The sequence below is a fragment of the Clostridium sp. UBA871 genome (assembly GCF_002295255.1).
In the GTDB taxonomy this organism is placed as follows: Bacteria; Bacillota; Clostridia; order Clostridiales; family Clostridiaceae; genus Clostridium_J; species Clostridium_J sulfidigenes.
Genome location: NZ_DBFV01000004.1, coordinates 749,729 through 865,071, shown reverse-complemented (window position 1 = coordinate 865,071; position 115,343 = coordinate 749,729). Strand labels below are relative to the sequence as shown.

The following is a 115,343-nucleotide window of genomic DNA, read 5'->3' as shown; positions in this document are numbered from 1 at the left end:
GGGTATGGCCATAGGTAGAGAAGAAATCAATGTATTAGCAGTAAGAGATAAAAAAATTTGTGAAAATTTAATAAAGTTATGGAAAGAGAATTACGGAATGTAAATTCGGGGGTGAAAGTTTTGTCGAAAATAAGAATATATGAGTTAGCTAAAGAATTAGAAGTTACAAACAAGGAACTTATAAGTGTATTAATGGAAGAGTTCGGTGTGGAAGCTAAGAATCACATGAGTGTCATCGATGAAGAGGATGCTGATCTTATAAAAGAGCTATATGAAGAACAAAAAAAAGAAGCAGCTGAAAAGAAAGAAATCATTGAGGAATATGAATCAAAAATCAATGAAGATATAAGTAAGCAGCAAAGAAAAAATAGCAAAATGAGAAAAGGCGGAAATAAGAGAAACGAAGAAAAGGTTGATGAAACTCCAGATGAAGTAATCGAAATGGAAGAAACTATCGTTGTAAAAGACTTAGCTGATAAGCTAAAAAAACCAGTGGTAGAAGTTATAAGAGCTTTAATATTCCAAGGAGTTATGGCAAGTGTAAACCAAGAGATTGACTTTAACACAGCTGAAAAGCTTGTAGATAGCTTTGGATCTATTGCAGTATTAAAAGAGCAAAATGTTGGTGACATTGCTAAAGAACAAGAGGATGAGATTGATGAGATAGAAGACGAATCATCAGAAGCAAAAGAAACTAAAAGACCACCAATAGTTACAGTAATGGGTCACGTTGACCACGGTAAGACATCATTACTAGATGCAATAAAGAAATCTAAAGTTACAGCAACAGAAGCTGGTGGAATTACTCAACACATAGGTGCTTATACTGTAGATGTAAATGGTGAGAGAATTACCTTCCTTGATACTCCAGGTCACGAAGCTTTCACTTCTATGAGAGCTAGAGGAGCACAAGTTACAGATATAGTTATATTAGTAGTAGCAGCAGATGATGGAATTATGCCACAAACTGTTGAAGCTATAAATCACTGTAAAGCTGCAGAAGTACCTATGATTATAGCTATAAATAAAATGGATAAAGAAAGTGCAAATCCAGATAGGGTTAAGCAAGAGTTAACAGAATATGGATTAGTATCTGAAGATTGGGGTGGAGATACTATATGTGTACCAGTATCTGCTCACACTAAGGAAGGCTTAGATAATCTTCTTGAAATGATTACAATAAATGCTGAAATGTTAGAATTAAAAGCTGATGCTAACAGAAGAGCTAAAGGAACAGTTATAGAAGCTAAATTAGATAAAGGTAGAGGACCTGTAGCTAGTATACTAGTTCAAAATGGAACTTTAAAATCAGGAGATTCTATAATAGTTGGAACTACTTATGGTAGAATCAGAGCAATGATTGATGATAAAGGTAAAACTACAAAAGCAGCTGGCCCTTCTATGCCAGTAGAAATATTAGGACTTTCAGAAGTTCCAGCAGCAGGAGATAGATTTACTGTTGTTAGAGATGAAAAGACAGCTAGAATAATGGCAGAGTCAAGAAAAGAAAAGATTAGACAAGATCATTTCCAAACCTCTAATAGAGTGTCTATGGAAAATCTATATAACCAAATCCAAGAAGGTAAGGTTAAAGAATTAAGCGTAATAGTTAAGGCTGATGTTCAAGGTTCAGCAGAAGCGGTTAAACAATCCATAGAAAAGCTTTCTACAGATAACGTAAAAGTTAGAGTTATCCACGGAGCAGTTGGAGCTATAACTGAAACAGACGTATCTCTAGCTTATGCTTCTAATGCTATTATTATTGGTTTCAACGTAAGACCAGACAATAATGCTATTACAGTTGCAGAAAGAGATAATGTAGAAATTAAAACTTATAGAATTATCTATGATGCTTTGGATGATATTAAATCAGCAATGATTGGTATGCTTGAACCTGAATACAAAGAAGTTATTACTGGACGTTGTGAAGCAAGACAGGTATATAAAATTTCTAACGTTGGGACTATAGCAGGATGTTATGTTCTTAATGGAAAGATAACAAGAAACTGTAAAGTCAGAGTACTAAGAGATGGTATAGTAATTACAGAATCTACTCTTGCATCTTTAAAGAGATTTAAAGATGACGTTAAAGAGGCAGCAGCTGGATACGAATGTGGACTTAGCATTGAGAAATTCAATGATATAAAAGAAGGAGACATTATAGAAGGCTATATCATGGAAGAAATTAAACCAAAACAATTGTAATAGGAAGGAGTGATCTCCATGGCTAACTATAGAGGCGGCAGAATCAATGAAGAGATAAAAAAAGATGTTAGCAACACTATTCAAAACAAAATAAAGGATCCTAGACTTACAGCAATGGTAAGTGTAACAGATGTAGAAGTAACAAGAGACTTAAGCTATGCTAAAGTATTTGTTAGTATATTTGGTACAGAGGATCAAAAGACAGATGCTCTTAAAATTCTTAAAAGCTCAACAGGTTTTATAAGAAAAGAGATAGGAAAAAATGTTAAGTTAAGACATGTTCCAGAAGTTATCATAGAGTTAGATACAACTTTAGATAAAGCTAATCATTTAGAGTCTTTATTTAGAAAGATAAAGGAGAATGATTCTAATGATAACTAGCAATATAGTAGATATCATAGAGAAAAGTAATTCCATAGGAATTACTTTTCATCAATCACCAGATGGTGATTCTCTAGGAAGTGCCACAGCCCTACTTCAAGGGCTAAGGGCACTTAATAAAGAAGCATATATACTTTCAAAGGAGAAAATTCCAGATACTTTTGAGTATTTGCCTTGTAGTGAGGAAATCACAGGATTACTTCAACAGGTAAAGGATGGTACAGATTTAATAATTGTATTAGATTGTGGAGATTTCAAGAGAATAAATGCTAATTTAGATGCAGAGAATAGGCAATATAAGCTTGTAAATATAGATCACCATCTAAGTAATGAAAAGTATGGTGATTTTAATTATGTGGATATAAATTCTTCAGCAGTTGGAGAAATAATTTATGACCTATTAAATCAGTTAAAAGTAGATATTACAAAGAATATAGGTAAATCAATTTATACTTCTATTTTAACAGATACAAGTTCCTTTAAGCATTCTAATACTACAAGCAGAACTCATGAGATAGCTGGGGAAATTATTAAAACTGGAGTTAACTTTAATAAAATTCAAAGACAAGTCTTTGAAAATAAAGAATTTAATAAAGTTAAGTTCTTTGGGAAAGTCATCGATACTTTGACATTACACCTTAATAATAAAGTTGTATTTATGGAGATTAATGATGCTATGCTTAATGAAGTAGGCTTAGAATCCATGGATTCTTCCGAGGTTATTCACTTTGGAACTATGATAAGTGGAGTAGAAGTAGTAGCTTTATTTAAAGAAAGTAAGGGTGGAATAAAAGTAAGCTTAAGGTCTAAAGAAATAGTTGACGTTAGTAAAATAGCAGAAAATTTTAATGGTGGAGGCCATAAAAGAGCTTCTGGTCTTTTTTGTGAGGGTTCCATCATTGAAGTAAAGGATAAAATATACAAAATATTAGAAGAAGAGTTGATATATTATGATAGAAAATAATAAACCCTTTGGAGTTTTAAATATAAATAAACCTCTTGGCATTAGTTCCTTTGACGTAGTGAGAAAAATAAAAAAGCTAGCTAAAGAGAAAAAGGTCGGACATGGGGGTACCTTAGATCCCGAAGCTTGTGGTGTGCTTCCAGTATGTATAGGAAGAGCAACAAAGGCCATAGACTTTATCATGGAAGGCGAGAAAGAATATATAGCAAAGGTTAAGTTAGGAGTTGTAACAGATACTTACGATAGAGAAGGAAAAGTACTTCGTGAGAGTAAGGTAGATTCTACAGAAGAAGAAATTACTAAGGTTATAAATAAATTTGTAGGAACTATTGCTCAAGTTCCACCTATGTATTCTGCTCTTAAACAAAATGGGAAAAAACTTTATGAGTTAGCTAGAGAAGGAAAAGAAGTCTATAGAGAGCCAAGGACAGTTACTATCCATAGTATTGATATATTATCCATAGATAGCCCTATAATCCACATAAAAGTTAGATGTTCTAAAGGAACTTACATAAGAAGTTTATGCTATGATATAGGAGAAGAACTTGGTTGTGGAGCTATGATGTGGGAGCTAGAGAGAACAGCTACTGGTCCTTTTACTATAGATAGGAGTGTGGAACTAAAAGATTTAACAGAGGATAATATAAATAATTATATTATTTCCTTAGATGAAGTATTTAGTAAGTTTCCTAAACTTGTAGTTAATGAAAAGTTTGAAAGGTTAATATTAAATGGTGTAACCATAAATGATAGAACTCTTTTAAATAGAATTGAAAAGTTTTGCAAATATGCAGTATACAACAATTCAAATAAGCTTATAGGAATTGGAGCAGAAAGCGATTCAGGATTTAAATTAATAAAACTTTTTCTTTAGGGGATATATTTATGAAAATTATACAAGATAATTTTAATGAAGTCATTGAAACTCCTAGTATAATTGTTCTGGGAAGTTTTGATGGTATACATAGTGGTCATAGAGAATTAATTAATAGTGCTAAGGAATTAGCAGAGAAGATTAAATTAACTAAAAATATAGAAGATGTAGAGGTCATGGTATGTACCTTTAAAAATCATCCTTTGTCTGTTGTTAATAAAGAGATTTGTCCAAAACTAATAATGAGCAATGAAGAGAAAGCTATTTTATTTGAAAAACTTCAAGTGAATATATTAAATTTTATGGAATTTAATAAGGAATTCATGTCAATTTCACCAGAACAATTTATTAATAGTTTAAAGAAGCATTATAATGCTAAAGGTATAGTAGTTGGCTTTAATTATCGTTTTGGATATAAAAATTTAGGTGATGTAGGGATTCTTAAAAAATATAGTGAAATATTAGACTATGAACTTTTTGTAGTAGAGCCCATAACTTCAGATGGAGAAGTGGTAAGTAGCTCTGCCATTAGACATAATCTTCAAGAAGGAAATATAGAAAGAGCCAATAAGTTTCTTGGTAGACCATTTATGTTAAGTGGAAATATAATTAAGGGTAAGCAGATAGGTAGAACCATGGGATTCCCTACTGTAAACTTAAATTATGATAAAAAATTCGTAGTACCTAAGGGTGGAGTTTATGGAACTATTGTAGAGTATAAAAATTGCTTTTATAAAGCCATAACTAATATTGGATACAATCCTACCCTAGAAGGTAGTAAATTAAGTATTGAAACTAATATTTTAAATTTTGATAAAAATATATATGGAGAAGAAATTAAACTATATTTTATAGAGAAAATAAGAGAAGAAAAAAGATTCGGATCCATTGATGAACTGAAGAATCAACTATCAAAGGATAAAAATTATGTAAATGGCAAGGATTATTCTATATATATAGATAAAATTCCTAAATAACTAATTTTTACAAATTTTTAATTAGTTTTTCTATTTACAAAATAAATTTAGTTTGATATAATTTCATATGAACCTTATGCTATGTATTCTGAATGCCAACGGGGTACATGGCATATGGCGATTTAACTATTGGAGGTGCATACAATATGGAAAAGGCAAGAAAACAAGAAATAATGCAACAATTTGCAAGAACAGAAGGAGATACAGGTTCTCCAGAAGTACAAATAGCATTATTAACAGAAAGAATTAAAGAATTAACTGAGCATTTAAAAGTTCACAAAAAAGACCACCACTCAAGAAGAGGTCTTTTAATGATGGTTGGACAAAGAAAAGGACTTTTAAGCTACTTAAAGAAGCAAGATATCGAAAGATACCGTGCTATAATTGCTAAATTAGGAATTAGAAAATAATTAAGAGCGGCAAAGCCGCTCTATTATTTTAATTAAATAGCAAAAAAAAGATAATAATAAGTATATATCTATATATATATTTTTTTAATAACCGAAAGGAGGAGATTAAATGACAAATACGTTAAGTACTTCTGTAGCAGGAAGAGAAATGAAGATAGAAATTGGTAAAATTGGAAAGTTATCTGATTGTGCTATGTTTATTAGTTATGGAGAGACTGTAATCCTTGTAAATGTAAATGCGTCTGAAGAACCAAGACAAGGAATAGATTTTTTCCCACTAAGTGTAGAATATGAAGAAAGACTATATGCAGTAGGTAAAATTCCAGGGGGATTTTTAAAGAGAGAGGGAAGACCATCAGAAAAAGCTATACTAAATTGTAGAGCTATAGATAGACCTATAAGACCTCTATTCCCAAAAGGATATAGAAATGATGTTCAAGTGGTTTGTACGGTATTATCTGTAGACCAAGATAATTCTCCAGAAATATTAGCTATGAATGCAGCTTCAATAGCATTACTTTTATCAAGTATACCATTTACTGATGCAGTAGCTACAGTATCAATTGGATTAATCGATGGAAAGTTTGTAGTTAACCCTACATCTAAAGAAAGAGAATTAAGCTCAATGCAATTAACTGTATGTGCTACTAAAGACAGAGTTATGATGATAGAAGCTGGTGGAGATGAAATTCCAGAAGAAACTATGATTGAAGCTATAGACTTTGGATTTAATCAGTGTCAATCTATTATAGCGTTCCAGGAAGAGGCTAGAGCTAAATTTGGAAAGGTTAAACCTGAGCCAGTACTATACAAAGTGAATGAAGAAATCCAAAGTGAAGTAAGAAACTTTGCTTTTGATATGTTAAAAGAAGCTATGTATATCACTGATAAAGATGAAAGAAATCTTAAAGTAAGTGAAATTAAAGCTAAAATAAATGAAGAGTTTTCTGAGAAGTATCCAGAGGGCGGAAGTGACATAGGAGAAGTTGTTTACAATATTCAAAAGGAAATTGTAAGAAACATGTTACTTAGAGATAAGAGAAGACCAGATGGAAGAGAATTTAATCAAATTAGATCTATATCTTGTGAAACTGGACTCCTTCCAAGAACTCATGGAACAGGATTATTTACAAGAGGATTAACTCAAGTAATGACTGTAGCCACATTGGGAGCTTTAGGTGATGTTCAAATCATAGATGGTATTGGAGAAGAAGACTTCAAGAGATATATGCATCACTACAATTTCCCAGCATACAGTGTTGGAGAAGTAAGACCACTTAGAGGACCAGGAAGAAGAGAAATAGGACACGGTGCTTTAGCTGAAAGAGCCTTAGAACCACTAATTCCTTCTATAGAGGAATTCCCATATGCTATAAGACTTGTTTCAGAAGTTTTAAGCTCTAACGGATCTACATCTCAAGCCAGTGTATGTGGAAGTACATTAGCATTACTTGATGCTGGAGTTCCAATAAAGAGGCCAGCAGCAGGAATTGCCATGGGACTTATAACTAGTGAAGATTTAAGTGAAGAGGCTGTAATTACAGATATTCAAGGAATCGAAGACTTCTTTGGAGACATGGACTTTAAAGTTGCTGGTACAGAAAAAGGAATAACTTCAATTCAAGTTGATACAAAAATAAAAGGATTATCTAAGTATTGTATAAGAACAGCTATAGAAGATGCTAGAACAGCTAGATTATATATCTTAGATAAGATAAATGAATGTATAGCTGAGCCAAGAGCAGAGCTATCTCAATATGCTCCAAGAATGTACACTATAAATATAAAACCAGACAAAATTAGAGATATAATAGGACCTGGTGGAAAAACTATTAAGAAAATAATAGCAGATACAGGTGTTAAAATTGATACTAATGATGATGGTAAGATAGTTATAATGTCTACTGATAGTGAAAGTGCTAATGAAGCATTAAGAATTATAAAGGAAATCACTAAAGAAGTAGAAGTTGGAGAAATATACTTAGGTAAAGTTACTAAGATTATGGCTTTTGGTGCTTTTGTAGAGGTACTTCCAGGTAAAGAAGGTTTAGTACACATATCTAAATTAGCTAACGAAAGAGTAAATAAAGTGGAAGATGTAGTAGCTATAGGTGATGAAATACTTGTAAAAGTAATAGAAATCGATTCTCAAGGAAGAGTAAATCTTTCAAGAAAAGATGCATTAAAAGATAGTGAAGAGTCTAAAACAGAAGAGTAAATAGAAGTTAAAATAAAAAGGTAAAATACCTTTTTATTTTTTTATTATAAAACATAAGAACATACTAGTGTATAATTTCATAAATTATATTATAATTGTATTAAGTTTCGTTAATTTACTCATAAATATATAATAGAAAACATATTAATCATAGTAATTTATATAATTATGTATGAGGTGATATGTGATGGAAGAAAAATATAGATATTTAAGTGAAATGGAACGATATGAAATAATAAACATTAATGATGGAGATAAGTATAGTGTCCTGGGCAATAATGATATAGTTATAAATGAAAATGGTGAGCTAAAGCTACTATTACTTGGAGATGGAAAGTCTAGTAAGATGTTTTTTAGAAATAATGAGATGCTGGAAGTTTCATGGGATTATGTAAAGAAGATAGGCTCTAAAACTATAATCATCGATGTTGATGGGGAAACACTAAGAAAATCCCATATATAATATGGAGGTAAGTATGGATATAGTTGTTCAGAAATTTGGTGGTACATCAGTATCTAGTGAAAATAATAGAATATTAGTTACAAAAAAGATAAAAAAAGCTATAAAGGATGGATATAAACCTGTAGTAGTAGTATCAGCTATGGGGAGAAAAGGATCTCCTTATGCAACAGATACATTATTATCTTTAGTTAGTGAAGAATTTAAGATAAATAATCCAAGGGCCTTAGACTTACTTTTGTCCTGTGGTGAAACTTTAAGTACAGTGGTAATGTGTAATGATTTATTAAGAGAAGGTGTAGAGGCAGTTCCACTTATGGGTGGAGAAGCTGGTATAAGGACTGATAATAATTTTAATAATGCATCTATTTTAGATGTTAATCCGAAAAATGTACTAAAGGTATTAGAGCAGGGAAAAGTACCTATAGTAGCAGGTTTTCAAGGTATAAGTGAAGAGGGGAGCATCACTACCATAGGAAGAGGTGGAAGTGACGTTACAGGGGCAATTTTAGGAGCAGCACTAAAGGCAAAGGAAGTTCAAATATATACAGATGTTGATGGTATAATGACAGCAGATCCAAGAATAGTTTCTAAGGCTTCATTAATTGAGAGTATAAGCTATGATGAAGTATTCCAATTTGCTGATCAAGGAGCTAAAGTAATACATCCTAGAGCTGTTGAAATATCTAGAAAATATAATATTCCATTAGTAATTAAAAATACTCTTAGTGATTGTGAAGGGACTATTATTTCTTCTTATGGTGAGGACAATGAAAGAATTATCACTGGAATTACTCATATGAGTAATAGAGTTCAAATAAGAATTAATGGAGGCTCAAAGGAGCACTGCAATAATATATTTCATATTTTAGCTGAAAATGAAATAAGTATTGATTTGATAAGTGTATTTATAAATGATAAAATATTTACTATAAGTGAAGTAGATTTAGATAAGTTTAAAAATATAGCAGCTAATTATGAAATTGATTATCAGTATACAGAAAGTTGTAGCAAAATATCTATAATAGGTTCAAAGATGAGAGGAATACCTGGAGTTATGTCTAGAATTCTAAAGGCTTTAGAAGAAGGCAATATAGATATTCTTCAAACTGCTGATTCACATACAACTATTTGGTGTCTTGTAGAAAGTAATAAAGTCAAAGATGCTATAAATTTACTTCATAATGAATTTAAATTAGGATAGTATATAAACACCTCTTAATGCACAGAATAAGAAACATTAGGAGGTGTTTTTCCATGATTAATGAAGCGGAAAATAAAAAACATAAGGAAGATAAAGATACTAAACACAAAAAAAATAATAAAAGTAAAGTTATAATAAATGAAGAAAATGATGATGAACAAAATGAAGATGATAACTCTAAAGGGGTAAGTAAGGAAGTTGCAAACTTAAAAGAAGTAGGGGTCATGTCTGTAGCAAAGGCTGATGACAGGATTCAAGTTATACCTATAATAGGTCAAGTTGAAGGTCATAATATTTCTGGTAATCAAACTAAGTCTACTAAATATGAGTTAATTATTCCACAGTTAATAGCTATTGAGAGAGATAGCAATGTAAAAGGTATACTCATAGTATTGAATACTGCAGGAGGGGATGTAGAAGCAGGCTTAGCCATTGCAGAAATGATAACTAGTCTTAGTAAGCCTACAGTATCCATAGTCATAGGTGGAGGACATTCTATAGGAGTTCCATTAGCTACAGCATCAGATTATTCCTTTATAACTCCTTCAGCTACAATGATAGTGCACCCTGTAAGAATGAATGGATTTGTTATAGGTGTACCTCAAACCTTTGAATATTTTAGAAAGATGCAGGAGCGAATAGTTGAGTTTGTAGTTAGAACTTCAAAAATTGATTCAGACGATTTTAGAAGGCTTATGAGTCAAACAGATGAATTACTAAATGATATAGGAACTATATTGATAGGGGATCAAGCCGTAGAATGTGGTCTTATTGATGAAGTAGGTGGAATTAGAGAAGCCTTAGATAAATTAGAAGAGTTAATAAGTGAAGGTGAAAAAAATCAACTTGAAGTAAGTTCAGAAGAAAATATTAGTTAAGAAATAGATAAAATTTAACAATTCACCATTGAGTTGTCAGCAAAATCATGTTGGCAACTTTTTATTTGTAAAAAAATTTGAAATATAGGTGGATTTCAATGTACAATATATTGAGATGGATAAATGGAAATTATTTTCATGAATCTTAGGAAGAGTTTTGGAGGAGATACTATGACTAAAGGAAAAGAGCCTTTAAAAAAGAAAAACAGTAGTAAGAAGAGCACTGTTAAAAATAATAGTTCAAAAGCTAAGAGAGAAAAAAAGGATAAACTTTTTGATTTTAATGGAATTATACTGATAACCATAGGAGTTTTAATATTTTTAGCTTTACTATCAGTTATGTTTTCAGACCCAACATCTTTGGCAGGTTCTATGGGAGTATTTATTAATAGAATTTTTATAGGACTTCTTGGAATTGGTGCCTATGCTTTACCCTTTGTGCTTATATACATGGGAGTAAGTTACATAAAAATAGATAAATATTTAAAGGTAACAAAAAAATCCCTTGGAATTTTAATGTTTATAGTTATTACCATGATTTTTGTTGAGCTTATAGTATTACCTTCTTACTACGTAAAAGGAAATATGGCAAGTGCTATTATAAATCAATTTAAATCTAAGTCTGTACTTCATGGAGGTATTATATCTTTAGTAATTACTGTTCCTATAAGTTCACTTTTAGGAAAGGTAGGTAGCTATATAGTTTTATTTGCTTTATATATAATATCTTTAGTGTTAATTAATAATATTACTATAAAAGAGTTATTTACCTTTGAAAAAGTAGAAAGTAAAAAAAAGTCAAGGGATTTGAAGCAAACAAATATTGCAATTGATGAGGCTATGGAATATGTATCAGCAGATGGGAATACTAGAGACAATGGAAGCAGCGAAGAGTCGAAGATTAAAATTATAGATTTTATGAAGATGGATGAAGAAGAGAATAGATTTGAAGGAAAAACAGAAACAAGTATAGAACAACCTAATAAGTCAAAGGAAAATAGAAATAATATAGAGGATATAGATATTGACATTTCCTTTGGTGATGGAAACAAAATATATGCTTATGAACATCCTGCACCAGAACTCCTTCATAAAAATTTAAGTAGTATAGGTAAAAATAGCGATAAAAAAGACCTCCTTAATAGTGCTAATAAACTTCAAGAAACTTTAGAAAGTTTTGGAGTTGAAGCTAAGGTGATACAGGTTACAAAAGGTCCATCTGTAACCAGATTTGAATTACAACCCCATGTAGGAGTTAAGGTTAGCAAGATAGTTAATCTAGCAGATGATATAGCTCTAAACTTAGCAGCCTCAGGAGTTAGGATAGAGGCTCCAATCCCAGGAAAGGCAGCAGTAGGTATAGAAGTACCTAATAAAGATTTATCAGCAGTATTTTTAAGAGAGGTAATAGAAAGTGAAGAATTTACACTTGCTAAGAAAAATTTAGCCTTTGCCCTTGGAAAGGATATTGCAGGTAATTGTGTAGTGGGAGATTTATCTAAGATGCCTCACCTTTTGATTGCAGGAGCTACAGGGTCAGGAAAAAGTGTATGTATTAATACTCTTTTAATAAGTTTATTATATAAATATACACCTCAAGAGGTTAAATTGCTGTTAATAGACCCTAAAGTGGTAGAACTTAATATATACAATGGAATACCACACCTATTAATTCCAGTAGTTACAGAACCTAAAAAAGCTGCAGGAGCATTAAATTGGGCAGTTAATGAAATGACTAGAAGATATAAACTCTTTGCAGATAATAACGTAAGAAATATTGAAGGATATAACGACTTTGTAGAAAAGGGGATAATAGAAGAAAAGCTTCCATGGATTGTAATCATAATCGATGAGTTAGCAGACTTAATGATGGTATGTCCAAATGATGTTGAGGAATATATAGGTAGACTTGCTCAAATGGCTAGGGCTGCAGGAATGCATTTAGTAATAGCAACACAAAGACCATCTGTAGATGTAATTACAGGGGTAATTAAAGCTAATATACCATCTAGGATATCCTTTGCTGTTTCAAGTCAAATAGACTCAAGAACTATACTAGACTCTTCAGGAGCAGAGAAACTTTTAGGTAAAGGGGATATGCTATATTATCCTGTAGGTGAATCGAAGCCACTTAGAATTCAAGGAGCCTTTGTGTCTGAGGAAGAAGTAGAGACTGTAGTAGAATTTATTCGTAATGGATTAAAGGAATTAGAGTATAAAAAAGAAATCATGGATGAAATAGAAAATAGTGTTTCTAAATCTAAAGGTGGAGAAGATTGTGATGAGTTAATAGATGAAGCTATTAAAATTGTATTAGAAGAAGGGCAAGCTTCAACATCCTTGTTGCAGAGAAGGCTAAAAATAGGGTATAATAGAGCGGCTAGAATTATAGATGAAATGGAAGCTGAAGGGATTATCTCTGGTCGTAATGGAAGCAAGCCAAGACAGGTTTTTGGAAGAGATGATACCATGAGACAATAACTTCTTAATGAAACTTTCATTACAACACAAAAGAAGAGGTTTTAAATAATATATAGATCACTTAGGAGGATAAAGGTGGAAAAATTAAAATTTGGAGTAATAAATTTAGGTTGTGACAAGAATAGAATAGATGCAGAAATTATAATAAGTAGTTTGAAGAGTAGATATGAAGCGGTGACAGATGAAAGGCAGGCAGACATATTGCTAGTTAACACCTGTGGATTTATAGAAACTTCAAAGCAAGAATCTATTGATACCATATTAGAAATGGCAAAATATAAGAAAGATAAATGCAAGGTGCTCATAGCTACTGGGTGCTTAACTCAGAGATATGGTAGTGAGCTTTTAGAACTTATGCCGGAACTAGATATAATTTTAGGTGTAAATGATTATGATAAATTGCATGAATGTATTGAAAAATCTATGAAAACCGGAGAAAAGAGCTGTATTACAACTTATAGTGATACCAATATAAACATTGGTAATAGACAGGTTACAACAGGAGGAAGTACTGCTTATATAAGAATATCTGAAGGGTGTAACAATATTTGTGCCTACTGTGCAATTCCTAAAATAAGAGGAAGATACAGAAGTAGGGATATGGAAGATATCCTTAAAGAAGCTAAAGAGTTAGCTTTAAATGGATATAAGGAGTTAATTATAGTAGCGCAAGATACTACTAATTATGGGGTAGATATATATGGAAAAAAAACTTTACATATTCTTTTAAAAGAGCTAGATAAAATTAAAAGTATAAAATGGATAAGACTTCTTTATTGTTATGCAGAAGAGCTAACTGATGAAGTTATAAATGAAATAGCTATCAATGATAAGGTGTGTAAGTATATAGATATTCCTATACAACATATCAGCGATGATGTTTTAAAGGCTATGAGAAGAAAAGGAAGAAAGAAAATAATCACTGAAAATATTAAAAAGCTTAGAGATGCAGTTCCTAATATAACTATAAGAACTACTCTTATAGTAGGATTTCCAGGAGAAACAGAAGAGAATTTCTTAGAATTGTTAAATTTTGTCAAAGAAACTAAATTTGATAAGCTAGGAGTATTTACTTACTCTCAAGAGGAAGGTACTGTGGCTGCAGAAATGGAAGGTCAAATAGAAGAAAATATTAAAGAAGAAAGACTTCACTCTATAATGATGGCTCAACAAACTATATCAACAGAAATAAATGAAAATAAAATAGGTAGAACCTATGATGTATTGATTGAAAGTAAAGAAAAAGGAACATATTGTGGAAGAAGTTATGAAATGGCTCCAGAAATTGACGGAGAGGTTTATGTAAAATCTAATAAATTAAGTATAGGTGATTTTGTTAAGGTAAGAATAAAAGATGCACTAGAGTATGATTTAATAGGAGAAATCCTTAAATAATTTTTAGATTTATATATTTATAATAAAAAAATATTAATTAATAATATAGATAAGGATATAAAGTAAAATTAGTATTAATAAACTAAATAATTTTTAGATTTTATTGTATAATGTTTGTATAAGATAAAATAATTACTATTATAGAAAATTTGTTTTTGCTATTTACAATAAGAAGTAAATTTTAATTAGGTAAACAGATTATAAGATTGTTAAATTTCAGGAGTAGGAGATGTTAATGATGAATCTTGCAAATAAGCTTACAGTGCTAAGAATAATGTTAGTTCCGATATTCTTAATATGTGCAATGATTGATACCACCGCAACTAATATTATTGCTTTATCAATATTTATTATAGCTTCAGCAACAGATAAATTAGATGGCTATATAGCTAGAAGCAGAAATCAGATAACTAACTTTGGAAAATTCATGGATCCTCTAGCAGACAAGCTTTTAGTTACCTGTGCTCTAATACTTTTAGTTGAAAAAGGAATTGTTGCTGCCTGGGTAGTAGTTGTAATAATTGCTAGGGAATTTATAGTATCAGGATTAAGGACATTAGCTGCTTCACAAGGCGTGGTAATAGCTGCAAGTAATTGGGGAAAGCTGAAGACTGTAATTCAGATGATAGCTATCATAATGGGACTATTATCTCTAGTATATAATCCAGGGTGGCTTAATATTACAACCCAGGTTACCATATACCTAGCAGCTGTTATAACTATTGGATCTGGAGTGGATTATTTTATTAAAGGAAAAGATATTATAAATATTAATGAATAATGTTTATAATTCTATAACTATGTCAAAAATGGTAAAGAGTTCCTTGAAAGAAATTTAAAGGAACTCTTTACTATAACACTTGACCTGATAAATTAAATACTATATAATAAACATATAAGAACTATTGTTCGTGATGGAAGGATGTGAACCCTAAAGGGGAATTTATGAATAACGATAAATTAAAAGCATTAGAAGCAGCTATGGGACAGATAGAAAAGCAATTTGGTAAAGGCTCAATAATGAAATTAGGGGAAGAGAGCACTTTAAATATAGACTGCATATCTACAGGATGTTTAGGGCTAGATATTGCACTGGGAATTGGCGGAGTTCCAAGAGGAAGAATAATTGAGATTTTTGGGCCAGAATCCTCTGGTAAAACTACTGTAGCTTTACATGTAGTTGCAGAAGCTCAAAAGAACGGTGGTTGTGCAGCATATATAGATGCAGAACATGCCCTTGATCCGGTTTATGCAAAGGCATTAGGCGTAGACATAGATAACTTAATAGTATCTCAACCAGATACAGGTGAGCAGGCTCTTGAAATTACAGAAGCCTTAGTTAGATCTGGTGCAATAGATATAGTAGTTATAGACTCTGTTGCTGCCTTAGTTCCAAAGGCTGAAATTGAAGGTGAAATGGGAGATGCCCATGTAGGTCTTCAAGCTAGACTTATGTCTCAAGCTTTAAGAAAACTTACAGGTTCTATAAACAAATCAAAATGCTCTACTATATTTATAAACCAATTGAGAGAAAAAGTTGGAGTTATGTTTGGAAATCCAGAAACAACTCCAGGAGGAAGAGCTCTTAAATTCTATGCCTCTGTAAGAATTGATGTAAGAAAGATAGATACTATTAAACAAGGAGAAACCTTCTTAGGAAATAGAACTAGAGCTAAGATAACTAAGAATAAAGTTGCACCACCATTTAAACAATCAGAATTTGATATTATGTATGGTGAAGGAATATCTAGGGTTGGAGATATATTAGACATTGGTGTTAAAGAAGAAATTGTCCAAAAAAGTGGCGCTTGGTTTGCCTACGGAGACGTAAGACTAGGCCAAGGAAGAGAAAATGCTAAAAACTTTTTTAAGGAAAACCCAGAAATTGCCAATGAAATAGAAAATAAAATAAGGGAAAAATACTCTTTGCCATTAAATAACAATCCAGTAAAAGTTGAGAATAAAGTAGAAGAAAAGTAAATTACTTTATTAAATCAGATAAAAGATATGTGAAGCTTTAAGTAAAAATATATAACTTAAGCTTTACATATCTTTTTTAATTAAAATTTTAAATATTGTGTATGAAATATACAAATAAATGTATAATTAAAGTATGTGATATTTTAATGTAAAAATTAAAGGTGATATTCTAATTAAAAAATTTTTTTTAAAGGTTCAAGTCGAGCCTAAGAGCTAAGTTGAGAGAATTTGTAGTATTTAGTAATAACCTTGACAATGATGTTAAAGTAATATAAAATGAATACAAATACTGGTTTAATATAAGAGGAATTGAATAGAATATGCACCTTTTCGAGCTTTCATTTTACTGCTAATATATGTCATAAAAAAAGCAAAGGAGGTGTTGGAAATTGACTGAACCAAGTCAAATTATTTTAATAATAGCTATTGCGCTAGTTGTTTGTTTAGTCGCTATTTTTGTTTTTATTTATACAAGAAAGAATATATCTTTAGCTAATGTATCTAAATCAGAGGAAGATGCTAAAAAGATTTTAGGTGAGGCACAAAAAGAAGCAGAATCTAAAAAGAAAGAAGCAATCCTTGAAGCTAAAGAAGAAGTTCATAGATTAAGAGCTGATTTTGATAAAGAGTCCAGAGAAAGAAGAAATGAAATTCAGCGATTAGAAAGAAGGGTTCTTCAAAAAGAGGAAACTTTAGATAAGAAAACCCTATCAATAGAAAGAAAAGAAGAAGTATTATCTAAAAAACAACAAGAGGTTGAGACATTAGAATCAGGAATACAAGAATTATATAATAGTGTAAGAGAAGAATTACAAAGAGTAGCAGGATTAACCTCAGAAGAAGCAAAGCAAATACTATTAGACGAAGTAAAAAAAGAAATTAAACATGAAACAGCAATAATGATTAAAGAAATTGAAGCTAAAGCTAAAGAAGAAGCCGATAAAAAGGCAAGAGAAGTTATAACATATGCTATACAGAGATGTGCAGCAGACCATGTAGCTGAATCTACAGTACATGTTGTATCACTTCCTAACGATGAAATGAAGGGAAGGATTATTGGGCGTGAAGGTAGAAATATAAGAGCCCTTGAAACTTTAACTGGAGTTGATTTAATAATAGATGATACTCCGGAAGCTGTTATTCTTTCAGCTTTTGATCCTATTAGAAGAGAGGTAGCTAAAATTGCCTTAGAAAAACTAATAGTTGATGGAAGAATACACCCAGCAAGAATTGAGGAAATGGTTGAAAAAGCGAAAAAAGATGTTGAGAATGACATAAGAGAAGAGGGCGAGCAAGCCACCTTCGAAACTGGTATCCATGGATTACATGTGGAAATAATCAGACTTTTAGGAAGATTGAAATATAGAACTAGTTATGGTCAAAATGTATTAAAACATTCTATAGAAGTTTCATACTTAGCAGGTCTTATGGCGTCAGAGCTTGGAATGGATCCTACCATGGCAAAAAGGTGTGGATTATTACACGATATCGGAAAAGCTGTAGATCATGAAGTAGAAGGACCACATGCACTAATAGGTGCTGAGTTAGCTAAAAAATGTCATGAATCTCCAATAGTTGTAAACGCTATTGCAGCTCATCATGGAGATGTAGAGTATCAATCTCTAGAAGCAGTACTAGTTCAAGCAGCAGATGCTATATCAGCAGCTAGACCAGGTGCTAGAAGAGAAACTCTAGAAGCCTATATAAAAAGATTAGAAAAATTAGAAGAAATCGCAAACTCATATGAATGTGTAGAAAAGTCATATGCAATTCAAGCCGGAAGAGAAATCAGAATTATGATTAAACCAGATGATGTTGATGATGCAGGTGCTATTGAAGTGGCTAGAGATATTGTGAAGAAAATAGAATCAGAACTAGAATATCCAGGCCAAATAAAGGTTAATGTTATCAGAGAAACAAGAGCAGTAGAATATGCAAAGTAAAATTAGGTAATGAAAAAGGTGAGTCTCCTATTTAATAGGAGGCTTTTATTTTTGTCTATTATATTAAGTGAAACTATAATTTGCAATAATCTAAAATTGTATTTTCAATAAAAGGAATTTTCAATTAAATGTAGAAATAATATATAGGATTCTAATAATATTAGTTTAATAAGTAGTAATAGTAGTAGGAGGTTTAATATGGAAGTATTAAAAGTTTCAGCAAGATCTAATCCTAATTCAGTAGCAGGAGCTCTGGCAGGAGTACTAAGACAAAGTAGTGGGGCAGAAATTCAAGCTATAGGAGCAGGCGCAATCAATCAAGCAGTAAAGGCTGTAGCTATAGCTAGAGGATTTGTAGCGCCCAGTGGAATGGACCTGGTGTGTGTACCAGCATTTACAGATGTAGAAATTGATGGTGAAGAAAGAACTGCAATTAAATTGATAGTACAATCTAAAAATAATTTTTAGGTTATAAAGACATGAAATTAAAAATTTAATTTCATGTCTTTAGTCTTTATATGTAGGTAAATAAGCTTCAGAACTTTGGATAAATGTTATAAAAAATTAGTATGTAAATATAAAAAATGAGAATAATAATAGTAAGTTAAAATTACCATATAATCTTTACACTATATAGAATAAGTGTTATTATACAGATATGAAGTATATCTTTCATATGAAGTTCTAATGCATTTTAAAATTCATTAGATGTAGAATATCCAACTCGTTTATTATATTTTTGAGAATATAATTGAATGAAAAGGTTTAAATAATATTTCTTTTATTTGGATAGTTTTAATTATTTTATATTGTAAAGAATAAATATTAATGGGGGTAGTTATAATGATGCTATCAAAAAAAGCAATGGAAATTTCACCATCACTTACATTAGCAATTACAGCAAAGGCTAAAAAGATGAAAGCAGAGGGGATTGACGTTATAGGCTTCGGTGCAGGAGAGCCAGATTTTAATACTCCAAAAAATATACAGCAAGCTGCTATAAAGGCAATTGAAGCAGGTCAAACAAGATATACAGCGGCTTCAGGTATAATTGAATTAAAGGAAGCAGTTGTAAATAAGTTTAAAAAAGATAATAACTTAACTTATAAAACTTCTCAAATTATTATTTCAACAGGAGCTAAACAATGTTTAGCAAATATTTTTCAAGCTATATTAAATCCGGGAGATGAAGTTTTAATAGGTGCTCCATATTGGGTTAGTTATCCAGAACTTGTACAATTGGCTGATGGAGTTCCAACTTTTGTTGACACAGAAGAAAGTAATTCTTTTAAACTAACAATTGAATCTTTAGAAAAAGCAGTAACTAAAAAGACTAAAGCTATGATACTAAATAGCCCTAATAATCCAACAGGAACAGCTTATACGAAAGAAGAGTTAGAGAAAATTGCAACTTTTGCACAAAAACATGATATAATAATTATATCAGATGAAATATATGAAAAACTTTTATATGGAGAAAGTGGTCATATTTCTATAGCAAGTTTATCTGAAGATGCTTATAATAGAACAATAGTAATAAATGGGGTTTCAAAAGCTTATGCTATGACTGGATGGAGAATTGGTTATGCAGCAGCTAGTGAAAAGATAACTTCATTAATGTCAAACATACAAAGTCACACTACTTCAAATCCATGTTCAATATCTCAATATGCATCTGTAGAAGCTTTAAATGGAGATCAAAGCGAAGTTGAAAAAATGAAACAGGAATTTAAAAAGAGAAGAGATTTTATGGTAGATAAAATTAATTCTATAAATAACTTATCCTGTGTTAAACCAGAAGGTGCATTCTACGTTATGGTAAACATATCAAAGGTGTTAAATAAGGAAGTGGACGGAAAGATTATAAAAGACTCTCTTACATTCAGTGACTTACTTCTTGAGAAGGAGAAGGTTGCAGTAATACCTGGTATTGCTTTTGGAGTAGATGATTTTATAAGATTATCTTATGCTACATCTATGGAAAACATAGAAAAAGGATTGAATAGAATAGAAGACTTTGTTAATGGCATAAAATAATTTCTCGTAAATGAGGTGATAATATGCTAACAAAGGAAATAATCATTAATAATCCACAGGGATTGCATGCAAGACCAGCAACTTTATTAGTTCAAAAGGCTACTACTTTTAAGTGTGAAGTTACTATAGAATGTAATGGTAAAGGAGCTAATGCAAAAAGTCTCATTGGAGTATTATCCTTAGGAGTTAATAAGGGATATACAGTAAAAATTATAACTAACGGAACTGATGAGGAACTTGCACTTACAGAAATCATTTCTACTGTAGAAGGATTATAATTCAAATAAAAGAACTGCTTAGGCAGTTCTTTTGTTCTATAGTAGCCTTTGTAAAGGAGGAGGATTTTATGAATGAAATAATATTACATAGTAAAAAGGAACTTTATTTAGAAAAAAATAAACATTTTATTCAATGCTTCCTAGATATTAAGGGTGGAAGAAGTAAATATACAGCTATTAGCTATGAGAAAGACATAAAGGATTTTTATAATAAGTCTGATGTAACTGAAATAACCATAGAAAATATAAGAGAAATAAATATATTTCATGTTCAAAAATTTATCCTTGATTTGCAAAATCAAGGATTATCTTCTGCAACTATTAATAGAAAGATATCATCGCTTTCTGCTCTTTATAAGTGGCTTATGAAGTATGAAGATAATTACAGTGATATAAGAATTATTAAGTATAATCCTTTTGCTAATGTGAAGGAAGAAAAACCTATTGTAACTAATAAAGTTACAGAATTTTTGACTGAGGAAGAAAGTAAGATTTTACTGGGAAGTATTGATACTACAACTGTACTAGGACTTAGGAATAAAGCTATATTAGCATTAGCACTCACCACTGCACTAAGAAAATCAGAAATGATAAATATAAAAATATGTCATATAAAAAAGTATGGAGAGTATGATGTTATAGAAGTCACTAGAAAAGGAAATAAAAAAGATTTAGTAAAGCTTCAACCTAAGGTGAAAAGTTTAATTGAAAAATACATTTTAGTTACAGGAAGAGATAAAGAAGAGTATAACAATAGTTATTTATTTATAGGACACTCCTCTAATAATAGAAATGGAGAGAAGTTAAATCCTAGTACTTTAAACTATATGCTTAAAAATATATGTAGTAAGTGCAATATAAATAAAAAATTAAAAGTTCACTCCACTAGACATACAGCTATAACTATGGCCATTACTCAAGGAGCTACCATAGAAAAAGTTAGAGAATTTGCAGCTCATAGTAGTATTGCTACTACCAATAGATATGTTCACTCTATAGACAAGCTTAAAGATAATCCAGGAGATAATATGGATATAATATAAAGTTATAGGAATTTATTAGAGGCTAAAGGCATACATTTTTAATGTAATATAAAAAATGGAGGTATGTTCATGGCTTTTGATAATGAATATGAATTTGTACCCTTGGCGCCTATGACACATAATTCTTTGCCCGATGAAATGAAAGATTTCATATCTGTATGTGGTATGATGGGAATAATGCCAAGAAATAATTTTATACATCCAATGCAAAAAGAGCTGGCTCAAGTTATAGATTTAAAAGAAACTAATGAGGACATAGATATTCCTGCGGAGACTTATTTAGATGAAGACTTTGAAGATGATGTAGAGAGATATGTAGAGGAGAATGGAAATAGATTATTGAAAGACTTTGATGATGAAAAAGACTTTAATTCTACACCGGTTTCATCAAAAGAAGATAATAATGATGAACTTATGAGGATAGAAAAAGTTATTAAATCCATAGAAAGAAATAATCTAGGAGTATTCAAATTTTTAGAAGTTAATGGAATGCCTTATGACAAGGCAAAAAAATTTATTAGAAGAGTAGTAAGGCTATCAATTCGTTATAATGAATAACATGAATAAAAAAATCGACTATGTCGATTTTTTTAATTTTTATAATAAATTATATAGTAATATTTACCTTTAATTATATATATAAATTAATAGGACACATTATTTTAAGGTTTAAATTTTAAATTATAAATTAATGTTTATTAATTAGAAATGGGGGTATAAAATGAAGTACACAAGATACAATATTAAATCTAAACCAAAGAGTAGTAACAGTTTTTTATTTTATTTAGCTATAACCTTACTTTTGGCATTACTATTAGGAACTTTTATATTTAAATTTGTACTTAAAGACTCAGGTAAAATAGGCTTTATTAAGGGTATAGATATAAATAATTCTGAACAACAACAAAATAGTGGTAAAGTACCTGGTAAAAGTGAAGTAAAGGAAGAAGGAAATTCAACTGGAATAAAGGAAGAAAAAGCTGTGTCAGAATATAATTTTTATATACTACAGTGTGGTGTATTTAAAGTTAAAAGTAACGCTAATGAAACATTAAATAAATTATCAGCCTTTGGTAATCCTTTTATAGGGCAAGAGGGAGAGCTATCTAAGGTGTATTTTGGAATGTATTCTGATAAAAACATAGAAAATGGAGCTTCAATATTAAAAGAAAAGGGAATAGATAATACTAAAGTAACTATAAATATACCTATGGAAGATAATTCTACAAAACAATTTTGTGAAATTGTAGATAGTTTGTTGCAAGTTGTAAATAAGACTTCAGAAAGTGGTGTAAAATCTATTAATACCAGTGAACTTAAAAAGTGGATAGATGGATTGGAGAAAATAGATGAGAACATGAAACAATACAATGAAGTTAATTCTTTGAAGGAATATATAAAGGCTCTTCCAGATGAAGTAGATAAAAATAAGGATGGAGAAGTATTAAAATATGTTTATGACCAGCTAATAAAGTTTAAAAAATAAGGTATATATTATTTTTAATAAGTTGATATAAGGCTATCTGTGAACAAAAGTTCACAGATAGCCTTAATTTATAAAAAAAGTTTAAAAAATTTGTTATAGTCTTGTGTAAAAAAATATTAAATGTTACACTATATTAGATATAAAATGTTATATTGGTTAATACAAATAGTATATTGCACATTTTAAATATACTGGGGGATGTTTTTTATGGGAAAATCATATAAAACCGCTAAAGAGTATGTATTTATAACTCTTCTGGGGGCTATTTCTGGAAGCTTTATTGGAGAATTTTTAGGAAATACTTTTAAAGCCTTAGATTTTTTAGGAAAAAACTACTTTATAGGATTAAAAAATCCTTTAGTCATTGATTTAAAGGTCTTAGAATTAACTTTTGGACTAGGATTTGGTTTGAATTTAATGGCTATAGTAGGTATGGTTTTAGCAATAGTATTATTTAAGAGATTCTAGGAGGAAGTTATGGATATAGTATTAGCTTCTGCATCACCAAGAAGACAGGAATTATTAAAAAGGTTAGTAGATAATTTTAAAATAGAGATTAGTAACTTTGATGAGTATTCTGTTGAATTTCAAGGTGATATAGATAAACATGTGTGTGATTTAGCTGAAGGAAAAGCTAGAAATATTTTGAATAAAGTGCAGAAAGATAGTATTGTCATAGGCTGTGATACTGTAGTATATTTAAATGGGAAAATTCTTGGGAAACCAATAAATGATAAAGATGCATTTGAAATGCTAAGGTCACTCAGTGGAAATGTACATAAAGTTTATTCCGGGCTAGTTTTAATAAACAGTAAAACCAAGGAATTAATAAGAAAAAGCGTTTGTACTGAAGTTAAATTTATGAACCTATCTGAGGATATGATACTTAGGTATATTGAATCAGGTCAATGTAATGGTAAAGCTGGTGCCTATGGGATACAAGATAATGCTGCTATTTTTGTGGAGAATATTAATGGCTGTTATTACAATGTAGTAGGATTGCCTTTAAATACTTTATATTTATCACTAAGGGAGATGGGGGTAAATCAATAAAGGAGTTAGTTTATGAACTATAAATTAAAGATTAAAGATTTACCTAAAAATGAAAGACCTAGAGAAAAAATGTTAAGGTATGGGGCAGAATACCTGTCTAATTCTGAACTTTTAGCCCTTATATTGAGGACTGGAACAAAGGAAGATAGTGTTTTAAATCTATGTGATAGGTTATTATCTCATTGTGGAGGCATAAATGGAATTTTCAGCCCCAGTATTAATGATTTAAAGCAGGTAAAAGGAATAGGGGAGGTTAAAGCTACTCAAGTTTTAGCCCTTGCAGAGCTAGCTACCAGATTTAATTCTTTTAAATCCGGTGAAGAGCATATTGTAAGTAGTCCTAAAGATGTGTCTAATTATATGATGAGACAAATGAAAGGTTTAAAAAAAGAATATTTTAAGCTAATTATGTTAAATACTAAAAACATAATTATATCAGTTAAAGATATTTCTATAGGAAATTTAAATAGTTCCATTGTTCATCCGAGAGAAGTCTTTATAGAAGCTATAAAGCTTAGTAGTGCATCAGTGATATTGTGTCACAATCATCCATCAGGTGATCCAACACCTAGCAAAGAGGATATACTAATAACTAAAAGACTAAAGGAGTGTGGAACATTACTAGGAATTGAAGTTTTAGATCATATTATTATTGGTAACGAAGCTTATATAAGCTTAAAAGAAAAAGGTATTATATAGATTGAGAGGAGAGTTTTTATGGGTTTTTTTGGAAGTACTAGAGACATTGGAATAGATTTAGGAACTGCAAACACATTAGTATATATTAAAGGAAAAGGTATCGTACTTAGAGAACCTTCCGTTGTAGCAATAAATAAAAATACAGGAAAAGTTTTAGCTGTAGGTAATGAAGCTAAAAATATGATAGGTAGAACACCAGGAAATATTGTAGCTATAAGACCAATGAAAGATGGAGTTATAGCAGATTTTGATGTAACTGAAAAAATGCTTAGACATTTTATTGAAAAAGTTGGAGGTAAAAATTCCTTTAAAAGTCCAAGAATCGTAGTTTGTTTCCCATCTGGGGTAACTGAAGTAGAGAAGAGAGCGATTGAAGAAGCAACTAAGAGTGCTGGAGCTAGAGAAGTTGGATTATTAGAAGAACCAATGGCAGCGGCTATAGGTGCTGGACTTCCAGTTGGAGAACCTACAGGAAGCATGGTTGTAGATATCGGTGGAGGTACTACAGAAGTAGCAATAATATCTTTAGGTGGAGTTGTTACAAGTATGTCATTAAGAGTTGCAGGTGATGAATTAGATCAAGCAATTATAGCATACATAAAAAAACAATATAACTTAATGATTGGTGAGAGAACTTCGGAAAATATAAAAATACAATTAGGTTCAGCTTACGAGGTAGAAGAAAAGGCAGAGAATATGCAAATTAGAGGAAGAGATTTAATAAGTGGTCTTCCTAAAGTAGTGGAAATAGGTGAAGATGAAGTAAGAGAAGCTTTAAGAGAACCTGTATACTCTATTATAGAGGCTATAAAAACAACACTAGAAAAAACACCACCAGAACTTGCAGCAGATATTATGGATAAAGGTATAATGCTTACAGGTGGAGGAGCCTTATTAAAAGGATTAGATGCACTAATAGCCCATGAAACCCATATGCCAGTAAATATAGCAGAAATACCATTAGATTGTGTAGCTGTAGGAACTGGAAAAGCATTAGATAATGTAGATATTATGAGTAGAAGATAAAAAATGAAGATATTCAAGAATAAGCTGGCAGTAATAGTTATACTACTGTCAGTGTCCTTTTTGGGGTTAATTGGTTATTCAGTTCAAAAAGACAAGATGTCCATGGTGGAAAATGGTGTAGGAAGTGCTATAAACTCTGTTCAAGGTGTTGTTTATAAAATAGGTAGTAAAATAAAAAGTTCTTTTAGTTTAGTACTTAATATAGGAAATATAAAAAGTGAAAATGATGAGTTAAAAAAACAAAATGAGAAGTTGAAATTTAATGCTATTCAAAATGATATTTTAAGAAAAGAAAATGACAGACTTAGAGGCATGTTAAACTTTGCTGATGCAAATGGTCAGTATAATTATATAGGTGTAGATATTTTGGGTTTAGTTGGAAATAATTTTTTGGATGGATATGTAATCAATAAAGGCGAAAAAGATGGAATAGAAAAAGGTATGATTGCATTGGAAGGAGAAGGACTAGTTGGTCAAGTTACTAGTGTTGGTAGTAATTGGAGTATAGTTCAATCTATTTGTAATGAGAATATGGCTGTAGCAGGATATGTATTGAGCACTGAAGAAAGTAATGGTATTGTAAAGGGTTATAAGGGAAATGAAGATAAATTTCTTACGGAAATTACAGGACTTTCCTTAGATTCAAAAATTAAAGAAGGGGACACTATACTAACCTCTGGACTAGGTGGCATATATCCAAAAGGAATTAAAATAGGAGAAGTTCTAGAAATTTATGAGGATAGAGCAAAGGTTGTAAAGAGTGCAATTGTGAAGCCTGCAGTAGATTTTAATAAGGTAGAGCAACTTGTAATTATAGTGCCAAAGGAAAAAAGAGATGTTAAAAACTAATAATAAATTTAAAAAAATATTATATTTATTTTTAATAATCACCATTCTTTTTATTTTTGATAATACCATTATAACTTTTTTTGCTATTAAAAATATATATCCAAGCGTTCTTTTTGTATTTATAGTTTGTTATTCCATAATAAATGGATATGATGAAGCAACAATTATTGGTGTTATAACAGGGATTCTTCAAGATATTTATTTTCCGGGAGTCATGGGAATTAACATGTTAATAAACATGTTAATTTGTTTAATGGCAGCTAAAATTGGAAAAGGAATTTTCAAGGATAAGGTTATAATACCTATTTTTTCAACATTTCTACTAAGTTTACTAAAGAGTATTGCTATTTTTGCTATATTTATATTAATAGGAGCTAGTAATAATTTTTTACACTTAATCATATATAAAGCTATTTATGAGATGATAATAGCTTTACTGATATATAGGATTATACTTAAGTTTAGTGAAACCAAAACTATAAAAAAGGAATGGAGATTCTAAAAAAAGTATGAAAAAAAATAAAAGAATAATTAGAAATAAAAAGAATAAAAAAAGTTTTTCAAGATATAATTTATTTTATATAGCTATGGCAGTTATCTTCATTGGAATTACTTCAAGATTACTTTTTTTACAAATAGTAATGGTAGAGGATTATAGAGAAAGAGCAAATAGCAATAAATATAAAACAGTATCCGTTGCAGCAGCTAGAGGAGATATAGTAGATAGAAATGGTAAAGTTTTTGCCGAAAGTATACAAAATTATGTATTACAATTTAGTGAGACAGAAGAAAGTAAAAAGTATTTCTTTAAAACTATGTCTAGAGTTTTTGAAATATTAGATAAAAAGCAAATACCAGTCGTAGATGAATTTCCTATAATTATAAATAATGAAGGAAAACTAGAATATAACTTCAAAGCTACCGATGAATCAAGTAGGAAATGGCTAGAGCTTAGATTTAAAAAGGATAGAGGTTTTTTAGAGAAGGTAGTAAAGAAAGAATATGGTGAGGGTAAGAAGGTTTCAGAGCTTACAGATGAACAAAAAAATTATATGGATGTTTTGTTATTACAGATAACTGCAGAAGAAGCCTATAAGACTTTAGAGAAAGATTATGGTGTAGATAGGTACTATGAGTTAACTCTTCATGAAAGAAGAAGATTTTTACTATTAAAAGATGCTATGAAGATGCAAAGTTTTTCAGGGTATAGCCCAGTAGTAATTGCAAATACATTAGATCAAGAAACTGCCTTTGTATTTGAGCAACTACAACCAGATATGCCAGGTATAATAGTTGATACTCAGCCTATGAGAGCTTATCCTAATGGAGAGTTAGGTTCCGCATTTCTAGGGTATATGTCTCAAATTAACCCTTGGGAACAAGAAAAATATGAAGAAAAGGGTTATGATGTAAGTACTGATGACATAGGAAAAGCAGGTATTGAATCAGCCTATGAATCCTATTTAAAGGGAACTAAGGGACAAGAGAGTATAGAAATTAATAAGCAGGGGCGTAGAGTTAGAACTCTGGGACAGGTAGAAGCTTATCAAGGAAAAACTGTGCAATTAAATATTGATATGGATGTACAAAGAGCTGCAGAAAAGGCACTAGATGAAGTGATGACTAATCTTCAAAAGAGTGGAAAAAATTATTATGGAGATAGTACTAATGCCACTAGAGGAGCAGCAGTAGCCATAAGTACTAAGGGGGAAGTTTTAGCACTTGTTAGTAGACCTGGTTTTGATCCTAATATATTTACTGACCCTGGGAAATTAACTACTGAATTGTCACAACAATACTTTAACCCAGATTTAGAAGCTATGGGAAAAGAGTATATTAAAAAAAGAGGGCTTGCAAGTAAAGGTGGTATTTTAACAGATAAAGAATTAACTTTAAGTTTAGCAGAAAGAGAACAATTATTGCTAGAAAAAATGTTCCCAATAGATAAAAGTATACCAGGAAATACTACAAGAAGAGAAGATAGATATGATATTTTCCCTAAACCTTTTTATAATTACGGAACATTATCATTAGTTCCACCAGGATCTACCTTCAAGCCAGTTACCGCTCTTGCAGGGCTAGAGGAAGGTATTATTACTGGGGATACTGAGATTTTAGATGATGGTATATATGGGAAATACGGATATGGAGGATCTTGTTGGATATGGAATATGAATAAGCAACATGGTTCCCATGGTCGAATTAATGTTAAAGAAGCATTGGAAGTTTCTTGTAACTATTTTTTCTTTGATGTGGCAGATCGCCTTTTTACAAAGGGTGGTGGAATGAAAAATCCTAAAAATGCTTTAGATTTAATAGCAAAATATGGTTGGCAACTAGGACTAGGATTACCACAAGGTAGCGATTTAAAAGCTTCTACTGGTATAGAAATTGAAGAAAATTTTGGTCAAATATACAATTATGAATCAAATAAAAATGTTCAAGCCAATACATTTATAAATCGAATGGCTGAAGACTTACAAAAAGGGATTAGTTCTATGAATGCAGCATCTCATTATAAGCCTTTTGACATTGTACAGCAAGAGGAGATTGGAACAGGTAAAGAACTAGAGCAAATAAAACTTACCAATTCTAAGAAAAAGACTTTAGTAGATGTAATTAGAGAAGAAATAAAAAAAGAAGAGATGTCTACCTCTGATGATATCCTAGAAAGATTTAAACCTTTAATTCAAGATATAATTAATACTAATGAGACTATAAAAGCCTTAGGATATTCTGAAGCAGATATAGAAAATATTGCTCTAGCAATGTTCTATTGTGTAAATGATGCGCATTCATATATAAAGTCGCCAGGTAATGCCTATGATGCATCCATAGGTCAAGGTATGAATCAATTTACGCCATTACAATTAGCTAGTTATCTTGCTACCCTTTTAAATGGTGGAGAAAGATATGAAGTAAAGCTAGTTGATAAAATTATTGATAGTAAGACTAAAGAAGTTATAGAAGATATAGAACCAAAGGTTATAAGTAAAGCTAGTTTCAATAAGGCAAATATTGAAATTATTAAAGAGGGAATGGGAAAGGTTACTCGAGGAGAAAATGGTACAACTTCAGCTGTATTCCAAGGGTTTCCTATACCTACTGGAGGTAAAACCGGTACGTCTAACGTTGTAACTTATGATCTGCAAAAGCCCCTTGGAAGGGATGCAGCCTCTGTATATGTAGGGTTTGCACCCTATGATAATCCAGAGATTGTAGTATGTTCTATAGTATTCGATGCTGCTCATGGTGATGGAACTATTGCCAAGGCAATGTTTGAAGCTTATTTTAAGGAACAGATATTAAAAACTAATCCTAATTATGAATTTAAATATAAATAAAAAAATAACAAATGGTAATCCATTTGTTATTTTTTTAAAGGAATATTGTTATATAATAAGTATTTCAACAAAAAAATTATTTTTTCTCAATATAAAGAAGGAATTTAGGCTCTATACGTTGAAATAGTAAGAATATCTCGATATGTGGAGGTTGCATATGCAAGATGATGGTATAAAATTTAAAGGCGAAAAAGATGGACTTAATTTAGTTGTAAATATTAAACTCTTTAGCTCTATAGAAAGCTTAATTGAAGCATTGAGAGTAAAGCTTCGAAAGGGTAGAAGGTTCTATAAGGGTGCCTCCATTAAAATAACTGTAGATATGAGGCAGTTGGAATCTAGAGATTTAAGAGCAATAAGAGACTTTTTATCAACGGAATTTATGATAAAGGATTGCTCCTTTATAAATTTAGAAGATAGTAATAAAAAGGTTTTTAATGGTATACATGAAGGAAAAACTAAATTTGTCAGAAAAACTATAAGAAGTGGTCAAAGATTTGAATATTCAGGAAACATAGTTATTGTAGGAGATGTTAATTCTGGAGCAGAGGTATATGCCGCAGGAAATATAGTGGTATTAGGCTCTGTTAAAGGTAGTGTGTATGCTGGGATTAATGGTAATAATGGTGCTATAATAGCAGCCTTTGCATTAACACCACAAATAATGCAAATTGCTGATCTTATCACTAGATCTCCAGAAGATATGGACAAACCTAGGTATCCAGAATTGGCAAGAATTAAAAATGGAAATATTGTTTTAGAACCATATTCAATAAATAAATATATTTAATCGGAGGTATTAGTAAATGGGAGAGGCTATAGTTATAACATCTGGGAAAGGTGGAGTAGGAAAAACTACTACTACAGCAAACATAGGTACAGCTTTAGCATCAATGGATAAAAAAGTAGTTGTTATCGATGGAGATACAGGATTAAGAAACTTAGATGTTCTCATGGGACTTGAAAATAGAGTGGTATTTACATTAGTTGATGTTATTGAAGAAAAGTGTAGATTGAAACAAGCACTTATAAAAGATAAGAGGTTTAACAATTTATTTCTTCTTCCAACAGCACAAACAAGAGATAAAAATGATGTAGATATAAATGAAATGTTAAGAGTAGTAACCCAGTTAAAACAAGAGTTTGATTATGTAATTTTAGACTGTCCTGCGGGTATTGAACAAGGTTTTGAAAATGCCATTGTAGGGGCAGACTGGGCTATTGTTGTTGTAAATCCAGAAATCACATCTGTCAGAGATGCAGATAGGGTTATTGGAAAATTAGATGCGAAAGGGATAGAAAGACAGGAACTTATAGTTAACAGAATGAACTTTGATATGGCTAAGAATGGGGAAATGTTGACTATAGAAGATATAAAGGAGTGTTTAGCTATTAAAGTTATAGGGGTAGTTCCAGATGATAGAAAAGTAACCATATCTACTAATAAAGGTGAGCCTATAGTGTTAGACAGTTCTGCTTATGCTGGTCAAGCCTTTAAGAATATAGGAAGTAGAATTTTAGGAGAAGAAGTACCATTCCTAGATTTTAATGAATTATACGGTCAAAAAGGATTTATGGGTGCAATAAAAAAATTATTTGGAGGAGGTAGAAATTAGATATGGACTTGTTTAAAATTTTTTCAAGCAAAGTATCTTCAAAGGATATTGCTGCAGATAGATTAAAACTTATTCTAGTCCATGATAGAGCTACCGTTTCGCCAGATTTTTTAGAGAATATTAAAATGGAGTTGCTTAAGACTATATCTAATTATGCAGAAATTGAAAGTGGAGAAGAGATTGAAATAAGAATAACTACTAGTGATGAATATGATGGGAACTCCCCAGCTTTAGTGGCTAGTATACCTATTAAAAAAGTTAAGAGAAGGTAATCAAAAAAGCTATGTTTTCATAGCTTTTTTTCCTTGTTATGATATAATAGGAACAGGTATGGAGGGAGATGCAAATGAATAAATTATTAGAAAAATTTAAAATTAATGATAAGTTAATTAAAAATATAGATTTTAGTATTTTAATTGTAGTATTTTTAATTGTAGCCTTTGGTATAGTTAATATTTACTCTGCCATTGGAGCTAAGTATGCCATGCTTCAATTTGCTTGGATGATTGTAGGTATGATAACTATATACTTCATATTAACTTTAGACTATGTTCAACTTTTAAATTATGCCCCTGTTATATATTGGGCAGCGGTTATACTTTTGCTTTTCAATGATATAACCGGTAAAGCGGTAAATGGAGCTAATGCATGGATTCAAATAGGAAATAGAGCCATTCAACCTGGAGAGTTTGCCAAAATAGGTATGATTCTTATGGTTGCAAAGGTTATAGAAGATGCTGAAGGGGATATAAATAATTTAAAAACATTTTTTAAGGTTTTATTTTATGCAGCAATTCCAGTGATACTAATTGTAATACAACCAGATATGGGACTTACCATGGTTTCATTTTTTATAATGTTAGGTATAGTGATTGTAGCAAACTTAAATTGGAAGGTCATAGTTGGAGGACTTACTGCATTAACAGCTGCTGTTGTAGGATTCTTTTATTCACCTTTTATGAAACCATATTGGAAATTAAGGTTTTTAGCAGTTATTAACCCGGAAGACTATGCACAAACAGAAGGGATGCAGTTAATTCAATCTAAAATAGCCATAGGTTCTGGTGGAATATTTGGTATGGGATTTATGAATGGAAAACAATATAAGTTTGTACCAGAAAACCATACAGACTTTATCTTTGCTGTATTAGGTGAAGAATGGGGATTAGTTGGCGCTCTAGTACTTATGATGTTATATGGAATACTTTTATGCAAACTTATAAATATAGCAAAGAACTCAAAAGATATAGCTGGAGGTATTATAGTGGTAGGTGTAATAGCATCTATACTATTTTCAATAATTCAAAATATCGGGATGACCATTGGATTACTTCCTATATCAGGTATAACATTACCTTTTGTTAGTTATGGTGGAAGTTCTATGTTAACTTATTTTATATCTTTAGGATTAGCTTTAAATATAGGTATGAGAAAGAATAAAATTAATTTTTAGGAGTGATTTAAATGAGAGTTGCATTGGTTGCACACGATAAAAAGAAGGATGACATCATTGATTTTGCTAAAAGATATAAGGATGTGCTAAAGGATCATGAACTTTATGCTACAGGCACTACAGGGAAACTTATAAATGAAATAGTTGGTCTTCCTATATATAGATTTTTATCAGGCCCCTTAGGCGGCGACCAACAAATAGGAGCAAGACTTGCAGAAGGAAATATGGATATGATAATTTTTTTAAGAGATCCTCTTACAGCTCAACCCCATGAACCTGATGTAACAGCCCTTATAAGACTCTCAGATGTTCACTGTATACCTCTTGCAACTAATATAGGTACAGCAGAAGTATTCATGAAGGCTTTAAAAAACAGATAATAAAATTAATAATAATATTAATAAAATAAGCTGTCTCAAGACAATTTGTCAATCTTTTTAAAATGTTGAATTTGTACTTTAATATAAGTCCATGATTAACATTATTTTGGGATTGGCATATACTGAGACAGCCTTTTTTTATTATGCTCTTATGAAAATAAATTTTCATACCCATCATAAAGTTAGTTTTTTTTAATATATATAAATTAGTAATAATAAATTATGGGGGGATATTTTATGGGAATTTATAATGAATATTATCAAAAATATTATTCTAATATGAAAAAACAAACAGGAACCAGTGAGTATAAACCTACAAAATATAGTGGAAATAGTACTAAAGGTAGTAACAATAAATTAAATAGTAGAAGAAATACCTTCCCCATTTATTTAAACATTTTTGGGAAAGGCTTTGCTAATATATTGATTATTCAATGCGTAATAGTTCTAGTTCTTCTAGCTGGACTATTTCTCGCTAGAACATATCCTAACAGTTACGTTAATAAGGTATATGATAAGAGTATAGCAATTATAAATAATGGTTTATTGAAGGAAAAAAATATTACTGTGGAAAATATAGTCCAAGCATTTAAAGAGAAAAATATATTGGATGTATTTAAGGAAGAAAAAATAACTGAAGTTTTTAATGAAGTAAAGTCTATGGTTAGTTTTGAAGAAAAGAAAGAAAATTATATAAAAGAAAACTATGTAAACCCGATAACCATAAAGGATAAAAATCAAATCACTATAAAAGATAATAGACTTTCTTTAAGCCTAACTAATGAAAGTGATATAAAGGCATCCTTTCCAGGAAAGGTAAAGAGTGTCACTGAAGGAAAAGAAATTACTTTAATCCTAGACTATGGTGATGGTATTGAGATGAAATATTATGGTCTAAGCGGTAGCAAAGTTAAAATTGGAGATGCTGTTGATACAGGAGAAGTTATCGGTACAGTTAAGGGAGATGAAGGCAATATATTAAGTATAGAAGTATTTTATATGGGAAATATTTTAAACCCAGAGAAATGCTTTAATTTTGAAACTATGATATAGCAAGATTATTAGGGGGAAATCATTGATACGAATAAGCAAATACTTAATACCCTATATAATTTTAATATTGATTATAGGATTTAAAAGTGAGTTAATTATAGGTTTTATAATCATAATCATCCATGAAATTATTCATTTAATAACAGCAAGAATATTAGGTTATTCAGGATTTTCTATAGATATATTACCAATAGGTACTACACTAAAATTAAAGGAGCTAGAAGAGGCAACTCCTAAGGAAGATATTATTATATCCTTAAGTGGTCCAATAGGGAATTTTTTAATTGCTTTAACTAGTTATTTTTTAGGCAGATATTTTTCTAATTCTAATTTTATTGAATTTTGCAATTATAATTTAGTTATAGGCATATTTAATCTTATACCAGCATTTCCTTTAGATGGAGGTCGTATATTAAGAGATATTCTTAATATTAAGCTCATATATAAAAAAGCTAATAAGATTGCGCTAAATATAAGTATAGTAATAGGATATATATTTGGAGCAATCTTTTTAATGGGATTATGCATGGAGCGACTGGTTTTAGATTTTGCCTTTTTTTCTATATTTATATTAATGATTTCCTATAAGGAAAAAGGGAGGATAGCTTATATAATAATGGGATATATCATCAAAAAAAAGGAAAAGCTAATAGGTAGAGGATACCTAGAAAATAAAAGTATTTCTGTTTATTACAAAATAAATATATTACAATTAATAGAATTAATAGATAAAAACAAGTATAATGTATTTACTGTACTTGATGATGAAATGAACATGATAGGAGTTTTATATGAAGAGGACATATTAAATGGAATTAAGGAATTGGGAAATATAACTCTTGAAGAACTTCTAGAAAGCTATGAAAAATAGTATAGTTACTTGAAATATTATATAGTTGTGCTAAAATGAAACTTAGCTTTAGCGGATGTAAAATCCTCTTAAGCTAAGTTAAATTAACTTAAGGAGGATACTCAATGAATAAAATTTCCGACGATATTTTGTACAGAGTTGAGAAACCAGCTAGATATATAGGTGGAGAATTAAACTCATATAATAAAGATAAAAACAGTGTAGATATTAGATATGCTTTTTGTTTCCCAGATGTTTATGAAGTGGCAATGTCCCACTTGGGAACAAAAATTCTATATCATCTTATGAATGAGAGAGAGGATACCTTCTGTGAAAGATGCTTTGCACCTTGGCCAGATATGGAAAAACTACTAAGAGAAAATGACATTCCATTAGGAACTCTTGAAACTAAGGATTCCCTTAGTGAATTTGATATTTTAGGATTCACTCTTCAATATGAAATGAGCTATACTAATATTTTAAATATGTTAGATATGTGTAATATACCAGTTAGAGCTTCAAAAAGGGGAGAAGAATATCCTATCATCATGATGGGAGGTCCTTGTGCTTATAACCCTGAGCCTTTATATGATATAGCTGATGTCTTCATATTAGGTGAAGGAGAAGAAGTTACCCATGATGTTTTAGATGTTTATAAGGAAATGAAGGGTAAATCAAAGGCCGAATACCTAAGAGCTATTTCAAAGATTCAAGGAGTTTATGTACCATCCATTTATGACGTAAATTACAATGAAGATGGCACTATTAAGGACATGACTCCAAAGTATGAGGATGTACCTAAAACTGTTAAAAAGAGAATAGTTTCAGATTTTAATGCTAACAATTCTCCAGAAAAATTCATAGTTCCTTATACAGAAATTATTCATGATAGAATAGTTATAGAGACCTTTAGAGGCTGTACAAGGGGATGTAGATTCTGCCAAGCAGGAATGATATACAGACCAGTTAGAGAAAAAACCACAGAAAAGCTTATGGAAGAAATCGATATTCTAGTAAAAAACACAGGTTATCAGGAGATTTCTCTAAGTTCCTTAAGTATTTGTGATTACTCTAATATCCAAAACTTAATATTTTCTTTAATTGAAAAGTATGGAGAAGAAAAAATAGGAGTATCTATACCATCAATTAGAATAGATGCCTTCTCTGTAGATTTAATAAAGGAGATACAAAAGGTAAGAAAGACAGGATTAACATTTGCTCCAGAAGCTGGAACTCAAAGGATGAGAGATGTAATAAACAAAGGAGTAACAGAAGAAGACTTATTAAGATCTGCTAGAAATGCCTTTGAATCAGGTTGGTCAACTATAAAGCTATACTTTGTTATAGGACTTCCTTACGAAACCGTAGAAGACGTAGAAGGAATTGCACATTTAGCAGAAAAGGTAGTAGAGGAATACTTCCATGTACCTAGGGATGTAAGAAAGAGGGGCTTAAGAGTTACAGTAAGTACTTCTATATTAGTACCAAAGCCATTTACACCTTTCCAATGGGCTCCAATGAATCAAGTGGCTGAAGTGAGAGAAAAAATTTCAAGTCTTAGAGATGCTATAAAAAGTAAGGCTATTAACTACAATTGGCATGAATCGGCACTTAGCTACCTAGAAGCAGTATTTGCAAGAGGGGATAGAAAACTTTGTGATGTTCTAGTGAAGGCCTTTGAAAAGGGCGCTAGGTTTGATGGCTGGAACGAGTACTTCAACTTTGAATTGTGGCAAGAAGCTTTTGAAGAATGTGGGGTAGATGGAGATTTCTATGCTTATAGAGAAAGAAGTTATGATGAAATCTTACCATGGGACTTCATTGATATAGGAGTAAGTAAAAGCTATCTAATAAGTGAAAATGAAAAAGCTAAAGAAATGGTTTTAACACCAGACTGTAGAGAGAGATGTACAGGATGTGGAATCAATACTAGCTTTAAGGAAAGGGAGTGCTTTCATGGTGCGTTATTTAATAAAATACACTAAAGAAAGTGAAATAAAGTTTTTATCTCATTTAGATTTAATGAGAACTATACAAAGAGTTATAAGAAGAGCAAAACTACCAATAGAGTATTCTAAGGGGTTTAATCCTCATATGAGCATATCTATAGCACAACCCCTATCAGTAGGGGTATATTCTACAGGAGAATATTTAGATGCAGTGTTTATTGAAGCATTTGATGAAAATGAAATTCTAAAGACTTTAAATGAAAATACAGTAGGTGGAGTTAAATTTTTATCCGTTACCAAGGTAGCCAGAAAAGAAGGACAGAAAAATCAACAAGCAATGGCTACCATAGATGCAGCTAAATATATAATAAAGTTTAAACTTCAGGATGAGTCTGCACTAGATATGGATTCTTTTTTGGATTTAAGTCAATGGACAATTTTAAAGAAATCTAAATCAGGAGAAAAGGAAACAGATATTAAGCCTTTAGTTAAAGAGATAAAGTACTCCATAGATAATAAAATGTTAACTATAGAAGGACTTCTTAGTTGTGGAAGCAGAGAAAACCTATCAGCAAGTTTACTTAGTGAATTTATAAAAACTCATGTAAAGGGAATTAAGGAAGATGCCTTTGTTGATATAAAAAGAGTAGAAATGTATGCTTTTAAAGAAAAAGAACTACTTACACTTCAAGAGTATTTTGCACAGTACTAGGAGTTGATTTAATGAAAAAAATATTCATTGAAAGACAAAATACATTATTAAAGATTGCAGTGAAATATGGTGATACTCTTAAAGAGTGTTTTATAGAAGAAGATACAGAAGGACCTAAGGTAGGAGACATATATAGAGGTGTAATTAAAAATATAGTACCTTCTATTCATGGTGCTTTCATAGATATAGGTTATGAAAAAAATGGATATCTTTCCCTAGAAAAAAATCAGCATATAAACACCTTAAAAAAAGGTGATGAAGTTATGGTAGAGGTAGTAAAGGAAGAGATAGATAAAAAAGGTCCAAAGGTAACTAGAAACCTTTCCTTACCGGGAGCCTATGCAGTACTTACTAAAGAACATAGCCATATAGAAATTTCAAAAAAGATTAAAACACCAAATTTTAAAGAATTAATAGAAGAAGATATATCAAAACCTGAGGATGTTGGAATAATAATTAGAACAAAAGCAGAAAATATTGATATAAACATTTTAAAGGAAGAAATAAGTGAGTTAATACATAGATATGAAGAAATATGTAATAAGTTTACATACTCATCTAAAGTAGGACCTCTTTATAAAGATAGTGGGATCCTAAGTAGGGTCTTAAGAAATTATACTGAAGGTGGAGCTGAGATAGTAGTTGATAATTATGAAGATTACCTTTACTATGAAAAGTTAATTAAAGAAAAGCGCTTAGAAAATCTTCATCTAAGTTTTTATGAAGGAGCTTTATCCATATTTGATAATTATGGCATAGAAAAAGAAATTTTAGCGTTAAGACATAATAAAATTAACTTATACAGTGGTGGTAACATTGTGTTAGAACGTACTGAAGCCATGAATGTGGTGGATGTAAATACGGCTAAAAACATAAAGCCATCCTTAAAGGAAAAAAATATTTTAGTAACTAATATGGAGGCTGCTAAGGAAGTAGTAAAACAGATAAGACTGAGAAATCTAGGTGGGATAATAGTAGTAGATTTTGTAGATATGAAATCTCATGAAGATAAAGCTGAAGTTTTAAAAGTTTTACAAGAAGAGTTTAAGGATGATAAGCATAATACTAAAATATATCCTTTCACAGAATTAAATTTAGTTCAGATAACTAGAAAAAAATATGGCAAATCCATATGTGATTATGTTTTTAATTCCTGTGTTTATTGTAAAGGTACAGGAGAAAAAGTATCTTTAGAATATATATTAAGCATTTTAAAAGGTAAAGTGAAAAAAATAAAATCAGAGCAGGGAATTAAAAATATCTATATAGAACTAGATAGAAACTATGAGAATGAAATAAACAATGATATTGTAACTTTTGTGGAGAAATTAGATGGGCTAGACTGTGATATTTTTATTAGATTTCAGGAAAATCTAGATAATTTTAAAGTTGAATCTTTAATTTTTCATAGCCAAATTGAAGCTATGCAAGAATTAAAAGTATTTTCTGCAAAAACTAGATGTAAGTAATAATTTTGAAAAACATGGTAGTATTAGAGATGATAGTCATCAATAAAAAAATACCATAAGTTGCTTTACAATCATCAGCGTATGTGTTAAAATGTCATTTGTAGACCGCACACATAAGGTTTTTAAACTAACTTATAAAATTTTGTAAAGAATTTGTAAGTTATACCTGAGATGGCGAGACTGGATTGAGGAGGTGTATTTAATGTACGCAGTTTTACTTACTGGAGGAAAGCAATACAGAGTTCAAGAGGGAGACGTTTTATTCGTTGAAAAACTTGAAGCTGAAGTTGATTCAACTGTAGAATTCGATAAAGTTTTAGCAGTTGGAAAAGAAGACGGTTTAGTAGTTGGAAAGCCTGTAGTTGAAGGAGCTAAAGTTGTTGCTAAAGTAGTAGCACAAGGAAAAGCTAAGAAAGTTATAGTTTTCAAATATAAGCCAAAGAAAGACTACAGAAAGAAACAAGGTCATAGACAACCATTTACTAAAGTTGTAATTGAGAAGATTGAAGCTTAATTATGATTAAGGTAACTTTCAAAAGAACAAAAAGCATGTTAGTATCATTTCATGTATATGGGCATGCTGAGTATTTTGATGTTAAGCAAAATACAACTGTTTATGATGATGTTGTTTGTGGTTCTGTAAGTAATTTAGCCCAGGTAACAATCTTAGGAGTGTTAGAGGTGCTAAAGTTAAAACCTACATATATCGCGGAAGAGGGAAACATAGCTTTAGATGTATCTAAGTTATCTCATGTGGAAATAGAAAGTACACAAGTCCTACTAGAAACGATGTTATTGGGATTGAAAAATTTAGAAATTAGTTATGGAAAATATATCAAAGTTGTAGTAGAGGAGGTGCAGTGATATGTTACTAATAAACCTTCAGTTATGTGCTCATAAAAAAGGAGTAGGTAGCTCTAAGAACGGTAGAGATAGTGAATCTAAGAGATTAGGGGTTAAACGTGCAGACGGACAATTTGTACTTGCAGGAAACATCCTTGTAAGACAAAGAGGAACAAAAATTCACCCAGGTACAAACGTTGGTATCGGTGGAGATGACACTCTTTTCGCTAAGGTTGATGGAGTTGTAAGATTTGAAAGAATGGGTAAAAGCAAGAAAAAAGCTAGTGTTTATCCAATCGATGTAGAAATTGCAATAGCTGAATAGTTAATTAAGCACCCGTAAGGGTGCTTTTTTATGACATAGGACAATTATTTACTCATAGGGCAATTATTTATTCTATGTTATAAAAAAACATCCCTAGGTGTTAATTAGTTTTAAAATAAAACATAGGTAAAATTATTATTTTTGTAAATAATAATAATATACTCATACTTAATTCGTAAAAATATCAAAGGATATTTTGTTAGGAAGGTGAAATAATAATGTTTATAGATACAGCCAAGATTTTTGTACAGTCCGGAGATGGTGGTAATGGTTCCATTCATTTTAGAAGAGAAAAATTTGCTCCACTAGGTGGACCAGATGGTGGAGATGGTGGAGATGGTGGAAGTGTCATATTAGTAGTAGATAGTAATATGACTACCCTATTAGATTTTTCTTATCACCGTAAATTCGTAGCTCCGAATGGAGGAAAGGGTGAAGGCTCTAAATGCTACGGAAGGGGTGGAGAAGATATTATTATCAGAGTTCCAATGGGAACTATAGTTAAAGACTTTGAAACAGATAAAGTTATGTGTGACTTAGCTCATGATGGCGATAAATTTGTAGTATGTAAAGGTGGAAAAGGCGGAAAAGGAAATGCAAAATTTTGTACTCCTACAAGACAGGCGCCAAACTTTGCAGAGCCAGGTATGCCAGGAGAAGAAAGATGGATTAAGTTAGAACTTAAACTTTTAGCAGATGTAGGACTTCTAGGATTCCCGAATGTAGGAAAATCAACACTTTTATCCATGGTATCTAAGGCTAGACCAAAGATAGCTAACTACCACTTTACTACTATAAAACCAAACCTTGGAGTAGTAGCTGTGAAGGGTATAGAACCTTTTGTTATTGCTGATATACCAGGTATCATAGAAGGAGCAGCAGAGGGAGTAGGATTAGGATTAGAGTTCTTAAGACATATAGAGAGAACTAGAATGCTTATTCATGTAGTTGATATTTCTGGAGTTGAAGGAAGAAATCCTATAGAAGACTTTAAAAGAATTAATGAAGAACTTAAAAAATATAGCATAAAGCTATGGGATAGACCACAGATAATTGCAGCAAATAAATCTGATATGCTCTATGATGAAGAAGTTTATGAAAACTTTAAAAAAGAATTACAAGCTATGGGCTATGATAAGATATATAAGATATCTGCAGCTACCAATGAAGGTGTAGATGATCTTATGAAGGCTGCAGCTGAAATGCTTAGCACAATTCCTGTTAAGGAATTAGAGATTTCAGAAGAGGATAAATTTATTCCTGAAGAAAAGAGATTTACATATGAAATAAATGAAGTCGAAGAAGGTATATTTGAGATTACAGGATCCTTTGTAGATAGATTATTAACTAGTGTAAATGTAAATGAGCCAGATTCATTAAGATACTTCCATAAAGTTTTAAGAAACAAAGGAATTATCGATGAGTTAAAGGATATGGGAATACAAGATGGTGACCTAGTAAGATTAAATGATTTTGAATTTGAGTTCTTATTATAAAATTAGGGGGAAATAAATAACATGATAACAACAAAACAAAGAAGCTATCTTAGATCTCTTGGAAGTCAATTAGCACCTATATTCCAAGTAGGAAAAGGTGGCATAGAAGAAAACTTTCTTAAGCAGATAGATGGGGCTCTAGAATCAAGAGAGCTAATCAAGATAAAAACTTTAAATAATAGTGGGATTACAGCAAGAGAAGCTTCAGAAATTTTATGTGAAGAATTAGGTTGTGAAGGAATTCAAGCTATAGGAAGTAAATTAGTTATCTATCGCAAATCTAAGAAAAATCCTAAAATAGAACTTCCTAAATAATATACATTTAATAGAGTTTTAGAAACCTTTAAATATATGTAACTTTTAAACAAGTATTCCAATTGCAGTTGGTAAAATACTTCATATATGGTATTATAATTTAAAGAGGTAATAGCATGAAAAAGGCGATTTTTGGAGGAACTTTTGATCCTATACATATAGGACATATTCATATAGCTTATGAAGCACTATATAATTTAAGCCTAGATGAAGTCATATTTATGCCAAATGGTCGACCGCCACATAAAAGGGCTAGGGCTGTGACAGAAGAGAAAATTAGGTATAAAATGGTTTATCAGGCCATAAAAGGTGAGAAAAAGTTCTCCATAAGTGATTTTGAGATAAAAAGTGACAGTTTAAGTTATACTTATAATACTCTAATGCAGTTTAACCATAGAGAACCTTATACTCAATGGTATTTCTTAGTTGGAGTAGATAGTTTAATGACTTTAAGGCAGTGGAAAAATATTCACATAATATTAGATAACTGCACTTTAGTTGTGTTTTCTAGAACTGGATATGCTATGGATGATGTATTAAAAATGAAAAAGGATTTAGAGAAAGAGTATGGCAAAGAGATAATCTTGTTAGAAATGTCTCTTTTAGATATATCATCTACAGAAATTAAAAAGAAAATTTCAGAAGATAAAATGGTTAATTACCTTCTTCCCCAAGGGGTAGAGGAGGTAATTAATCAATATAATTTATATAGAAATAAGGTGTAAGGTATGTGGCAGGAAAATAGAATAAAAGATTATATAAAAATTCATCTTACCAAGGAGAGATATAACCATAGTTTAGGTGTAATGAAAACTAGTGAAGACCTTGCAAAACATTATGGTATAAATCCTAATAAAGGTAGAATAGCTGGGCTTTGTCATGATTGTGCTAAAAATTTTTCTGCCAATGATTTAATTAATAAAGCAAGGAATAATGGAATAATTATTTCAGATATATATTACAAATCTCCTCAGCTTTTACATGGTTTAATTGGAGCATACATATCAAAGGAAATGTTCCATGTGGAAGATGAAGATATTTTAAATGCAATAAAATATCATACTACAGGACGAGAAAATATGTCAACATTAGAAAAAATAGTTTATATTGCTGATTGTATAGAGCCTTCAAGAAATTTTAAAGGTGTGGAAGAATTAAGAACTTTAGCCTATGAGGATTTAGATAAAGCTCTTTTAAAATCCTTTGACGATACTATAATGTATATTTTATCTAGAAACTCAATAATGCATATAGATACCATTAAAGCTAGAAATTATTTGTTAGTTACTAAAAGAAACTGATATTACTAGGTAAAAATTATCTAATAATATATAATAATTTAATTTGGGGAGGCAAAAAAATGGATAAAATCATAATCAACACTGAAAAAGCACCTGCAGCTTTAGGACCATACTCACAGGCAGTAAAGGTAGGAAATTTACTATACACTTCAGGTCAATTACCAATAAATCAAGCTGGAGAATTAGTAAATGATGATATACAAAAGGCTACAGCTGTGTGCTTAGAAAATGTTAAAGCTATTCTTGAAGAGGCTGGTACGTCCTTAGATAAAGTTGTAAAAACTATGGTATTTATAAAGGATATGAATGACTTTGCAGCCATGAATGAAGTATATGGAAAGTATTTCAATGCAAATCCACCTGCAAGATCTTGTGTTCAACCAGGTAAATTACCAAAAGATGCTTTAATAGAAATAGAAGTAATAGCAATAGTAGAATAATTAAGTATATGATTAAGCCTCCTACACAAGGAGGCTTAAATATTTATAAATAGAGGTGACTAGAAGATGAGTGTTATTACATATAAGGTAGGAAAAGAAGGCCAGGATGTGAAGATAAGAGACTACATGAAGGAGAATTTAAATCTTTCCGGTAGATTCATTCGTGGTTCCGCTATGGATAGAAGATTAAGAGTAAATGGTAAGGAAGTAAAGCTCAACTATAAACTTCAAGAAGATGATGTTATTGAAGTTACTGTTAATGCAGAGGAAAGCCAAAATATAGAAGGTGAAGATTTAAACATAAAGGTTATTTATGAAGATGATGATCTATTAATAGTTGATAAGCCTCCTTTTATGGTAGTTCACCCAACTAAAAGTCATCCTATGGGAACCTTAGCCAATGGAGTTATTCATCATTTTAGAAGTAATAATGATAATTCAATAGTAAGATTAGTTAGTAGATTAGATAGAGATACTTCTGGACTTATTATGATAGCTAAAAATCAATTTTCTCACATGAATTTAGCAAAATCCATGGAGAAGAATTTAATTAAAAAGTCTTATTTAGCTATAATTCATGGAAACCTTGAAAATCAAGAAGGGACTATAGACTTACCTATAGGAAGACATACAGATGAAACAATAAAAAGAGCAGTTTTGGAAGATGGTCAAAGAAGTATTACTCATTACAAGATAAAAGAAAGCTATAAAGAGGGAACTTTAGTAGAATTGGTCTTGGAGACTGGAAGAACCCATCAAATAAGGGTACACTTAAGCTATGTAGGATGTCCTATATATGGAGAACAACTCTATAGTGATTTTAATGATGAAGAATTAATAAGTCGTCAAGCTCTACATGCTTATGCTCTAACATTGCCACATCCTCGAAGTGGTAAGATTTTAAACTTTGAAAGTACTCTGCCAGAGGATATGACAAAGCTTATACATAACCTTCAATTCAAATAGAAAATTCATAGCCGGAGACCTAGCAGCTCTTTACTCCCACGTTGAAAAAAATAGGAGTATTAGAGTTGGAAGTCATGGAATAAAGAAATGGTGCTTCATTAGTTAATAATGCAGCACCATTTATATTTTGGTAAATTAATATTTATTTTTGTATGAATTATAAGAAGAGAAAAGTTTTTTTCGTTTTTTGGCTAATCTTCTTTTCTTAATAATATATATAATAGCCAATATTAGAAGAATAATTCCTAAAACTATTCCACCTATAATCATAAATAGATTTTTATAGCTTATAGTGTTATCTTTTGTAGTAACTAAATTTCCAACTACAGGAAGCACTTCTTCTTCGTAATCACTACCACTTAAAACCTCACTGCTATAGCTTTGATCATTATAATTAACTGCAACAGTAGTAATAGGCTCACCCTTATTAAAAAATTTATTACTAAGAGTATCCTTATTAATTACTATTGATGGCTTTTCTTTAGAACTATTATCCTTTGTATATAGTATGTTTTTATCAGCCAATAAAGGAATAATCGAACCATTAGTAGTTTCGTAAGTACCTATTTCTTCACCTTTTGAAAAAGCTTTTTCAGTGGAAAAGTTTTTAAAGGCCCAATCAAAAAGTTTAGGAGTTTCATCATAATAGGCTTTATTTTCATCAAATAATATTGCTATTATAAACTTGTTATCCCCTTTACAAGCAGAAGCTACAAAAGAATGACGAGATTCATCAGTATAGCCTGTTTTACCAGCAATGGCATCTGGATAATAGCATTCATAAGCATCGTGAAGTAGTCTATTATCGTTCCAAAGAGGTCTTTTTTCTTTAAAAATATTTGTAGGCTGTAAGAAGGTAGATTTAGTTTTAGATATTTCAATATATTTTTCGTGATTTAATAATTCTTTTTCCATAAGAGCTAAATCATAAGCTGTAGTTCTATGTTTATCATCATAAAGTCCATGAGGATTTACAAAGTTGGTATTTTTACAGCCGAGTTCCTTTGCACGTTGATTCATTAATACGGCAAACTCTTCAATGGAGCCAGAGATATGCTCTGCTAGAGCAGCAGCACAATCATTTGCAGAAACCATTATTACTGAATATAACATTTCTTCTACAGTCATCTTTTCTCCCACATCTACATAGATTTTTGAACCCTCAATGGTAGGAGGAAATTCACCTACAGTTACAACTTCATCTAGATCACAATTTTCTAGAGTTAGAAGTACTGTCATTAGTTTTGTTGTAGATGCTGGTGGATAAGGTTTATTTTCATCTTTACCATAGACCACTGCCCCAGTATTAGCATCCATAACTACCACGCTTTTACCAGTTATTGAAGGTGGGTCTGAGTATGCATATGCATTACCATAACTTAATAGGGTTATAGCAAAAAATGATAATATGATAAATAATAGTTTTTTCATAGAAATCTCCTTACTATACATATTTAATTTTTATCTAGTAACTTTTTTAACACATAATACATAATTATATCAAAAAAAAGTTGGAAGTACGATAATAATTTATAAAAAATATGGATAAGATGTTAATTGAGAGGTGTATTAAAGTGAAATTAAAAGAAAAAATAATTGGAGCATTATCCATATTAATACTTAGTATTATATTTTTGGTAGCAGGATACATAATTAATCACAATAAAGAAGAAGAATATAAAGAGGTATTCCTTGATGAACAACAGTATTTTCAAAGCCAAAATTCAAAAGGTAATGGAGAAAATGAAAATACTGAGAATAAAGATAGTAATAAAGATAGTAATAAAAAAGATAGTGAAAATCAAGAAAATATAAATGATAATAAAATAGTTGTAGATATAAAAGGTGCAGTGAAAGCTCCTAAAGAATATGAATTAAAAGCAGGTTCTAGAGTAAGAGACTTAATTGAAATAGCAGGGGGACTGACACCAGAAGCAGATGAGGAAAAGATATATTTTTCTAAAATACTAGAAGATGAACAATGTATTAAAATATATAAAATAGGCGAAGAAGTATTAGATTCAGAAATTGAAGTTGAAGAACAGCAGGAAAAGGATACAGGAGCTGTAGATTCAAAAGGAAAAATAAATATAAATAAAGCAACGGTGGATGAACTAATGACCATTCCAGGTATTGGTCAAGTAAAAGCTCAAAGTATAGTAGATTACAGAAATGAAAATGGAAAATTTAACTCCGTAGATGAACTGACAAATATAACGGGTATAGGAGTAAAAACCTTAGAGAAATTGAGAGATAAGGTAGACATAAAATGAGTATTAGTATAGAATTATTAAAGAATTAGTATAATTTTTAATACTAAATAAAGTTAAATTTAATAAAAAATAGTGTTTGTTTTTATTATAAAATAAGGAGGTAAAACCATGTCAAAAAGATTAACAGAACTTTCAAAGACCTCTGGATGAGCAGCGAAAATAGGGCCGGAGACCCTTTCAAAAATACTAGACAAATTACCTAAAATGTCAAATGAAAACCTATTAGTAGGAATAGAAACTTCTGATGATGCAGCAGTTTACAAGCTAACAGAGGATATAGCAGCTATTCAAACCTTAGATTTCTTTACACCAGTGGTAGATGATCCTTATACCTTTGGAGCCATAGCAGCTGCAAATTCCCTAAGTGATGTTTATGCCATGGGAGGAAAGCCTACAGTAGCCATGAATATAGTTTGCTTTCCTAATTGCCTTAATATAGATATATTAGGAGAAATTTTAAAAGGTGGCGCTGATAAAGTCATAGAAGCAGGTGCCGTAGTGATTGGTGGACATACTGTTGAAGATGACGAACCTAAGTATGGGTTATCTGTTATGGGAATAGTACATCCTGAAAAGGTCCTTAAAAACCACGGTTGTAAGGTGGGAGACGTACTTATATTAACAAAGCCTATAGGTACAGGAATTGTTAATACAGCTATAAAGGCAGAAATAGCATCCAAGGAAGTATATGATGAAGCTGTAAAGGTTATGAGTACCTTAAATAAATATGCAGGTGAAATTATAGTAGATTACAACATAAATGCATGCACAGATGTTACTGGCTTTGGAATAATGGGTCACGGATATGAGATGGCATCAGCTTCTGATATCACTATAAAGTTATTTAAAGATAAAATTCCAGTGATTAAAGGTGCTAGAGAATATGCAGAGATGGGTTTAGTGCCTGCAGGAACCTATAACAATAAAGGATATTTAGATGGCAAGTATAAATTAGAGGATATTCCAGAATGGTTAGAGGATGCTTTATTTGATCCACAAACCTCAGGAGGTTTATTAATATCTACTCCTCAAGATCAAGTTCAGTCTATGATGGAAAGATTAATGAAGTTAGATATAAAACCTGCTATTATTGGTGAAGTAATTGAAAAGGGTGAAGTACCCCTAGTGGTGGAATAGATAGCCATACATAAGTTGTATCTTATTAAAATGCATGGGAGAAGTAAAATGAATAAGGAATTATTAAGAAAATTACCTAAGATAGATGAACTTTTAAAACTTCAATCAGTAAATAAGTTAATAGAAGAAAATTCTAGAACCATAGTTTTAGAATCCTTAAGGGAAGCCATAGAATTTTATAGAAATGGTATATTAAAAGGCAATATAGATAGTTTAAATACAGAGCAAGTACTAGATTTTGCAGTTCATACTCTAGAAAGCAAAAACAAAATGCACCTAGAAAGGGTGATAAATGCCACAGGAACTGTTATACATACTAATTTAGGTCGTTCACTTTTAGGAAAAAAAGCTATAGAAAATGTGATAACAGTGGCAGGTAGCTATAATAATTTAGAATATGACATAGAAAGCGGGAAAAGAGGTTCTAGATATTCTCACATAGAAGAAATTATTAAAAAGGTTACTGGAGCAGAAGCTGCCATGGTAGTAAATAATAATGCAGCAGCTATAATGTTAGTCCTAGATACCTTAGCAAAGGAAAAGGAAGTCATAGTTTCTAGAGGAGAACTAGTAGAAATAGGTGGCTCCTTTAGAATACCAGAAGTTATGAAGTTTAGTGGAGCTAAGCTAGTGGAAATAGGAACTACAAATAGAACTCATCTATATGATTATGAAAATAATATAAGAGAAAATACAGGAGTACTTTTAAAGGTTCATACCTCTAACTTTAAAGTTTTAGGCTTTACAGAAGGAGTGTCCTTAGAGCAGCTTGTAGAACTGGGAGAAAAGCATGAAATTCCGGTGGTAGAAGATATAGGTAGTGGAGTTCTTATAGACTTTGGTAAATATGGTTTTACCTATGAACCTACCGTGCAAGATAGCATAAAAAAAGGTATTGATGTAGTAACTTTTAGTGGAGATAAAATGCTAGGTGGTCCACAGGCGGGAATCATTGTTGGGAAAAAGAAATATATCGATAGAATGAAAAAGAATCAATTAACTAGGGCCCTAAGAGTTGACAAAATGACTTTAGCAGCCTTAGAAGGTACCTTAAAATATTATATAGATGAAAAAGAAGCTATAGATAACATTCCATCTTTAAATATGATTTTGATGCCTAAGGAAGAAGTTAAGAAAAAATGTATACTTCTAAAGAGAAAGCTACAAAGTAAGACTAAGGACTTTAAATTTTATATAGACAAAGGTGAATCCATGGTAGGTGGAGGGTCTATGCCTACAGAAAAAATTGAAACCTATGTAGTTAAAGTAACCAGTGAAAAATTTTCTCCAGAGGATATGGAGAGAAAACTTAGATTAGGGGAAACTCCACTAATAGCTAGGGTTTACAATGATGAGCTAGTTTTAGATGGAAGAACCTTATTTAAAGAAGATTTTGATGAAATAGTACAATGTTTTAAGGCTATAGAGTAGATTAGATCAATCAGGTGGGTTACTACCTACCTGCTCTATTATAAAACAGATGCTTTGAAAGGATGAAGTAAAATAGATGAAGCATATAATTATAGGTACTGCTGGACATATTGACCATGGTAAAACTACCTTAATTAAAGCTCTTACAGGAAGGGAAACAGATACTCTACAAGAAGAAAAAAATAGAGGAATATCTATAAATTTAGGATTTACCTATTTTGACTTACCTTCAGGAAGAAGAGCAGGAATAATTGACGTACCAGGTCATGAAAAATTCATTAAAAATATGTTGGCAGGAATAAGTAGTATAGATGTGGTGTTACTTGTAATAGCTGCCGATGAAGGAATAATGCCGCAAACCAGGGAACACTTTGAAATATTAAAACTTTTAAATATAAAAAAAGGCATAGTAGTATTAACCAAGTCAGATTTAGTGGAAGCTGATTGGTTAGATATGATAAAGGAAGACATAAAGGAAGAATTTAAGGATACTTTTTTAGAGGATGCACCTATTCACGCAGTATCCTCTAAGACTAAAATGGGTTTTGAAGAATTAATTGTAGATATAGATAAATTAACAGAAGAAGTAGAAGCAAAGGATACAGAAGGTCATTTTAGATTACCAGTAGATAGATCCTTTAGTATAAGTGGTTTTGGTACAGTGGTAACTGGAACTATAATAAGTGGAAAGGTATCCCTAGGTGATACCGTGGAGATATATCCAGGTAAGGTTAAGGCCAAGGTTAGAGGAATAAGAGTCCATGATGTGCCTTCAGAACTTGGAGAAGCAGGACAGCGTTGTGCCATAAATCTTGCCAATATTAAGGTGTCAGAGGTACAAAGAGGTAATGTGGTAGCTAAGGAAGATATTATGGAGCCCTCTTTAATCATAGATTGTAAGTTGTACCATATAAAAACCGCTGAAAAGTCTATAGTAAATAGACAAAGGGTAAGGCTATATCATGGTACAGAAGAAATAATCTGTAGAATTATACCTTTAGATAAAGAAGAAATTAAACCTGGACAGTGGGCTTACGTTCAACTGAGATTAGAAAAGCCTATTACAGTTCAAAGAAATGACCGCTACATCATAAGAAGCTATTCTCCTATGAATACCATAGCAGGAGGTATAATAATAGAGCCTAATGCTAAAAAATCTAAGAAGGTTACTGCTGAGTATTTAGAAGAATTAAAATTAAAAGAAAGTGGTAAATCTACTAATATTTTAGAAAATACAGTGAAAAATTTAAGCGATACCTATCCAGATTCTTTAGCTATATTAAAGAGTCTTGGTAAAAACATGGATAACATAGAAGAGGAATTAAAAGCTTTAGAAGATCAAGAAACCATAATAAGACTAGGAGGACAGGATAATAGCATATTCATCCATAAAGATTTCTTAAAGGATAAAACAAAAGAATTAAAGGAACTCATAGAAGATTTCCATAAAAAGAATCCATTAAAATTTGGAATGTCTAAGGAAGAAGCTAAAAATAAAATATTTACTAAAAAATTAAAACAAAAGAATTATGATGAGATATTAAACATGTTAGTAGAAAAGAAAACATTAAAAGTAAGTGAAAAGTTTATAGCTTTATATGATTTTAATGTAACCTTGAATAAAGAACAAGAAAGAATGAAAAACTTTATAATAAATGAATATAAAAGGTTAAAGTTTACCCCTCCTAAATATGTAGACTTAGGCCAAGGGGAAAAAGATAGAGCTGGATTTAAGATGGTATATGAACTCCTAATAGATAAGGAAATTTTAATTAAATTAAATGAAGACTGCACTCTTCTTAAGGAAGATTATGAAGAAGCTAAGAATAAGGTAAGAAATTATATCCTTGAAAATGGCTCTATATCAGCAGCTACAGCTAAAGAAATTTTTGAAAGTAACAGAAAATATACCATTGCTATCATGGAACATCTAGATAGTATAAAATTCACTAAACGTGTAGAAAATGATAGAGTAATGTATTAATAGTGAAAAAAATCAAGTATTGATGATTTTAATACTTGATTTTTTATCTATTACATCTTATAATACCAAGTGTAGGAAGTAATATGGGAGTAGATAGGTGCTGGTGTGCCTGCCGGTCTTCAAAACCGAGTTGCCGTGCTAAGACCACGACGGGTGAGTTCGATTCTCACATATTCCCGCCAAAGTAATATAAGGACTTGAAAGTTAGTAATACCAACGGTAAATAACTTTTGGGTCCTTATTTTATGCCTGAAAAACTAGAAATATGTTTGTAGGCTGCGAGAATAAACAGAGTTCTTTGCTTCAGAGGGAGTTTTTACTCCCTCTGAAGGTTACTAACAGAATTCTTAGTATCAGTATTTTCGATACTTAGAATTCGTTGTCCTTTAGGGGAAATCGTTATCCAGGGTCGTAGCCGCTCTTTACTCCCACTTTGAAAAAGATGGGAGTATTAGAGCGGGTAGTCATCGGATAAATTGAAAAATATCGATGAAATTTGTTGTAATAAAAAGTAAAATGTTTTAAAAAAATACAGTAAAAATATTGAAAATAAATAATTCAAATGGTAATATAGGTATATGTAATACGTAACACGTACTACATATACCTATATTTTATTTGGAGGGGAGGAGATTTTATGAAGTATATTGGAAATGCCTATGGCTCAGGTGGAATTAGCCCAATGTGCGCAGTAGATGGATGTCCAGCTAAGGCTTGTGGAGCTGATGGATGTGCAGGTAAATTATGTGGCGGAAACGCATGTGGTGGAAATGCATGTGGAATTGAAGCATGTGCAGTAGATGTTTGTCCTGTAGACGGATGTTGGATCGATATTTTTTCAACTACTGGTGAAAATTAGGAGGTGTTTATATGTTTATTGGAAATTTATATTCAGAGGGAGATCATTACAAGGGAACTATAGAAACAGCTTGTTGGATTGACGGTTGTGGAGCTAAGGTTTGCGGACTTAAGTTCTGGTAAAAAAAATTAAGAGCATTAGAGAGCAAGATTTTACTGTAATCTAATGCTCTACATATTGGAGGGATATTAATTAATGAAGTATTCAAAATTTAATCTTTTAATACCATACAACAAAGAAGAAAATATTTTATTTAATACATTATCAGGAAATAGTTTTTTAGTTGATGATAAGACTATGGGAAAAATGAAAGAAAATGATATGAGTGAAATAGACGAAGAGCTAAAAAAAGAAATGATTGAGAAAAAATTAATAGTACCAGATGAGATAGATGAAAATAGATATTTTGATTTTTATCATAATAAAGCTAAGTATGGAAATAATAATTTATCTTATACAATTTTATTGACATGGGCATGTAATTTGAGATGCGTATATTGTTATGAAGGTGCAGGAGAGGCAAAGAGTAATTCAATGACAATAGAAACAGCTAATTCTATAATAAAACATATAAAAAATGAATCTCTTCAAAGAGGAACAAAAAGTGTAAACATTATACTTTTTGGAGGAGAACCTCTAGTAAATTATAAAGCAGGAGAACACATACTAGAAGAACTTAGCCAATTTTGTAAAGAAAACAATATGACACTTGTAACATCAATTATAACCAATGGTACATTGTTAGACGAAAGAATAGTAGAATCATTAGTTAAATATAATTGTAAGTATGTACAAATAACAATAGATGGAACGAGAGAAATTCATAATACAAGAAGAATAGGAAAAAATGGAGAAGGAACCTTTGATAAAATAATAGAAAGCTTAGAGTTGCTAAAAAAATACAAGGACAAGCTGCATACAGTAATTAGAGTAAATGTAGACAAAACTAATATAAAAGATATGAATGAACTTATGGATTTCTTTCATAGCAAAGGGCTTGATGAATTAAGTATAGATTTTGGAATAGTAAGAGGTGGAACAGATGCATGTTCATCCTATGAAGATAACTGTTATGTAGAGGAAGAATTAGGTGATTTATTAAGCAATTTGTGGACAAAGGCAGGTAAAGTAGGCTTTGATGTTAAGAGAAGACCAATGAGAAAATGGACATACTGTGGACTTAATTGTGATAATAATTTTACCATTGAGCCAAGTGGAGAAATGTATAAGTGCTGGGAACATACTGGTGAAGAAGAACATAGAATTGGTAAGTTAGATGCAGATGGAAATATAAAAGATATAACATATAAATACTTTGAATGGATGACTAGAAATCCACTAAATGTAGAGGAGTGTAGAGATTGTGTATATCTTCCAGCATGTGGAGGTGGATGTGGATCAGTTAGCTATGGAAAAAGTGAGAAGTATGAAGATTCAGGTTGCTTTAAAATAAAGGGGATAGTAGAAGAACAAGTTAAGAGTTACTTTTCAGAAATTATAAATAAGGGTTAGTGAGTTTAATGAAAATATTTCGTTTAATTCAATTTAGTCTATCAAAAAGAAAATCTGAGTTTTTTACATTTTTGATTTTAAGTATTTTATCATGGAGTATTAATATAATAATGCCTTATATTATTGGAGATTATATTGATAATTTAATAAATGTAAAAGCAATGGAAAATATATATCGTTTTACATTAATATCTATTGTACTTACGATTTTTGCAATAATAAGCTCATATCTATCAAACATGAAAAAAGTAAAAATTGTTACTAATATATCTTATGATTTAAAAGAAAAGTTATTATTACAGTTGACGAAAACAAGTCAAATTGAATTAAAGAAAAAAGATGCAGCTTATTTAAGTCAAAGAATCTTTTCAGATACAGAAGAGATATCAAGTTTTTTTATAACTAATTCAATAGGTATAGTAATACAGGTATTAAGTATTATAATTGTAGGATTTATGCTTTTTAAAATAGATTGGTTAATGAGTTTAGTATTAATGATATTTGTTCCTATATATATTATTTCTTATTTAGCATTTAAAAAGCCTTTATATGAGAAAGGATATTCAGTAAAAGAAGAAGAAAATATATTTTTTTCAGATGTAAGTTATAAAATAAGTAATATTTATTTTATTAAGTTAAATTCTTTATATCAAAATATATTAACTGAAGTACGTGAAAAATATGAAAAGTTATATAATATCATTATGAAATTTACTAAACTAGCTTATATTTTTTCATCGTTAGGTTCTACAATAAATAATTTAGCCAAAATAGCACTTATATTTATAGGTGGAGTAAGAATTATAAGTGGTAATTTAACTATTGGAGAATTTACAATAATGAGCAGTTATTTTGCTATTTTTATTGGAGCAGTAAATTACTTTTTAGAATTAGGAAAAACCTATCAAAGTGCTTTAATATGTCTTAATAGAATAGGAGAAGTTAGCACTTTAGAAAAGGAAATCAATGGAAGTGAACTAATAGGACACATTGATGAAATAGAGCTAAAAAATGTTTCTTTTAGCTATAATGGTAATGGAAATATTTTTAAGCCCATCAGTTATTTATTTGAAAAAGGAAGTATATACTGTATTGTTGGAGAAAATGGAAGTGGAAAAAGTACTTTAATTAATGTCATATTAAATATATATAATAATTATCAGGGCGAAGTATTTATAAATAATAAAAGTATAAAAAATATAGATATGCTTTGTGCCAGAAGAGATTTATTTTCAGTTGCAGAACAAAATCCTGCTTTATTTGAAAGTAATTTGGAGGCAAACTTGAAATATTCAATAGATAATTGTGACCTTGAGCTTTTAAATTATTATGTAGAAGCGTTCAAATTATATAATGGAGAGTCTAGATCAAATTTGAGCGAAAAAAAAGTAAATAAAAAGAATGACACCATATCTGGTGGAGAAAAACAAAAAGTTTCATTAATTAGAGCACTTTTAAAAGATTCGCATTGTCTCATATTAGATGAACCATCAACATATTTAGATGAAGATGGAATGAATGCGTTAAAAAAGATTTTATATGAAGTTAAAGATAATAAGATAGTAATTATAGTTACACACGATGATAAGATAAGAGAAATCGCAGATTATGTTTTTTCTGTTAATAAGTAATATTTTTGAGATTTTTAGATATTAAACCATGACTACAAGTCTAATACTCCCATATTTTTTAAAATGAGAATAAAGAGTTGCTACGTCCGTGGTTAAGTATTTCACTAAGGGACAACAACCTATTAGTATGGAAATGTTGATACTGAAAATTCTGTTAGTGAGTATCAAAAATACTGATATTAAGAACTCTGTTAGTAGGTATCAATAATACTGATACTAAGATGTATATTAGCATGTATCACAATAGGATACTAAGAAATCTGTTTATGGTAATATAAATTTTTCACTTGCATTTAATTCAATAGAGTATTAAAATGATGTACTACGTAGAACATATTAAGTAATGTGTAGTACATCTTTTTATTATAGAAAAGTTTACTATAAAAGGATCTAAAGACAACAATAGATCAGTAATACTGGTTGTAGTTTTACTACAATAATACATAACAATAAGTTTAAAGGCAATAACGGAGTAATTAATATTTGGAATTGGAGGTTAATAATAAAAATTAAAGATGGAAGATAAGTATAAACCATTAACAGAATCAACCTATTATGTAATGATAGCATTTCTTTATGAAAAACATGGATATGCTATAAAAATGTTTTTAGAAGATAAAACTCATGGTAGAATTAGTTTAGGACCTGGTACTCTATATGGAATTATAAATAAACTGAATGAAAAGAATTATTTAACGCCTATAGAAGATGATGAGAATGACAAAAGAAACTCTTACGAGTTAACAGATGAGGGAAAAGAAGTACTTAAGAATGAATATGAAAGAATAAAAGAAATCTATACCTTTGGAGAAAGATTTATTGATAAGAAGTTATAAATTTAAAGGGAGGTAAAAAAGTGATTAAAAAATTTAGGCTTTTTTTAGACCCAATTGAAGGTCAGGAAAGGTGGTTAAACAATATTGCAAAACAAGGATACAAACTAAAAAGTGTATCTCAAAGGGGATGTTTATATACATTTTCAAAGGAAAAAGATAACCACTATATTTACACAGTGGAATTAGTTTCCAATCACAGTAATGAGTATATTGACAATTATATAAAAGAACTAAATGATTTTGGAATTAAATGTTTTATAAAGGGAAGTAACCTTGGACAGTATTCTTTTGGAAAGTTTAAACTTAGACCATTTATTAAAGAAAGTAAATCTAGAGTTGCAACTTCTAAAAATATAAATAGGGAATTATTAATTTTGGAAAAACCAAAGGAAAAGGATGAAGATAAATTTGAAATATATACAGATGTAGAGGATATTAATCAATATTACTCTAATATGGTTTCCTTATTTAGATATTTTACATTAATTCCATCATTATTTTTACTTTTAGTTTTATATGATCTTCTATGGAAAGGAAACTATAATACTTTAGAATTAAAGATAATTATTGCAATTGTTTTATTTATATTCACAGTTTTTTGGGGATATAAAAGTTTATATTATAAGAAAAAAGTCCAAAAGTAGAAACCTAATCAGTAAATAGATAAATAGATAAATAATTAAATGAAATAACAAGTAAAATATACAGAAAAAGTAAGGTTGGTATTGAAGGTGTACAAAAACAATGATATAATAATTATATTATAATACGAGTGACGTATTATAATATAATTATCAGACAGGAGGTATAGTTAAAATTTTAAGAATATTTGTTTTATTTTTAGGAGGTATATTTTGAAAAAGTTAGTATTATGTTTTTTTATCATTGCATTAACATTTATGTCATTGGTAGCTTGTAATAACTATAGTACAGAGAATTCAAGTTATAAGATTAATAGTGGAGACATAAGTAAAGATAATAATGGGATAAAAGGTTCTTATAAAGAATACAACGGATATTATGAATATAGTGTAAAATTTGAAACGGAAGAAGTGAAATTTCATATTGATTCAGAAACTTTAAATGGTGACATAAATATTAAATTGATAGACAAAGAAAAAAATGAAGTTTTTTCAGTAGAAAAACCAGATGATTTTAAAAAAGATGTGGAGATTAACAAAGATGAAAAATATACTATTGTCATAGAAGGAAAAAATCATGAAGGTGATTTTAATATTAAATGGGAATAGATTAATTAAAATAAATACTTAAAAGGGAGTAAAACTCCATTCCTTTTTTTGTAACGGGGTCAGACCCCCTCTCATTCTATGAGAGGGGGGTCTGACCCCGTTACTTTTTTTGGAATAATCCTTGAAACCCGCATGAACACAACAAATAGTTAACTAGTTAACTAGTTAACTATTTATATAGTTTTATAGGTAAATAGGTAACTATAGAAATAGTCATATAGTTACCTATACAAATATTTCTATATTTACATATGATTTCATTGATATATTCATACAATTTTATATTTACATTCACTATATTAACTTCAATGAAATTATAAATAAAAATTTTTATTATATAAATAAAGGATTTTCATCCTAAAAAAAGAATAATAGATATTACATTTAAGAATAGAAAACCTGTATTCTATATGGGAAATAAGTTATATATTATATTTCTACGATTGTAAGGGAGAAATGGATTATGAAGAAAGTTTTGACAGTGGTATTAATAGCAATTTTATATTTATCCTATTTCGGAGCAACCGTTGTAAAATCGAATTTTTTTGGGAACATTTTATCTCCCATTGTAACTTTTATAGCAGCTTATTATGTTTTTAAAGGTTTTTATATGGAGGAGAAAAATAAGACATTAAAAACTTCAGGACTATTTTTGGCTCTAAGTATTTTAAACTGGGCTGTTTGTGATGTTATGTGGGCAGTGGAAGCTATAATTCTGAAAATTAATCCAGAACAAGTTAGTGCTATAGTAAGTGGGTATTTATTAACTAATGTACTGTTACTATGTTCCTTAATTATAGGTGGATATCATCAATTTAAAAAATGGAATGCAACCCAGGTTTTAATAGATACTGTTGCAATAACAATCTGTACTATGACTTTAGTTTGGGTTATATTTTTTAATACTGATATGCAAAATGCAATACTTATGAAAAGTGATTGGATTTTTATGATTTGTGTATTTGTAGACTTTTTAATATTTATATGGGTTGCTAGTTGGTTCTTGTCTATAAGAAAAGGGAAAATACCTTTATATTTAAGGGTTACAGCTGGTTCATATATACTTTATATAGTTTTTGATATTATTTATTATTATGAATATTTTTACAGCCTATATGAGCCGAATTCATTATTAGATGCTGCATATGTAATTGCTTTTGGAGTGGCAGCTATAGGGTCAATTATTAAAATTAAAACTCAACATAAGATAGAACGTACTGAATTCATGAATAGTGGTAGAAATAAAAAGGGGCTTTTATTATTAACTGCTCCAATAATTTTAATCCTATTTAAAGGAGTGCAGTTAGAATATTTATTATTAATGCTTATAGTTATTACCTTTTACTATATACATTCAAATCATGTTCAAACCAATATACTTAAAGAAGAATTATTAAAAAATGAAAAGCAATTAAACTTAAGGTTGGAAAGCAAGGTTCAGGAAAGAACAAAAGAGTTAAATGATTTGATAAATAAAGATGTAGTTACAGGATTACATAGTAGGAGATATTTTCTTCAGCAGATAGATAATAATATTAATAATCTGAAGAAAGATGAAAATATTATTCTTTTTTACATTGATTTAAATAAATATAAAATGCTAAAAACCATGTTTGGTAATTATATTGGGGAAGAAGTATTAGTGGAAATAGGAAAGAGACTTAAAGAGTATGTTTACAGAGAAGAAGATATTTTAGCTTCCTTTGGTGAAGATGTTTTTGTTTTTGCTAAGGAAGGTTCATATACCTATGAAGATGGATTAGAAATGGCTAAAAATCTTATACATGCCTGTAGCGACATATTTACCATTGAAGAGTATGATATACGAGTTACTTTAAATGTAGGAATATCTATATATCCCCTTGATGCAAAAAATAGAGATGAAATGATTAAACATGCAGATATAGCTATGCTACAAGCTAGGCTATTAGGATTTAATAGGGCAATGGTCTTTACCCAAAAACTAGGAGAATTAGCATTTGCTAAAAATGAAATTGAAATTATGCTTAAAAAAGCTGACTTTAATGAAGAATTTCAATTGTATTATCAACCACAAGTCTCCATTGAAGATGAAACAATTATAGGCTTTGAGGCACTTATGCGATGGCAAAGAAATGATGGAAAATTCATTTCTCCTGGTGAATTTATTCCCATTGCAGAGGAAACAGGATTTATAATTCCCATAGGATATTGGGTTATGGAAACTGCCATGGCACAGCTATCCCAGTGGAAGAAAAAAACTAATAAACACCTTAGAATGGCAATTAATGTTTCTGTAAGACAGTTAAAGGATAATAGTTTCATTATAAAATTAAAAGAAACCATGGAAAGATATCATATTGCACCTGAAGAAGTAGAAATTGAAATTACAGAGACTTTAGAATTGGAAGAAGATATAAAAGTTAAAGATACATTGTTAAAGATTAATGCAATGGGTATTTCAATAGCTGTTGATGACTTTGGTACTGGATATTCTTCTTTATATTATTTAAAGCAGTTACCAGTAGATAGGATAAAAATAGCCAAACCTTTAGTAGACCTAATAGATAAAGATAACTATGATTATGCAATCGTTAAGGCTGTAATTACCGTTGCTAAAGCAATAGGGGTTCCTGTAATAGCTGAAGGGGTTGAAAGAAAGGAACAATTGGAATGTCTAAGAAAATTACAATGTGATGAGATTCAGGGATATTACTTTGCAAAGCCAACGCCAGCTAAAGAAATATATAAAAATTGGTTATAAAACTGAATTACAATTTATTATAAATAGTTTTTAAAAATTATGGTAGGGGGGATACTTATGGAATTACTAGATTTTTATCCTATAGAAAAGATTAAGCATACAATAAATGAATCTCTTAGGTATATTAATTTTGATTTGATGAAAATTTTTATCCACAATAGAAATTCAAATGAGCTATTAGAAATTCAATCATCCTATATAAAATCTACAGATTTTATAAGCAATTTATTAGAAAGTGATATGAAGCCTAATATTAGAAGCTTGGAAACTAATTTTAAGATTATATTTAACTCAAAGAAGACTCTAATACTAGATAATAAAACCAAAGTGAATAATAGTTCAGGATTTGGAAAAGCATTTTCTGGTTCCTATTATGAAATTTATATTCCTTTATTTGAAGGTGAAAAGTTTTCTAAGGAAGTTTATGGATTTATATGTATGGTGGCATTTAAAGAAAGCGACTTTAGAATACAATTTAATAATGAGGATTTTCAGAAATTAATTATGCAAATTATTAATTATTCTTATAAGAATAAAGATAAGTATACAAATGATATATATGGATTTTTAAATATTTTATTATATATGAGTGAAATAAATGAACCCTATATGCTTTCACATCCCTATAACGTTGCGCATTTATGTTTAACCATAGGCGAAAAATTAGGGTTATCTAAAGATGAGCTAAAGAGACTTCAGATTGCAGCATTGCTTCATAACATAGGTAGAATATATCTTGATCCTAATATAAGAGATAAAAAGTGGGATGCTACTAAAGAGGAAGAAGAAATTTTAAAAAATAAAGTTAATTATAGTTATAATATAGCATTGCAAGTTGACAAGTTTTTAAGGGTTGGAGGATTTCCGGAAATAATCTTATATCATAATGAGAGAATAGATGGAAAGGGCTATCCCTATGGTAAAATGGATAAGGAAATACCTATTGGTAGTAAAATTCTTTCTATAGCAGATTACATTGATTCCATGATGACTAACACTTATATTAGAAAACGTAAAAGTGTTGAAGAAATTATCGAAGAACTATATGATAGTGGTGGTACTAGATTTGATAATAGTATAGTACAAGTTGCAGTAAATGTATTGTTAGAAGAAAGTGCGGATTATGATAAGCTTTTAATGGGTTCAGGAATATATTGCAATCTAACTATAGCAATAGAGGATAATGAAAGTCATAAAAAAAGTAGCATTACTAGCTTTGGTAATATTAGAAAAGATGGAGAAACATACATTTTTACAAATACTGAAAAATATTTAAATAGAGTGTTAGATAAAAGGCTTATAACTAAACTTACAATTTACATTCAGTTAAATAATATTATGATGAAATTTAGACCTACACTAAAAAATATTTCAGATGATGAAATTACATTTTCTAATTTAGAACTAATAAAAGAAAATGATACATTTTCATTAAGATGGCTCATTGATGGTAAATTTATAACTACCAATAAAAAAGAATACGAAATATATATAAATTTAATTGGTGGCGAATTTATAGACTTTTATTTATACAAAAAAGATATAGATGAAGAAATAAAGGTAGGAATTATTTTTATTGATTATGAAGATGGAGAAAAGATAAAAATTCCTGGATGTATTATTAATTCATATTCTATGGAGGATAAAATATTCTTTAGATTTAAATATGTTGGCATAAATTCAAATACCAAAGATATAATTTTTAAAGAAATGTTTAAAAAGCAAATTGAAATGAGAACAATGTATTCTAAGTTTTCTAATAGAGTTATTAAAAATTTGTAAAAATGTAGTTTTATCCATAAAACTGAATTACAATTTATTACTTAGGCAATGATACTACAGGGTGATATTATGGATAAATCAATGGTTCAGATATGCTTAGCAGGGATTTTTGGATGTACTATATATTTTTTATATAGCTACATGGGAATTTTACCAGCTGTAGTTTTTATAGTAATTTATATACTTTTACTTAAAAAAGATTTTAAGAAACCCCTAGCTTTTATAGTTATGGGGTTTTCTATGTTGTTTTTTATAAACTGCATTATATATTTTTATTCCATGGACCTAGGGGAAAATATTAAGTGCAGAATTGTAGAGGAAGGGAAGGATTACTATATTGGTAGTCTTCAAAATAGAAGAATTAAAATTTTTCCTAAGAACAAGGATATTCAATTGGGAAGGCAGTACATATTAAAAGGAGAATTTCATAGAAAGGTAGATTATAGTAAAGGCATTGTAGGAGAGTATAACCTGATAGCTTCAAAGCCTTTAAAGGAAGATTTAATATATAAGGGATACTTGATAAAAAGTCATCTTTATAATAAGCTTTTAGCTGTTACAGATGAAGAAGGAGCTGCTATTATACTGGCAGTAAGTGGTGGCGATGATAGCTATATTGATTACGATAAAAGAGAAGAGTTTAATGCTTTAGGTATATCCCATATAATAAGTGTATCAGGACTTCATGTATCACTAATTTATGGAGTACTTCAAAGTATAATTGGATATAAACTAGCTTTAATAGTTCTTTTCTTTTATGTTATATTTACTGGAGGAAAAAGCTCTACCTTTAGAGCCTTTATAATGATATTTTTACTAGTATTAGGCCCTAAGGTGAAAAAGACCTATGAAGGTATATCAGCCTTAGCCTTTGCAGCATTTTTACTTATGTTAATAAAACCTTACTACATATTAGATATAGGTTATGTACTTAGCTTTTTAGCCGTATTAGGAATCTTCACTTTAAATAATAAAATTAAAAGGAAATTTTATAAGCTCCCCAATTTTATAGCCGCCTCCCTTAGTTTAACCTTTAGCTCTATGATTTTTACTACACCCTATATAATAATGAGATTTAATGCTGTGAGTTTAGGTGGACTAATTTCTAATCTATTTCTGATTCCATTTTACACCTTTCTATTAGTTTTAGGTAATCTTCTGCTTCTATTTATTAAGGTTCCAACGGTGTTTAATCTTTTGTCTCTCATTACTAACTCAGTGTTGCTTATAATTGATACCATGGAGGCTTTCTTAGTTAATCTTTTGCCATTACCCTTAGAATTTACTTACATAGAAGGGGTTATGATTCTCATATTATACATAAGTTATATCCTTATAAGAAGAGGGGTGAAATCTTTAAGATACTTGCCTATATTACTATTTCTTTTAACTATAAAGCAGCAATATATAATTTACCCAGAAATAAATTTTATAGGGGGGAAAAAGGCTGATATTGTAGAAATAAACTATGGTACCAGAAAAGTAATGGTATGTAATGAAAAGGTGAAGTTGAAATATGTCTATGAAAATTATAAGGGGTTAGATAGAATCTATGATGAATCTGAAGAAAAGCTAACCTTAAAACTATCAAAGCATTGCATTATAGATGTAGAAGATAAGGATGGAGTTCTCTCTTTACAAATAAATCATAGGGGTAAAATTAGCAATATAATTATAGACAAGGAATATGAAAAAGAAGCCACTCAATGCTGTTATAAAAGCAATTTTTCATCAACAAGTCCAAACTGTGATATAATAAGGATTAACAGAAAAAGAGAAGGAATTATTCTAGGACATTATTATGAAAACTATAAACTCATAGGTGGAGAATTATATCATAATTATGTTCACTAGAATAAGTATTATGCTGAAATAAGTATTATACAGAATTAAAGAGTGGAGGAATTTTTCTTGATAACCTTAGAACAACTTGAAAAACACATAAAAGAAAATAAACTAAAAAATTGTTATATACTTTGTGGTTCTGATGAAGGACTTATAAAGACAGCTATAAAAAAAATAAGAAATTTAAAGATAGATGAAAGTTTTGCTGATTTTAACTATACAAGAATTTCTGGAGATAAATTAGATGTAGATGCTTTAATAAATAATTGCGAAACTATACCCTTTATGAGCGAATATAGAATGGTAGAAATCTTTAGAGCTAACTTTTTAAGAGATAAGGGAGAAGATATAGATAGCCTTAGAAACTATCTTAAGGATATTCCTCCCTATACCTTTTTAATTATGTACTATGTATTTGAAGATGATAGAGAAAAACTTAGTAATAAGGTTAAGAAGCTTCAAAATGTATGTGAGGTTGTAAAAGTTGACAAACTAAAGGGCATGGGTCTTCAAAGTAAAGTAAAAGCCATCTTTGAAGAGAAGGGAAAGTCCATAGGGAAAAGTGAAGTTGGATACTTTTGCTCCATCATAGAAAATAACATGAACATAGTAGATAACGAGATAGAGAAGCTTATTTTATACACTGAAGGAAGGGCGATAACTAGAGAAGATATAATAAAGATGTGTCCCTATGAAAAGGAGAATGATATATTTAATTTAGTATCCTATCTTTCAGAAAGAAATATAAAGGCAGCCATAGATACTTTAAATCAATTGATATATAGGGGTGAAAAACCACCTAAAATATTATCTATGGTAGAGCGTCAATTTAAGCTTTTATTTGCCATAAGAATAAAGGTTGGAAAAGGGATTAGAAAAGAAGACATAGTAAAGGAATATAACCTAAATCCCTATATTGCAGATAAGATGATAGTTCAAAGCAAAAAGTTTTCTCAGGAAGCTCTAAAGAAGAATATAGAAAATTGCATTGAAACGGAAAGTGAAATAAAAAGTAAATCTGTAGATCAAAAGAATGCCATTGAAATGCTTATGGTAAAGACCATGATGAATAAATAAAAAGTTTTAAATTAAATATATGCAAAAAAATAAATAACCGGTGAATACACCGGTTTATTTATTAAGCAGATAATCCATTTAACTTAGCTGCTAATCTAGATTTTTTCTTAGCTGCTTTATTCTTATGTATTATGCCTTTAGAAGCAGCCATATCAAGGGCTTTAACTACAGTTTTAAAGCTTTCTTGAGCAGCAGCAACGTCATTGCTAGCTAGAACAGCTTCAAATTTCTTTATAGTTGTCTTTAAAGAAGACTTTATCATAGTGTTTCTCATAGTCTTAGCTTGAGTAACTTTGATTCTTTTTTTAGCTGACTTAATGTTTGCCATTATTAATTCACCCCCTTGTATTTTTATCAATCTCTCAGCGGCAGCTTTGGGGAAGTCTGCTTACGAGTTTCATATAACAAAAGCTATTATAACATTAAATTTTGCGTACTTCAAGTAGAATTTACCTTTAACATATTAGTATATGAAAGAAACTTTGGGAAAAGATAAATATACATACTAATGTATATAGGAATAATATGAAAAATACCATAAATGAGGTGTGATAATTATGATGAAGAAAAACAAGTCTAAGGATAAAGAAGAAGTAGTTTACAGTGTAAGAACAGATTTAGCTTTAGAAGCTAAAGAGATTTATAGTGAAAATAATCCTGGAAAATTGTCAGGAGTAAAATCGGAGGAATACATAGATAATAACGTTAGAGTTACTGCAGTAAAAATATTAGATGAAGAAGGAGCTAAAAACATAGGAAAACCTATTGGTGAATATATAACCTTAGAATTTCCAGAATTCGTATACTATGATGGTGAGAGAATAATAGATGTAAGTGAAGTTATGGCTAAAGAGTTATCAAAGCTGATTAATCTAAATGAAGATATGGTAGCTTTAGTGGTAGGGTTAGGTAACTGGAATATCACCGCTGATGCCGTAGGACCAAAGGTAGTGTCAAAGATAATGATAAGTAGACACTTAAAAGAATATGTTCCAGATAGCATTGATGAGGGGGTAAGACCAGTGTGTGCTATATCCCCTGGTGTCTTAGGACTTACAGGTATGGAAACCAGCGAAATTATAAAGGGTATAGTAGATAAGGTAAAACCTAGTGTAATAATTTGTATAGATGCTCTTGCTTCTAGGAAGACACAGAGGGTAAATAGAACTATACAGCTAGGTAATACAGGTATATCTCCAGGAGCAGGAGTTGGAAATAGAAGATTAGAGCTCAGTGAAAAGACCCTAGGAGTCCCTGTAATAGCCATAGGAGTGCCTACAGTGGTAGATGCAGGAACTATAGCTAATGATACCATAGACTTAGTTTTAGAAAGCTTAATCAAGTCTTCAACTAAGGGTGGTGCCTTTTATAGCATGCTTAAGGAAGTTGACAGAGATGAAAGACAAACATTGATTAGAGAGGTTTTAGACCCAGAATTAGGGGGCATGGTAGTAACTCCTAAAGATATTGATAAAGTAATAGATAGTGTATCTAAAATAATTGCCAATGGCATAAACATAGCCCTTCAACCAGCTTTAACCTTAGATGATATAAATACCTATTTAAACTAAAGTAATAAAATTTATTCCCTCCTCATATAAATTATTAGAGTAATTAATTATACCTATGTATAACTCAAACAGGGGGGGATACGGTGAATAACAAAAGTAAGACAGATGCTGGAAAGTATTGTTCTAGAGCTATCCTTGCTATAATAGCAGTAGTCATGGTAATATCTATAGGTTTATCTAGGTCTACCCAAGCCTTAGATGATGATAACTTAGAAAGTATCAATAGAACTAACTTTTTTATGAAGCTCATAGGGCAAAGTGTCAGTACTTTAAAGCCAGCAGTAAATAAGGATGATACAAAATTTGTAGGTAATTTTACCTTGAATCCTTTGGATATAGTTAGAAAGGAAATAAGCTTTTTAGACGAAGAAAATTTAAGGGATAAAACTGCTCTTGAGAATGTGAAGGAACATGCTAAGGTAGTACAGAAAATTACAATAAATCCTTTCGAACTAAAAGATACAGACATAAATAAATTTCAAGAAGGGGTAGACGTAGTTGGTGATCCTAAAGATAATTCTAAAAAGAAGATATTGATATATCATACTCATACTAATGAAGCTTATGCAGAAGGAAACGGTGGATTATCTACCACCGTAGCAGGAGTTGGGGATGTTCTTACTTCTGAACTAGAGAAATTAGGCTTTACAGTTGTCCATGATAAAACAATACATGATAAGGCTGATTATAATAGAGCTTATCATGCGTCTAGAGAAACCATAAGTAAAAACATAAGTAGTTATGGAGAGTTTGATTTAATAATAGATCTTCATAGAGATGGTGGTCCTAGAAAAGAAGATGTTACTGGAAACATAAAGGGAGATGATGTTGCAAAGCTTACTTTAGTAACAACCATGCAGGACCCTAAATATCCTAAGCATATAGAAAATGTTAAATCCATATTTGCTATAGCAAATAAGCTTTATCCTGGGTTGTATAGAGAGAGGGGCATTATAGCCTATGACCATGGAGGTATTTTATTTTATAACCAAGATTTAAGTGATAATGCTATACTCATGGAGGTTGGAGCAGATACCAACAAATTACAAGAAGCTAAAAACTCAATGAAATATATGAGTATAGTTTTTGCACAATATTTAAATTCTAAGTAAGGCATCTGAAAATAAATAAATAGACGAGCATTCTGACTTATTTATTTTTTGAAGATGCCTAAGAAAGAATAAAAATATAAGAAAAAGTACATCATTAAATGTGAGGTACTTTTTTTATTTTGAGCACCTATAGGTAAAGGAGAATAGATAAGATGAATAGTAAGACACTAAGGACAGGATTATGCAAGTTTTTAATAATAATTTCAGTAGGATTTATGATATACGGAATTTTAGTGGTAAATATGAATTTACCTCAGGTGGTGAGACAAAGCTCTAGTTTTTATGTAAGCTCTAATGACAGGGATTCGAAGGTTAATATAAAAATAGGGGAATTTAATATAATCCTTAATGGTCAGCCTTTTAGGAATTTTATTAAAGGCACTAAGGTTATAGGAGATACTATTAAGGAACTAGCATTGCCATCTAATGAAACTTAAAAGTTAACATTATAAAGTATATTGACAAGGAACCTTTATTTTATGGTATAATTTACTTTGGTTTATTATCTAACTAAGTATAGTTGATAATTAGATTAGAAACAGTGACTTTAATAAAGAGTTAATATAAATTTACGGGGGTATTTGAGTAGATGCAAACTAACAGACAAAAACACATAAGAAATTTTTCTATAGTAGCACATATAGATCACGGCAAGTCTACTTTAGCAGATAGATTACTTGAAAAAACAGGTACTTTAACAGCTAGGGAAATGGAAGCCCAAGTACTAGATAACATGGAATTAGAAAGAGAAAGAGGAATTACAATCAAGGCTCAAGCAGCAAGACTTATACATAGAACAGAAGAGGGCGAAGAGTATATTTTAAATCTAATAGATACTCCAGGCCACGTAGACTTTAACTATGAGGTTTCTAGAAGTTTAGCAGCTTGTGAAGGAGCTGTATTAGTTGTGGATGCAACTCAAGGTATACAAGCACAGACCCTTGCAAACTGTTACTTAGCCTTAGATCATGACCTTGAAATTGCTCCAGTTATAAACAAAATAGATCTTCAAAGTGCAAGACCTGATGAGGTTAAGCAAGAAATTGAAGATGTTATTGGAATTCCAGCAGATGATGCACCATTAATATCTGCTAAAACAGGATTAAATATAGAGGATGTAATTAAAACGGTTATAGCTAAAGTACCAGCACCAGAAGGGGATGAAGAAGCTCCTCTTAAGGCCTTAATCTTTGACTCTTACTATGACTCATATAAAGGTGTAGTAACCTACATCAGAGTATTTGATGGGGTAGTAAAGCCAGGAACTAAAATCAAATTAATGAATACTAATAAAGTGTACGATGTAACTGAGGTAGGAGTATTTACTCCAGGTCCATTAAAGGTAGATGAACTTAGAGCTGGAGATGTTGGATACTTAAGTGCAGCTATTAGAAATGTAAAAGATGCTAGAGCTGGAGATACCATCACAGAAGCAGGAAGACCAGCAGCTAATCCGTTAGAAGGATATAGACCAGCTATACCTATGGTATTTAGTGGAATATACCCTGTAGATGGAGCTAAGTATGAAACCTTAAAGGAAGCTCTTGAAAAGCTACAGCTTAACGATGCAGCCCTATCCTTTGAACCAGAGACATCTATAGCTCTAGGTTTTGGATTTAGATGTGGATTTTTAGGATTACTTCACATGGAGATAATTCAAGAGAGAATAGAGAGAGAGTTTAATCTAGATATAATTACCACTGCACCTTCCGTTGTTTACAAGGTAGCTAAAACTGATGGGGAAATTATAGAGATTACAAACCCTACTAACCTACCAGAGCCAAGTGAAATATCTTATATGGAAGAACCAGAAGTTAAGGCTTCAATAATATCACCTTCAGATTATGTAGGAGCAATCATGGAGTTATGCCAGGAGAAGAGAGGAACCTTCATAGATATGCAATATATCGAAGAAACTAGAGTTGTAATTAACTATGATATTCCACTTAATGAAATAGTCTATGATTTCTTTGATGCTTTAAAATCTAGAACTAGAGGATATGCATCCTTTGACTATGAACTTAAAGGATATAAGAGAACTCAACTTGTTAAGCTTGACATACTTCTTAATGGAGATGTAGTGGATGCACTATCTATGATAGTTCCAGCAGATAGAGCTTACCACAGAGGAAGATCCATGGTAGAAAAGCTTAAGGAGATTATTCCAAGACAAATGTTTGAGATTCCAATTCAAGCAGCCATAGGAGCTAAAATAATAGCTAGAGAAACTGTAAAAGCTATGAGAAAAGACGTACTTGCTAAGTGTTACGGTGGAGATATCTCAAGAAAGAAAAAACTTCTTGAGAAACAAAAAGAAGGTAAGAAGCGAATGAGACAAGTAGGAAGCGTTGAAGTTCCACAAGAAGCATTCATGGCAGTACTTAAAGTTGACTAGTTAGTAGTACTTATAATTAATTTATTAATGTCATGAAAATTCTTCGCAATGACAATAGGTAATCGGCGTAGAAACAATCATAAATTTCTTAATCAAATTTAGTTTCCTAGCGATTAACCTTGTCATGGAGAAGAATTTTCAGAAGTTAATAAAGTGGATATTAAAGGAGAAGAAAAATGGATACAGTAGGATTAAATACAGTGGGATTATATATTCATATACCATTTTGTAAGATGAAATGTCATTACTGTGATTTTCCTTCCTATAGTGGTAAAGAAAGTTTAATGATGGATTATGCTAAGGCATTGAGTGAGGAAATTAAAGTTTCTTGCCAGGATAAAATTATAAGCACCATATTTATAGGTGGGGGAACTCCCACCTATTTGTGCATTGAAGGGTGGAAAATTATAGAAAAAGCCCTTAGGGGATTAAACAGGATAGAGGAAGGTTTTGAGTTTACTATAGAGGGAAATCCTAAGACTTTTAATGAGGAACAACTAAAAATTTTTAAAGCTATGGGAGTAAATAGAATTTCTATGGGACTTCAAGCTGTGCAACAGTGTCACCTTACTTCACTAGGAAGAATCCATTCCCTTGAGGATTTTAAACATAGCTATGAAATGTTAAGGAATTTTGGTTTCAATAATATAAATGTAGATTTAATGTTTGGACTTCCAGATCAAAGTTTAGCTCAGTGGAAGGAAACTTTAAGTCAGGTTGTAGAGTTAAAGCCAGAGCATATTTCTTGCTACAGCTTAATCATAGAAGAAGGAACTAAGTTTTATAATCTTTATGAAAAGAATAAATTGATTTTACCTGATGAAGATGTAGAAAGAGACATGTATTCTGAAGCAATTAATTTTTTAGAGATAAAAGGATATCACCAGTATGAGATTTCCAATTTTGCAAAGGATGGATTAGAGTGCAGGCATAATAAAATATATTGGAATTTAGAAAATTATATTGGTTGTGGCTCATCTTCCCATTCCTATGTTAATGGCATTAGGTATAGAAATGAAGAAAAAATAGAAACCTATATAATGTCTATGGAAAATAAAAGATCTGCAGTGGTAGAGAGTAATGAAAATTCCTTAAAGGATGATATAGAAGAGTTCATGTTCTTAGGATTAAGAAAAATAGAAGGTATAAGTATAGAAGAATTTAAGAGAAGGTTTAACATCTCCATTTTTGAAAAATATAAAGAAGTTATATATAAGTATGTAAAGTTGGATTTATTAAATTTAAAGGGGGATAGATTATACCTTACTAAAAGAGGTATAGAACTGAGTAATCAAGTGATGTCAGATTTAATTTTGTAAATAATTTATGAATCATATTGACATTGAATTTTATAAATGATATATATTAAATATAGTCATTAGCACTCGTGAGTAGTGAGTGCTAACAAAGAGGTGATAACATGGATATGGATGAAAGAAAGATTAAAATCTTACAGGCTATAATAAATGATTATATAACTTACGGAGAACCTGTAGGTTCAAGAACCATATCTAAAAAATACGATTTAGGAATAAGCTCAGCTACTATTAGAAATGAAATGGCTGATCTTGAAGAAATGGGATTTTTAGAACAACTCCATTCATCCTCTGGAAGACGACCTTCTGATAAGGGTTATAGACTTTATGTAGATAGACTTATGACCCCTAGCAGACTTACAGAAGAAGAGCATGAAACTATAAGACATGACCTGATAAAGGACACATCTATAAGTGAAATAGATAGTATAATTAAGGGTGCTATAGATGTACTTTCTAATATTACTAGACTAACTTCTGTAGTAAAAGTTGCTTCTGTTAAAAAGTCAAGTATTAAGTATATAAAGTTATTAGCAATAGAAAAGCACATAATTTTATCTACAATAATAACAGACAATGGTAATATAAAAAATAATACTATTAGAGTAACAAATCCAGTAGATGACAATAAGCTAGTAAAAGTGAATAATGCTCTTAATAGACTACTTGTAGGGATTAGCATAGAACAAATTACTCTAGATTTCCTTGTTAATTTAAAAAATGAATTAGTTGGTTACGAAGAGATATTTGACTGTATAATTCCTGTTCTTCATGAAACGCTAGTGTTGGGAGATTATGGTGAAATTTATACTAAGGGTGCTACAAATATATTTAACTATCCTGAATATAATAACATCGATAAGGCAAAGGCATTTTTAGGGTTAGTAAATAATGAAGAAAACCTAAATGAAATTCTTAGCAAAGGAAACAAGGAATCTTTATTTATTAGTATAGGAGAAGAAAACTTTGTGGAATGCGCTAAAGAGTGCAGTATAATCACTGCTAGCTATAGTTGTAATGGCCGTATTATGGGTACCATAGGAGTTATAGGACCTACAAGAATCCATTATGATAAAGTTATAGCTGTTCTTGATACTGTGGTTAATGAGATAAACGACAAGATCTCTAGCATATATGATCCAGATTAACTATGGGTTTATATATATTCAAAATTCAAAGTAAATGAGATAAGCATTTAGATTGGAGGAAAGAGCATTGGAAAATAATATGGAAGAAAACCAAGAGCTAGATAAAAAAGATATGGAAGATAATGCGGATGAAATTTTAGAAAATGACCCTTCTGAAAAAGAACAAAATGAAGAGGAAGGCACTTCCGGTGAAGAAACCTCAGAGGTTAAAGAGGAAGATGATAAGGAAGATGAGATGAAAAAATTCAGAAATCGCAAAGAAGAAATTAAAGAGCTTAAAGAAGAAAATGATTCTTTGAAAGATAAATTATTAAGAACTGTAGCTGAATATGATAACTTTAGAAAAAGAACTTCTAAGGAAAAGGAAAATATATATACAGAGGCTTGTGCTGATGTATTAAAGGAAATACTACCTGTATTAGACAATTTAGAAAGAGCTGTTGCAGTAGATGGTAGTGCAGAAGATCTTAAAAAAGGTATTGAATTAACTATAAATCAGTTTACAGCTTCTTTTGAAAAGCTAGGCGTTGAAGAAATCTCATCTGATGGAGAATTTGACCCTAACTTCCATGATGCAGTAATGCATATAGAAGATGAAAACTTAGGAAAAAATCAAGTAGCTGAAGTATTCCTAAAGGGATATAAAAAAGGCGATAAAGTATTAAGACATAGTATGGTTAAAGTAGCAAATTAATCTATGATTTATAAAGATTTTAATCTTTAATTAAAAATAAATGTATATAGTAAATTAGAAGAAAATAAGTGTATTAATTTATAGGAGGAAATTACAATGGCAAAAATTATAGGAATTGATTTAGGAACAACAAACTCTTGTGTATCAGTTATGGAAGGTGGAGATCCAGTTATAATACCAAACGCAGAAGGTGCTAGAACTACTCCATCAGTAGTATCTTTCTTACAAGATGGCGAAAGACTTGTTGGTCAAGTAGCAAAAAGACAATCAATAACAAACCCAGATAAAACTATAATCTCAATTAAAAGAGAAATGGGAACAAATCATAAAGTAAATATAGATGGAAAAGAATATACTCCACAAGAAATATCTGCAATGGTACTTCAAAAATTAAAAGCAGATGCTGAAGCATACCTTGGAGAAACAGTTACAGAAGCGGTTATCACAGTTCCAGCATACTTCAATGATAGCCAAAGACAAGCAACTAAAGACGCAGGAAGAATTGCAGGTCTTGATGTTAAGAGAATTATAAACGAGCCAACAGCTGCATCTCTTGCTTATGGTCTTGACAAAATGGATACAAACCAAAAGATATTTGTATATGACCTTGGTGGTGGTACTTTCGACGTATCTATCTTAGAACTTGGAGATGGAGTTTTCGAAGTTAAATCTACAAATGGAGATACTCGTCTTGGTGGAGATGACTTTGACCAAAAGGTTATGGATTATATAGCTGAAGATTTTAAAGCTTCTAATGGAATTGATTTAAGAAATGATAAAATGGCACTTCAAAGATTAAAAGAAGCTGCTGAAAAAGCAAAAATAGAATTATCATCTTCTACTCAAACAAACATCAATCTTCCATTTATCACAGCTGATGCTACAGGTCCAAAACATATAGATATGAACCTAACAAGAGCTAAATTCAATGAATTAACTCATGATTTAGTACAAAGAACTATTGAGCCAATGAGAAAAGCTCTTCAAGATGCTGATCTTTCAATAGGAGAAATTGACAAGGTTGTATTAGTTGGTGGATCTACAAGAATCCCAGCTGTTGTAGAAGCAGTTAAAAACTTTACAGGAAAAGAACCATCAAAAGGAGTTAACCCAGATGAATGTGTTGCAGCAGGTGCAGCTATTCAAGGTGGAGTTTTAACAGGAGATGTTAAAGATGTATTACTTCTTGACGTTTCACCATTAACATTAGGAATTGAAACTTTAGGAGGAGTTGCTACTCCATTAATCGAAAGAAATACAACAATTCCAACTAAGAAGAGCCAAGTATTCTCAACTGCAGCAGACGGTCAAACATCTGTTGAGATTCACGTAGTTCAAGGTGAAAGACAAATGGCAGCTGACAACAAAACTTTAGGAAGATTCACTCTTTCTGGAATTGCAGCAGCTCCAAGAGGAATTCCTCAAATCGAAGTAACTTTTGATATAGATGCTAACGGTATAGTTAAAGTTTCTGCTAAAGACAAAGGAACTGGAAAAGAAGCTAATATAACTATCACAGCTTCAACTAACTTAAGTGATGATGAAATCCAAAATGCAGTAAATGAAGCAGAAAGATTTGCAGAAGAAGATAAGAAGAGAAAAGAAGCTATAGAAGTTAAAAACACTGCAGATCAAATGGTTTACCAAACAGAAAAAACTTTAACTGACCTAGGAGATAAAGTTTCTGCTGATGATAAAGCTAAGGTAGAACAAAGAATCCAAGTATTAAAATCAGTTAAAGACGGAGAAGATATAGAAGCTATTAAAAAAGCTACAGAAGAGTTAACACAAGAATTCTACGCTGTATCTTCAAAGGTATACCAAGCTGAAGGCGGACAGCCAGGAGCAGAAGGTTTCGATCCAAACAACATGGGTGGAGCAGCAGGAGAAGGAGCAGGAGCTCAAGATGCACCACATGATGACAATGTTGTAGATGCAGATTTTAAAGTAGATGGAGAATAATATTCATTAAATCAGTTAAGGGATGATGAAACACTCATCCCTTAAAACTGATTTTAATGTTAAATTTTAATGTGAAAATTTAATGTTCCCATTAATACATGGTTGCAATTATACATAATATATCTTAATATATTATTCGAAGTAAAATAGGTGGTGAGTTTTAAATATGGCTAATAAAGATTATTATGAAGTACTCGGCTTAGATAAAAGTGCCAGTGATGATGAGATAAAAAAAGCTTTTAAAAAGGCTGCTTTAAAGTATCATCCAGATAGAAATCAAGGAAATGCTGAAGCAGAAGAAAAGTTTAAAGAAATAAATGAAGCATATCAAGTTTTATCAGATCCAGAGAAGAAACAGAGATATGATCAATTTGGTACTGCAGACTTTAACGGAGCCCAAGGTTTTGATGGATTTGATTTCGGTGGAGGCTTTGGCGGCTTTGGAGATATTTTTAGCGATATCTTTGGTGGAGGATTTTCCTCTTCATCTAATAAAAATGCTCCAAGAAAGGGTGCAGATTTAGAATTTAATTTAAATTTAACCTTTGAAGAGGCTGTATTTGGCTGTGAGAAGGAAATTAAAGTTACTAGAAGAGAAAAATGTGAAACTTGTGGAGGCACAGGAGCAAAAAAAGGTACTACTCCTAAAACTTGCTCTAAGTGTAGTGGTAGAGGGAAGATAAATGTTCAAAGAAGAACTCCATTAGGAGTTATTTCTACAACTACAACTTGTGATGCTTGTGGAGGTAAAGGTACTATAATAGAGGAAGCATGCTCAACTTGTAGAGGAACTGGTAAAGAAAGAAAAACTAGAAATTTAACAGTGAATGTTCCAGCAGGTGTTGATACAGGAAATGTAATGCCACTAAGAGGACAAGGTGAAGCAGGAGAAAATGGAGGGCCAGCAGGAGATCTTTATATAAATATAAGAGTTACATCTCATAATATATTTAAACGTAAAGGCTTTGATATCCATATGGAAACTCATATATCCTTTGCAAAGGCTGCTCTTGGTACAGACATAAAGGTTCCAACAGTGGATGGAGATGTTACTTATAAGGTTCCAGCAGGAACTCAACCTGGAACTGTATTTAGATTAAAAGCTAAAGGGGTTCCTAGAGTTAACTCTGTAGGTAGAGGAGATCACTATGTTAAGGTAATAGTAGATGTACCAAAATCTCTTAATGAGAAACAAACAGAAGCTCTAAGAATGTTTATGGAGGCTAGTGGAGAAGCTCCAGAAACTACTGTGGAAAAGAAAAAACACAAAAAAGGAATATTTGGAAAGTAATAAAGAGAATTAATATAATCTACAAATATTTTAAATATAGCTAAAGTCTTGTAATAGTTAATATAGGACTTTAGCTATTTTTAGTGCTTATATATTCTATCACTGTAATTTTCAACAGAGCCAATTTATATTAAAATCTTAAATTTCAGTATATTAATAGTAAAATTAATCATTAGCAAAATAGAGATAACAATATGAATATTTTTAAAATTTAATAATTGACTTTTTTAGACAAAATATTTATAATATTACTGTAGAATTTAATGATATTTTAGGGTTTATTGCGCTTTTATTACTAGTGGTGTAGAAGTTAAGTTTTTTAGCACATGTAAACCTTTTATTCATGTCTGAATTATGTTAATTTCTACAAAATCATAAGATATAACTTTAATAAAAAGGTTGGAGGCAATAACATGAAAATTGAAAAACAAAAGATCTATGACATTACCATTGATACCTTCTATGACATCATTGGTAGTATACTTTATGCTGCTGGTATTTATACCTTTGCATTATCAGCTAACTTTGCTCCTGGTGGAATTTCAGGTTTATCAATAATTATAAACTTTTTTACTAAAATACCAATAGGTATATGTAGTTTATTACTTAACATACCAATAATAATAATTAGTTATAAAGTACTTGGAAAATGGTTTTTAGTTAAATCTCTAAAAACCATGGTAATTTCAGCCTTCTTTATGGATGTAGTGTTTCCACTTATCCCAATATATTCAGGAAATCCTATACTGGCAGCTGTGTTTGCAGGAGTATTATCTGGAGCTGGACTAGCACTCATATATATGAGAAATTCATCTACTGGAGGAACAGACTTTTTAATTCTTTCTGTAAGAAAAAAAGCACCTCACCTATCTATTGGGCAGATTACAATTGCTATTGATGGTTGTGTTATCCTTCTAGGTGGATTAGTATTTGGAACTATTGATGCTGTATTATTAGGAATTATTATGACTATAGCTACATCAACAATAATAGATAAGATTATGTCTGGTTTTGAAGCAGGAAAAATGGCAATGGTAATAACTAATCATGGAAAGGAAATTGCAGATGTCATTGGAAAGGAAGTTGGACGAGGAGTAACTATAATGAATGTTACTGGTGCTTTTTCAGGAGAGAGTCGTCAAATGTTAATGTGTGCTTGCAGTAAATCTCAGGTATATAATTTGCGTAGAATTGTAAGTACCATAGACCCAACAGCTATGACTATGATTTCTTCCTTTGATGAAGCCTTTGGTCTTGGATTTAAAGATAACCTAATTGACTAAGCATCTATAGAACAGTAGAATATTAGGGGTCGATAAAAATTATAGAGCCAAATAAAACTCTTTCTTGCAATAGAAAAGATTCACTATTGCCAAGGAAGAGTTATTTTGTTATTTTGTAATATGTGATATATAATTACACAATAAAGATTATTTAGTGTATAATACCATAGACATCTTTTAAAATGATGGCAATAATATTAATTAAAACCTATTAAATATTGTTCATATAACTTAAGTATAATTTAATGTATAGATATGGAGGAAGTAGAAATGGATCAGGATTGGATTGAAGTAACGGTACTTACCAGCAGTGAGGCTACAGAAGCTGTGGCTGGTTTTCTTTATAACTGTGATGTAGAAGGAGTTTCCATAGAAGATGTGGCAGATGTGGAATTTAAGAAGGAAAACCTGGGCTTTGCAGATTTTATAAATGAGTCAGTTTTAACTATTGAAGAAGGAGCTATGGTTAAAGGGTACTTTAAGGATAGTGAAAACTTTATGAATACACTAAACTACATAAAGGAAAGTGTAGATAAGTTAGGTGAATTTGGCTTTGATAAAGGTGAAGGCATAGTAACTTATCATAAGGTAAATGAAGATGATTGGGCAAATAATTGGAAGCAGTACTATAAACCAGCTAAGGTTGGGGAGCACATTGTAGTAAAGCCTACCTGGGAAGATTATGAAGAAAAACCTGGAGAGGTTGTAGTAGAGCTAGACCCAGGAATGGCATTTGGAACAGGAACCCACGAAACTACAAGAATGTGCATAAAAGCTCTAGAGAAAAAAGTTAAGGGAGATACCACTGTATTTGACATAGGTACTGGTTCAGGAATATTATCTATAGCTGCAGCTAAATTAGGAGCAAAACATGTAGTAGGAGTAGATTTAGACCCAGTAGCTGTAGAATCTGCAAAGAAAAATCTAGAGTTCAACAAAGTAAATAACATCGAAATTCTTTATGGAGATTTAATGGAAGTAGTAGAAGGTAAAGCTAATATAGTAGTAGCTAATATCTTAGCTGATATAATCATGTTTTTAAGTGAAGGTGTCAGAGCCTTTATAGAAGATGAGGGATACTTCATAGCTTCTGGTATCTTAAACACTCAAAGAGATAAAGTTGCTGACAAGTTAAAGACCCTAAACTTTATAATTGAAGAAGTCATGGAAGATGGAGAATGGATTTGTATTATTGCTAAAAAGTAAAATTGTGTGATGGGAGTATATTTAAAATGCATAAATTTTTTGTGGAAGATAATAGCATAAATGAATCTCTGTGCATCATTGAAGGCGATGATGTTAAGCATATATATAAGGTGCTTAGACTTAAAGAAGGGGATAAAGTAAATATCAATAACTGCAAGGGTGTTGAATATATAGGAGAAATTTTAGAGGTAAATAAAAAAGAAGTAAGAGTAAACCTAATTGAAAAGGTTGCTTTAAATAATGAAAGTCCTTTAAGAGTTCAGCTTTTTCAAGGATTACCAAAGGCAGCTAAAATGGATTTAATAGCTCAAAAGTGTACTGAGCTAGGAGTCAGTGAAATCACCCCTATAATTACAGAGAGAGTTGTAGTTAAGGGCAATGAGTCCTCAGAATTTAAAAAGGTAGATAGATGGAACAGAATTGCATTAGAAGCTTGCAAACAAAGCAAAAGAAGTATAATTCCAACTATAAACCAACCTATAGATTTTAATAGCCTAAAGGAAGAGATAAAGAACTTTGATTTAGTCATAGTACCCTATGAAAATCAAGAAAATCAAGGAATAAAATATGTAAAAAACCAAGTATCAGATAAAAATATAGAAACAGCAGCCATTATCATAGGACCTGAGGGTGGCTTTGAAGAGGATGAAATTCAGGCATTAAAGGATGCTGGAGCATTTATAGTAACCTTAGGGCCTAGAATACTAAGAACGGAGACTGCTGGCTTTGTAGCTCTTAGCTTAATTATGTATGAGCTTGGTGACTTAGGAGGAAATTAAAATGAAAGTAGCACTATATACACTAGGATGTAGGGTTAACTCTTATGAATCAGAAGCCATGGCAGAAAAATTCATAAAAGAGGGATATGAAGTTGTAAGTTTTGATGAATTTTCAGATGTGTATGTTATAAATACCTGTACAGTAACTAACATGGGAGATAAAAAGTCAAGACAGATGATAGGAAGAGCAAGACGTCATAATCCAGAGGCTATAATAGCAGTAGTTGGATGCTATTCACAAATAGCTTCCGATGAAATAGCACAAATTGAAGGTGTAGATGTAGTCTTGGGAAGTAGAAATAAAGGAGACATTGTTTACTGGGTTAATAGAGCAAGAGAAGAAAGTAAGCAAGTAGTAGAAGTTAAAGATGTACTTAAAAACAATAAATTTGAACAGCTAGCTATCAATGAATATCAGGATAAAACTAGAGCCTTTTTAAAGATACAGGATGGATGTAATAGATTTTGTTCATACTGCCTAATTCCCTTTGCTAGAGGGGGAGTTTGTAGTAAAGAGCCTGAGGAAATATTAAAGGAAGTAAAAGAACTAAGTAAAAATGGGTTTAAAGAAATAATTTTATCTGGAGTTCACACTGCTTCCTATGGAGTAGATTTAGAAGGTAATTGGGATTTAGTTAAAATCCTAGAAGAGATAAATAAAATAGAAGGAATAGAGAGAATTAGAATAGGCTCTATAGATCCAACCTTCTTCACTGAAGGGGTAATAGAGAAAATCTGTAACCTAGAAAAGATGTGTCCACATTTTCACCTATCCCTTCAAAGTGGCTGTGATGCAACAATTAGAAGAATGAATAGAAAATATACAGCACAGGAATATAAGGATGTAGTAGAAAATCTTAGAAAGTATATGAAGGACGTGTCTATAACTACGGATATAATTGTAGGTTTTCCAGGGGAGTCTAATGTTGAATTTGAAGCTACCTATGAATTTTTAAAAGGTATAAAACTAAGTAAAATGCATATCTTTAAGTATAGTAAAAGAACAGGAACTAAGGCAGCGGAAATGCCTTTCCAAGTAGATGGTCTTATAAAGGAAGAAAGAAGTAAAAAGTTAATAGAACTAAATAATGCTTTAGAAGTAGAATTCATGGAGAAATTCATAGGAAGAGAAATGAGAGTACTTTATGAGGAAGCTATAAGTGGAAAAGAAAACACTTATGTAGGCTATACAGAGAACTATATAAAAGTAATAACAGAAAGTGATGAAAACCTAGAGGGTAAAATAGTGCCTACAAAACTAGCAGCTGTAAAACAAGAAAATATGATAGGAATCATAGAATAATACAAAATATAGATACACTAACATGGATTTTTAGAGTATAATATAAGATATGAGAAATCATATTATACATTATAGGAAACTATAAATGTAGGTTTTTACTACTGAGAATGGAGGTGAAAAAATGTCAGATTGTTTATTTTGTAAAATTGCAAAGGGTGAGATTCCTTCAAATAAGGTCTATGAAGATGATAAGATATTAGCATTTCATGACATAAGTCCTGAAGCACCTGTGCATATTCTTATAATCCCAAAGGAGCACATAAGCTGCGTTAATGATATAAATCATGAGAATAGTAGCATTATAGCTCATATTTTCGCCACCATACCAGAACTGGTAAAAAAACTAGGAATAGATAAAAGTGGATATAGAGTTGTAACTAACACTTTAGACCATGGAGGTCAGACTGTTCCACATTTACATTTTCATTTGTTAGGTGGAAGAAATTTAAAATGGCCACCAGGCTAAAAATAAGGACTAAAAATATGTAAATAAAACTAATGAAAATCTTGACATAAGTTAATGTGAATTGTATAATTGAAAATGTGCTATTTAGGCCTCGCATTGGCTACTTTTAATTAAAATTAAATTGAGCTAGCGGAGGGAGGGATATAAATGTCAGAGATAAAAGTTGGAGAAAACGAATCATTAGAGAATGCATTAAGAAGATTTAAAAAGAAATGTGCAAGATCAGGTGTGCTTTCAGAAGTTAGAAAGAGAGAACATTACGAAAAACCAAGCGTAAAGAGAAAGAAAAAATCAGAAGCTGCTAGAAAAAGAAAATTTAAGTAGAATTTGAAAGAAGGTTTATTAATGTCATCCATTAAGGAAACATTACAGGACGACTGGAAAAATGCTATTAAACAAAGAGATAAGTTTAAAGCAAATGTAATAAGCATGGCTAAAGCTGCTGTTTTAATGGTTGAAAAATCAGGGGCAGGAGAAGTAGATGATAGTAAAGTCATCGAAATTTTAGCAAAGGAAGTTAAACAAAGAAGAGATTCTTTGGTTGAGTTTGATAAAGGAAATAGACAAGATTTGGTTGATCAAACAAAAGCTGAAATCGAAATCTTATTACAATACCTTCCTCAGCAGTTAACGGAAGAAGAAATCCGAAAAATTGTTCTGGAGTCAGCCGAAAAACTTGGTACTAGTAGCATTAAAGATATGGGAAAACTTATGGCAGATGTTAGACCTAAGGTAAATGGTCGAGCAGATGGCAAAGTAGTTAGTCAAATAGTAAAAGAATATTTGAATAAATAAAGAACTCAGTTTACTGAGTTCTTTTTATTTTAAGTAATTTATCATGAAAAGAAATCATAAAATTTAAAAGAGAAACTTTGTAAGTAAAAATTATGATTTAGAGGTGATGAAGTTGAGTGATAAATTAGTGAGGGTAAAGGAAAAGGTCATTTATGGATTAGACTTACCAGTAGATGTAGCCCTTAGTTTACCTAAAATAATAGTGATAGCAAGAAAAGAGGTAACGGTAGAGAATCATAAAGGGATAATAAAATTTAGTGACAGTGAATTAGTTATAAATACAAGTATTGGACCTTTGAAAATTCTAGGTAAGGATTTTGAAATTATATTTGTAGGAGGTACCACCATAACTTTAAGTGGATATTTTAGCTCTATGGTGTATGAAAACTATGAAGAAGATTAATAATTTTAATAAAAGCTATATAACTGTTCAAGTAGATTCCCTTGAAGGAGAAAAAATTCTCAATTATCTTTGGAATAAAAATGTTAGTGTAAAAAATATAAAAAGAAATAATGCCTTTTCTATTACACTAGAAATATCAGTATCAGATTATCTTCATTTAAAAGAAGCTGTTAAAAAAGTAAAGGGAAAAGTAAAGATTTTGCATCGTAAAGGGATAAACTTTTTTTATCTTAGATTAAGTGCTAGAAAACTTTTAATTGCAGGTATTGCTGCATTTTTCTTTATTTTATACTATTTGAGTAGCTTTATTTGGAGTGTGGATATAAATACAGATAAATATCTAGCTCCCCTTGAAGTTAGAAATATACTGAAAAGCTATGGAATAATGGTTGGAAGTAAAAAGGGTTCAATAGATGTTCTAAAAGTTGAAGAAAAGTTAGTTGCTGATATAGATGAAATAATGTGGGTTAAAGTTAGAATTGAAGGCTCTATGCTCACTGTAGATATAGTGGAGAGGCAAGAACCACCAAAGATAAAAGAAAAGGAGTACACAGGAGATTTAGTAGCTAAAAAAAGTGGAGTTATAAATAGAATATATACTAGTGCTGGAACTCCTGTGAAACAACTTGGCACAGTAGTTGACAAAGGTGAGTTAATTGTAAAAGGTCAAGAAGGAAAAGAAGGCATGGAGTTCTCTGTAAAGGCTGAAGGAAAAATATATGCTACTACTTTTTACGAAGAATTTACAAAAGTACCTATATCTATTACCTCAAAAAGAAGAACGGGAAATAAGCAGGTACGATATGGAGTAAATGTAAACAATAATAAAATTTATATTAAGAAATCATTAAATAACTATACAACTTATGATAAAATAGAAGAAAACTGGGGCATCTTTATAAAAGAGACTTATTATGAAACAGAAGAGGTGGAAGAAGCTACTGACACTGACACTGTAATAAAGGAACTACAAAACAAAATTACATTAAATTTAGATAGAGGAGTTAAAATACTAGATATAACTCCAGAAGTTAAAAAGCAAGAGAAGGAATATGAAATTAGAGTATTAGTTACTGTAGAAGAAGATATAGCAGAAAGCCAAGTTGTAGTTACAGAAACAGAAAGAGAAAAGGAAGATGAATCCCCTGAGACTTAAAAAGAGGTGTAAATATGGGACATAAAAAAAGATTATCAAGGATAAGATTTCCAAGAATAAAACCCTATATTACTTTTATAATTACAACTTTAATAGTTTATTTGATTTTAAGCACTGTAGTAGTAAGTAAAAAATATAACCTTCAAGTAGGTGAAATAGCTAAATTTGATATTAAAGCACCAAGAGATGTGGAAGATAAGGTAGCAACTCAAAAGAGTATTGAAGAAGAGCTAAAACACGTACAAGAAACCTATACCTATGATGCTAATATAAGAAAGGGTGCTTTAGATAATATAAATAAACTTTTTGAATTAGTTAAAAAGATAAATTCTGAAAATCCTCCTTATAATCCTTCCAGTGAAGATGATAATGAAAAAATTAAGTCAGAACAGGAAAAAATCAATGGGATAAAGCTGAAAAAGTTAAAAGAGGAAAGTGTTATAAAAAATCTTTCTACTGAAAACTATGGATTACTTTTATCCTTAAATGAGACTGGATTAAATAGCCTAAATGAAGAGATAGTAGATTGTATGAATAATTTATATGATACTACCCCTATATACGAGAATAAACCTCAGGATATAGTTTCAGCACAAGGATATATAACTGCCTTCTTTAATAATACTAGCTATGCTAAAAATGTTAAGGATCTAGCCATGGCCATAGGTTATTCGCAAACTAAGGCTACCTATTTTGTAGATCATGAAAAGACAGAAGAAGCGAGACAAAACATAACTAAAAATGTAACACCTGTAATCTATAAAAAGGATCAAACTATAATAGCAGAAGGTCAACCTATTACTGAATCACAAATTGAGCTTCTAAATGACTTAGGCCTCTTAGGTAATGATAAATCTACGGGCATTTATATGAACCTAGTTTTACTTCTAGTTGTTGCAGGAGTATTAGGATTACAGTGGAGATATATAAAAGAAAAGCGCAGAGACATATATGAAGATAATAGTAAGGTTATCCTGATAAACCTACTGACAGTACTAACTGTAGTATTAGCTAGGATATCTATTCTCATATCTCCTTATGTTATACCCTTTGCTTGTATTTCAATTTTATTATCTGTACTAATTGATAGTAAAACATCTGTAACCATAGGAATATTAAATGTAATATTTATATCCTTTATTGTTAAATTTTCAGTAGATTTAACTCTTATAGCTATGGTCAATGCAGTAATAGTTCCAATGGTATTAAAAAGGGTTCAGCAAAGAAATGACATATTGTATTCTTCCTTGCTCATTGGAGCTATAAATGTAGTATTTACTGGTGCCATGGGATATTTCCTAAGCACTAATGTGACTAGTATAATCAATAAGGCTATGCTTACAGGAATATCTGCTATAGTATCAGGAATATTAGCCATAGGAATACTGCCAGTTTTAGAAAATATATTTGATGTATTAACTAATATTAAACTTCTAGAGTTAGCTAACCCTAATCATCCCTTAATGAGGAGATTGCTTTTAGAAGCACCAGGCACTTATCACCACTGTGTGTTAGTTGCAAACTTAGCAGAGATGGCTGCTGAAAGTGTGGGAGCCAATCCAATACTAGCTAGGGTAGCCTCCTATTATCATGATGTTGGAAAGCTAGAAAGGCCCTATTATTTTAAGGAAAATCAAATAGGTATAGTAAATCCTCATGATGATATGTCACCAGCTATGAGCTCTGCCATAATACTATCCCATGTGGAAGATGGGGTTAAATTAGCAGAAAAATATAACTTACCTGAAGGCATCACTGATGTTGTGAGAGAGCATCATGGAGATTCTCTCGCTAAGTATTTTTATATAACTATGAGAAATAAAAGTGAGAATCCCGATGAGGTAAATGAGGCAGATTATAGATATGGTGGACCACCACCAAGATCAAAGGAATCTACCATTATAATGTTAGCAGATGGGGTTGAAGCCTCTGTAAGGTCCATTAATAAGCCTAACAAAAAGAAGATAGAAGAAATGGTAAATAACATAATTAAGAGTAGAATTGATGAAAATCAGTTTGTCAACTCTGACCTAACCTTTAAAGATTTAGAGAAAATAAGAGAGAGTTTTCTAAAGGTTCTATCTGGAATTTACCATGAAAGAATTGAGTATCCTAAAGACAAGATTAATTTAACAAAAGAAAACAATGAAAAAAACCTTGAAGAAGATAAAGAAGTTGTATCAACTAAGGAAGAACAGTTTAAGTTAAAAGAGCCAGAAGCAGTTATACAAACTAAAGAAGTTGAAAAAGAAAAGCAGATATAGGATAAATAGGAGATAAAATATGATTTATATGGACGATAGGCAAAGTCTTATTTCCGTTGAAAAAGACTTAGAAGAAAATATTAAAGAAATTATAGATTATGCTTTAAAAGAGGAACAGGTTCTGATTCCCTATGAAGTAAGTCTAATTTTTGTAGATAATGAGGCCATAAGAGAAATAAACTCAGATACAAGAGGAATAGATAGGGCTACAGATGTACTATCCTTTCCCATGCTAGACTATGATGAGAAAAAAGTATTCAAGGAGTGCTATTTAGAACATGAATTTTCAATTATTGATTTAAATGAAGGAAATTTAGTCCTTGGAGATATTGTGTTATCCTTAGAGAGAGCAAAGGAGCAGAGTGAAGAGTTTGGACACTCATTTATAAGAGAAGTGTGCTACTTAGTAACTCACTCCATTCTTCACTTGCTTGGATATGATCACATGGAAGATGATGATAAGGTAATAATGAGAGCTAGAGAAGAAGAAATTCTAAGTAAGTTTAACATTGAAAGATAATAGATTATATATAGGTTATATCAGCTTTAATTAAGGTGGGGTTATTATGAAGGTAAAGAAGCTAGTGGATAGTTTTAACTATGCTATAGAGGGAATAATTTATTCAATACGAACTCAAAGAAATATGAGAATACATATGATAATAGCTATGTTAATACTAACAGCTTGTTTTTTCTTTGACATGACAAAGATGGAACTTTTGGTAATTGCAATTACAATAACAATGGTTGTGGTTGCAGAGATGATAAATACAGCAGTGGAATGTGCCATAGATGCCACCACCAACTTTTATCATCCCCTAGCAAAGATTGCGAAAAATGTAGCTGCAGGAGCAGTATTAGTCACTGCAATAAATGCGGTTTTAGTAGCCTATATAATTTTTGGTGATAAAGTTCTACCTTTTTCTATAATTATTCTTTTGAAAATTAAAAATTCTGACCCTCACATGATATTTTTAATGTTAGTAATAGTTAGTATTGCCACTGTAGTAGTAAAGGCTGTATATGATGAAGGTACACCTTTAAGAGGCGGAATGCCAAGTGGTCATAGTTCCATAGCCTTTGCTGTGGCAACCACCATTACACTATTAACCACAGAGCCACTAATAATGATATTGGCATTTTTATTAGCCTTCATAGTAGCCCAAAGCAGAGTAGATTCTAACGTACACTCCATCCTTGAAGTAGTCCTTGGAGGAGCCTTTGGATCACTACTGACCTTACTGTTATATCAGCTTATTGGGTAATTACTAAATGAATGAAGCTAAATAAAATATAAGCAATAAAAATAATGTGATAAAATTCGTATTCTATGGTAAACTAATATAACTAAGAAACTAAAAAAATGTGTGATTATTATAAACCATGGATAGATTTGAGTAATTAGGTTGGAGGAAGATAAAATGGATATAAAGGAATTGGTAAGACTTGCTATAGAGGCTAGAGAAAAAGCTTATGTGCCATATTCTAAGTTTAAAGTTGGAGCAGCAATTGAAATGGAAGATGGCAGTGTATTTACAGGCTGTAACATAGAAAATGCTTCTTATGGCGCTACTAACTGTGCTGAAAGAACGGCTATATTTAAGGCTGTATCTGAAGGACATACTATAATGAAAAAAATTGCCATAGTAGGAGATATGTTAGCATTTACAGCTCCATGTGGAATATGTAGACAGGTTATTGCTGAGTTTGCAGCTAAAGATATAGAAATAGTATTAATTAAAAATCAAGATGAGTATATAGTAAAAACTTTAGAAGAAATACTACCAGGAGCTTTTACTAAAGAGGACTTACTTAAATAAGGAGAGATATATGTTTAAATCAGGATTTATAACTATAATAGGAAGACCAAATGTGGGTAAATCAACCCTTTTAAATTATTTAATGGGAGAGAAATTATCTATAGTATCAAGTAGACCACAAACTACAAGAAACAATATACAAACAATACTTACAAGGGATAACTTTCAAATAGTATTTGTAGACACACCAGGTATGCATAAACCTAAACATAAGTTAGGTGAGTACATGGTGAAGATAGCTAAAGATTCCATGCAGGATGTGGATGTGGTGCTATTTTTAACAACACCAGAAGGGGAGATAAACAAGGCAGACCTTCATATTTTAGAACAACTAAAGCAGTGCAATACTAAAGTGTTTTTAGTAGTAAATAAAATAGATGAAAACCCTGCTGATAGAGTAGCTAAAACTCTAGAAGAATACACTAAAGTTTTAGATTTTAAAGAAATAATACCTATTTCAGCTATTAACGGAAAGAACACCGAAAAATTATTAGAATTAGTAGTTGATCAGTTACCAGAGGGACCAATGTATTACCCAGAAGACATGATAACAGATCAGCAAGAAAGATTTATAGTAATGGAGACTATAAGAGAAAAAGCCCTAAGACTTTTATCTCAAGAAGTACCTCATGGTATTGCTGTAGAAATTTTAACCATGAAGAAGAATGAAAATGGAAGTTATCTTATTGAGGCAAATATGCTATGTGAGAAGAACTCCCACAAGGGTATAATAATTGGTAAAAATGGAGCTATGATGAAGAAAATATCTACCTATGCAAGACAAGATATTGAAAAGTTCCTAGGCTGTAAAGTAAACCTAAAGATTTGGGTTAAGGTTAAATCAGAGTGGAGAGATAGTGCATTTGTACTCAAGGAACTTGGTTATAAGTAGAATTGCAGGTGTTATTCATTGAATACTATCAAGACTAGAGGGATAGTTTTAAAAACCCAAGAATACAAAGAAAATGATAAATTACTATGGATATTTACAGAGGAGTTTGGAAAGGTAACTGTCATTGCAAAGGGAGCTAGAAAAAGTAAAAATAAAAATTTTTCAAATACCCTACCTTTCTCCTTTGGTGAGTATGTACTATATAAAGGAAGAACTTTATATACCTTAAATGAAGGGAGAATTATAGATTCCTTTCAAGATATATTAAATGACTATGATACCTTAATATATGGTTCTTATTTTAATGAACTCATAGATATTGCCATAGAAGAAGGTGAGAGTCATCCCATATTTATAGATTTAGTGAAATGCTTTTATCTTATGAGAAACAAGGCTATAGACTTAGATCTTTTAGCAAGAGCCTTTGAAGTTAAGGTTTTAAAGGCTACAGGCTATGGTATATCGTTAGAAAACTGTGCCCTATGTGGAAATAAGATAAATACCACAGACTATATTTCTTTTCAGTTCTATGGTGGAATTTGTAACCAATGTGAAAAACAATATGGTACGAAAGTATCTGCTGCCACATATAATGGATTAAAGTTTCTAAGTAAAGTGGAGCTGGAGAAGGTAGGAAGACTTAATTTAGATATAAATACAAAGGAACAAATAGGAAAAATCCTAGAAACCTTTATAAGTCTAAATTATAGAAAAAAACCTAATAGCCTGTCCTTACTTAAAAAGTTTTAGTATATAAGTGATATAATATACTTAAGTATTAAATATTGCTAGGGAGGAAATATTTATGGATGAAGCTACATTAAAAAAGATAAATATATTAAAAGAAAGAGCTAATCTATCTGAAGAAGAAGCTAAGGAATTATTAGAAAGATTCAATGGGGACTTAATCGAAGCATTAATTCATTGTGAAAGAGAAAAACAAAAGGATAATAGAAATTTCAATGAGAAAATTTCTCAAAGTGAATTTGTAACCTATATAAAAGAGCTGATAAAGGCTGGTAATGTTTCTAGAATTATCATTAGAAAGGATGATTCTATCCTAGTGAATATTCCTGTAAATGCAGGAATTGTGGTGGGTATAGCATTATTATTGCAACCAGTTTTAATAGTTTTAGGAGCTGCAACTGCAGTATTTATTGATCTAGAAATAGATATAATTAAAGAAGATGGAACTGTAGAAGTAGTTAATAAAATTGTAAAGAGCACCATGGAAACAACTGCAAAGAAAGCTACAGAAGTAACCCATGATCTAAAAGAGATCTTCTCTGAAACCTCAGGAAAGATTAAAGAAAAAATTTCTGAAGCAAAGAATAATATGAAAAGATAACATAAATTTTATATATTTGGATATTAATTAAAGATGAGCATATACTCATCTTTTTTTATTTAGAATAAAATTTACCCAAGAATTAACGAAATATTTTAAAAATTTTTAGAGAAAGTTGCAAATTAAATAAATCTCTTATACAATATAATAGAAAATAACTTAAAAATAACACTTACTCACCCCAATGTGTGATATAATTAAAATTATAGAATTTGGAGTGAATAATAGAATTTTGAAAGGTGGCGAATTGTCATTAAACTCTCGCTTAGACAGGAACAAATAATAGAATTAGTTAAAGAAAATGAACCAATAACCAGTGAAGCTATCGCAAAAGAGTTAGGGCTTACGCGATCCGCCATAAGACCAGATTTATCTATATTGACTATGACCGGTATACTTCAAGCAAGACCTAAAGTTGGATATGTGTGTGTTAAAAATTCAAATAAAGGACCTAAAAACAGTGAAATTAGAAATATAAAGGTTAAGGATGTAATGTCTGAACCTGTTTTAGTAAAGGAAGACACACCAGTTTATGAGGCCATTCTAACACTTTTTTTAAATGACACAGGAACTTTATTCATTGAAAATGAAGGAGCACTATTAGGAGCTGTATCTAGAAAAGACTTTATAAAGATGGCTATGGGAACAGCTGATATGCATAGAGTACCCGTTGGAATTATCATGACTAGAATGCCGAATATTGTTAGTGTATCAGAGGAAGATTCAGCCTTTGATGCTGCAAAAAAAATAATTGAGCATCAGGTAGATTCCTTACCTGTTGTAAGGCTAGAACTTTTAAGGGGAAAAGAAGTTCCGAAAATTGTAGGAAAAATATCTAAGACAACAATTTCTATGATATTTGTAAAATTGGGTGAAAATGAATAATTTTATTCATTTGACTATATAACTATAATTTAAGAGTTAAGGGGTTGTATAACATGGAAAAGAAAAAATATGTGTACCTTTTTAATGAAGGCAACGGCGGCATGAAAAATTTACTAGGTGGAAAGGGTGCAAACCTTGCAGAAATGACAAGCATAGGAATTCCAGTGCCACAAGGCTTCACAGTAACAACTGAAGCTTGTAATAAATACTATGATGATGGAAAGAAAATCGCAGAAGAAATCGTTGACGAAATTCATGAAAAAATGACTGAACTTGAAAAACTTACAGGTAAAAAGTTTGGAAGTTTAGAAAATCCACTATTGGTTTCAGTAAGATCTGGTGCTAGAGCATCTATGCCTGGAATGATGGATACTATCCTTAATCTAGGATTAAACGATGAAACCGTTGAAGTAATGGCTAATAAAACAAACAATCCTAGATTCGCATACGATTCATACAGAAGATTCATTCAAATGTTTGCTGATGTAGTTATGGAAGTAGAAAAGAGAAACTTTGAAGATATCATGGATGAGATGAAGGCTGCTAGAGGCGTAAAACTTGATACAGAATTAAATGCAGAAGACTTAAAAGAATTAGTAGCTAAATTTAAAGCTTACTACAAAGAAGCTAAGGGAGAAGAATTCCCAAGCGACCCTACAGAACAATTAATAGCTTCTATCACTGCTGTATTTAGATCTTGGAACAATCCTAGAGCTATAGTATACAGAAGAATGAACGATATTCCTGGTAGTTGGGGAACTGCAGTAAACGTTCAAGAAATGGTATTTGGTAATAAAGGAAATACTTCTGGTACAGGGGTTGCATTCTCAAGAAACCCATCTACAGGAGAAAAGAAAATATTTGCTGAATACTTAATGAATGCTCAAGGAGAAGATGTTGTTGCTGGTATCAGAACACCTCAAAAAATAGAGCAATTAGAACAAGAAAATCCAGAAGTGTATAAACAATTTATGGATATTGTAAACACTTTAGAAAACCATTACAGAGATATGCAAGATATGGAGTTCACTATAGAAGAAGGTAAGCTTTACTTCCTACAAACAAGAAACGGTAAGAGAACAGCTCAAGCTGCATTAAAAATAGCTGTTGACCTTGTAGAAGAGAAAATGCTTACTAAGGAAGAAGCGATTCTTAAAGTTGAACCAAAACAATTAGATACATTATTACACCCTGCCTTTGATTCAGCATCACTTAAGGCTGCAGCAGTTATAGCTAAAGGACTTCCAGCATCTCCTGGTGCTGCTTGTGGTAAGGTTTACTTCACTGCAGAAGATGCAAAAGCTGCCCATGAAAATGGTGAAAAGGTAGTTTTAGTTAGACTTGAAACTTCACCAGAAGATATTGAAGGTATGATTGCTTCTGAAGGTATATTAACAGTAAGAGGTGGAATGACTTCTCACGCAGCTGTTGTTGCTAGAGGAATGGGAACATGTTGTGTTGCTGGTTGTGGTGACTTAACAGTAAATGAAGGAAATAAGACCTTTGCAGTAGGTGGAGTTACTTATAAAGAAGGAGACTACATCTCAATAGATGGAAGTACAGGAAATGTATATGCAGGACAAATTAAAACTGTAGATCCTGAAATAAGTGGATATTTTGGAACATTCATGGCATGGGCTGATGAACTAAGAACCTTGAAAGTAAGAACTAATGCTGATAATCCAAGAGATACAGCTCAAGCAGTTAAATTCGGAGCAGAAGGAATAGGACTTTGTAGAACAGAGCACATGTTCTTTGAAGGCGAGAGAATCATGGCTATAAGACAAATGATCGTTGCTAAGGATGAAGCTACAAGAAGAGCAGCTCTAGAAAAATTATTACCAATGCAAAAGGGTGACTTTATAGGAATCTACGAGGAGTTACAAGATAGACCAGCTACTATAAGATTCTTAGATCCACCACTACACGAGTTCCTTCCTCATGAAGATGATGAAATAGTAGAATTAGCTAAAGAACTTGGAATTACCTTTGAAGATCTAAAAAATACTGTTGAATCATTACATGAGTTCAACCCAATGATGGGTCACAGAGGTTGCAGACTTGCAGTTTCTTACCCAGAAATAGCTGAAATGCAAACAAGAGCAGTAATAGAAGCTGCTATAGATGTTAAAACTAGAAAAGGTTATGATATAGTACCTGAAATTATGATACCATTAGTTGGAGAAGTAAAAGAGCTTAAGTATGTTAAAAACATAGTTACAGAAACAGCTGATAAAATCATAAAAGAATCAGGCATAGATATGAAGTACATGGTAGGAACAATGATAGAAATTCCAAGAGCTGCTTTAACTGCTGATGAAATAGCTAAAGAAGCTGAGTTCTTCTCTTTTGGAACTAATGACTTAACACAAATGACCTTTGGATTCTCAAGAGATGACGCTGGAAACTTCTTAAAACACTACTATGACAAGAGCATATATGAATCTGATCCATTTGCAAGATTAGACCAAGTTGGAGTTGGAAAACTTGTTAAGATGGCTGCTGACCTAGGAAAATCTACTAGACCAGACATCAAACTTGGAATATGTGGAGAGCACGGTGGAGATCCATCTTCCGTTGAATTCTGCCACGAAGTAGGATTAAACTATGTATCATGCTCACCATTCAGAGTTCCAGTAGCAAGACTTGCAGCTGCTCAAGCTGAAGTTAAAAATCCAAGAAAAAAATGCTGCTGTGGATGCAAATAAAATAAAAAATAATAATTAACAAAGAGGCTATCTGAAAAGAATTAAAATATTTTCAGATAACCTCTTTATATATCTTTAAGAGTCTTATTTAAAGGAAATTTTAGTGCTAAATTTATTTTCAATATAATCCAGTAGTTTATAACTGAAATCAATATGGATATCATTGTGGATTACAGCTTTATTAAGAAGATTAATAAAGGCTTTTTTATTGCATTTTGATATATTTTTATAGTAATCCCTAGATAATTTCCAATATTTCTGTGGAAAGGCTAAGTAGGCAAGGATATATTTATAATCATCAAAGGTCAAAGGGTGACTGCTCTCATATTCCTGTAAAAAGTTTATGGCTAAATCTCCATTCCAGCAAGTGTTTTCTCTTCTCATAAGTCTCCTTAAACAATAAGAAATATCAAAAGCTGAATAGTCGTATCTACATTTATCAAAGTCTATAACGTAAATTTTACCCTGATTTACGATAAGATTTTTACTTACATAATCATTGTGACAAATGGATATGGATAAGTTGTCATAGTCTATAGTATTGGCTACGTTAGTTGATAAATTTGCTAGGCACATGCTATTAGTAAAACTAACTCTATATATTTTAGAAAAATAATCTTTATACTTTAATGCTAGCTTCTCATTTTTAACAAGTTGAAGAGTATGTTTATTTAAAGAGTCTGTAAGATTGGTGAAACCTTCCTTATGTTTACTACCTAAAATTGGGGAGAATCCTAAAGATGTCTCATGAATTTGTCCTAAATTTCTACTTGCCATATTTACATTATTTATATCATCAAAATCGCATTTGTCTCCTTTAACCCAATCTGTGAGAATAAATAACATATCATTATACCTTACATATCTTCCATGATTAGTAGTAGATAGTATTCTAGGTACATTTATATTATTGCGATATAACCATTCTATGGCTGAATAAATAAAAAGCAGTTCATCTACATCATAATATACTTTTTTCAAACAATACTCATGGGAATCACTTTCTATTTTATATACAGCTCTTTGCTTATCTGTATCCTTAAACTTCACCTGATATATACTGCAGTTACTAGATAAATTATAATAAGGTAATACATTTTTCTTAATATTACTTGGCGATAGTAAATTTGAACTAGAACTATCTGCTATTGCGTTACTCATTGTACTTCTCTCCTTAAAAATACTATAAGATAATACTAAATATCTCTACTATAATTATATTTATGAAAAATTTATGATAAATATATCAGTTCCTTGAAAAATTGAAAAAAATTTATGGTACATTAAAGGAATATTCATGGATAGTAAAGAAACTATATACATAATAAAGAAATTATATACATACATAATATAGTTATTAAATATAATTAGAAGGGATTAAATTTAATATTTTAAATATATAGAATACTTAAAGGTTGTAGAAATAAAACAATAGTTTATGTTATAATATAAAAGTTTTTATAAGCTAAATTTGAACATCTAAGCATAACTTTAAGTATTCAATAAGAAATAAAGGTAGGTGCAATGATGAATATTAGGGAAAATATAGAAAAGAGTGAAGAGTATAGTATAATACCACAAGGCTCAAAATCTAAAAACTCTATGGGGAGGGCTAGAAGCGAAGAATTAGATGAAGTTAGAACTGCCTATATGATTGACCGAGATAGAATAATACACTGTAAATCCTTCAGGAGGCTAAAGAGAAAGACTCAAGTATATATTAAAACCTGGAGCGACCACTATAGGACCAGGCTTACCCATACCTTGGAAGTGGCGCAAATTGCTAGAACTATAGGTAGAGGCATAGGACTAAATGAAGACTTAATAGAAGCCATAGCCCTAGGTCATGATATTGGACATGTTGCCTTTGCTCACAGTGGAGAAGAAGTGCTTAATGAATTACTTACCAATGGTTTTAGCCATAACCAAAATAGTGTTAGGGTATTAACATATATAGAGAATAATGGACAAGGGTTAAATTTATCAAAGGAGGTATTGGACGGAATACTATATCATAGTGGTTTTTCTAATAACAGTAGCAAGGCTTTTACCTTAGAAGGTCAAGTAGTAAAGTATAGCGATAAAATAGCTTATGTAAATCATGACATTGATGACTCCCTAAGAGCAGGAATTTTATCTATGGAGGATATACCAAAGGATATACTTGAGATTTTAGGGAATACTCATGGAGAGAGAGTAGATACCTTAGTTAAGGACTGTATCTATAGAACAAAAAGCAATATAAATTCCAATGATATTCAAGTGTCATTATCTAAAGATATAGATTATAACTTTAAAAAGCTTAGAGATTTTATGTTTAAAGAAGTCTATAATGGAGAGTTTCTAAAAGAAGAAAGGGATAAAGCTAGGTTTATTCTTATTCAGCTTTATAAATATTTTTATTTTCATGAAGAAAAGCTACCTGAATTTTACAAGTCCATAGCCAAGGAAGAAGGACTTAATCAAGGTGTTGCTGATTACATAGCAGGAATGAGTGATGAATACTGTATAGATCTGTTTAAGGACATATATATACCTAGTTAAGGATATTTATTTAAAGTAATGATTTTATCTATATAAATATTTAAATAAAGTAACTCTTTATGAAGGAAAACTATATCTTATAAAGAATATATATATAACAAACAATACAATTATATTACAAAAAACTTTTTTAAAAAAAAGGATTTAAGAGATATATGTCGAATTATAAGAGCTAGGAATTTGTACGTAAAGTTAAATTCTTTTAGACTTAATGAATAATATATTTAGTAGGTTTCTTTAAGTTTAGAATCACTTGAGAGTGAGGTGAGTTAATAATGTTTTCTGAAGAAATAATACAAAAAATAAAAGAGGAAAATGATATAGTGGATATCGTTTCAGAGGTAGTAACCTTAAAAAAAACGGGGAAAAATTATTTAGGAAGATGTCCATTTCACAATGAAAAAACACCTTCATTTACTGTATCAAGTGAAAAGCAAATTTATAAATGCTTTGGATGCGGAGAGGCTGGTAATGTAATAAGTTTTGTTATGAAAACTAGGAACATGGCTTTTCCGGAAGCAGTAAAACTTCTTGGAGAAAAGGTAGGCATTGTAGTAGATGATGCAGATTCACCAGGTAAAAGTTCAGCAACTAATGAAAAATTTAAGCGAATGTATGATATAAACGTACAAGCGGCCAGATATTTTTATACTAATTTAAAAAGATTTAAAGCTCCTTATGAATACCTAAAGGGAAGAGGTATAACAGATGAAACTATTAAAAAGTTTGGTATTGGTTTTTCACTAGACAATTGGCAGGGAATACGTTCCTATTTAAAACAAAGAGGCTTTAGTGAAGAAGAAATATTAGAACTAGGACTTACTACAAAAAATGAAAAGGGGAATATATACGATAGATTTAGAAATAGAATTATATTTCCTGTATTTAATGTCAGTGGTAGGGTAATAGGCTTTGGTGGAAGGGTTTTAGATGATTCTAAACCCAAATATTTAAACTCTCCCGAAACCCCAATATTTCATAAAGGAACAAATCTTTATGGATTAAATTTAGCAATAAAGAATAATCCAGCTAGAACAGTTATCATGGTTGAAGGTTACATGGATGTAATCTCTCTTTCCCAACAAGGAGTAACAAATGTAGTTGCCACCCTAGGAACTGCATTAACAGAAGGTCAATGTAAATTATTAAAGAGATATATTGATACTGTAATAGTATCCTTTGATTCAGATGTAGCAGGTCAAAATGCTACTATAAGAGGCTTAGAAATATTACAAAAATCTGGATTTGACCTTAAAATTCTTCAAATCCCTAGTGGAAAAGACCCCGATGAATTTATTAGATCCTACGGCAGGGAAAAATTTCTAAATCTAATAGACGGGGCTCTACCAATTATAGATTTTAAACTAAGGATGGCAGAAAAGGGAATTGACTTTTCAAAACAAGAAATGGTGATTAAATATCTAAAGAGAGTAGTTAGCGTGCTAAAGGACCTTGATCCACTAGAAAAAGCTGTATATATTAAGCAGGTTTCAGAGAAGAGTGGCATAGGTGAAGAAGCTATAATGGAGTCCTTAGATAAAAATTCCAATAAATCTATAGAAAATAGCAAAAATCATAATATAAATAGGAAGTTTGGGCAAAAATTATATTTAGAGCCTGGGTTTGTTAGGGCTGAAAGAACGGTATTAAGCCTTGCCCTTGATAAAAGGCTAAGTGATAAAATATTTAGTAATGTAAGTGAAGATGACCTTATATTAAAGGCACATAAAGTAATTTATACAATCATTAAAGAAAATAATATGTGCTCTAAGGAAGAATTGATAAAGATTATTAACCTGCAAACTATGCAAGATAGTGAGTTCACAAAGGAATGGATAAAAATTCAGGAATATAAAGTTGATATAGATGAAGGATCCATAGACAAAATGGTAAGTGACTGCGTGAATAACATAAAAAAATACAAGTTAGAGGAGTCAAGAAAGAAAATTATGGATAAAATTAGAAAGTGTGAGTCTGAAGGGTTGGTTGAGGAAACTTTGATGTTAGCTAGAGAGCTTATGGATATACAAAAGGAAATGGGAAAACTATAGAAGAGAGGAGGTAATGGAATGAAGGACAAAGCAGGAAAAGTTGCTATAGTAAAGAAATTAGTAGAAAAGGGTAAGAAAAAAGGGAATTTAACTTATAAAGAGATAATGGAAGAAGTAGAAGGTGTAGAACTAACTCCAGAGCAAATAGAAAAGATTTATGAAGTTCTAGAATCTATGGGCATAGACGTTATAGGTTTAGAGCCAGAAGTTGAGGAGGAAGAAGAAGTAGAAATAGAGGTTGACATAACAATTCCAGAAGGAATTGCCATAGATGATCCAGTTAGAATGTACCTTAAAGAAATTGGTAAGGTGCCTCTATTATCAGGTGAAGAAGAGATGAGACTTGCTAAGCTTATAGAAAATGGTGATGAATATGCTAAAAAGAAATTAGCAGAAGCAAACCTTAGATTAGTTGTAAGTATTGCTAAAAGATATGTTGGTCGTGGTATGTTATTTTTAGATTTGATTCAAGAAGGTAATTTAGGACTTATAAAAGCTGTAGAAAAGTTTGACTACAGTAAGGGATTTAAATTCAGTACCTATGCTACTTGGTGGATTAGACAGGCGATTACAAGAGCTATTGCAGACCAGGCTAGAACTATTAGAATACCAGTACACATGGTAGAAACTATTAATAAGTTAATTAGAGTATCAAGGCAGCTTCTTCAAGAATTAGGAAGAGAGCCATTACCAGAAGAAATTGCAAAACATATGGATATGAGCGTAGATAAAGTTAGAGAAATAATGAAAATTGCTCAAGAACCTGTATCTTTAGAAACACCTATAGGTGAAGAAGAAGATTCTCATCTTGGAGATTTTATTCCTGATGATGATGCCCTTGCTCCAGCAGAAGCAGCAGCTTTCACCATGTTAAAGGAACAATTAATAAGTCAACTTAGAACTTTAACTCCAAGGGAAGAAAAGGTGCTAAGACTTAGATTTGGTCTTGATGACGGAAGAGCTAGAACCCTTGAGGAAGTTGGAAAAGAGTTCAATGTAACAAGAGAAAGAATTAGACAGATTGAAGCGAAGGCGTTAAGAAAGTTAAGACATCCAAGTAGAAGTAAAAAGCTTAAGGATTATTTAGATTAGTGAGGGGCTGTCTTTTGGCAGCTCTTTTGTTATATATACAAAATTTGTAATAGACAAAATCCCTTAGTATAATATAAAATAAAAGTATACACAATTTATAAGGAGGTAATCCATGAATAGTTTCAATAGCAATAAGAAACTAGAAATAATTCCAACTATATTCACTTTTGTTATGTTTAATGTAATAGGGGTTTGGTCTGCCTATGTTCTAGATTCCTATCTTATGTTGAGTTTAATAAGAGTAATGTTGGTGATTTGTAATATATTCTACTTATATCATATTGGAGTATGGTTAACTGTAAAGTATGAAATAACAAATAGTGAAGTGAGAATAAGTGCACTGGGAGGACTTAAAAAAGTAATTTTACCCTTAAGTGATGTAGAATGCTACACTGTGGAAAAGGGAAAAATAAGAGGTATAAGCCTTTCAGGTATATCCTCTAATAAATTTGCAATAGGAAGAATTGCAGTAAAAAATTTAGGAACCGCTAGAATGTTTGTAACAAGCGGAAGTAGTGTTATATATTTAAAAACTCAAGACATAAGCTATGCTGTGTCACCTAAGAACTCTGAAAAATTCCTAGAAATTTTAGAAGGCCTGGGTATTGAAGAAAACACTTGGACAAAGAAATATAATAAGGTAAGTAGACTACATAAGGATAAAAAGTTTATGTATCCATTGATTTTAACTAGTACAATAATTTTATTTACAACTTTTTTTCCAATGGTTTTATATATACTAAATAAACTTCCAGATGTAATGCCATTAGTTATTAACGTGTCCAAAGAAGCGGGAGAAGTAGGTACAGACAAGCAATTTGCTTTTGCCCAGATGCTCTATGGTCTATTAAATATGGCAATGATGTTCTGTATGTATTATGCAGCTCACTTTTGTGCAAAATATGATAAAAAGTCTGCTTATAGGTATATCTATATTTCACTTTTAGTGGCAATAGTATTCCTATATATTCAAATTAGACTTATTATGTCTGTTATATAAATAAGGTGTTAGGTGAAAATATGATAATTAGCAAAAGATTAAAGTTAATAAGTGATTTAATCACAGGGGTTAAATCTATGGTAGATGTAGGAACAGACCATGGATATGTACCTATAGAACTTTTAAAAAGAAATAAAATAGACTTTGCCATAGCTAGTGATATTAATAAAGGTCCCGTGGAAAAGGCTAAAAAAAATGTTAGAGATAATAATTTGCAACATAAGATACAATGTAGACTTGGAGGAGGACTTACAACTGTAACTCCTAGAGAAGTAGAGGCAGCTGTAATTGCCGGTATGGGAGGAAACTTGATAAGAGATATCCTAGAGGAGAGTAAGGCTGTTTTTAAAGCGTTAGACTATGTTATAGTTCAGCCAGTACAAAATCCAGAAGTCTTAAGGGAATATCTTTATACCTCAGGGTGTAACATCCTAGATGAGTTGATTATATATGATGAAGAAAAATACTATGAAATTATGAAAATATCCTGGGGAGATAAGCCTAAAGTTATTGAGCCTATTTTTTATGAAATAAGTAAGCTGCTTTTAGGTAAGAAAGATAATACCTATAGGGAATATTTAAATTATAAGTTAGAAAAGTATTTAAGAATCCATGAAGAACTTAAGGGTGACACAGAAAATTCAAGAAAAAGAAAGCTGGAGTTATGGGATAAAATTCAAAGGATAAAGGGCTTTTTGCTTGAGTAAATGGGCGGAGGTATATTTTTATGGTAAAAATAAATGAAATCATTAATATAATGGAGGGCCTTGCGCCATTAAACTTAAAAGAAAGCTACGATAATGTTGGGTTTATGGTTGGAGATAGAGAAAGGGAAGTAACAAAGGTCCTAGTTGCTCTAGATTGCACCATAAAGGTCATAGAGGAAGCAAAGGAACTAGGAGCTCAACTTATTTTAACTCATCATCCATTGCTGTTTATAAAGCCTAAAACCATAACCACAGATAGTCTCCAAGGTAAAAAGCTAATGAAGTTAATAGAAAATGGTATAGCCCTATATTCTAGTCATACTAATTGGGATACTGTAAAGGGTGGCTTAAATGATGAATTTGTAAAGATTCTTGGCTTTCAAGAAAGTAAAATCATTGAAGTGGCGCCATCAGATCCTACAGCAGGAGTGGGAAGAATAGTTCAGCTGAAGGAAGAGACTACCCTAGAGGAAATAATAAAGGGCATTAAAGATAAATTAAAAATACAAAATTTAAGATACTCTGGAGAGTTAAATAAAAAAGTAAGAACTATAGCTTTAGTCAATGGAAGTGGAGAAGATTACTTGCAGCAAGCCTATGACCTAGGTGCTGAACTATTAATCACAGGGGATACTACCTATCACTTTGTATCTGACTATGAAGAGATGGGACTCTATGTAATAGATATAGGACATTTTAATTCAGAATGGCCCCTTGTAATTAGTTTATCAGAAAAGATTAAAAAAGTATTAGAGCCTAGGGGTGTGGAGATTATTATGTCAAACGCTACTAGGGATCCCTATAATTTTATTTAATTAATACTAGCTCTAATACTCCTATAAAAACAGCCTGAATAGAGGGGAAAACGCTGAAACCCGCACTATGCCAACAACTAGTTAACTATTTAAATAGTTAACTAGTTTAAATTTTATATATTTAACTAGGTATATAGTTAAAATTTTCTATAGTTTCATAGGTAAATAGGTTTATATTTATCTATTAATCTAGTTAAATAGTTTCATATATGGGTATTATAACTAAAAATAGAAAATTTAAAGGCGTTGCAATGATAAAAGATTTATGTTAATATTAATTTTGCGAGTAAGCCAGACAATCGCTGCTGAGAAATCAGGAGAGGAAAGTCCGAGCTCCATAGGGCAGGGTGCTGGGTAACTCCCAGTGAAGGCGACTTTAAGGAAAGTGCAACAGAGATATACCGCCTTAAGGAATACATTCTAACTTGTTAGAATGTATAAGTTCGAGGGACTAAATCTTAGATTTAGACTCTCACTTAATTTAAGGTAAGGGTGGAAAGGTGAGGTAAGAGCTCACCAGCGCAATGGCGACTTTGCGGCTATGTAAACCCCATCTGGAGCAAGATCGAAAGTGGAACATTATGGGGCTGCCCGTCCCGTTCCCGGGTGTATCGCTTGAGCCCATTAGTAATAATGGGCCTAGATAGATGATTGTCTAACACAGAACTCGGCTTATAGACTTACTCGATCCATTAAAAACACTAAGGTATGAACTTAGTGTTTTTATTTTAGCATTTTTGAACAAATCGTGAATGATTTACTTTTTAAAATCTTATTCTTTCAATTAGAAAGAATAAGATTTTTATTTTTCATCAGAATTGAGTATTAACCTTATGGAGGAAAAATATATTCTTGCAAAATGAAACTTAATATAAAATAAAATGTATCATATAATAAAAATAATCAGTAAAAATCTTTGAAATAGCTACAAAAATGTAGTAATATATAGGAAAATAAGGTTATTTTACATAAATAGCCTTAAATGAACTAAAATGAAGTTTCCTAATTCTTAAATATGTTATATTATACTAATATAAAGAAAATTTAGTAAATTGCATGAAAATGAAACAATTAACTTCAAATTTGGTTTCAAAATAGTTACATAGCTTTACAAAATGAAAAGACTTAATTGAAATTAAAGATTTTAATCTTTAATAATATTATTTAAGGGGAGGTTATAATAATGAAAAAGAAAAGTCTATTAAGTATATTCTTACTAGCTATTTTTCTTTTCTCAATGACAACTGTAGCTTTTGCGGAAAGTTGGTATTATGTAGGAGTGCCAGTTATAAGACAACAAAAAACACAATGGTGCTGGGCAGCATCGGGAGAAATGGCAGGAAAAGCTGTAAATCCAAGCTCTACTAGAACTCAAGCAGACGGAGTTTATTATGTTACAGGAGGATATGAAAATTATCCCAACACATCTAATGCTGCAGCATCCGTAGCTACCTATGTATCAAAGAACCAAAAGAGGTTTTATGTAGACAGAGGTACATGGACCATTAATTCTATTCGTTCAGAGATAATGGACAAGCAGAGCCCTCTAATAACTCTAGGTGGATATTATGATTACTATGGAAATAGAAATGGTGGTCACTTTGTAGTAATTGATGCAGTATATGAATATAGTAACACTCTTCGTTATGTAGATCCATGGGATGCAACTACCCATTGGTGTTCATATCAAGCATTTAAAGATGGAAGTTACAATAGTAGAAAATATGAAGAAACTGTTTATGGAAGATAGAGTTTACTAAAAACTCAAAGGAAAGGGATATTTTATGAAGGGTATAGGTATAAAATTTTTAAACTTATCATTAATAATTGTTCTGTTATTTTCATCAATAACAGTTTTTGCCGTAGATGGGGATAGAGATGTATCTACATTATTAAGTGAAGAATCATTGCAGGTATCTTCCGATAGAGGTAGCATAGAGGGTATTTTAGATGAAGCTTCAGAAGAGATAAAAGATATATTAAAGATAGAGAAGGCACCATATTTTCAAGTGGAAAGCTTTATAAAAATATATAACCTTCAGGATAGTGATATTGTAAAACACTATAAAGAAAATAAGGAGTTTAAAAAGAATATTTCAGATGAGTATAGGTGGGTTGCACCAGCTTTTCAAGAGGATAATAAAACTCTTTTAGTTAACTTTATAAAAAAGACTGAAGGTGAAGGTTGGTCCATGGCTGGTTTTTCAGATGGACTAGCTACAGAGGGATATTCCTTCTTACTAGATAAAGAAAAGATAATAGAGCTTCTTGAGGATAATGAAATAAAAAACATAGATGAAATGAAATTTGTCAGAACAGATTTATATGTTACTAATATTATTTACATAAATATAGATAATAAGGAGTTTGCAATTCCTTTTAGTAACAATGCGGAAGTGCTAGGTTTTGAAAATGGTAAACTATACAATATAGATAAATTGATGAACCAAATTGCAGAGAAATATACCCCTTATGACGTAGAGGCTTCATCAAAGGATGTAGCTATGGAAGAAGGTAGTGATAAAGATAAGGTTATAATAGCTTCCATAAAAATAATATTTGTGGGAATAGCAATAGTATCTATAGGTTTATTAATAATAGTAAATAAAAAATCCCTAAAATCTAATAAACAATAAGCATTTCCTACAAGCACTAAATATATGCCTCGTAGTGTTTGTATATACCATAAAAAGACTAGGATTTCCCCCAATCCTAGTCTTTTGCTTTATGAAAAAATAATTTTAACTATAAAAAATCTTTAAAAAAATTTAAAAAAATTTATTAAAACAATGGTAGAATTAAGATATATTTTTATAAAGAAAAGAGTATCTCCTAGGAGCTTAAATCATAGTACTATCAAGGGTTTAAACAAGGAAGGACATAAAAACATAAAAAGCTAAGAATATTAAAACATAGGAATATAGTATTGTTTTAAATATATTAAAGTTTATATAAAAGATTTAATTAAAGGATATATTTGGATATAACCCCGCGGGTAAACAGTAAAATATATGGCAAATTATTATAAATTGTGATATAATTTTTTGAGTAACGACAGAAATAAAATGTTTTTGTTAACGAAAGCTAGTAATTGTGTAGGTTAACAAAGATTCGTGTAGCTTGAAAATTAGACAAGCTCATTATTTGTACATAAATAAAATATAGAGAATAAAACTCATTACACAAGATTAAATGAAATATATGGTGTTATAGGTAATATGTCTCTTTTAATATCGTATATTATATAAGGGAAGTTTAGTATTATTTTGTTTGGAGGTAAGAACTATGGAAAAGGCAAACTTGCATAGTGAAGAAATTAATGTAAATTATAAAGAAAATTTAGATTATACCGAAAGGAAATCAAGTTTATTTATTTATAATCTATTAAAAAGAGGGTTTGATATTGTATTTAGCATAATAGTACTTATAGTTACTAGTCCAATACTCATAATATCAATGCTCATAGTATTTTTCCAAGATTTTAAAAGCCCTATATTTGCTCAAAAGAGAGTTGGGATTAATAATGAGGAATTTACTATGTATAAAATTAGATCTATGATTTACAATGCAGAATCTGAAGGATTTAAGTGGGCAAGCAAGGATGATTGTCGAATAACTACCTTTGGTAAATTTATAAGAAAGACTAGGATTGATGAATTACCACAATTGCTAAATGTTTTAAAAGGCGATATGAGTGTAGTAGGGCCAAGACCAGAGTTGGAATTTTTCTATAGAAAGTTTGAAAAGACTATACCAAACTTTAGAGATAGACTAGCTGTAAAACCTGGTTTAACAGGTTGGGCACAGGTAAATGGTGGCTACGATTTATTGCCAGAAGAAAAGCTTAAATATGATATAGAATATATAGAAATAAGAAGCATTATGATAGATATTAAAGTTTTGGTTAGGACTATTGCGGTAATTTTTACAGGAGACGGGGCTAGATAGGATAGTGTTAAACAATTAATTTATTGGAAGGAAGAATTAAAATGAAAAAAGTGTTACTTTTGATTCATACACTAGGTGGAGGTGGAGCGGAAAAAGTTCTTGTTAATCTTGCCAATGGTATGGACAAAAATAAGTATGATGTTACAGTAATGACAGTTATAAATACTGGGATATTTAGGGAAAGTCTTAGCGAAGAAATTAAATATAAGTACATATTTAATTTGCCAAGCAGGAAGAGAAAAGGTACTAATAATAGTGGAAAAAGTGAGAAATCAGGAAGTCTTTTGAATAAGTCAAGTAAAGTTCTTAGTATGGGAGGAAAGCTTTATTCTATATTTTGGAGATTTGTACCATTAAAATTGTTTTACAAGTTAGCAATTAAAGAAAAATATGATGTGGAAGTTGCGTTTTTGGAAGGAATATGTGCAAAAATAATAAGTAATTCCAACAATAAATTGTCTAAAAAGATAGCATGGATTCATGTGGATTTAATTAATCAGCCTAAATCGAAATTTGTATTTAAAAATATGAAAGATGAAAAAGAATGCTATGAAAAATTTGATGATATTGTGTGTGTTTCTGAAACGGTAAAAAAACAATTTATTAGGAAGTTTGAAATTGACGAAAATAAACTAATAGTGAAATATAATCCTATTGACAAGCATGAGATTATAAATAAATCTATCGAACTAGTTGATGATACAAAAAAACCAAATAAATTTCTATTTTGTACCATAGGTAGGCTTATAACTCAAAAAGGGTATGATAGACTTTTGAGAGTACATAAAAAGTTAATGGATGAGGGTTATGATTATGAACTATGGATAATAGGTGAAGGTACTAAGCGTGAAATGTTAGAAAATTTCATTGATAATAATAATATGAGAGATACGGTGAAACTTTTGGGGTTCAAATCAAATCCATATAAATATTTAAGTATGGCTGATGCATTTGTATGTTCTTCAAGAGCAGAAGGTTTTAGCACTGTTGCGTCTGAGGCGGTAGTTTTAGGAAAACCAATAGTTACAGTAGATTGTTCAGGAATGAAAGAACTGTTAGGTAATAATAATGAGTATGGTATTGTTACTGACAATAATGAAGAAGCATTAGCTGAAGGAATGAAGAACATGCTAAATGACAAAGAACTATATAAGAAATATTTAAATACCATTTCCGAAAGAGCTAGTATGTTTGAATTAAGTAAGGCTGTGAAATCAATTGAAGATTTATGTTAGGAGTCAGAAATGAATTTAAATGAAAAAAACGATAAAATTATATCATATTTAATAAACACATATATTTTTATATTTATTTTTACTATGATGAATAGAGAATTTCTACTATTTTCATTAGATTCAAGATATTTATTAATAGCTTTAGGATGCTATTTAATTTTATATTCATTGTTTAGAATGATAAAATACAAGGAGAAAATAAGGATTGATAGGTTAAGTTTATTATTAATAGCTTTTTATATACTTTGCATTTTAAGCAATATTATGTGGCTTAAAGGTGATATTAAAATAAATTATTCAGTCTTTGCAAATGTACTTTTATTATATAGTTTTAACCTTATAAGTATATTAGTGTTTGTAATATATAGAGAAAAGGTTAATGTGAAAACTGTATACAAATCAATAATGGTATCAGGAATGATTCTATTTATAAGTATGATATTGATAGGAATGGGATTTAACCTTAATGAAATAATGGGTGGAGAATATTCTGGCAAAATAGCAGGTTCTGAACATAAAAATTTTTTTGGATATAACATAAGGTTAGCTGGATATGCTCAAGATGCAAATTATGCAAGTATGTTTATGGTAATATGGGGAGCCACTATTATTAAATATATTAATAATAAAATGGTTAAATTTGTATTTTTAATTTTAGCAATAATAGGATTAATGATATCAGCATCTAAAACTGTTATATTAGGAGTTTTAGTGGGTTTAGTGATGGTGGTAATACTTAGAATAGACGATAAGAAAAATAAAAATCTATATCCCTTAATTAAAAATACATTTGTAATTTTAATTGTTTCGGTACCATACATAACAATGAAAGTTTTTGAAGCTATAAATTATTCAGGATCAATTCAAACTATGTCTACACGTTTTAAAATGTGGGGTTCTGCAATTAACCTTTTTAAAGAAAATTTTTTATTAGGACATGGATTAACTAGTATAAGAAGTTATTTTGAAGCTTCACCAAACGGATGGTATGTTCAATGTCATAGCTCTATATTTCAAATTATGTCTGAAAATGGGATGATTGCTTTGATATTATTTGCTATGATAATTGCAATAGTGTTAAATTATAAAAATAAATATGTGGTATTTTTAGTAAGCGTATTTTTGGTGTTTAGTTTAACATCTGAACTGATTTACTTATCTATTTTCGTATTTATAGTGTCAATATTACCGATTATAGGGAGAAGTAATAGAAAAAAAAGAATTATAGATGATAAAAAGGTTTTATTTATTGTAAACTCCTTAGGAAAAGGCGGCGCTGAGAGAGTTGTAGTCAATATTGCCAATAAAATGGCTACACAAGAGTATAAGGTAACAATAATATCACTTTATAATAAACAGTTTTATAAAGTAGATGAAAAAATAAATTTAATTATTCTTAATAAAAACGAGAATGAAAACACTATGAAAAAGATGTTTTCTATAATAATTAACACTTATAAGATAAATAGGATTGTAGATCAATTAGAACAAGATTATAAGTTTGGATTAATAACATCCCATTTACCTTTATCTAATATAATTTGTAAGTTGTCTAATTTTAATGATAAATGTATCCACGTAATTCATAACGTTTATTCTGCTATAGAAGGAAATCATAGAATTATTTTAAGTGTAATTTTAAAAATCCTCTATAATAATTGTAAAGTAACTACAGTGTCTTCAGGAGTTGAGAGAGAACTTGTGGAGAGATATGGGGTGAAAAGTAAGTTTATAAAAACTATATATAATCCAATAGATATAAATAGCATACAAAACTTATCCAAAGAAGAAATAGAAGAGAAAGATAAATATATATTGTTTTGTGGGAGATTAACAAAAATAAAAAGACCTGATATAGTTATAGATGCTTTTACAGAGGGTGAATTTTATAATAATTACAAACTTATAATATTAGGAGATGGAGAGTTAAGAGAAGAACTAGAACAACAATGTGAAAAACTTAAAATAAGTAATAGAGTCATATTTACAGGATGGGAAAGTAATGTATATAAGTATATGCGAAACAGTAGTTTATTGGTGTCTTGCTCTGAATTTGAAGCATTACCAATGAATCTGCTTGAAGCATTTTGCTGTGGGGCTAGGGTAGTTAGTACTGACTGTAATTATGGTCCAAGAGAAATTCTTTTAGGAAAGTACAAGAAGTACTTAGTAAAAGAAAATAACTTAAGGGAGTTAGTTTTAACTATTAGAGATGCTTTAAACGATTATCCTGATGATGGGGTAAGATTAGTTGAAAAGTTTGATACAATAAATATAATTAGTGAATACTTGAATACATCTTTAGAATGGATAAATCAAACAAAGGAAAATCGATATTTTATATATATTAAGGAGTAATTGCATATGAAGGTAGGAATAATAACAGTACACAATGCATATAACTTTGGAGCTATGCTACAAGCATATGCGTTAAAAACAACTTTAAATGAAATGGGACATACATGTCATATAATAGATTACAATTCGTTTTCAGTAAAGTCTCATTATGGGATATATAGTAGTAGTGACTCATTTGTTTTTAATATTAAACAAACTATTAAGAATGTAATTAAAAAGTTATTAAGAAAAAAACAACATAGAAGGTTTGATGAATTTAAAAATAATTATATGAATCTTACTAAGAAATATAATACAATAAAAGAACTAAATGAAGATATAGATATGGATGTTGTTTTTTGTGGAAGTGACCAAATATGGAATCCAGACATTATGAATTCACGAGATATTCCAGTGTTTTTTTTGCAATTTGGGAGAAGTAGTATGAAGAGAGTTGCTTTTGCACCAAGTATTGGAATGGATAGTTTGGATGAAAAATATCACTCTACATATTCTAACTATTTAAACCAATTTGACAAGATATCTTGTCGCGAAATTTCAGGAGTAGAAATTTTGAAAAAGATAGTTGATAAACCTATTAAACAAGCAGTTGATCCAACTTTGTTATTGAACTGTGAAAAATGGAGTAGTCTGGCGAATGATTCATATTTAAATATAAATGAGGATTATTTATTAATATATCAATTAGATTATAATAGGGAATTAGTTAAATCTGCTATAGAATTAGCTGGAAAGAAAAATTTAAAAGTGTACTTAATAAGTGCGAGTGCAAAAAAGACTGATGAAGTTGTTAATACAATTGAAAATGCGGGTCCTCTAGAATTTTTATCAGCATTTAAGAATGCTAAATATATATTTACAAATTCTTTTCATGGTACTGTATTTTCACTTATGTTTGAAAAAGAGTTTTATATTTTTCCACATGCAACTAGAAATACTAGAATAGAGTCAATTTTAGAAATAGCGGGATTGACAGAACGAATAATTGCAGATAAATCTGTTGTAGATACAAAATGGAAAGAGATTGACTATATAGATGTTAATGAAAGATTAAATAAGCATATTGAAGCATCACGTCAATATATAAATGAAGCTTTAGAAGAAAAAAAATAGGAGAAGAATAAGTATGAATTCAGAATATAAGCATGGCGTAATTCTTTCATATGTATCAATTGGGCTGCATATGATTGTTGGTTTATTATTTACTCCGTTTTTGATAAGAACATTAGGTACAGCTGAATATGGATTGTATCAACTTATAGGGTCTTTTGTTGGGTATCTAACTATATTTGATTTTGGACTATCTGCTACAATAATAAGATATACTGCTAAATATAATGCTATGGATGATAGAGAAGGTTTGCAAAACTTTTTAGGAATGCATTTAATTATATATATATTTTTAAGTATATTAACAGCTTTGGTGGGAATGTTTATTTATTTTAAAATAGATATAATACTTGGTAATTCTTTAACAGTACAAGAGTTGTCTAGTGCGAGAAATATGTTTCTATTATTAGTAATTAGCTTTTCAGTATCAATTTTAGGAAATATATTTACTGGAGTTATCACAGGTAACCACAAGTTTGTTTTTGTTAGAATGGTAAGCATAATTAAAACATTTATGAAGGTTCTAATAATAGTGGTATTAACAAAGGTATCATTACCAGGTGCTATGGCAATAACTTTGGTTGATGCGGTTGTTACTGTACTTGTAGTAGTTATTAATGCTACTTATGCTTTTGGAAAGTTAAAGGTTAAATTTAGTATACGCTATTGGGACATGGAGCTATTTAAAGAAACAGCAATGTTTTCTTTTTTTAACTTATTACAAGTTATAATGGGTCAAATGTATTGGAAGGTCGATCAATTAATTCTCGGTATGGTTACTACTACTACTACTGTAGCTATATACTCAGTGGCAATGCAAATAAATGATTTGTTTTTACAATTTACTTCATCTATTACATCGGTATTATTACCAAAAGCAACTGAGATGGAAGTTGGGAATTCTAGTGGTGAGAAGTTTACAGACTTTATGATTTTTACAGGTAGAATCATACTAATAATATATAGTTGTATGACAATAGGGCTATACACATATGGAAAAAACTTCATAAGTTTATGGGCGGGAATTGATTTTGTTGAAGCGTGGACTGTGGCTATGATTATAATATTGGCTTCTGCAATACCTAGAATACAAGCACCTGCCAATGATATATTAAAGGCAAAGAAGAAACATGGAATGCTTACTAGTATGTATGCAGGAATGGCTGTTGCAAATGTAGTTTTATCTATAATACTTATAAAACATTTTGGAATTGTAGGTGCTGCTATTGGAACTGCCATACCACTTATACTTGGAAATACAGTATACGCAAATTTTTATTACAGTAAGTATGCTGAAATTAATATTACAAGATATTTTAAGGAATTATTAAATAAATTGTGGGCTGTAATTATAATTGGGTTTATATTCAGCAAAGTAATAAATATAATACACATATATGGGTGGCTAGGGTTCTTTATTAAAGGTTCGATGTTTACTATTGTATATATTTTATTAACTTGGATAATAGGATTAACTAAAAATGAAAAGAATATGGCAAAGAAACTGTTTAAAATTAATAGGGGGTAGCTTATGAACTATTTCGATAACGGAAAAAAAGAGTTGTGCTGTGGATGTAATGGATGTAAGGAAGTATGCCCTAAGAATTGTATATCAATGATTGAAGATAACGAGGGATTCATATATCCTGATATAAATTTAAACCTATGCATAAATTGCAATATGTGTAAAGAAGTATGTCCAATGATAGATACAAAATATGTATTTAATACGAATAAAAACATACATGCTTATGCTGCTTTTAATAATGATGAAAATATAAGATTGAATAGTACATCAGGAGGAATATTTACAGAGCTAGCAGAGTATGTTTTAAAGAATAATGGAGTAATTGTAGGAGCTAAATTTGATAAAAATATGGAGGTTGTTCACGAATTTGCATCAAGCAGAGAAGAATATGAACAGTTTAGAGGGTCGAAGTATGTAAGAAGTGACATCGGAGGAATATACTGCAGAGTAGAAGAACTTCTAAAAAAAGATATAGTTGTATTATTTGTAGCAACTCCATGTGAAATAGCAGGTATGAAAAAGTATTTGAGAAAGGATTATGATAATTTGATTTTATGTGATATTATTTGTCATAATAATCCTTCACCTAAGGTATTTAGAAAGTATATAACGTATTTAGAACAAAAAAATAATTCTAACGTTGTAAATATAGTATTAAGAGACAAGGAAAAAGGATGGCATAATCCTACATTTAAAGTTTATTTCGAAAATAAGAGGCAGTTTTCAGAGAATTATTATAAGAATTATTATATTCAAGGTTTTGGAATGGGGTTATTTAGTAGACCTTGTTGTCATAGTTGTCAGTTTACTGGTTCTGATAGAGTTGGAGATATAACTATAGGTGATTTTTGGGGAATTGATAAAATTGATAAAACAATGGATGATAATAAAGGTACATCAGTAGTATTATTAAACAATTCAAAAGCCGAGGAAATATTTAATGAAATTAAGATTAATTTAAAGTATAAAGAAGTAGATATAAAAAGTGCTTTTAAATATAATCATAAAAAGCCATCTGTGCCTGATATAAATAGAGAAAGGTTTTTTAAAGAACTAGATGTTACTGAATTTGATATTCTTATAGATAGATATATGAGAACAGATAAATTGAAGACTAAGATAGGTAAATATATACCTAAATTTATAAAAGAGAAAATAAAAAAAATTATACTGAGTGTAAAGAAATAGATTTTAGTACAATAAAATAATTAAATTAGAACTGTATAAAATTAAATATTTTATATGGTTTTTTATTAATATAATTATAATTCTTCCTCCCCACACATCAAAATTATTAAGAAATTTATCATAATCTCAAAGAAAAAAACTGATAATATATTAATAGATGATATAAAGCCTAATTTGTGGTATATTTGTTAAGTATGAAATTTTATTAAACATAAGAAAAAAATATTTTACTTTTTTATAAATTGGTGTACAATTGTATGTGTAAAAATAGGAGGAAGAAGAATGAAGATCAATTTTTATGAATCACAAAGAGAATATAAAGAAAAAAAACATGAGTTTGATGGAGCTATAAAAAATATAATAGATAGTGGAGCTTTTATATTAGGAAATGAAGTTAAAATCTTTGAGGAAGAAATAAAAGATTTTACTGGAGCTAAACATGCCATAGGAGTGGCATCAGGAACGGATGCTTTAGTTATAGCATCAGATATCCTTGGTTTTAGTGATAATAAGGAAATAGTAACCACACCTTTTACTTTTTTAGCCTCTACATCTTGTCTTGCAAAGCATGGTGGTAAACCTGTATTTGTTGATATAGATGAAGAGTCCTGTGGTATGGATGTAGCTCAATTAGAGGCTGCTATTAATGATAATACCGTAGGAGTACTTCCAATACATTTATTCAATCAAATGTGTGATATGGATAAGATAATGGAAATTGCTAAGAAACATGATTTAAAGGTGCTAGAAGATGCTGCTGAAGCCTTTGGAATGAGATGGCAGATGCAAGGTGAAGAAAGATATAGACACGCAGGAACCATTGGAGATATGGGTGTGTTTTCATTTTTCCCTACTAAAACCTTAGGTGGATATGGTGATGGTGGAATGATAGTTACTAATAGTGATGAACTAGCAGATATGTGCCGTATGTTTAGAGTTCATGGAGCATCAAAGAAATATCACTATGACTATGTAGGCTATAACTCAAGATTAGATGCTATGCAAGCAGCTGTTTTAAGGGTTAAACTTAAATATATAAACAATGCCATAGAAAATAGAGGAAGAGTTGCTAAGCTCTACACTGAAGGATTAAAAAATGTAGAAGGTGTAAAAGTTCAAGGCATTAAGGCTGCAAACCAAAAGAATGTTTATTATGTATTTAATATCTTTGCTGAAAACAGAGATGGTCTTGCGGAATTCTTGAAATCTAAAGGTGTGGCAACTAGTATATACTATCCAAAGCCATTACACCTACAA

At 30.7% G+C, this 115,343-nt stretch carries 107 protein-coding genes, 1 tRNA gene and 1 other RNA gene (2 of these 109 running past the window's edge); 106 read left to right on the top strand and 3 right to left on the bottom strand.

The features are described 5' to 3' along the window. From B3086_RS10165 to B3086_RS09930, 48 genes are all read left to right on the top strand, one after another. Positions 1-103, top strand: partial view of a ribosomal L7Ae/L30e/S12e/Gadd45 family protein gene (locus tag B3086_RS10165; protein ID WP_346848368.1) — the final stretch only. Its footprint begins 212 nt before the window's first position; 103 of the gene's 315 nt are visible here — the last part of the coding sequence; the start codon falls outside the window, past its left edge; its stop codon occupies positions 101-103. Between the two features lie 17 nt (positions 104-120). After that, positions 121-2,205: a translation initiation factor IF-2 gene (infB, locus tag B3086_RS10160; protein ID WP_346848369.1), complete on the top strand. Its 2,085-nt coding sequence runs from the start codon at positions 121-123 to the stop codon at positions 2,203-2,205. A gap of 18 nt (positions 2,206-2,223) precedes the next feature. Further along, entirely contained in the window at positions 2,224-2,586 is a 363-nt protein-coding gene (gene rbfA / locus B3086_RS10155; protein WP_035132809.1) for a 30S ribosome-binding factor RbfA, read from the top strand. Beyond that, positions 2,576-3,550, top strand: a complete 975-nt coding sequence (locus B3086_RS10150) for a bifunctional oligoribonuclease/PAP phosphatase NrnA (RefSeq protein WP_346876470.1) — start codon at positions 2,576-2,578, stop codon at positions 3,548-3,550. The genes rbfA and B3086_RS10150 overlap by 11 nt, the downstream gene beginning before the upstream one ends. Beyond that, entirely contained in the window at positions 3,537-4,424 is an 888-nt protein-coding gene (gene truB, locus B3086_RS10145; RefSeq protein ID WP_035132813.1) for a tRNA pseudouridine(55) synthase TruB, read from the top strand. The genes B3086_RS10150 and truB overlap by 14 nt, the downstream gene beginning before the upstream one ends. Positions 4,425-4,435: 11 nt before the next feature. Further along, positions 4,436-5,401: a bifunctional riboflavin kinase/FAD synthetase gene (locus B3086_RS10140; RefSeq protein ID WP_346848371.1), complete on the top strand. Its 966-nt coding sequence runs from the start codon at positions 4,436-4,438 to the stop codon at positions 5,399-5,401. A 146-nt stretch (positions 5,402-5,547) separates the two neighbouring features. Continuing rightward, on the top strand, positions 5,548-5,811 hold the full coding sequence (gene rpsO / locus B3086_RS10135; protein ID WP_035132815.1) for a 30S ribosomal protein S15: 264 nt from the start codon (positions 5,548-5,550) through the stop codon (positions 5,809-5,811). 109 nt (positions 5,812-5,920) lie between these two features. Further along, positions 5,921-8,029: a polyribonucleotide nucleotidyltransferase gene (locus B3086_RS10130; protein ID WP_346848372.1), complete on the top strand. Its 2,109-nt coding sequence runs from the start codon at positions 5,921-5,923 to the stop codon at positions 8,027-8,029. A 187-nt stretch (positions 8,030-8,216) separates the two neighbouring features. Continuing rightward, positions 8,217-8,492 carry a YlmC/YmxH family sporulation protein gene (locus tag B3086_RS10125; RefSeq protein ID WP_035132817.1) on the top strand — a complete coding sequence of 92 codons (276 nt, stop codon included), beginning with the start codon at positions 8,217-8,219 and terminating at the stop codon, positions 8,490-8,492. A 13-nt stretch (positions 8,493-8,505) separates the two neighbouring features. Further along, on the top strand, positions 8,506-9,693 hold the full coding sequence (gene dapG, locus B3086_RS10120; RefSeq protein ID WP_346848373.1) for an aspartate kinase: 1,188 nt from the start codon (positions 8,506-8,508) through the stop codon (positions 9,691-9,693). Between the two features lie 53 nt (positions 9,694-9,746). Then, positions 9,747-10,571, top strand: a complete 825-nt coding sequence (locus tag B3086_RS10115; RefSeq protein WP_346848374.1) for a ClpP family protease — start codon at positions 9,747-9,749, stop codon at positions 10,569-10,571. A 171-nt stretch (positions 10,572-10,742) separates the two neighbouring features. Continuing rightward, on the top strand, positions 10,743-13,052 hold the full coding sequence (locus B3086_RS10110) for an FtsK/SpoIIIE family DNA translocase (protein WP_346848375.1): 2,310 nt from the start codon (positions 10,743-10,745) through the stop codon (positions 13,050-13,052). Between the two features lie 75 nt (positions 13,053-13,127). After that, complete coding sequence (gene rimO / locus B3086_RS10105) at positions 13,128-14,447, top strand: 30S ribosomal protein S12 methylthiotransferase RimO (RefSeq protein WP_346848376.1); 1,320 nt, start codon at positions 13,128-13,130, stop codon at positions 14,445-14,447. 238 nt (positions 14,448-14,685) lie between these two features. After that, the gene (gene pgsA, locus B3086_RS10100; RefSeq protein ID WP_346848509.1) at positions 14,686-15,228 is read left to right on the top strand and encodes a CDP-diacylglycerol--glycerol-3-phosphate 3-phosphatidyltransferase; all 543 of its coding nucleotides are present in this window, start codon (positions 14,686-14,688) and stop codon (positions 15,226-15,228) included. A 164-nt stretch (positions 15,229-15,392) separates the two neighbouring features. Next, entirely contained in the window at positions 15,393-16,427 is a 1,035-nt protein-coding gene (recA, locus tag B3086_RS10095) for a recombinase RecA (protein ID WP_035128736.1), read from the top strand. 389 nt (positions 16,428-16,816) lie between these two features. Beyond that, positions 16,817-18,370, top strand: a complete 1,554-nt coding sequence (rny, locus tag B3086_RS10090) for a ribonuclease Y (RefSeq protein WP_051823775.1) — start codon at positions 16,817-16,819, stop codon at positions 18,368-18,370. A gap of 198 nt (positions 18,371-18,568) precedes the next feature. Then, positions 18,569-18,838 carry a stage V sporulation protein S gene (locus B3086_RS10085; RefSeq protein WP_035128739.1) on the top strand — a complete coding sequence of 90 codons (270 nt, stop codon included), beginning with the start codon at positions 18,569-18,571 and terminating at the stop codon, positions 18,836-18,838. A gap of 375 nt (positions 18,839-19,213) precedes the next feature. Further along, on the top strand, positions 19,214-20,407 hold the full coding sequence (locus tag B3086_RS10080) for a pyridoxal phosphate-dependent aminotransferase (protein ID WP_346848378.1): 1,194 nt from the start codon (positions 19,214-19,216) through the stop codon (positions 20,405-20,407). A 23-nt stretch (positions 20,408-20,430) separates the two neighbouring features. Beyond that, positions 20,431-20,685 (top strand): HPr family phosphocarrier protein, encoded by a 255-nt coding sequence (locus tag B3086_RS10075; RefSeq protein ID WP_035128745.1) that lies wholly within the window; start codon positions 20,431-20,433, stop codon positions 20,683-20,685. Between the two features lie 68 nt (positions 20,686-20,753). Beyond that, positions 20,754-21,728: a tyrosine-type recombinase/integrase gene (locus tag B3086_RS10070; protein ID WP_346848379.1), complete on the top strand. Its 975-nt coding sequence runs from the start codon at positions 20,754-20,756 to the stop codon at positions 21,726-21,728. A 69-nt stretch (positions 21,729-21,797) separates the two neighbouring features. Continuing rightward, positions 21,798-22,286 carry a hypothetical protein gene (locus tag B3086_RS10065; RefSeq protein WP_346848380.1) on the top strand — a complete coding sequence of 163 codons (489 nt, stop codon included), beginning with the start codon at positions 21,798-21,800 and terminating at the stop codon, positions 22,284-22,286. A 163-nt stretch (positions 22,287-22,449) separates the two neighbouring features. After that, complete coding sequence (locus B3086_RS10060; RefSeq protein WP_346848381.1) at positions 22,450-23,214, top strand: SPOR domain-containing protein; 765 nt, start codon at positions 22,450-22,452, stop codon at positions 23,212-23,214. Between the two features lie 207 nt (positions 23,215-23,421). Beyond that, entirely contained in the window at positions 23,422-23,682 is a 261-nt protein-coding gene (locus B3086_RS10055) for a DUF4321 domain-containing protein (protein ID WP_035128757.1), read from the top strand. A gap of 9 nt (positions 23,683-23,691) precedes the next feature. After that, positions 23,692-24,267, top strand: a complete 576-nt coding sequence (locus B3086_RS10050) for a Maf-like protein (RefSeq protein ID WP_346878631.1) — start codon at positions 23,692-23,694, stop codon at positions 24,265-24,267. 12 nt (positions 24,268-24,279) lie between these two features. After that, positions 24,280-24,966, top strand: coding sequence for a RadC family protein (radC, locus tag B3086_RS10045; protein ID WP_346880169.1), 687 nt, complete (start codon positions 24,280-24,282; stop codon positions 24,964-24,966). A gap of 18 nt (positions 24,967-24,984) precedes the next feature. Further along, entirely contained in the window at positions 24,985-25,992 is a 1,008-nt protein-coding gene (locus tag B3086_RS10040; RefSeq protein WP_346848383.1) for a rod shape-determining protein, read from the top strand. A gap of 3 nt (positions 25,993-25,995) precedes the next feature. After that, on the top strand, positions 25,996-26,841 hold the full coding sequence (mreC, locus tag B3086_RS10035) for a rod shape-determining protein MreC (RefSeq protein WP_346848384.1): 846 nt from the start codon (positions 25,996-25,998) through the stop codon (positions 26,839-26,841). Then, entirely contained in the window at positions 26,828-27,343 is a 516-nt protein-coding gene (gene mreD, locus B3086_RS10030) for a rod shape-determining protein MreD (RefSeq protein ID WP_346848385.1), read from the top strand. The genes mreC and mreD overlap by 14 nt, the downstream gene beginning before the upstream one ends. Before the next feature lie 7 nt (positions 27,344-27,350). Next, entirely contained in the window at positions 27,351-30,185 is a 2,835-nt protein-coding gene (locus B3086_RS10025) for a penicillin-binding transpeptidase domain-containing protein (RefSeq protein WP_346893339.1), read from the top strand. 157 nt (positions 30,186-30,342) lie between these two features. Then, positions 30,343-30,975, top strand: coding sequence for a septum site-determining protein MinC (minC, locus tag B3086_RS10020; RefSeq protein WP_346848387.1), 633 nt, complete (start codon positions 30,343-30,345; stop codon positions 30,973-30,975). 16 nt (positions 30,976-30,991) lie between these two features. Further along, positions 30,992-31,801 carry a septum site-determining protein MinD gene (minD, locus tag B3086_RS10015; RefSeq protein ID WP_346848388.1) on the top strand — a complete coding sequence of 270 codons (810 nt, stop codon included), beginning with the start codon at positions 30,992-30,994 and terminating at the stop codon, positions 31,799-31,801. Positions 31,802-31,803: 2 nt separating this feature from the next. Next, positions 31,804-32,073, top strand: a complete 270-nt coding sequence (gene minE / locus B3086_RS10010; protein WP_150843815.1) for a cell division topological specificity factor MinE — start codon at positions 31,804-31,806, stop codon at positions 32,071-32,073. 74 nt (positions 32,074-32,147) lie between these two features. Further along, complete coding sequence (gene rodA / locus B3086_RS10005; protein WP_346848389.1) at positions 32,148-33,254, top strand: rod shape-determining protein RodA; 1,107 nt, start codon at positions 32,148-32,150, stop codon at positions 33,252-33,254. 11 nt (positions 33,255-33,265) lie between these two features. Then, positions 33,266-33,634, top strand: a complete 369-nt coding sequence (mgsA, locus tag B3086_RS10000) for a methylglyoxal synthase (RefSeq protein ID WP_035128787.1) — start codon at positions 33,266-33,268, stop codon at positions 33,632-33,634. 237 nt (positions 33,635-33,871) lie between these two features. Next, on the top strand, positions 33,872-34,687 hold the full coding sequence (locus tag B3086_RS09995; protein ID WP_346848390.1) for a M23 family metallopeptidase: 816 nt from the start codon (positions 33,872-33,874) through the stop codon (positions 34,685-34,687). 22 nt (positions 34,688-34,709) lie between these two features. After that, complete coding sequence (locus tag B3086_RS09990) at positions 34,710-35,558, top strand: site-2 protease family protein (RefSeq protein WP_346848391.1); 849 nt, start codon at positions 34,710-34,712, stop codon at positions 35,556-35,558. A 104-nt stretch (positions 35,559-35,662) separates the two neighbouring features. Further along, a complete protein-coding gene (locus B3086_RS09985; protein ID WP_346848392.1) occupies positions 35,663-37,522 on the top strand; it encodes a TIGR03960 family B12-binding radical SAM protein in 1,860 nt (619 codons plus the stop codon). Further along, positions 37,494-38,198, top strand: a complete 705-nt coding sequence (locus tag B3086_RS09980) for a TIGR03936 family radical SAM-associated protein (protein ID WP_346848393.1) — start codon at positions 37,494-37,496, stop codon at positions 38,196-38,198. Before B3086_RS09985 ends, B3086_RS09980 begins: the two co-directional genes overlap by 29 nt. An 11-nt stretch (positions 38,199-38,209) precedes the next feature. Beyond that, entirely contained in the window at positions 38,210-39,667 is a 1,458-nt protein-coding gene (locus B3086_RS09975) for an Rne/Rng family ribonuclease (RefSeq protein WP_346893336.1), read from the top strand. A 202-nt stretch (positions 39,668-39,869) separates the two neighbouring features. After that, on the top strand, positions 39,870-40,181 hold the full coding sequence (gene rplU, locus B3086_RS09970; RefSeq protein ID WP_035128800.1) for a 50S ribosomal protein L21: 312 nt from the start codon (positions 39,870-39,872) through the stop codon (positions 40,179-40,181). 2 nt (positions 40,182-40,183) lie between these two features. Next, positions 40,184-40,531: a ribosomal-processing cysteine protease Prp gene (locus B3086_RS09965; RefSeq protein WP_150843809.1), complete on the top strand. Its 348-nt coding sequence runs from the start codon at positions 40,184-40,186 to the stop codon at positions 40,529-40,531. 1 nt (position 40,532) lies between these two features. Further along, the gene (gene rpmA, locus B3086_RS09960; RefSeq protein ID WP_346848395.1) at positions 40,533-40,835 is read left to right on the top strand and encodes a 50S ribosomal protein L27; all 303 of its coding nucleotides are present in this window, start codon (positions 40,533-40,535) and stop codon (positions 40,833-40,835) included. 218 nt (positions 40,836-41,053) lie between these two features. Further along, positions 41,054-42,331 (top strand): GTPase ObgE, encoded by a 1,278-nt coding sequence (obgE, locus tag B3086_RS09955; protein WP_346848396.1) that lies wholly within the window; start codon positions 41,054-41,056, stop codon positions 42,329-42,331. Positions 42,332-42,352: 21 nt separating this feature from the next. After that, positions 42,353-42,646, top strand: a complete 294-nt coding sequence (gene yhbY, locus B3086_RS09950) for a ribosome assembly RNA-binding protein YhbY (protein ID WP_035128811.1) — start codon at positions 42,353-42,355, stop codon at positions 42,644-42,646. Between the two features lie 116 nt (positions 42,647-42,762). Continuing rightward, positions 42,763-43,371 (top strand): nicotinate-nucleotide adenylyltransferase, encoded by a 609-nt coding sequence (gene nadD / locus B3086_RS09945; protein ID WP_346848397.1) that lies wholly within the window; start codon positions 42,763-42,765, stop codon positions 43,369-43,371. Between the two features lie 3 nt (positions 43,372-43,374). Beyond that, positions 43,375-43,947, top strand: a complete 573-nt coding sequence (gene yqeK, locus B3086_RS09940) for a bis(5'-nucleosyl)-tetraphosphatase (symmetrical) YqeK (protein ID WP_346848398.1) — start codon at positions 43,375-43,377, stop codon at positions 43,945-43,947. Positions 43,948-44,006: 59 nt separating this feature from the next. Beyond that, positions 44,007-44,387: a RidA family protein gene (locus B3086_RS09935; RefSeq protein ID WP_035128819.1), complete on the top strand. Its 381-nt coding sequence runs from the start codon at positions 44,007-44,009 to the stop codon at positions 44,385-44,387. A gap of 66 nt (positions 44,388-44,453) precedes the next feature. Beyond that, complete coding sequence (locus B3086_RS09930; RefSeq protein ID WP_346848399.1) at positions 44,454-45,353, top strand: RluA family pseudouridine synthase; 900 nt, start codon at positions 44,454-44,456, stop codon at positions 45,351-45,353. Between the two features lie 135 nt (positions 45,354-45,488). On the opposite strand, the gene B3086_RS09925 is transcribed toward B3086_RS09930, so the two are convergent. Further along, on the bottom strand, positions 45,489-46,784 hold the full coding sequence (locus B3086_RS09925; protein WP_346880174.1) for a D-alanyl-D-alanine carboxypeptidase family protein: 1,296 nt from the start codon (positions 46,782-46,784) through the stop codon (positions 45,489-45,491). A 110-nt stretch (positions 46,785-46,894) separates the two neighbouring features. Here B3086_RS09925 and B3086_RS09920 point away from each other — a divergent pair, with 110 nt between their 5' ends. The 15 genes from B3086_RS09920 to holA all read left to right on the top strand — a co-directional run bounded on the left by B3086_RS09920 (position 46,895) and on the right by holA (position 65,713). Continuing rightward, positions 46,895-47,626, top strand: a complete 732-nt coding sequence (locus B3086_RS09920; protein ID WP_346890915.1) for a helix-hairpin-helix domain-containing protein — start codon at positions 46,895-46,897, stop codon at positions 47,624-47,626. Between the two features lie 108 nt (positions 47,627-47,734). Continuing rightward, positions 47,735-48,763 carry a selenide, water dikinase SelD gene (gene selD, locus B3086_RS09915; protein WP_084178008.1) on the top strand — a complete coding sequence of 343 codons (1,029 nt, stop codon included), beginning with the start codon at positions 47,735-47,737 and terminating at the stop codon, positions 48,761-48,763. A 48-nt stretch (positions 48,764-48,811) separates the two neighbouring features. Then, complete coding sequence (gene selA / locus B3086_RS09910; protein ID WP_346848402.1) at positions 48,812-50,194, top strand: L-seryl-tRNA(Sec) selenium transferase; 1,383 nt, start codon at positions 48,812-48,814, stop codon at positions 50,192-50,194. A 76-nt stretch (positions 50,195-50,270) separates the two neighbouring features. After that, positions 50,271-52,178, top strand: coding sequence for a selenocysteine-specific translation elongation factor (gene selB, locus B3086_RS09905; RefSeq protein ID WP_346848403.1), 1,908 nt, complete (start codon positions 50,271-50,273; stop codon positions 52,176-52,178). An 85-nt stretch (positions 52,179-52,263) separates the two neighbouring features. After that, positions 52,264-52,360, top strand: a tRNA-Sec gene (locus tag B3086_RS09900). A 455-nt stretch (positions 52,361-52,815) separates the two neighbouring features. After that, positions 52,816-53,037 (top strand): Cys-every-fifth RiPP peptide CefA, encoded by a 222-nt coding sequence (locus B3086_RS09895; RefSeq protein ID WP_346848404.1) that lies wholly within the window; start codon positions 52,816-52,818, stop codon positions 53,035-53,037. Positions 53,038-53,232: 195 nt separating this feature from the next. After that, positions 53,233-54,549 (top strand): Cys-every-fifth radical SAM/SPASM peptide maturase CefB, encoded by a 1,317-nt coding sequence (locus tag B3086_RS09890; RefSeq protein ID WP_346848405.1) that lies wholly within the window; start codon positions 53,233-53,235, stop codon positions 54,547-54,549. 8 nt (positions 54,550-54,557) lie between these two features. Further along, on the top strand, positions 54,558-56,180 hold the full coding sequence (locus B3086_RS09885) for an ABC transporter ATP-binding protein (protein ID WP_346893333.1): 1,623 nt from the start codon (positions 54,558-54,560) through the stop codon (positions 56,178-56,180). Between the two features lie 515 nt (positions 56,181-56,695). Beyond that, positions 56,696-57,016 (top strand): PadR family transcriptional regulator, encoded by a 321-nt coding sequence (locus B3086_RS09880; RefSeq protein ID WP_346848407.1) that lies wholly within the window; start codon positions 56,696-56,698, stop codon positions 57,014-57,016. A gap of 20 nt (positions 57,017-57,036) precedes the next feature. Then, positions 57,037-57,660 carry a DUF2812 domain-containing protein gene (locus tag B3086_RS09875; protein WP_346848408.1) on the top strand — a complete coding sequence of 208 codons (624 nt, stop codon included), beginning with the start codon at positions 57,037-57,039 and terminating at the stop codon, positions 57,658-57,660. A gap of 210 nt (positions 57,661-57,870) precedes the next feature. Beyond that, on the top strand, positions 57,871-58,266 hold the full coding sequence (locus B3086_RS09870; RefSeq protein ID WP_346848409.1) for a hypothetical protein: 396 nt from the start codon (positions 57,871-57,873) through the stop codon (positions 58,264-58,266). A gap of 463 nt (positions 58,267-58,729) precedes the next feature. After that, positions 58,730-61,009: a bifunctional diguanylate cyclase/phosphodiesterase gene (locus B3086_RS09865; RefSeq protein ID WP_346893331.1), complete on the top strand. Its 2,280-nt coding sequence runs from the start codon at positions 58,730-58,732 to the stop codon at positions 61,007-61,009. A 57-nt stretch (positions 61,010-61,066) separates the two neighbouring features. Next, positions 61,067-62,791 carry an HD-GYP domain-containing protein gene (locus B3086_RS09860; protein ID WP_346893329.1) on the top strand — a complete coding sequence of 575 codons (1,725 nt, stop codon included), beginning with the start codon at positions 61,067-61,069 and terminating at the stop codon, positions 62,789-62,791. Between the two features lie 69 nt (positions 62,792-62,860). After that, the gene (locus tag B3086_RS09855; RefSeq protein WP_346893327.1) at positions 62,861-64,645 is read left to right on the top strand and encodes a ComEC/Rec2 family competence protein; all 1,785 of its coding nucleotides are present in this window, start codon (positions 62,861-62,863) and stop codon (positions 64,643-64,645) included. Between the two features lie 57 nt (positions 64,646-64,702). After that, positions 64,703-65,713 carry a DNA polymerase III subunit delta gene (gene holA / locus B3086_RS09850; protein ID WP_346893325.1) on the top strand — a complete coding sequence of 337 codons (1,011 nt, stop codon included), beginning with the start codon at positions 64,703-64,705 and terminating at the stop codon, positions 65,711-65,713. 61 nt (positions 65,714-65,774) lie between these two features. Here holA and rpsT read toward each other — a convergent pair whose 3' ends face one another. Continuing rightward, positions 65,775-66,041, bottom strand: coding sequence for a 30S ribosomal protein S20 (rpsT, locus tag B3086_RS09845; protein ID WP_035128853.1), 267 nt, complete (start codon positions 66,039-66,041; stop codon positions 65,775-65,777). Positions 66,042-66,270: 229 nt separating this feature from the next. Here rpsT and gpr point away from each other — a divergent pair, with 229 nt between their 5' ends. From gpr to ppdK, 27 genes are all read left to right on the top strand, one after another. Next, complete coding sequence (gpr, locus tag B3086_RS09840) at positions 66,271-67,284, top strand: GPR endopeptidase (protein ID WP_346848414.1); 1,014 nt, start codon at positions 66,271-66,273, stop codon at positions 67,282-67,284. A gap of 83 nt (positions 67,285-67,367) precedes the next feature. Then, positions 67,368-68,396: a stage II sporulation protein P gene (locus B3086_RS09835; RefSeq protein WP_346848415.1), complete on the top strand. Its 1,029-nt coding sequence runs from the start codon at positions 67,368-67,370 to the stop codon at positions 68,394-68,396. A gap of 152 nt (positions 68,397-68,548) precedes the next feature. Next, positions 68,549-68,833: a hypothetical protein gene (locus tag B3086_RS09830; protein WP_346848416.1), complete on the top strand. Its 285-nt coding sequence runs from the start codon at positions 68,549-68,551 to the stop codon at positions 68,831-68,833. Between the two features lie 152 nt (positions 68,834-68,985). After that, positions 68,986-70,791: a translation elongation factor 4 gene (lepA, locus tag B3086_RS09825; RefSeq protein ID WP_346848417.1), complete on the top strand. Its 1,806-nt coding sequence runs from the start codon at positions 68,986-68,988 to the stop codon at positions 70,789-70,791. Positions 70,792-70,967: 176 nt separating this feature from the next. After that, positions 70,968-72,110: a radical SAM family heme chaperone HemW gene (hemW, locus tag B3086_RS09820; protein WP_346848418.1), complete on the top strand. Its 1,143-nt coding sequence runs from the start codon at positions 70,968-70,970 to the stop codon at positions 72,108-72,110. A gap of 107 nt (positions 72,111-72,217) precedes the next feature. Continuing rightward, positions 72,218-73,255, top strand: a complete 1,038-nt coding sequence (hrcA, locus tag B3086_RS09815; protein ID WP_346848510.1) for a heat-inducible transcriptional repressor HrcA — start codon at positions 72,218-72,220, stop codon at positions 73,253-73,255. Positions 73,256-73,322: 67 nt separating this feature from the next. Next, a complete protein-coding gene (gene grpE / locus B3086_RS09810) occupies positions 73,323-73,949 on the top strand; it encodes a nucleotide exchange factor GrpE (protein WP_278245209.1) in 627 nt (208 codons plus the stop codon). A gap of 96 nt (positions 73,950-74,045) precedes the next feature. After that, positions 74,046-75,911: a molecular chaperone DnaK gene (dnaK, locus tag B3086_RS09805; protein WP_346848419.1), complete on the top strand. Its 1,866-nt coding sequence runs from the start codon at positions 74,046-74,048 to the stop codon at positions 75,909-75,911. A gap of 166 nt (positions 75,912-76,077) precedes the next feature. Beyond that, positions 76,078-77,202 (top strand): molecular chaperone DnaJ, encoded by a 1,125-nt coding sequence (gene dnaJ / locus B3086_RS09800; protein WP_346848420.1) that lies wholly within the window; start codon positions 76,078-76,080, stop codon positions 77,200-77,202. A gap of 413 nt (positions 77,203-77,615) precedes the next feature. After that, entirely contained in the window at positions 77,616-78,485 is an 870-nt protein-coding gene (locus tag B3086_RS09795) for a YitT family protein (protein WP_346848421.1), read from the top strand. Positions 78,486-78,755: 270 nt separating this feature from the next. Then, complete coding sequence (prmA, locus tag B3086_RS09790) at positions 78,756-79,691, top strand: 50S ribosomal protein L11 methyltransferase (RefSeq protein ID WP_346848422.1); 936 nt, start codon at positions 78,756-78,758, stop codon at positions 79,689-79,691. A gap of 26 nt (positions 79,692-79,717) precedes the next feature. Next, on the top strand, positions 79,718-80,470 hold the full coding sequence (locus tag B3086_RS09785; RefSeq protein WP_346893323.1) for a 16S rRNA (uracil(1498)-N(3))-methyltransferase: 753 nt from the start codon (positions 79,718-79,720) through the stop codon (positions 80,468-80,470). Between the two features lies 1 nt (position 80,471). Then, the gene (gene mtaB, locus B3086_RS09780) at positions 80,472-81,773 is read left to right on the top strand and encodes a tRNA (N(6)-L-threonylcarbamoyladenosine(37)-C(2))-methylthiotransferase MtaB (protein ID WP_346848423.1); all 1,302 of its coding nucleotides are present in this window, start codon (positions 80,472-80,474) and stop codon (positions 81,771-81,773) included. Between the two features lie 121 nt (positions 81,774-81,894). Beyond that, positions 81,895-82,239, top strand: coding sequence for a histidine triad nucleotide-binding protein (locus B3086_RS09775; protein ID WP_035128885.1), 345 nt, complete (start codon positions 81,895-81,897; stop codon positions 82,237-82,239). 147 nt (positions 82,240-82,386) lie between these two features. Continuing rightward, positions 82,387-82,563 carry a 30S ribosomal protein S21 gene (gene rpsU, locus B3086_RS09770; RefSeq protein ID WP_035128888.1) on the top strand — a complete coding sequence of 59 codons (177 nt, stop codon included), beginning with the start codon at positions 82,387-82,389 and terminating at the stop codon, positions 82,561-82,563. Positions 82,564-82,584: 21 nt separating this feature from the next. Further along, positions 82,585-83,034 carry a GatB/YqeY domain-containing protein gene (locus tag B3086_RS09765; protein WP_035128891.1) on the top strand — a complete coding sequence of 150 codons (450 nt, stop codon included), beginning with the start codon at positions 82,585-82,587 and terminating at the stop codon, positions 83,032-83,034. Positions 83,035-83,146: 112 nt separating this feature from the next. After that, on the top strand, positions 83,147-83,437 hold the full coding sequence (gene yqfC, locus B3086_RS09760) for a sporulation protein YqfC (RefSeq protein ID WP_346848424.1): 291 nt from the start codon (positions 83,147-83,149) through the stop codon (positions 83,435-83,437). Continuing rightward, positions 83,424-84,593: a sporulation protein YqfD gene (gene yqfD / locus B3086_RS09755; protein WP_346848425.1), complete on the top strand. Its 1,170-nt coding sequence runs from the start codon at positions 83,424-83,426 to the stop codon at positions 84,591-84,593. The genes yqfC and yqfD overlap by 14 nt, the downstream gene beginning before the upstream one ends. A gap of 14 nt (positions 84,594-84,607) precedes the next feature. After that, entirely contained in the window at positions 84,608-86,857 is a 2,250-nt protein-coding gene (locus tag B3086_RS09750) for an HDIG domain-containing metalloprotein (RefSeq protein ID WP_346848426.1), read from the top strand. 19 nt (positions 86,858-86,876) lie between these two features. Next, positions 86,877-87,377 carry an rRNA maturation RNase YbeY gene (gene ybeY / locus B3086_RS09745; protein ID WP_346848427.1) on the top strand — a complete coding sequence of 167 codons (501 nt, stop codon included), beginning with the start codon at positions 86,877-86,879 and terminating at the stop codon, positions 87,375-87,377. 46 nt (positions 87,378-87,423) lie between these two features. Further along, positions 87,424-88,122, top strand: a complete 699-nt coding sequence (locus B3086_RS09740; protein WP_035128900.1) for a diacylglycerol kinase — start codon at positions 87,424-87,426, stop codon at positions 88,120-88,122. A 156-nt stretch (positions 88,123-88,278) separates the two neighbouring features. Continuing rightward, positions 88,279-88,677 carry a cytidine deaminase gene (locus B3086_RS09735; protein WP_346848428.1) on the top strand — a complete coding sequence of 133 codons (399 nt, stop codon included), beginning with the start codon at positions 88,279-88,281 and terminating at the stop codon, positions 88,675-88,677. Between the two features lie 10 nt (positions 88,678-88,687). Further along, a complete protein-coding gene (gene era, locus B3086_RS09730) occupies positions 88,688-89,569 on the top strand; it encodes a GTPase Era (RefSeq protein ID WP_035128906.1) in 882 nt (293 codons plus the stop codon). Between the two features lie 18 nt (positions 89,570-89,587). After that, on the top strand, positions 89,588-90,319 hold the full coding sequence (gene recO, locus B3086_RS09725; protein WP_346848429.1) for a DNA repair protein RecO: 732 nt from the start codon (positions 89,588-89,590) through the stop codon (positions 90,317-90,319). Positions 90,320-90,374: 55 nt separating this feature from the next. Further along, positions 90,375-90,917 (top strand): DUF4342 domain-containing protein, encoded by a 543-nt coding sequence (locus B3086_RS09720; protein ID WP_346848430.1) that lies wholly within the window; start codon positions 90,375-90,377, stop codon positions 90,915-90,917. A gap of 252 nt (positions 90,918-91,169) precedes the next feature. Further along, on the top strand, positions 91,170-91,802 hold the full coding sequence (locus tag B3086_RS09715) for a helix-turn-helix transcriptional regulator (protein WP_346848511.1): 633 nt from the start codon (positions 91,170-91,172) through the stop codon (positions 91,800-91,802). Positions 91,803-91,855: 53 nt separating this feature from the next. Continuing rightward, on the top strand, positions 91,856-94,510 hold the full coding sequence (gene ppdK, locus B3086_RS09710; RefSeq protein WP_346848431.1) for a pyruvate, phosphate dikinase: 2,655 nt from the start codon (positions 91,856-91,858) through the stop codon (positions 94,508-94,510). A gap of 84 nt (positions 94,511-94,594) precedes the next feature. Here the strand turns inward: ppdK and B3086_RS09705 are convergent, their stop codons facing one another. Next, a complete protein-coding gene (locus tag B3086_RS09705) occupies positions 94,595-95,671 on the bottom strand; it encodes a CotS family spore coat protein (RefSeq protein ID WP_346848432.1) in 1,077 nt (358 codons plus the stop codon). Between the two features lie 366 nt (positions 95,672-96,037). On the opposite strand from B3086_RS09705, the gene B3086_RS09700 reads away from it, so the two are divergent. The 16 genes from B3086_RS09700 to B3086_RS09625 all read left to right on the top strand — a co-directional run. Continuing rightward, positions 96,038-97,054, top strand: a complete 1,017-nt coding sequence (locus tag B3086_RS09700; RefSeq protein WP_346848512.1) for a deoxyguanosinetriphosphate triphosphohydrolase — start codon at positions 96,038-96,040, stop codon at positions 97,052-97,054. Positions 97,055-97,329: 275 nt separating this feature from the next. Beyond that, entirely contained in the window at positions 97,330-99,105 is a 1,776-nt protein-coding gene (gene dnaG, locus B3086_RS09695) for a DNA primase (RefSeq protein ID WP_346848433.1), read from the top strand. An 18-nt stretch (positions 99,106-99,123) separates the two neighbouring features. Then, entirely contained in the window at positions 99,124-100,197 is a 1,074-nt protein-coding gene (gene rpoD, locus B3086_RS09690) for an RNA polymerase sigma factor RpoD (RefSeq protein ID WP_346848434.1), read from the top strand. Positions 100,198-100,309: 112 nt separating this feature from the next. Then, positions 100,310-101,197, top strand: coding sequence for a PH domain-containing protein (locus tag B3086_RS09685; RefSeq protein ID WP_346848435.1), 888 nt, complete (start codon positions 100,310-100,312; stop codon positions 101,195-101,197). A gap of 20 nt (positions 101,198-101,217) precedes the next feature. Then, positions 101,218-101,904, top strand: a complete 687-nt coding sequence (locus tag B3086_RS09680; protein ID WP_346893321.1) for a class I SAM-dependent methyltransferase — start codon at positions 101,218-101,220, stop codon at positions 101,902-101,904. 20 nt (positions 101,905-101,924) lie between these two features. After that, entirely contained in the window at positions 101,925-102,719 is a 795-nt protein-coding gene (locus B3086_RS09675; RefSeq protein ID WP_346893318.1) for a Nif3-like dinuclear metal center hexameric protein, read from the top strand. 283 nt (positions 102,720-103,002) lie between these two features. Next, an RNA gene (gene rnpB / locus B3086_RS09670) (RNase P RNA component class A) lies at positions 103,003-103,410 on the top strand. A gap of 492 nt (positions 103,411-103,902) precedes the next feature. Further along, entirely contained in the window at positions 103,903-104,469 is a 567-nt protein-coding gene (locus B3086_RS09665) for a papain-like cysteine protease family protein (RefSeq protein WP_346893316.1), read from the top strand. A gap of 34 nt (positions 104,470-104,503) precedes the next feature. Further along, on the top strand, positions 104,504-105,355 hold the full coding sequence (locus B3086_RS09660) for a hypothetical protein (protein WP_346893314.1): 852 nt from the start codon (positions 104,504-104,506) through the stop codon (positions 105,353-105,355). Between the two features lie 649 nt (positions 105,356-106,004). Beyond that, positions 106,005-106,667: a sugar transferase gene (locus B3086_RS09655; protein WP_346893312.1), complete on the top strand. Its 663-nt coding sequence runs from the start codon at positions 106,005-106,007 to the stop codon at positions 106,665-106,667. A 41-nt stretch (positions 106,668-106,708) separates the two neighbouring features. Beyond that, a complete protein-coding gene (locus B3086_RS09650) occupies positions 106,709-107,902 on the top strand; it encodes a glycosyltransferase (RefSeq protein ID WP_346891568.1) in 1,194 nt (397 codons plus the stop codon). 9 nt (positions 107,903-107,911) lie between these two features. Next, positions 107,912-110,260 (top strand): glycosyltransferase, encoded by a 2,349-nt coding sequence (locus tag B3086_RS09645; RefSeq protein ID WP_346893310.1) that lies wholly within the window; start codon positions 107,912-107,914, stop codon positions 110,258-110,260. A 6-nt stretch (positions 110,261-110,266) separates the two neighbouring features. Beyond that, positions 110,267-111,373, top strand: coding sequence for a polysaccharide pyruvyl transferase family protein (locus tag B3086_RS09640; protein WP_346891564.1), 1,107 nt, complete (start codon positions 110,267-110,269; stop codon positions 111,371-111,373). Between the two features lie 13 nt (positions 111,374-111,386). Then, positions 111,387-112,898, top strand: coding sequence for an oligosaccharide flippase family protein (locus B3086_RS09635; RefSeq protein WP_346891562.1), 1,512 nt, complete (start codon positions 111,387-111,389; stop codon positions 112,896-112,898). Between the two features lie 3 nt (positions 112,899-112,901). Further along, entirely contained in the window at positions 112,902-114,086 is a 1,185-nt protein-coding gene (locus tag B3086_RS09630; protein ID WP_346893308.1) for a Coenzyme F420 hydrogenase/dehydrogenase, beta subunit C-terminal domain, read from the top strand. 282 nt (positions 114,087-114,368) lie between these two features. Further along, positions 114,369-115,343: the 5' portion of a DegT/DnrJ/EryC1/StrS family aminotransferase gene (locus B3086_RS09625; protein ID WP_346876511.1), read on the top strand. The gene runs 150 nt beyond the window's last position; only the first 975 of its 1,125 coding nucleotides appear in the window; its start codon is at positions 114,369-114,371; the stop codon falls past the right edge of the window.

Coding starts and splice junctions, on each gene's coding strand:
- rbfA (WP_035132809.1), top strand. CDS start 2,224: ATGGCTAACTATAGAGGCGGCAGAATCAATGAAGAGATAAAAAAAGAT.
- B3086_RS10150 (WP_346876470.1), top strand. CDS start 2,576: ATGATAACTAGCAATATAGTAGATATCATAGAGAAAAGTAATTCCATA.
- truB (WP_035132813.1), top strand. CDS start 3,537: ATGATAGAAAATAATAAACCCTTTGGAGTTTTAAATATAAATAAACCT.
- B3086_RS10140 (WP_346848371.1), top strand. CDS start 4,436: ATGAAAATTATACAAGATAATTTTAATGAAGTCATTGAAACTCCTAGT.
- rpsO (WP_035132815.1), top strand. CDS start 5,548: ATGGAAAAGGCAAGAAAACAAGAAATAATGCAACAATTTGCAAGAACA.
- B3086_RS10130 (WP_346848372.1), top strand. CDS start 5,921: ATGACAAATACGTTAAGTACTTCTGTAGCAGGAAGAGAAATGAAGATA.
- B3086_RS10125 (WP_035132817.1), top strand. CDS start 8,217: ATGGAAGAAAAATATAGATATTTAAGTGAAATGGAACGATATGAAATA.
- dapG (WP_346848373.1), top strand. CDS start 8,506: ATGGATATAGTTGTTCAGAAATTTGGTGGTACATCAGTATCTAGTGAA.
- B3086_RS10115 (WP_346848374.1), top strand. CDS start 9,747: ATGATTAATGAAGCGGAAAATAAAAAACATAAGGAAGATAAAGATACT.
- B3086_RS10110 (WP_346848375.1), top strand. CDS start 10,743: ATGACTAAAGGAAAAGAGCCTTTAAAAAAGAAAAACAGTAGTAAGAAG.
- pgsA (WP_346848509.1), top strand. CDS start 14,686: ATGAATCTTGCAAATAAGCTTACAGTGCTAAGAATAATGTTAGTTCCG.
- recA (WP_035128736.1), top strand. CDS start 15,393: ATGAATAACGATAAATTAAAAGCATTAGAAGCAGCTATGGGACAGATA.
- B3086_RS10085 (WP_035128739.1), top strand. CDS start 18,569: ATGGAAGTATTAAAAGTTTCAGCAAGATCTAATCCTAATTCAGTAGCA.
- B3086_RS10080 (WP_346848378.1), top strand. CDS start 19,214: ATGATGCTATCAAAAAAAGCAATGGAAATTTCACCATCACTTACATTA.
- B3086_RS10075 (WP_035128745.1), top strand. CDS start 20,431: ATGCTAACAAAGGAAATAATCATTAATAATCCACAGGGATTGCATGCA.
- B3086_RS10070 (WP_346848379.1), top strand. CDS start 20,754: ATGAATGAAATAATATTACATAGTAAAAAGGAACTTTATTTAGAAAAA.
- B3086_RS10065 (WP_346848380.1), top strand. CDS start 21,798: ATGGCTTTTGATAATGAATATGAATTTGTACCCTTGGCGCCTATGACA.
- B3086_RS10060 (WP_346848381.1), top strand. CDS start 22,450: ATGAAGTACACAAGATACAATATTAAATCTAAACCAAAGAGTAGTAAC.
- B3086_RS10055 (WP_035128757.1), top strand. CDS start 23,422: ATGGGAAAATCATATAAAACCGCTAAAGAGTATGTATTTATAACTCTT.
- B3086_RS10050 (WP_346878631.1), top strand. CDS start 23,692: ATGGATATAGTATTAGCTTCTGCATCACCAAGAAGACAGGAATTATTA.
- radC (WP_346880169.1), top strand. CDS start 24,280: ATGAACTATAAATTAAAGATTAAAGATTTACCTAAAAATGAAAGACCT.
- B3086_RS10040 (WP_346848383.1), top strand. CDS start 24,985: ATGGGTTTTTTTGGAAGTACTAGAGACATTGGAATAGATTTAGGAACT.
- mreC (WP_346848384.1), top strand. CDS start 25,996: ATGAAGATATTCAAGAATAAGCTGGCAGTAATAGTTATACTACTGTCA.
- mreD (WP_346848385.1), top strand. CDS start 26,828: ATGTTAAAAACTAATAATAAATTTAAAAAAATATTATATTTATTTTTA.
- B3086_RS10025 (WP_346893339.1), top strand. CDS start 27,351: ATGAAAAAAAATAAAAGAATAATTAGAAATAAAAAGAATAAAAAAAGT.
- minC (WP_346848387.1), top strand. CDS start 30,343: ATGCAAGATGATGGTATAAAATTTAAAGGCGAAAAAGATGGACTTAAT.
- minD (WP_346848388.1), top strand. CDS start 30,992: ATGGGAGAGGCTATAGTTATAACATCTGGGAAAGGTGGAGTAGGAAAA.
- minE (WP_150843815.1), top strand. CDS start 31,804: ATGGACTTGTTTAAAATTTTTTCAAGCAAAGTATCTTCAAAGGATATT.
- rodA (WP_346848389.1), top strand. CDS start 32,148: ATGAATAAATTATTAGAAAAATTTAAAATTAATGATAAGTTAATTAAA.
- mgsA (WP_035128787.1), top strand. CDS start 33,266: ATGAGAGTTGCATTGGTTGCACACGATAAAAAGAAGGATGACATCATT.
- B3086_RS09995 (WP_346848390.1), top strand. CDS start 33,872: ATGGGAATTTATAATGAATATTATCAAAAATATTATTCTAATATGAAA.
- B3086_RS09985 (WP_346848392.1), top strand. CDS start 35,663: ATGAATAAAATTTCCGACGATATTTTGTACAGAGTTGAGAAACCAGCT.
- B3086_RS09980 (WP_346848393.1), top strand. CDS start 37,494: ATGGTGCGTTATTTAATAAAATACACTAAAGAAAGTGAAATAAAGTTT.
- B3086_RS09975 (WP_346893336.1), top strand. CDS start 38,210: ATGAAAAAAATATTCATTGAAAGACAAAATACATTATTAAAGATTGCA.
- rplU (WP_035128800.1), top strand. CDS start 39,870: ATGTACGCAGTTTTACTTACTGGAGGAAAGCAATACAGAGTTCAAGAG.
- B3086_RS09965 (WP_150843809.1), top strand. CDS start 40,184: ATGATTAAGGTAACTTTCAAAAGAACAAAAAGCATGTTAGTATCATTT.
- rpmA (WP_346848395.1), top strand. CDS start 40,533: ATGTTACTAATAAACCTTCAGTTATGTGCTCATAAAAAAGGAGTAGGT.
- obgE (WP_346848396.1), top strand. CDS start 41,054: ATGTTTATAGATACAGCCAAGATTTTTGTACAGTCCGGAGATGGTGGT.
- yhbY (WP_035128811.1), top strand. CDS start 42,353: ATGATAACAACAAAACAAAGAAGCTATCTTAGATCTCTTGGAAGTCAA.
- nadD (WP_346848397.1), top strand. CDS start 42,763: ATGAAAAAGGCGATTTTTGGAGGAACTTTTGATCCTATACATATAGGA.
- yqeK (WP_346848398.1), top strand. CDS start 43,375: ATGTGGCAGGAAAATAGAATAAAAGATTATATAAAAATTCATCTTACC.
- B3086_RS09935 (WP_035128819.1), top strand. CDS start 44,007: ATGGATAAAATCATAATCAACACTGAAAAAGCACCTGCAGCTTTAGGA.
- B3086_RS09930 (WP_346848399.1), top strand. CDS start 44,454: ATGAGTGTTATTACATATAAGGTAGGAAAAGAAGGCCAGGATGTGAAG.
- B3086_RS09925 (WP_346880174.1), bottom strand. CDS start 46,784: ATGAAAAAACTATTATTTATCATATTATCATTTTTTGCTATAACCCTA.
- B3086_RS09920 (WP_346890915.1), top strand. CDS start 46,895: ATGGATAAGATGTTAATTGAGAGGTGTATTAAAGTGAAATTAAAAGAA.
- selA (WP_346848402.1), top strand. CDS start 48,812: ATGAATAAGGAATTATTAAGAAAATTACCTAAGATAGATGAACTTTTA.
- selB (WP_346848403.1), top strand. CDS start 50,271: ATGAAGCATATAATTATAGGTACTGCTGGACATATTGACCATGGTAAA.
- B3086_RS09895 (WP_346848404.1), top strand. CDS start 52,816: ATGAAGTATATTGGAAATGCCTATGGCTCAGGTGGAATTAGCCCAATG.
- B3086_RS09890 (WP_346848405.1), top strand. CDS start 53,233: ATGAAGTATTCAAAATTTAATCTTTTAATACCATACAACAAAGAAGAA.
- B3086_RS09885 (WP_346893333.1), top strand. CDS start 54,558: ATGAAAATATTTCGTTTAATTCAATTTAGTCTATCAAAAAGAAAATCT.
- B3086_RS09880 (WP_346848407.1), top strand. CDS start 56,696: ATGGAAGATAAGTATAAACCATTAACAGAATCAACCTATTATGTAATG.
- B3086_RS09865 (WP_346893331.1), top strand. CDS start 58,730: ATGAAGAAAGTTTTGACAGTGGTATTAATAGCAATTTTATATTTATCC.
- B3086_RS09860 (WP_346893329.1), top strand. CDS start 61,067: ATGGAATTACTAGATTTTTATCCTATAGAAAAGATTAAGCATACAATA.
- B3086_RS09855 (WP_346893327.1), top strand. CDS start 62,861: ATGGATAAATCAATGGTTCAGATATGCTTAGCAGGGATTTTTGGATGT.
- rpsT (WP_035128853.1), bottom strand. CDS start 66,041: ATGGCAAACATTAAGTCAGCTAAAAAAAGAATCAAAGTTACTCAAGCT.
- gpr (WP_346848414.1), top strand. CDS start 66,271: ATGATGAAGAAAAACAAGTCTAAGGATAAAGAAGAAGTAGTTTACAGT.
- B3086_RS09830 (WP_346848416.1), top strand. CDS start 68,549: ATGAATAGTAAGACACTAAGGACAGGATTATGCAAGTTTTTAATAATA.
- lepA (WP_346848417.1), top strand. CDS start 68,986: ATGCAAACTAACAGACAAAAACACATAAGAAATTTTTCTATAGTAGCA.
- hemW (WP_346848418.1), top strand. CDS start 70,968: ATGGATACAGTAGGATTAAATACAGTGGGATTATATATTCATATACCA.
- hrcA (WP_346848510.1), top strand. CDS start 72,218: ATGGATGAAAGAAAGATTAAAATCTTACAGGCTATAATAAATGATTAT.
- dnaK (WP_346848419.1), top strand. CDS start 74,046: ATGGCAAAAATTATAGGAATTGATTTAGGAACAACAAACTCTTGTGTA.
- dnaJ (WP_346848420.1), top strand. CDS start 76,078: ATGGCTAATAAAGATTATTATGAAGTACTCGGCTTAGATAAAAGTGCC.
- B3086_RS09795 (WP_346848421.1), top strand. CDS start 77,616: ATGAAAATTGAAAAACAAAAGATCTATGACATTACCATTGATACCTTC.
- prmA (WP_346848422.1), top strand. CDS start 78,756: ATGGATCAGGATTGGATTGAAGTAACGGTACTTACCAGCAGTGAGGCT.
- B3086_RS09785 (WP_346893323.1), top strand. CDS start 79,718: ATGCATAAATTTTTTGTGGAAGATAATAGCATAAATGAATCTCTGTGC.
- mtaB (WP_346848423.1), top strand. CDS start 80,472: ATGAAAGTAGCACTATATACACTAGGATGTAGGGTTAACTCTTATGAA.
- B3086_RS09775 (WP_035128885.1), top strand. CDS start 81,895: ATGTCAGATTGTTTATTTTGTAAAATTGCAAAGGGTGAGATTCCTTCA.
- rpsU (WP_035128888.1), top strand. CDS start 82,387: ATGTCAGAGATAAAAGTTGGAGAAAACGAATCATTAGAGAATGCATTA.
- B3086_RS09765 (WP_035128891.1), top strand. CDS start 82,585: ATGTCATCCATTAAGGAAACATTACAGGACGACTGGAAAAATGCTATT.
- yqfD (WP_346848425.1), top strand. CDS start 83,424: ATGAAGAAGATTAATAATTTTAATAAAAGCTATATAACTGTTCAAGTA.
- B3086_RS09750 (WP_346848426.1), top strand. CDS start 84,608: ATGGGACATAAAAAAAGATTATCAAGGATAAGATTTCCAAGAATAAAA.
- ybeY (WP_346848427.1), top strand. CDS start 86,877: ATGATTTATATGGACGATAGGCAAAGTCTTATTTCCGTTGAAAAAGAC.
- B3086_RS09740 (WP_035128900.1), top strand. CDS start 87,424: ATGAAGGTAAAGAAGCTAGTGGATAGTTTTAACTATGCTATAGAGGGA.
- B3086_RS09735 (WP_346848428.1), top strand. CDS start 88,279: ATGGATATAAAGGAATTGGTAAGACTTGCTATAGAGGCTAGAGAAAAA.
- era (WP_035128906.1), top strand. CDS start 88,688: ATGTTTAAATCAGGATTTATAACTATAATAGGAAGACCAAATGTGGGT.
- B3086_RS09720 (WP_346848430.1), top strand. CDS start 90,375: ATGGATGAAGCTACATTAAAAAAGATAAATATATTAAAAGAAAGAGCT.
- ppdK (WP_346848431.1), top strand. CDS start 91,856: ATGGAAAAGAAAAAATATGTGTACCTTTTTAATGAAGGCAACGGCGGC.
- B3086_RS09705 (WP_346848432.1), bottom strand. CDS start 95,671: ATGAGTAACGCAATAGCAGATAGTTCTAGTTCAAATTTACTATCGCCA.
- B3086_RS09700 (WP_346848512.1), top strand. CDS start 96,038: ATGAATATTAGGGAAAATATAGAAAAGAGTGAAGAGTATAGTATAATA.
- dnaG (WP_346848433.1), top strand. CDS start 97,330: ATGTTTTCTGAAGAAATAATACAAAAAATAAAAGAGGAAAATGATATA.
- rpoD (WP_346848434.1), top strand. CDS start 99,124: ATGAAGGACAAAGCAGGAAAAGTTGCTATAGTAAAGAAATTAGTAGAA.
- B3086_RS09685 (WP_346848435.1), top strand. CDS start 100,310: ATGAATAGTTTCAATAGCAATAAGAAACTAGAAATAATTCCAACTATA.
- B3086_RS09680 (WP_346893321.1), top strand. CDS start 101,218: ATGATAATTAGCAAAAGATTAAAGTTAATAAGTGATTTAATCACAGGG.
- B3086_RS09675 (WP_346893318.1), top strand. CDS start 101,925: ATGGTAAAAATAAATGAAATCATTAATATAATGGAGGGCCTTGCGCCA.
- B3086_RS09665 (WP_346893316.1), top strand. CDS start 103,903: ATGAAAAAGAAAAGTCTATTAAGTATATTCTTACTAGCTATTTTTCTT.
- B3086_RS09660 (WP_346893314.1), top strand. CDS start 104,504: ATGAAGGGTATAGGTATAAAATTTTTAAACTTATCATTAATAATTGTT.
- B3086_RS09655 (WP_346893312.1), top strand. CDS start 106,005: ATGGAAAAGGCAAACTTGCATAGTGAAGAAATTAATGTAAATTATAAA.
- B3086_RS09650 (WP_346891568.1), top strand. CDS start 106,709: ATGAAAAAAGTGTTACTTTTGATTCATACACTAGGTGGAGGTGGAGCG.
- B3086_RS09645 (WP_346893310.1), top strand. CDS start 107,912: ATGAATTTAAATGAAAAAAACGATAAAATTATATCATATTTAATAAAC.
- B3086_RS09640 (WP_346891564.1), top strand. CDS start 110,267: ATGAAGGTAGGAATAATAACAGTACACAATGCATATAACTTTGGAGCT.
- B3086_RS09635 (WP_346891562.1), top strand. CDS start 111,387: ATGAATTCAGAATATAAGCATGGCGTAATTCTTTCATATGTATCAATT.
- B3086_RS09630 (WP_346893308.1), top strand. CDS start 112,902: ATGAACTATTTCGATAACGGAAAAAAAGAGTTGTGCTGTGGATGTAAT.